The sequence below is a fragment of the Bacillus sp. FSL R10-2780 genome, from assembly GCF_038006125.1.
GTDB lineage: Bacteria > Bacillota > Bacilli > Bacillales > Bacillaceae_G > Bacillus_A > Bacillus_A cereus_U.
The window spans coordinates 2478912-2594254 of the sequence record NZ_JBBOUQ010000001.1; the positions used below are offsets into that span (position 1 = coordinate 2478912).

Here is a 115343-nt window from a genome sequence, read left to right on the forward strand (position 1 = left end):
TCAATTATATACATACCAAACTTTTTCACCATTATTTCATTTTTATTGTCCACAATACACATTTCTATGTTTACTTCTAATCCCTTTAAAAGCATCTGAATATTTGCTAAACCATGATCAAGTCTTCCACCAGTAGCACCAAAAATACGAATTAACTTTGGTTTCTGTTCTAAAGCCCAGCTAATTGCAATTTCTAAATCTGTTTGATCTTTTTCTCGCGGGACAATATGTAATTCATTTGTCTGCTGTCCCATCCATGCTAATTCCTCATCAGTAACTGAATCATAATCCCCAAACGCAACAGCCGGAGTGATTCCCCTTTTCAACAAACGGTACACTCCTCTATCAACGGCCGCCCAAACTACTTCTTCATTTTCATACCGAGAAAAATCTGCGCAGTATTCTGCAGGTCCTCCCGCTAAAATATGAATAATCATTTTTCCTTCCCCTTCTATTGTAAAAAGGCAATCTGCCATTCGGTAGATTGCCTTTCTCCTTATTTGCCACTCTAACATGTATAAATAGTGAAGTCTTAATGAACTAGAAGCTTCACTAGGATAACCGTTCATTCTTTATCCGCGAATTACACGAATTGCTTCACCGCGGTCTTTTTGATTGTATACTGCTGATCCCGCTACAAGAACATTCGCTCCTGCTTCAATACAAAGTCTTGCTGTTTCAGCGTTGACACCACCATCAACTTCAATTTCCACTTGTAGATTTCGCTCTTTAACCATTTCTGCAACTTGTTTGATTTTCGGTAATACAGAATGAATAAATTTCTGTCCGCCAAATCCAGGATTTACTGTCATAAGTAATACCATGTCTATATCTTCTAATACATGCTCAATCGTTGAAACTGGAGTATGTGGATTTAATACAACTCCCGCTTTAATGTCATGAGATTTAATTAACTGAATTGTACGATGTAGATGTGGACAAGCTTCTACATGGACAGTAATAATATCAGCTCCTGCTTTTGCGAAAGTTGGGATATAGTTATCAGGATTTTCAATCATTAAATGTACATCTAACGGTAATGATGTAATCGGACGGATTGCTTCTACAATTAATGGTCCAATCGTAATATTTGGTACGAAATGTCCATCCATTACATCGACGTGAATGTAGTCAGCTCCACCTTTTTCTACATCTTTAATCTCTTCCCCTAATCTTGAAAAATCTGCTGATAAAATCGATGGTGCAATTTTAATCATGACTAATACCTCGGCTTTCTCTCTCTAATTTCTTCTACGAATTGTTTGTAATTCTTATAACGATATTCGGTAATCTTTCCTTCTTCAATCGCAGCTTTCACCGCGCATTTCGGTTCAGCAAGGTGTGTACACCCTCTAAATTTACAGTATTGGCTCGCTTCTTTCAACTCTGGAAAACAATATGTAAGATCTTCTACCTCTATATCTATGAAATCAAGCGAACTAAAACCAGGTGTATCCGCAACAAGTCCGCTTCCAACTGTAATTAATTCCACGTGTCTTGTCGTATGCTTTCCACGTCCTAAATGTGAAGAAATATCATTAGTTTTCAATTCTAAATCTGGACGTAATACGTTTAGCATTGAAGATTTCCCAACACCAGATTGGCCTGCAACGACGGAAATACAACCTTCTAAGAATGGTTTCAGAATATCAATACTTTCCGATGTATTTATAGAAGTAAACAACACATCATAACCCATTTCACGATAATCATTTGCATAAGATTCAACAGTTTCTCTCATTTTTTCATCTACTAAATCCATCTTACTAATACAAATAATCGGTTTAATGTTATGATATTCAATCAATACTAAAAATCGATCTAACAGTCCTGGATTAAAATCTGGTTCTACTGCAGAGAAAACAAGAATAGCTTGATCAACATTAGCAATAGGAGGTCTAACAAGTTCATTTTTTCGATCAAATACTTCTAACACATAACCTTCATTCGGATTATCCGCTTGAAAAACAACTTGGTCTCCTACAAGTGGTGTAATTTTATTCTTTCTAAATACACCACGCCCGCGACATTGTGTAATCCCTTCCTCATTCTGCACATAATAAAACCCACTTAGAGCTTTTACAATTTTTCCTTCTGGCATATAATTCTCCTTTATTTTGTATAAAATGAAACTGCAATTAAATATGAATAGACTAGAGTTCTTTAAACAATTATTTCAAAACCCACCAAATATATATCCAGGTTCATATATTTAATCTACCATCAAATTTGAAATATTATTTACAACAGTATCACTTTTACAGCTTTTTGAATCATATATTTTTGCCTGTTATACAGTCCACGATGTAGACAGCATAACAGGCAAGAGTAGTGAATTCCATCTTCTATATAAGGACGATGGAATTCACTATTATTGAGCTGGATATGGTACTTCTTTGTCCATAATCGTTACTCCATCTCGGACAATCTTATAGTGTCCCTTTGCACCTTCTTGAATTACAAATTCTAAAGAAATAATCGCTGACTCAGTAATTGTTCTCGTTTCAACTGGTTTATCCATTTTTTGCTGCATATCTTCTTTATAAATTTCTATTGTTTGCGGCTTTTTATCACCTGTTGCAGAAGCTTCATATGGGATAGAAATGTTATCCACTTTTACCGTTTTCGTCACTTTAGGCTTCGGACCATCGGAGATAACAATCGATACTTTATCTCCTTCTTTTAAAGGTGTCCCAGGCTTTGGTAACTGTGAAATAACAAGGCCTTTATCAACCGTATCTGAATACTCTCTTTTTATATCAGAAACGAGCTTTCTTTCATTTAAATAACCTTTTACACTATTTTCAGTCCACCCTGAAAAATCACCTGGTCTTATTTGATAAGGTCCTTTACTTACCCAAACTTTCAGTTCTTGTTCAGCTTCTATAACCATTTGATCAGGCGTTGGTATTTGCTCTACAATTTCACCTTTCGGCTTATCATTTTCAATATAATTTATTGTAACTTGTTTATATTTTTCTTCTAACTCAGCTCTTATACTATCGAAATCTTTTCCTGTCAAATCACGCATCTTACTTTTCTTTTTCCCACCTGATTGATAGATAGTAATTTTAGAGTTTTCTTTCACTACTCTTCCTGCTATAGGATCTGTTTTTATCACTTTTCCGGCTTCAACATCATCTGTATATACAAGATTAGGTTCAGTAACTTCAAACCCTTTTTCAACTAATGTATTTACAGCTGTCGTATATTTCATACCAGCCACATCAGGAACCTTCACATCTTTCGGAATAAAGAAGCCTGGAATAACAGTAAGTGCTAAGGTTATCCCTATTGCTAAAAGTAAAAATGTTGTAATTAAAACTTTCAGCCATTTAGTACTTCGTTTTTTCTTCTTACCTGATTCGGTCTCTTCTTTTCTTACTTGTTCATCCACTTTACTTCCTTTTAATACAATCGTTTCATCACTTACATTTTGAAATAGTTGTTCTTGTTGAATAATTGGAATCGCTTTCGTTGCTTCCATATCTTCTGGTATGTAAAATGGTTGTTCATTTATTCGTTCTGGGTATAGTGCTGTTTCAATATCTCGTTTCATCGCGTTAGCAGATTGATATCGATGAAATGGATCTTTCGCAGTCGCCTTTAATATAATATTTTCAACACTTTGTGGAATATTTTCATTCCATCTTTTTGGAGATGGCATTTCATTTTGTAAATGTTTTAACGCAATTGCAACAGCAGATTCACCAGAAAACGGTTGTCTTCCTGTTAACAATTCAAACATAACAATCCCAAGTGAATAAATATCTGATTGTTTATTCGCTATACCGCCGCGCGCTTGTTCTGGTGATAAATAATGCACCGAACCGAGCACCGAATTTGTATGTGTAATCGTTGCTGCACTTGTAGCTGTCGCAATTCCAAAGTCTGTTACTTTTATCACTCCGTCATCTCGAATCAAAATATTGTGCGGTTTAATATCGCGATGTACAATCTCAAAATGATGGGCGTGTGCCATAGCGGACGTTAACTGCTCCATTATATCAAGAGCTTCTCCTATCGGTAACATCCCTCGATCGATTATGTATTGCTTCAATGTTCGTCCAGGTACATATTCCATTACAAGATAATATATACCATCCTCTTCCCCAACATCATACATATTCACAATATTTGGATGCGACAACGTTGTAACAGATTGCGCTTCTCGATGGAAACGTTTAATAAACTCTTCATTATTTGAATAGTCGAGTCTTAATATTTTTACCGCTACATCTCGGCCAAGTATATCATCATGAGCTAAATATACATTGGCCATTCCTCCACCGCCAATCATTTTCAGCAGCTTATAACGGTCATTTAAGCGTTTTCCAATCAGCACGTTGCACTTCACCTACTTTCGTTTGTCGAATCCGCATAATCAATAATAACGAGGGTGATATTATCTTCTCCACCACGATCATTTGCTAATTGAATGAGATGCTCTCCCTTCGCCTCGAGCTGTTCATTCAATTGTAAAATTTGTTGCATATCAGCCATAGGGACTTTGTTAGACAATCCATCAGAGCAAAGAAGCAATTGATCGTCTTCTTCGAGCACCAATGTTTTAACATCTAGTCCGACTTTTTCTTCTGTTCCTAACGCTCTTAACAGAACATTCTTTTTCGGGTGATATTCTGCATCTTCTTTTGAAATTTCACCGTGCCTAACAAGTTCATTTACAAGTGAGTGATCTTCCGTTACAAGCGATATTTCTCCCTCTGATGCCATATAACAACGACTATCTCCTATATGACCTATTGTTACAAAACTAGGTGTACAAATCGCCACGATAACCGTTGTTCCCATGCCATTACATTCTACATGCTGCTGAGAGTAAGCATATATGCGCTCATTAATAATTCCAACGTTAGTATGTAACCACTTTTCTACCTTTTTAGGCTCATTCATATTATGCGTTTGCTTCCAATAATCATGGAATAATTGAATAGCCATCGAGCTAGCTACATCGCCAGCTCGATGACCTCCCATTCCATCTGCTACTACCGCTAAAATATTTCCATCTAAATTGCGAAAAACTCCTGCACTATCTTCATTATGTTGACGAACTTTCCCTTTATCCGATAGAAACACGGCTTTCATCTCGTCACCTCGTCTCTTCTTTGCGCTCCTTTGCACGCAACTGACCGCAGGCTGCATCAATATCATGACCTTGTTCACGGCGAATTGTTACATTCACTCCACGATCTTTTAGCGTCTTTTCAAATAAGAAAATTTGCTCTCGTGGCGTACGTACATAATCACGTTCTGGCACGTAGTTTACCGGAATTAAGTTTACATGACATTTTATACCTTTTAAGAGCGCAGCAAGTTCTTCAGCGTGCTCAACTTGGTCATTTTCTCCTCCAAATAAGCCATATTCAAATGTAATACGACGCCCTGTTCTATTTACATAGTATTTAACAGCTTCCATTAAATCAGGTAGCTTATAAGCACGGTTAATCGGCATTAATTTTGAACGTATCTCTGTATTTGCAGCATGCAATGAAATCGCAAAATTGATTTGCATATCTTCTTCAGCGAACTTATAAATTTTTGGAACAATTCCACTTGTTGAAACTGTCATATGTCTTGCACCAATATGAATTCCTTTTTCATGATTTACAATGCGTAAGAATGACATCAAATTATCATAATTATCAAATGGTTCTCCAATTCCCATAACAACAAGAGAACTTACACGTTCTTCTGTTTCATCAAGCGCACGCTGAACTTCTACTACTTGCGCTACAATTTCTCCAGCCTCTAAGTTTCGTTTTAACCCACCAAGTGTAGATGCACAGAACGTACAGCCAATGCGGCAACCCACCTGTGTTGTTACACAAATGGAATTTCCATACTCATGTCGCATTAGTACAGTTTCAATAGAGTACCCATCATATAACTGGAATAGGAATTTAATCGTTCCATCCGAAGACGTTTGTTTTACTAAAGTGTTTAAAGTAGTAATATCAAAGGAATTCGACAATTTATCGCGCAATCCTTTAGCAAGGTTTGACATATCCTCATAATTTTTTACACGTTTTTTATATAGCCAATCAAAAATTTGTCCTGCACGGAACTTAGGTTCTCCTTGTTCCTTTAACCAATCTTGCATTTCATGAAGTTGTAAAGAATAAATTGATGGTTTCTTTGTCTCTAGATTTTTCTTTTGTTTTTTTACAGTCGTTTCCATGATGCTACACCTTCTTTCTTAAACAAGCAATATAAAAGCCATCTGTTGCAAAATAATGCGGTAAAATTCGTACTTGACCTTCATCAATATACGGATTTAACTTTTCTGGCATACGATCTTTTATCGTAGTATCCCATTCAAATTCAGGATGCTCTTGTAAAAATTGCTTTATTACTTGTTCATTTTCTATTTTTTCAATTGTGCACGTACTATAAACAAGGCGACCACCTTGTTTTAACAATGGTGCTATTTTTTCTAGTATCGCAAGTTGAATCGTTGATAACCTTACACTATCGCCCTTATCTTTACCTAACTTAATATCAGGTTTACGTCTAATAACACCAAATCCAGAACATGGTGCATCTACTAATATTTTGTCAAAAGATTCATTTGCAAAATGATCTTGAACTTTTCTAGCATCTAAAGCCATCGTTTCTACATTTTCTAAACCAAGTCTCTTCGCCTGTTGTTCAATTAAACGTACTTTATGTGCGTGTAAATCAAGCGACATTACCTTACCAGTTCCGTCCAAACGCTCTGCAATATGAGTTGTTTTTCCGCCAGGAGCAGCACAACTATCTAGAACTGCATCTCCTTTATTCGGTTCTAAAGCACGTGCTACAAGCATTGAGCTTTCATCTTGAATAGAAAGGAAACCTTTTTTGAACGCTTCTGTATGTGCGACATTTCCTCTTTCAATTTGAATTGCATCCTCTGACAATTCGCCACGTTTTGCTTCTATACCCTCATCAGCTAATAACGCAACCGCTTCTTCTACCGTTACTTTATCAACATTTATACGTGCTGTTGGTACAGGTGGCAACATATTTACTTCACACATTTTCTCTGCTGTCTCTAAACCATATTCGGATGCCCATTCTTGTACAAGCCACATTGGGTGACTCGTTGCAATTGCAAGACGTTCTACTGGATTTTCGATTTCTTCTACCGAAGGTACACCTTCTCGCTGAATTGAACGCAATACTCCGTTCACCATACCTGAAATCCCTTTATGCCCACGACGCTTTGCAATCTCAACAGCTTCATGAATAGCCGCTCTTTCGGGAACTCGGTCTAAATATAACATTTGATATAAAGATAGGCGAAGCAACACTCTTACCCACGCTTCAACCTTTTTTCTTAAAAATGGTTGTAAATAATAATCTAGTGTGTCACGACGTTGAATTGTTCCATATACCATTTCAGTTAATAAACCAATATCTTTTCTGTCAATTGTATTTTTTTCGATCAGATTATTTAAAAGTAAGTTGCTATATGCACCACTTTTTTCTACTTGAATTAAGCCATCCAGAGCTAACTCACGAACATTTTGTCTCATGCATTTTCTCCTAACTTCGTACCAATTTCAGGTTTTGTTCCACGTAAAAATTGTGAACAACTCATACGCTTTTTACCAGACGGTTGCAATTCAGTGATTTTAACACCTGTCTCATTCCCTGTTGCAACAACAAATCCATCTTCTTCAAGAGCTACTATTGTACCTGGTTCAGCTTTCTCTGTAATAGAGATTTTCTCTCCCCACCATACTTTAATAACTTGTCCTGCCAAAGTCGTATAAGCAACTGGCCATGGATTCAATCCGCGAATGTGATTGTATACTTCTTCACCTGTTTTTGTCCAATCAATTATCTCTTGCTCACGTTTAATATTATATGCAAACGTCACTTCAGCTTCACTTTGTTTAATTGGTTCTAGTTTACCCTGAATTAGTAAAGGAACCGTTTTAGATAAAAGGTGTGCTCCTGCTTCGCTTAACTTATCAAATAATGAACCTGTTGTTTCACGCTCTTCAATTTCTACTTCTACTTGTGTTAATATATCGCCAGCATCTAATTTTTCTACCATATACATAATTGTAATACCTGTTTTCTCTTTACCTTCCATGATCGCATAATGAATTGGTGCACCACCGCGAAGTTCTGGAAGTAATGACGCGTGGACATTAATACATCTATACTTTGGCGCTTCTAAAATTTCATTCGGTACGATTTGTCCAAATGCCGCTGTTACAATTAAGTCTGGCTCTAGTGCTAATACTTTTTCATATTCGTCTTTTTCACGAATTTTTAACGGTTGTAATACTGGAATACCATGTTTCTCCGCTTCTACTTTAACAGGAGTAGGTGTTAAAACCTTTTTTCTACCAACTGGACGATCCGGTTGCGTTACAACACCCACTACGTCATATCCGTCCTCGATAAGACGACGAAGCACCGGCACAGAAAAGTCCGGTGTCCCCATAAATACTACTTTCATCATTCAAAAACCGCTCCTTTTAAACCTATTCTAATTCGCCTGCTTCATAATATCTTTTCACTTTAGATGTAAATAAAACACCGTGTAAATGATCGATTTCATGCTGAATTGCACGCGCTAAGAAGTCATCCGCTTCTAATAAAAATATTTTACCGCGACGATTTTGCGCACGTACTTTAATGTAATCTGCACGCTCCACTTCACCATAAAGTCCCGGAAAGCTTAAGCAGCCTTCGGGACCTACTTGTTCACCACGTTTTTCTAAAATAACAGGATTAATTAATTCAATTTTACCCGTATCATCACCTATATCAACAACAGCAACTTGTAAGCTTACACCTACTTGTGGCGCAGCTAGACCAACTCCGTCTGCAATTAACATTGTTTCATGCATATCTTTTAACAATTTCACTAACTTTTTATCAAAGTTAATTACTCTTTCGCATGGTGTTTCTAACACTTCATTTGGATGCTTTACAATTTCTAAAACTGCCATATTTCCCTCCGCTACATTAACATTGTTGGATTAAAATCAATTGAGATTTGTAGCTCTTTTTGCATTTCTGCTTGATAATGTTCATTTACCATTTTGAGCACGTTCTTTAAGTTTGGTTCCCGTTTGTATTTTATCATGCATTGGTAACGATATCTATCTTTTATCCTTGGAATTGCTGAAGCAACCGGCCCTAACACCATTGTTTGCCTTGAACAATGCGTTCGTAAATGACCGACAATTTTTTCCGTCACTTGGACTGCCTTTAATAATTCCGGATGAGATACAGTTACAAGTACAACGTAGTAATATGGCGGATATTGTCTCATTTGCCTCATTTGCATTTCGTACTCATAAAATACATCATATTGTTGATTCTTTGCTAATTCTACACTGTAATGTTCCGGCGTATACGTTTGAATTACAACTTCCCCTGGCAATTCATGTCTTCCTGCACGTCCACTCACTTGTGTCAATAGCTGATACGTCTTTTCACTCGCCCGAAAATCAGGTAGATGAAGCATCGTATCCGCCGTTAAAACGCCAACAAGCGTCACCTTCGGAAAATCAAGCCCTTTTGCAATCATTTGTGTTCCAAGTAATATATCTGCTTTCTCTTCACCAAACGCCTTTAATAATTTTTCATGCATTCCTTTACGGCTTGTTGTATCCACATCCATTCGAATGACCCGCGCCTCAGGGAATAGTTTTGTGATTTCTTCTTCAACCTTTTGCGTCCCTGTACCAAAGAAACGAATATACGTACTATTACAAGCAGGACACTCCGTTGGCATATTTTCCTCATGACTACAATAATGACATTTTAAACGATGGTTCATTTTGTGATATGTCAACGAAATATCACAATGCGGACATTGTACGACATACCCACAATCACGGCACATCACAAACGTAGAATGACCCCTTCTATTTAAAAAGAGAACCATTTGTTCTTTCTTTTCTAATCGATCTGCTATTTTTTCATGCAGTGCCTTTGAAAACATTGAGCGATTTCCATCACGAAGCTCTTCACGCATATCAACAATTTCTACAGTCGGCAAAGCTTGTTTGTTCATACGTTTTTCCATTGTAAGCAACCCATAGACACCTTTTTTCGCTCTAGCAAACGATTCAAGTGTCGGCGTTGCACTTCCGAGAACGATTGGACACTTATGGTATTGTCCTCTCCACACTGCTACATCTCTCGCATGATACTTCGGGTTATCTTCTTGCTTATAACTCGATTCATGTTCCTCATCAATAATAATGATTCCTAAATTTTCAAAGGGAGCAAAAATAGCTGAACGCGCACCAACTACCACTTTCACTTCTTTTCTTAAAATTTTGCGCCATTCATCATATTTTTCTCCAACAGAAAGCGCACTGTGAAGAACTGCAACTTGCGAACCGAACCTACCTTTAAAGCGATCTACCATCTGGGGCGTTAGCGCAATTTCAGGAACAAGCACAATTGCTTCTTTTCCTTTCTCGAGCACCGCTGCTATAGATTGTAAATACACTTCAGTCTTACCACTTCCTGTAACACCATATAGTAAAAATGGATTGTAAGTTTCATTTGTAATTGATGACAAAACCGGTGTAATTACTTGTTTTTGTTCCTCAGTAAGCGGAAATGGTTTCGTTTGTTCAAAATCATCATCGTCATACGGATTCCGGTATACTTCTACATACTTTTCTGAGATTAGACCCTTTTTAACAAGTGATTTTATTGGAGCATCTGTTATTTGTAATTCTTCTGTTAAATTTTTCAACGGTACACTTCTGTAGTTTTCTACAAAATAATAGAGTACATCTTGTTGTTTTTTACTTTTCAGTTCAAATGCTGCTAATTCCAATTTATCTGCCGGCAACTCCGGTTGAACTACTCTTTGTTTCTTCTTCTGCACTTTATCCTTTACTTGATAAACCACTTCAGTCGTACCATTTTTAATTTCTTGTTGAATAGTGCGATATAGGTGCGGCTGCGCTTCGATAGCTTCCCAATCTATCGTTTCCTTCCCTTGAAATAAAGAAAGAATTTCTGGCGCTACTTCTTCTTGGTTACGAAGTTGCAGACGCTTTTTATATGTTGCTTTTATCGCCGTCGGAAGCATCACCTGAAAGGCTGATATCATATAACATAACGTTTCATTTGTAAGCCAATACCCAAGCTTTAATAATTCATCATTTAAAACCGGAGTGACATCTAATATTTCATACAACGCTTTTAACTTTTTACTTTCTAGATCAACCGAATCCTTTATGCCAATAATAAAACCTTGCAATTTCCTCGGACCGAATGGGACTACTACACGCATTCCTGTTTGCACGATATCTTCCCATTTTTCAGGGATAATATAATCAAACGGTCGATCTGTTTGACGTGCAGGTACATCAACAATTACACTTGCAAACTTCATACATGATCATCTTCTAACATCATTTCTATTTGCTTTAATATTTCACGAGCCACTTCTTTCTTCGTTAAAAGTGGCAGCTCAATAATTTCTCCATCTTTTCTATACATTGTCACAATATTTGTATCTGTACCAAACCCAGCTCCTTGCGCCTTCACGTCATTCGCAACAATCATATTTGCATTTTTCTCACGTAATTTTCTCGTTGCGTATTCCTCTATGTTTGTCGTTTCAGCTGCAAAACCAATAAGTAACTGTTGGTCCTTTTTCTCACCTAACGTTTTTAAAATATCCACTGTTCTTTCTAATTCAATTACAGCATCGCCATTTTTCTTTTTCATTTTATTATCATGCACATATTTTGGGCGGTAATCTGCAACTGCTGCTGTTTTGATGACAACATCCACATTCTGATAACGTTGAAGGACTGCCTCTAACATATCTTGTGCAGATTCTACTTGTATTCTTGTTACATGTAACGGTGACTCTAATGCTGTCGGTCCTGACACAAGTATGACATCAGCACCTAAGCCTGCTGCAACTTCTGCGATCGCATACCCCATCTTTCCAGAAGAAAAATTCGTCATAAAACGAACCGGATCAATCTTTTCACGTGTCGGTCCAGCTGTTATTAATATTCGCTTTCCTTGCAATGGTTTTTGTTCTGAGAAAGCCTCTTCTAGCCGTCCAATAATCGCTTCAGGTTCTTCCAGTCTTCCTTTTGCTACATAACCACATGCTAAAAAACCTTCCCCAGGCTCAATAAATGTATATCCTAATGTTTTTAACGTCATCATGTTTTTTTGAACAATTTTATTTTCATACATATGCACATTCATAGCCGGTGCAATCCACACTGGAGCTGTAGTAGCTAACAAAGTAGTTGTAATCATATCATCAGCAATACCGCCAGCTAACTTTCCAATGCAATTAGCTGTAGCCGGTGCAACAAGTACAACATCTGCCCAATCCGCTAAATCAATATGAGCGATAACAGCCGAGTCTCTCTCATCAAACGTATCCGTATATACATCATGGCGAGAAAGTGCTTGAAATGTAAGAGGCGTAACAAACTTCATTGCCGACTCACTCATCATTACTTTTACAAGAGCGCCAGCTTGTGTTAATTTACTTGTTAACGCAGCCGCTTTAAAAACTGCAATGCCTCCTGTTACACATAGAAGTATCTTTTTCCCTTTTAGCATATGACTCGTCCTCTTTCTTTTTCAAACTTATTCTACTGAAATAGAATTTTCAGCTCGTCAGTACCAGTATTTCGTTCCGTCTTTTTCGATTCCTTTTCATCCCTATCGTAAAAAAATAACAACCTACTTGTAAATAGGTTGTTACCGTTACATAGAAAATTATAAAGTCTATGTTTTAATTTGTCGAAAAGAATGTCTTAATCGATTATTTTGTCATCGCATGGTACATATTTTAATACTTCTGCATCGATTTCTTCTAATGATTTACCTACACATTTATGAGAAACAGGCTTTTCAATAACACAATTGTCAGCAATTTGCATTTCACGTGCACGCTTTGCAGCTACTGTTACAAGTGTATATTTAGAATCGATTTTTGTTAATAATGAGTCAATTGATGGATTTAACATAATTATAGACCCTCCGTCATTTCTTTATAGTATTTTGCCACTCTTTCGCGGCGGCAATGTTCACCAACCACAATTGCTTTAATTCGGTCGCAAGCTAATTCAACTTGATCATTTTCTACAACATAGTCATAAGCGTCCATCATTTCGATTTCTTCTTTCGCTACAGTTAAACGATTTTCAATAACATCTTCAGTTTCTGTACCACGGCCGACAATTCGGTTCTTTAGTTCAGATAAACTTGGAGGTGCTAAGAAAATAAATACACTTTCAGGGAAGGCTTTCTTAACTTGAATTGCTCCTTGTACTTCAATTTCTAAGAACACATCTTTTCCTTCTTGTAACGTTTTTTCAACATAATCAATCGGTGTTCCGTAATAATTACCAACGAACTCAGCCCATTCAAGTAACTTTTCATTACGAATCATTTCTTCAAATTCTTCTCTCTCTTTAAAGAAATAATCCACACCATCTACTTCACCTTCACGCGGTTTACGTGTCGTTACTGAAATAGAGTACTGAAAACGTGTGTCTTCATGGCTAAACAGCTCTTTTCGAACCGTTCCTTTCCCGACACCAGAAGGTCCCGAAAGAACGATGAGCAATCCTCTTCTACTTCTCATAAATATGTAAAACCTACCCTTCCTCACTTAAATCTTCTTTATTATTCAAACGATGTGCAATCGTCTCTGGCTGAATTGGACTTAATACTACATGCCCATCATCCATAACAATAACCGCCCTTGTTTTTCTCCCATACGTAGCATCAAGCAAAGCATTATGTTCACGCGCTTCCTGTACTGTTCGTTTAATAGGAGCTGACTCCGGACTTACAATAGCAATAATTCGATGAGCAGATACAATATTTCCGTATCCAATATTTAAAAACCGCATGGCCATAGTTTGCGCCTCCTAGTAAGTCTATCCGATTTCTCCACCACGTATAACTTTATATATTTTTTGAAAGCTACTCAATATTTTGTACTTGTTCACGAATTTTTTCAAGGTTATTTTTCATTTCTACGACATATTTTGAAATTGTTAAGTCATTTGCCTTAGAACCTATCGTATTTACTTCCCTATGCATCTCTTGCACAATGAAGTCCATTTTCCTTCCAACAGGCTCTGTAATTTGCAGTGCTTCACGAAATTGATCTAAATGACTCTGTAATCGAACTAATTCTTCGTGAATATCTGAACGCTCTGCAAATATTGCTATTTCTGTCAACAATCGTTGTTCATCTAAATCTTGATTATGTAATTCTTTTAAGCGATTTTCTAATCGTTCACGATATTTTTGTGTGACAATTGGTGCATGTGGAATAATTGCATTTACACAATTATGAATCTCTTGCAAACGATATGCTATATCTTTATGTAATCGTTCTCCTTCGCCATCTCTCATCGTTTTCAACATATGAGCAGCTTGGCGAACAGCCTCATATAAACCGGTTTCAAATTGTTCATTTACATTTTCTATTTCTTCAACTGCCGTTACTTCTGGCATTCTCATTAGTTGCCCGAGTGTAATAGAATCTTGTAATTGAAATTTCCCTTTTATATTTTCCATAATGGATTGGTACTGTTCAAGAAGTTCCCAATTCACAGTTAATTTTCTTTCAACAAGCCCTTCACCTGTTATACTAATAGACACTTCAATACGTCCACGGCGAACTTGCTTTGCAATTATTTTACGAATCTTGTCTTCAAACACCATCATTTGCTTCGGAAGCCGAATACTCATTTCTAAAAAACGATGGTTCACCGACTTCATTTCTACTGTTATTTGAAAAGTATCGTTTTCTACCTTCGATCTTCCAAATCCTGTCATACTACAAATCATCTTTATCACATCCAAGCCATGAAATAACTCAATGAAAAAGGTAATAGAGATGCAACTCTACTACCTTCTGTAAATTATATCATATTTTCATATCATTGACTATTTCAAGTTTAATCCCTTCTTATATAACAGTGGCTTTTTCTTTTTTTCCTTTTTTCTTGTTAATAAGGATCCTACTAATAAGAAGGTAGGAATAGATGATAATCCCCCAATTAACAACCAATCTCGTGCTTGTATCGGCATTGTGCTAAAAATCGGCTGTAATGGTGGATAATATATAACTACAAGCATTAACAGTAAAGAAATAATAACCGCCCCTACTAAATATATATTTCCAAACGGGTTGCGGTGAAATATAGAATGTTCACTACGACAATCAAATACATGAATAAGCTGAGCCAGTACTAATGTTGCGAAGGCTACCGTTTGTGCATACTTCAATTCATTCGGATGCTGGTTAAATGCAATAATAAACGCTACTAATGTCACTGCTCCGATTAGAAAACCACGACTTATAATTTTCCACGCAAGCCCTCTAGCGAACACCCCTTCTTTCGGATGGCGTGGTGTTCTCTTCATCACATCTCCTTCAGCCTTATCCAAACCTAATGCCATCGCTGGTAAACCGTCAGTAACTAAGTTCACCCATAAAATTTGAATTGGAACCATCGGCAATGGCAGTGCCAGTAACATCGCAAATAACATAACTAAAATTTCACCAACGTTAGATGCTAACAAATACCGAATAAACTTCCGAATATTTTCATATATGTTTCTACCTTCTTTAATCGCCGATTTAATCGTAGCAAAGTTATCATCTAACAACACAAGTGAAGAAGCTTCTTTTGCAACATCTGTCCCTGTAATTCCCATCGCAATCCCTATATCAGCTGTTTTAATAGCTGGAGCATCGTTCACTCCATCACCTGTCATAGCTACTATATGCCCCTTATTTTGCAGCGCCTTAACGATTTTCAATTTATGCTCAGGAGACACACGAGCGAATACATACGTATCTTCTACAATATCTTCTAATGCCTCTACATCCATATTCGCAAGTTCTACACCTTCAACAACGCGTCCACCCGCTGGTAAAACCCCTAACTGTTCCGCAATTGCCATTGCTGTCACTTTATGATCTCCCGTAATCATTACCGTTCTAATACCAGCTTCCTTACACTCTTTCACCGCTTGCGCCACTTCTGGTCTTGGCGGATCTATCATTCCTTGTATTCCAACAAGCATAAAATCCTGTTCGACTTCTCTTTCGTGTTCAATTGAATCTGTAGCTTTTAACGGTTTAAATGCCACCGCAATCGTTCGTAAAGCCTGACTTCCTAAACTATGAATCGCTGCCTGCACTTCTTTTCGATACATTTCACTTAAAGGCTGCTGCTTATTTCCCCACAAAATTGTTTGACTCATTTGCAAAAGAACATCTGGCGCTCCTTTTGTAATAACAAATTTTTTACCTTCACGATCACGAACGATAACGCTCATCATTTTTCTAGTTGAATCAAAAGGAAATTCACGAATGACTTCAAACTTTCCTTTAAGAGCTTCACGTGATATTCCCGCCTTCATTGCAGCCGCAACGAGAGCTCCCTCTGTTGGATCTCCATCTAACACATACGTCTTTTTCTTTTGAATAACATTCGCATTATTACATAAACAGCCAAATGTAAGTAGTTGATACAATGATTTCGTCTTAGTAGGGTCAATTACTTCTTCACCTTTCATAAACGAACCCGTTGGCTCATAGCCTTGACCTGTTACTTTCCACAATTCTCCGCCTGACCACATATGTGTTACCATCATTTTATTTTGTGTCATTGTGCCTGTTTTATCTGAGCAAATAACAGAAGCACAGCCTAACGTTTCTACAGCTGGTAACTTTCGCACAATTGCCCTCTTTTTAATCATACGCTGTACACCAAGTGATAGCGCAACCGTAACGATAGCTGGTAATCCTTCTGGAATAGCTGCAACAGCAAGTGAAACCCCAGCCAAAAACATGTGATACACTTCATTCCCTTGATATACACCAGCTAATACAACAAGAGCTGTCAAAATAAGAGCAACAATAATCAAAATTTTCCCAAGCTGTTCTAATCTTCTTTGTAATGGCGTTTCCATTTGTACAGCATTTTGCAACATATTTGCAATTTGCCCCATAGCTGTATTCATTCCAGTCGCTACGACTACTCCTGTTCCAGCACCTCTCGTTATCATCGTCCCCATAAATGCCATGTTTTTTTGATCACCAATTGAAACATCTTGGCCTTGTAACGCCTCTACCTTCTTTTGTACAGGCAATGACTCTCCTGTAAGAGCCGATTCTTCAATATATAAACTTGAAGATTCCACAAGGCGAACATCCGCGCCAATACGGTCACCACTAGAAAACTTAATAATATCACCTAGTACAAGTGCTTTTGACGGCGCTTTTATCCACTTCCCATTTCTTAGTACAGTAACTTGAGGAGCTGCCAATTCTTTTAAAGCTTCCAACGATTTTTCAGCTTTCCTCTCTTGAAAAAAACCGAGGACACCATTGATAATAACAATTGCAACAATTGCAATCGAATCAATATACTCTCCTAAAAAAGCTGAAATAATTGTAGCACCAAATAAAACAAGTACCATAAAATCTTTAAATTGCGCTAAAAACACCATAAGCGCAGAAGGCCGCTTTGCTTCTTGCAATTCATTTGTACCAAATTTCTTTAATCGGCCCTCTGCTTCTTGCTCTGTAAGACCTACCTCCACATTCGTATTCGTTCTTTCCTCCACTTCATGTGCTCGCATTTCATACCAATTCATCCTGCCATCGACCTCCTGATTCCAGACATACTCTAATGAAAGCTTATTCAGCCTCGTCCAAAAAAATGCTATAATTAACTTTTAGTTAGAAAGGAGTGTTCATTCATGGCATTCGATGGATTATTTACAAGAGCAATTACACATGAAATTGCAAATTCTCTTCAAACAGGAAGAATTTCAAAAATATATCAACCCTCAAAATATGAAGTTTTATTACATATTCGAGCAAACGGAAAAAATCAAAAGCTGATTCTTTCATCTCACCCTACATATGCGCGTATGCACTTAACAAATCAAAACTACGATTCACCAGCGCTACCGCCGATGTTTTGTATGCTTCTTCGCAAGCATTTAGAAGGTGGATTTATTGAAAAAATTGAACAAATTGACTTAGAACGTATTATTCAAATTACAGTCCGCAGTCGTAATGAAATCGGTGACGAATCAGTAAAAACATTAGTAATCGAAATAATGGGACGACACAGTAATATTATCTTAGTAGATACGAAAACAAATGTTATTTTAGATAGCTTAAAACACGTTTCTTTAGCGGTAAACCGACATCGTACTGTATATGCTGGAGCTGAATATGTTGCCCCACCAGCACAACATAAAGTTAATCCGCTTCTTATCGAAACAGAAGATGATTTCATTAAACCGCTCGACTTTTTATCTGGCAACATGGACAAACAACTTGTCGGAGCATTCATGGGAATTTCCCCATTATTTGCAAAAGAAGTTGTAAAAAAAGCAGGTATGGCAAATGAAAAAGCATTATCTGAAGCTTTCTTCAGCTTGCAAAAACCATTGCTAACACATCAGTACGTGCCAGCAATGATAACAGCAAATGGAAAAGAGTTCTTTTACCTATTCCCTCTTTCTCACTTACAAGGAAATGAAAAAACATTTTCATCTGTTAGTGTATTATTAGATCGTTTCTTCTTTGGTAAAGCAGAGCGCGATCGTGTAAAACAACAAGCTCACGATTTAGAACGCTTTATGCAAAACGAAAAAAACAAAAATGAGAAAAAACTTATTAAACTTGAAAAAACATTACAAGATGCTGGAAAAGCAGATAAATATCAACTATTTGGAGAGCTGCTTACAGCCAATATGTACACTTTGAAAAAAGGTGATAAAGATATTGAGGTCATTAATTATTACGATGAAAATGGCGGAACTGTAAAAATCACATTAGATCCTTTAAAAACACCATCTGACAATGCACAACGCTATTTCCAAAAGTACCAAAAAGCAAAAAATTCAGTTGTTATTGTAGAAGAACAAATCGAAAAAACCAATGAAGAAATTCTTTATTTCGATAGCTTACTTCAACAAATGGAAGCTGCTTCTTCAAAAGATATTGAAGAAATTCGTGAGGAGCTAGCTGAAGAAGGATATGTGCGCAATCGTAAGAAGAAAAACGCAAAGAAAAAACCTACAAAACCAGTATTGGATAAATATTTAGCTAGTGACGGTACAGAGATTTTCGTTGGTAAAAACAATAAGCAAAATGATTATTTAACAACGAAATTTGCCCGTCGTGATGAAATTTGGTTACATACGAAAGACATACCTGGCTCTCATGTTGTCATTCGTTCTTTAGAACCTGCTGAAGAAACTTTACTGGAAGCTGCAAAAATCGCCGCTTATTACAGTAAAGCAAAAGAGTCTAGCTCTGTACCTGTTGATTTCACTAAAATACGTCACGTTAAAAAACCGAGTGGTGCAAAACTTGGATTCGTTACGTATGATAACCAACAAACAGTATATGTAACACCAGATGCTGACATCGTAATGAAATTAAAAGCGTAAATAAAAAATGCGTTGCTTGCTAGCAACGCATTTTTTATTTTTCCAGCTTAGTTCATATATCCATTAACTAATTCATAACATCTTTCTTTTGTCATCTTATATTTCTCTTCTGAAGCTTCTATACGTCTCATCGTTCCATTGTTTGGATCAGTACCAATTGCTGTAACTTTACTTTCTTTTTCTTTAACCCACGCAATTTGTTTCGTTTTTAACGACTGAAATGCATCAGGTGACATCGTATTTTTTAATGCGCTGTAAATTTCATTTAATTTACTATCCCACAATTGATAATTTCCTTCTATTTCATTAACTATATCGTTTGTTGTCATAACATTTGTATGTTTTTCTTGATTTTCTAGCGTGGCTAACTCATTTAGAACCTTAGTTTTACCTAATACTGAAGAAGATTCTTTTTTAGGCTGCTTCTCTTCTTTCGAACTAGTATACGTACTGGAATCATTTCCCTTAGCTGTTTCTTGCTCTTGAATAAAATCTTCTTTCGTTACCTTTTCTTGTTCTTTGTCATCTACATTGTGAGTAATAACAGATGTTTGGGCGTCCACAGCAACTACTCCGTTACTTTCTTTAAAAATATATTTCTTATTTCCACTATTCTCTTCTCTAACAAAAGAGACATTCTTGAAACCTTGAACTCTAAGAAGCTCGTTAGCTTCTTCTTTCGTTAACTTTAAATTTGCTAGCGTATTTGATGACCATCTATCCATTAACCATTTTCCATCTTTATAAACTAAAATAAATTCCCATGTCTCCGCTTCATTCCCCATGTCATTTGCAAGGGTAAGTGTCTCAATCTTTAAAACATCATTTTTCTGTGAATAAGTTATCCTCACGTCGGGCTCAATATGAATTGGAAATGGCAACATATCAGTTTCCCTTGACCTATTAAATGTATCAAGCAAACCTGGAAGCTGTTTCTCCAGAAACTTATCTGAAACTATACCCTTAACGCCTTTTTTAGCTGTACCCAAATCTCCAGGATTATTTCGACTCCATCCATTCTCTTTTTCCATTTCACTAAAAGAGTTTGCTATTCCATCTACGCTCTTTCTTACAATCTTTTTCGCTTCTTTTTCTGTCACTTCTGGTGCTTCATCAAGCTGTTCAATTGTTTTATTTACTTGAACTTTGTTTTCACTTTTTTCACAACCTGCTAGAACAACCATACTAGCTACCAAGCAAAATGACATTACTTTACTTAATTTTTTCATATACTCACAATCCTTATCCCTTCATATTTGTTACGTATCCCTATCTTCGAGAGAAATCCAACAATTCCCTATTATATCAATAATAATCGTTAATTTATATATTAAAATTTACATTAAAATAAAACGTAAGCATAATGTTTTTCCAAATATATACTCTAAACATCACTTATCCTTTCCTTTCCTCACTTCAATATTGTCAAAAAATTTGACAGTTCTATTTCGCATTTGTATAAATTTTTTTACAGTGTGTAAAGAAAGTGAATCTTGAGTTGATGTTTTTTTTCATTCTCCCACTGTTAATTAAAGTAATCTGTATTTCACGAGCAGCCCACCGCCCACAAATAATGGGCTAAATTTCTTATCTTCTCTAAAACATATGTAATTCCCACTATCTTTTTCTCTAAAGATATTTTTTGGCACGCTATTTGCTTTATTCAATACTGTGAAAAGGGGGAATTAACATGACTTTAAGAATTAATAAAATCCAAAATCAACTAAAAAACTATGAAATTGACGGATTACTTATTACAAAAAAAGAAAATCGCCAATATGCAACAGGTTTTACAGGTAGCGCTGGCGTCGTCTTAATCTCTGCGGATAACGCTGTTTTTATAACTGATTTCCGCTATGTAGATCAAGCGAAATCACAAATAAAAGACGCAGAAATCATTATGCATAAAGGAAATTTAGAAAAAGAAGTTGCAAATCAAGTATCCAAATTAAACATTCAAAAACTTGGAATTGAAGAAAATAACATGACATTGCAACAATATAAGAACTTACAAAAATATATGAAGGCAGAAATGGTTCAGGTGTGTGAAATCATCGAAGATATTCGTATTATTAAAGACACACCCGAAATAGAAACAATGAAAATTGCCGCTACTATTGCTGACGAAGCTTTCCAACACATTCTCAGCTTTCTAAAACCGGGAATAAGCGAAACTGAAGTCCGAGATGAATTAGAATTTTTCATGCGAAAAAAAGGAGCTACGTCCTCATCGTTTCAAATCATTGTAGCTTCTGGTGTTCGTTCTTCTCTTCCTCATGGTGTTGCATCAAATAAAATCATTGAACGAGGCGATATGATTACATTAGATTTCGGTGCACTTTACAACGGCTATTGTTCCGATATAACACGTACTGTAGCAATCGGCGAACCATCAGAAGAATTCAAAAAAATATATAATGTTGTATTAGAAGCATTGAAGCGTGGAACTGAAGCAATTAAACCTGGAGAAACTGCGAAAAGTATCGATGATATAACGAGAGATTACATTACAGAACATGGATACGGTCAATACTTTGGCCACTCTACCGGGCACGGTCTCGGGTTAGAAATACATGAACCGCTTCGCCTATCCCAAGAAAGTAAGGCAACTTTACAAGAAGGTATGGTTGTTACAGTTGAGCCGGGTATTTACATACCGAACTGGGGCGGTTGTAGAATTGAAGACGATATCGTCATTACAAAAGAAGGCTATGAGGTTATTACAAAGGCAAATCGGGAACTAATTGTCATTCCCTGTTAAAAATCATGAACTTTTAAACAGGAGTTTTTTCTTTACACATAGAATTCCTTCTCTGGAGTAATTGTTTAAAGAGGGGGAATTTTAATTGAACTTTGTAATCGATAAGATAGATGGTTTACAGCTTGAATTTTCAAAACTTGTTTCCATGATGAATTACGCTCGCTATACAACAATGCAGGCTGCCGAAGGCTTAACAATTGAAGAACTTGATTATTTGTATGATGATGAAGCAAACTCAATTGGTATGCTTTTGTACCATATGGCTGCTATTGAATTTTACTACCAAATTCATACCTTTGAAGATCGTGAACCAACAGATGCTGAATTAGAACACTGGTTACCTGCTGTTGAGTTAGGAAATCTTGGACGCGAGAAAATAAAAGGCAACTCAATAGAATTCTACATAAATACGTTACAAGAAGTGCGCTCTAAAACGATTGAAACTTTTCAATCGTTACCTGATGAATGGCTATTTAAAACGACAGATTTTTGGCATGACAAACCAGCAAATAACTACTTTAAGTGGTTTCACGTATTTGAAGATGAAATCAATCATCGCGGACAAATTCGTTTAATTAAAAAGATGCAAAAAGCACATTCAGTAAAATAAGAAAATGCCACTGAATAAGGTGGCATTTTCTTTTATTCATTAGCGAATAGCTTTTCGTTTACTTTTTTAGCGACCACCGCTAGCGCTATTAGAATGCATATTAAATATAACAATTTCGCGATAAATAACCACCCTTGAAAAATTACAATTCCATCTATTATCTCATTTCCTTTCAATAACAAAAACGGAATCGTGCTAATTACAAATACAAACTCGATACTAAGAACAATTTTCTTTTTTCGACTATATGCTTTCCATTCACTCCAGCGGTACAAAGGAGCAAAAAACAGTACGCCTATACATAATATAACGCCTATCCATTCACTTTTAAGAAATTGTCCTGAAATGATAGATAATATTAAACAAGCAAGTACACCATAATACCCTATTTTTTCTCTCATCCGTACTATCCCCCATTCTATCCCTCCTTGAATTCCATTTTTAGGATTAATTGTATTGTATCATCCATTTTTATTCCTTACCATTACAGTACATGAAATTTCACTTTTTTCTTTTTCCTATACTCACATACTTTCTCTGCTTTCATACAATAAACTACACGAACGCCTAAAGGATGTGAATGTTATGGGAGTTGAATTAACGCTTTTACATGCTCTCTATGTTCTTTGTTTACTGACCATCATTACCTTTTTTATTCTCCGGAAAGATACGACGATCATTTGTATCGTTTTTATCTTTTTGTTAGCATTAACCGCAACAAGTTCTATTCCTCTTGCCATTAGCGGTATTTTCCAAAGCTTCATTTACGCCATTACCGAACTATTACCAACTATATTAATCATCTCCATTATCGTATCGATGAGCAATCTACTCGTTCATACTGGCATAAATGATACGATGATTTCACCATTTACAAAGATGATTCGTACACCTACACTCGCCTACTGGATTATCGGTCTATTAATGATGACAATTTCCTTCTTCTTTTGGCCTTCTCCAGCTGTCGCGTTAATGGGGGCCATTTTATTACCAGTCGCTGTACGCGTCGGCCTTCCACCGATCGGGGTTGCCATTGCTATGAACTTATTCGGACACGGTATCGCTTTATCCGGCGACTTCGTTATTCAAGGTGCTCCGAAATTAACCGCAGACGCCGCCGGACTTCCTGTTTCTAGCGTTGTTTCTGCCAGTGTTCCCCTCGTTATCGTTATGGGCATTGTGACAACTTCCGTCGCATTTTTCTTCTTACGAAAAGAATTTCATACAGGCTTATCTATACAAGAATCTATCCCATCAACCGAGTCTTCTAAAACGCTCACTTCATTATCTCCTCGGGCAAAGAAATGGCTTGCCATATGTATCCCTATCGTATATATCATCGATATTCTTTGCATGATTCAGTTTAAACTACAAGGAAGCGACGCAACAGCACTTATCGGCGGGACGACAGTTATTATGATTATCATTATTTCTCTCATCGCCTACAAAGGAAATGGCCTGAATAAAACGACCGATTATTTTATAGAAGGACTACAATTTGGATTTAAAATTTTCGGTCCAGTTATTCCAATTGCTGCACTTTTTTATTTAGGAGATAGCGGCTTTGTGAAAATTATCGGAGACTATTTACCGAAAGGTTCACATGGAATTATTAATGACTTAGGAATCGCCTTATCTCAAACTGTACCTTTAAATCAATATGTATCCGCTGGAACTTTAACTATCGTTGGTGTCATAACGGGCTTAGATGGATCTGGCTTTTCAGGTATATCACTTACTGGTTCGATTGCAAACCTTTTCGGTACAGCACTTGGGCATGGAACAGCAACATTAACAGCTCTCGGACAAATTGCAGCTATATGGACCGGGGGCGGGACTTTAATTCCTTGGGCGCTTATTCCTGCCGCTGCCATTTGTAAAGTAGATCCATTTGAACTTGCACGCCGAAACTTTTTACCTGTTGTGATTGGCTTAATCGTCACCACGATCGTTGCGATGTTTATTCTGTAACGTAAGCAAGACAATACTTGCTTACGTTTTTTAGGTTAAGTATTGAAACATCCTGACCTTCAAAAGGGATTATGTATATGTTAGCGAAATTATATTAAGAGAGTATTTATTTCAAAACGTTTACGAAGAACAGATTACTGCAATTAGAAAAGGGGACATAACTATGAATGAATTGATTTTCGTCTTATTTCTTTGTCCATTACTTATCTTTATCGTTTCTGTTATTGGAACACGTAGAACGAAAACGTATTACGTAATGCCGATTGTAACGTTTGCTAGTTTTTTAATAATAGGTGTTATCGCCTTTACTCCAGAGTTTTTCTTTTGGGTCGGTATGTACAGCATCTTCTCATTTATCGTTTCTTATATGACTCTATTGTTTGTAAGAGGGTATGAATATTATCAAAGTAGTAACTAATGATGACCATTACTATTTTTTTATAAAAAAAGACGACTGCGTTTCCCCACACAGTCGTCTTTTTTCGTGTTACGCTGTGATCCAAGCCTCATTAGCTGGATTTTTACGCCACTCTTGTAATTTTTTCGTTTCAGCTTGTCCGATCATACCTTTTTCTGCTGCAACTTCAGTTAATGCACTGTAATCACTTAAAGAATATGAAGCTACGTTAGCTGCTTCTAATTTTTCTTTTCCTGACTCAAGCTCGTATGTGAAGATTGATACGATTCCTAATACTTCACAGCCAGCTTCGCGAAGTGCTTCTACACATGTAATTGCACTACCGCCAGTTGAAATTAAGTCTTCTACTACTACTACTTTTTGACCTTTTTCAGCTTTTCCTTCGATTTGGTTCCCTTTACCGTGACCTTTTGCCTTACTACGTACGTAGCACATTGGTAAATCCATACGATCGCTTACCCATGCAGCGTGCGCAATACCAGCAGTTGCTGTTCCTGCAATAACTTCTACAGTTGGGAAGTGCTCTTTAATTAATTCTTCTAATCCAGCTGCGATCGCTTGGCGTACTTTTGGATAAGATAAAGTTAAACGATTATCACAATAAATTGGTGATTTCATACCAGAAGACCAAGTGAATGGATCATTCGGTTGTAAAAATACTGCTCCAATTTCTAATAAATGCGATGCGATTTCTTTTTTCATACTGTTACACCTTCCCACTGTTGTTTTACTGTTTTATACGCTTCAAGCGGATTTTCTGCTTTTGTAATACTACGTCCAACTACGATGTAGCTTGAACCAAGTTCCCTCGCACGTTTCGGTGTTGCTACGCGCACTTGGTCATTCACATCATCACTTGCAAGACGAATCCCCGGTGTTACTGTTACAAATTCATTTCCGCATACTTCACGTAATTTTGGTACTTCAAGTGTTGAACAAACAACGCCATCAAGTCCACTTTCTTTCGTTAATTTTGCATAATGAGCAACCGCTTCTTCTAACGTTTTCTCAATACCAATCTCTTTTTTCATCATAGCTTCCGAAGTGCTTGTTAGTTGTGTAACTGCAATACAAATCGGTCTCTCTTTTCCTTCTTGCTTACCTTCCTCTAATCCCTCAATCGCAGCTTTCATCATACTACTTCCCCCAGCAGCATGAACATTTACCATATCTACATCTAGACTAGCTAGGCTACGCATAGCGCTTTTTACCGTATTCGGAATATCATGAAGTTTTAAATCTAGAAAAATCTTATGCCCTTTTTCTTTTAAGTACGTAATAATTGCAGGACCCTCTTTGTAAAATAACTCCATACCCACTTTGACAAATAACTCTTCCCCTTCAAAGTGATGTAAGAATTGTTCTACCTCTTGTTTCCCTGGAAAATCTAGTGCAACAATTAGCGACTGTGACATACTTACTTCCAGCTCCTTCCTCGACATTCCGAAATGTGATCAAATCCTAATTCATCTAGTAATGCTGGTAATTCTTCAATAATTGTCGGACATACGAACGGATCGATAAAGTTCGCCGTTCCAACTGCAACCGCGCTTGCGCCAGCATAGAAGAATTCAATTACATCTTCCGCTGTTTCAATACCACCCATTCCGATAATCGGAATGTTAACCGCTTGACTTACTTCATGTACCATACGAATTGCTACTGGCTTAATCGCAGGCCCTGATAGTCCGCCCGTACGGTTTGCTAAAATTGGTTTTGCAGTTTTTAAATCTAGACGCATACCAAGCAATGTATTAATCATCGTTAAACCGTCCGCACCCGCATTTTCAATTGCTTTTGCAATTTCCACAATGTTTGCCACGTTCGGTGACAATTTCACATATACCGGTACTTCAGAAACCTCTTTTACTCGCTTCGTTAAATCAGCAGCAATTTCAGGATTTGTACCAAAAGCGATACCACCCGTTTTTACGTTTGGACAAGAAATATTTAATTCTAGCGCATGAACATTAGGTGCCTTTGAAATTGCCTTCGCAACCGCTACGTAATCCTCAGCTTGTGAACCCGCAACGTTTGCAATAATCGGAAGATCAAATTGCTCGAGAAAAGGTAATTCAGAATTCATTACCTTTTCTAATCCAGGATTTTGAAGCCCGATTGCATTTAGCATTCCGCCTGGTGTTTCAGCAACACGAGGCGTTGGGTTTCCATAACGAGGTTGTTCTGTTGTCGCTTTAATCATAATTGATCCAAGTACACTTAAATCATAGAACTGTGCATACTCACGACCAAATCCGAAGCAACCAGATGCTGGGATGATTGGATTTTTTAATGATAACCCTGGTAATTCAACTTGCAATCTGTTCATAGTACAACCTCCCCGATTGGAAATACTGGTCCGTCGCTACACACCTTCTTGTAAGAATGTCCACTCGGATCTGCTTGTAAATGGCATACACATGCGAAACATGCTCCGATGCCACAGCCCATACGTTCTTCTAATGAAATGTAGGCTTTTCTCTCCTTATAGCGTCCTTCTAATGCACGAAGCATCGCTAAAGGTCCACATGAGTAGAGAATGTCAAAGTCAATTCCATAGCTATCAATTACATCTGTTACAAACCCTTTTGTACCATGTGTACCATCAACTGTTGCAACATACGTATCACCAAGCTCTGCGAATTTCTCTTCATAGAAGACAACATCTTTCGTTTGGAAACCTAAGATGTGAATAACGCGTACTCCTTTTGCTACAAGACGCTGTGACAATTCATATAGTGGTGGTACACCAATCCCCCCACCAACTAATAGAGCCGTTTGTCCAGATTGCGCTTCTTCTACAGGAAATCCATGACCAAGTGGTCCTAACACATCTACAAGTTCACCTTGTTTTCTTTTCGCTAATGTTTTTGTTCCTTGTCCTTCCGCACGATATAGCATTGTAAATTCGTTCTTGTCTTGATCAACATTACAAATACTAATTGGGCGGCGCAGAAGGGGCGTAATGCCCTCTGCTACCTTAATGTGTACAAACTGCCCTGGATCCTTCATTTGCTGCACTAGATCCCCTTGAAGCACTAATTCGTAAATGTTTTTTGCGATTTCTTTTTGGTTAACGACGATCATATTTTGCTTTTGCATCATGCATGTACCACCTCGTGACGCTTCGTTTGCGTAATTTCTTTCATTGAATGAGCTGAGAATGTCATAGATTCTAATACTCTCAAGATTGCTCTCGTTGTATCAAGTGATGTTAAGCAAGCCACACCATTTTCTACTGATTCACGGCGAATGCGGAAACCATCACGCGCTGGTTGTTTTCCTTTTGTTAATGTATTGATTACAAACTGCGCTTTCCCTTGACGGATAATATCAAGTAAGTTGTAGTCTTCAGAATCAATTTTGTTTACAACTTGCACCGGAATGTTTTGTTCTGTTAGGGATTGTGCTGTTCCTGCTGTTGCTAATAAGTTATAGCCGATTTCATGGAAGCGTTTTGCAATTTCCAGCGCTTCTTCTTTATCTTTATCCGCTACAGTGATAATTACTGATCCGTGCGTTGGAATGTTAATTCCTGAAGCAACAAGTCCTTTATATAATGCTTTTTCAAGCGTTAAATCTTTACCCATTACTTCCCCTGTTGATTTCATTTCAGGCCCTAATGTTGTATCAACTGAGCGTAGTTTCGCAAATGAGAATACCGGTGCTTTTACATACACTTCCTTCTCTTCTGGGTGATAGCCAGTTCCATATCCTTGTTCTACAAGGTTTTGACCTAAAATAACTTTCGTTGCGATATTTGCCATCGGTACGCCTGTAATTTTACTTAAGAATGGTACTGTACGGCTCGCACGTGGATTTACTTCAATTACATACACTTCATCTTTGAATACTACAAACTGAATGTTTAGTAATCCAACAATGTTTAAACCTTTTCCAAGCGCAATTGTATGTTCAATAATTTGTTCTTTTAGTTTTTCAGATAGGCTCTGTGGTGGATATACTCCAATTGAATCCCCAGAGTGAACTCCAGCGCGTTCGATATGTTCCATAATACCTGGAATGAATACATTCTCACCGTCTGAAATTGCATCTACTTCAATTTCTTTACCAACCATATAACGGTCGATTAATACTGGGTGATCTGCGTGAACTTTAACCGCATTTTTCATGTAATGCAGTAATTCTTCTTGACGATATACGATTTCCATCGCACGTCCACCTAGTACGTAAGATGGTCTTACTAATACTGGGTAACCAATTTTGTCAGCGATCGCTACTGCTTGCTCTACAGTCGTTGCTGTTTTACCAACTGGTTGCGGGATACCAAGCTTTGTTAAAGCTGCTTCAAACTTATCACGATCTTCTGCACGGTCTAAATCTTCAAGTGATGTTCCTAAGATTTTCACACCGTGTGCTTCTAATTTAGCTGCTAAGTTAATTGCCGTTTGTCCACCGAATTGGACGATAACACCTTCTGGCTTTTCTAAATCGATAATGTGCATTACATCTTCGATTGTTAATGGTTCAAAGTATAATTTGTCAGAAATACTGAAGTCTGTTGAAACTGTTTCAGGGTTGTTATTAACAATGATTGCCTCATATCCAGCTTCTTTTATTGCCCATACAGAGTGAACTGTTGCATAATCAAACTCAACACCTTGACCAATACGGATTGGACCAGATCCTAGTACAACTACACTCTTACGATCTGTTACAATCGATTCATTCTCGTCACCATATGTGCTGTAGTAGTATGGTGTTGCAGATTCAAACTCTGCCGCACAAGTATCTACCATCTTATAAACAGGAGTCATATTGCTTTCTTTACGCATATCGTAAATTTCACGCTCTGTTTTGTTCCAAGCATTGGCGATGTAATGGTCACTGAAGCCCATTTCTTTCGCAGATTGTAACACTTCCATATTTCCTACATTCGCTTTTACTTCGCGTTCCATGTTTACGATATTTTCAACTTTTTGTAAGAAGAAGAAGTCCATTTCACACCATTCGTTGATTTCTTCTTTCGTTACACCTTGACGGATCGCTTCTGCTACAACGAACAGACGCTCGTCATCAGCTTTTATAATACGCTTTTTCATCGTTTCTTTATCAAGCTCTTTTAAGTGGTCTAACTCTAGGTGATAAACGCCAAGCTCTAAAGAACGGATCGCTTTTAATAATGATTGTTCTAAGTTACGTCCGATTGACATAACTTCACCAGTTGCCTTCATTTGTGTACCAAGTGTTCTGTTTGCTGATTCAAACTTATCAAATGGCCAACGTGGAATTTTTGAAACAACATAGTCTAATGCTGGCTCGAAGCAAGCGTATGTTTTTTGTGTTACTGGGTTTACAATTTCATCTAATGTTAAACCGACTGCAATTTTCGCCGCTAGCTTCGCAATTGGATATCCAGTTGCTTTAGATGCTAGTGCAGACGAACGACTCACACGCGGGTTTACTTCGATTACATAGTATTGGAAGCTATGTGGATCAAGTGCAAGCTGAACGTTACATCCACCTTCAATTCCTAATGCGCGAATAATTCGTAATGAAGTGTTTCGTAACATTTGATACTCACGGTCACTTAATGTTTGGCTCGGTGCTACAACGATAGAATCACCTGTGTGAACCCCAACCGGATCGATATTTTCCATGTTACATACTACAATCGCGTTATCATTCGAATCACGCATTACTTCATATTCAATTTCCTTACAACCAGCAATACTCTTTTCTAATAAACATTGTGTTACTGGACTATGTTTTAATCCACCTGATACGATTTCAATTAGTTCCTCTTCATTATTACAGATTCCGCCACCTGTTCCCCCCATTGTAAATGCTGGGCGAACAATAACTGGATAACCAATTTCTTTTACAAATTCATGTGCTTCTTCCAGCGTATGAATAATAGTACTAGATGGAATTGGTTCATTTAATTCCTGCATTAATGTACGGAATAAGTCACGATCCTCGGCTTGCTCGATTGCTGATAATTTTGTTCCTAAAATTTCAACTCCGCACTCTTCAAGTATGCCTGATTTCGCAAGTTCAACAGCCATATTCAGGCCTGTTTGACCACCTAATGTTGGTAGGAGTGCATCTGGACGTTCTTTACGAATAATACGGCTTACGAATTCTAGTGTTAATGGTTCTATATATACTTTATCTGCTGTTGCAGTATCTGTCATAATTGTTGCTGGGTTAGAGTTAACAAGGATTACTTTGTAACCTTCTTCTCTAAGAGATTGACAAGCTTGTGTACCAGAGTAATCAAACTCTGCTGCTTGCCCAATTACAATTGGTCCTGATCCGATTACTAAAATTGTGTTAATGTCTAGGCGTTTTGGCATAACTCTTCCCCTTCTTTCTTGAAGTTTTCAATCATTGCTAAGAAATCTTCGAATAAATCATTTGCATCTTCTGGTCCTGCAGAAGCTTCTGGATGGTATTGCACTGTAAATGCTGGGAATTTCGTATGACGAAGACCTTCTACTGTTCCATCATTTAAAGCAACATGTGTAATTTCAAGTTCTGTATTTCCAACTGATTCCTCTTCTACTGCGTAACCATGGTTTTGAGATGTAATTGCTACTTTTCCAGTTGCAAGATTTTTTACTGGATGATTTAAACCACGGTGACCGAATTTTAACTTACTTGTATTCGCACCAGATGCTAGCGCGAACAATTGATGTCCTAGGCAAATCCCGAATAAAGGAACTTTACCAATAATGTCTTTTAACATTTCAATTGCTTCTGGTACATCTTTTGGGTCCCCAGGTCCATTACTTAACATAATTCCATCTGGGCTAAGACGTAAAATTTCTTCTGCTGTTGTATTGTAAGGTACAACAATTACATCACAGTCACGCTTATTTAATTCTCGTAAAATACCATGTTTCATTCCGAAGTCTACAAGTACAACGCGATGACCACGACCTGGACTTGGGTATGGGTCTTTTGTTGATACGCGTTTCACATGATCTGTAAAGACAGTTGCTTTCAATTGGCTAACGATGTCCTCTACATCCACATCCATATTGCAAAGACGTCCGCGTAAAGTTCCATATTCACGAATTTTTCTTGTTAATTTTCTCGTATCAATTCCTGCTAATCCTGGGATATTTCTTTCTTTCAAGTAATCATTTAACGAAATTTCATTACGGAAATTTGATGGGTGATCACAAATTTCGTTTACGATTAAACCATTTACAGATGGGTGAATTGATTCAAAATCATCACGGTTAATGCCGTAGTTTCCGATTAATGGATACGTAAATGTTACGATTTGACCGCAGTATGATGGATCAGATAAAGTTTCTTGATATCCAGTCATCCCAGTTGTAAATACAACCTCACCTGACTTTTCGATTTCTCCTCCGAAACCTTTTCCAATTAATACCGTTCCATCTTCTAAGATAAGTTGTCTTTTCATACTAATGCACTCTCCTTTTGCCATGCGATCTTACCACCAACGATTGTCATAACCGGCCAACCTTGGCATTTCCAACCTGCGAATGGTGTATTTTTTCCTTTTGATAAGAATGTTGTTGGATCAATTTCTTCTTCTTGTTCTAAATCGATAATTGTAATATCCGCTGTTCTACCTTCTGTTAGGCGCCCTGCTTCTAAACCGAATGTGTCAGCTGGTTTTTCTGTTAAGAATTGAATTAGTTGCTCTAATGTAATGATTTCTTTTTTCACAAGGTTCGTATATAAAAGCGGGAATGCTGTTTCAAAACCAGTAATTCCGAACGGCGCTCTTTCAATCCCTTGCGCTTTCTCTTCTGCAGTATGCGGTGCATGGTCAGTTGCGATCATATCAATTGTTCCATCTAATAGTCCTTCAATTAACGCTGCATGATCTTCTTTTCCTCGAAGCGGTGGATTCATTTTAAAGTTAGGATCAGCCGATGGGATATCATCTTCACATAATACTAAGTGATGCGGTGTTACTTCTGCTGTCACCTTAATTCCAGCACGTTTCGCGTCACGGATTACACGTACAGATCCTTTTGTACTTACGTGACATACGTGATAGTGACAATTTGCAGCTTCCGCAAGTAAGATGTCCCGGGCAATATGTACGGATTCACATACTGATGGGATACCGTTTAATCCGTGTTTCTCAGAAAACTTCCCTTCATGTACACATCCTTTATTAATAAGTGTGTTCTCTTCACAGTGTGCAACAACTGCCATATTTAATTTCGCTGCACGCTTCATTGCAGCTAACATCATGCTTGCATCTTGCACACCTACGCCATCATCAGTGAAAGCAAACGCTCCAAGTTCTTTTAACGTTTCAAAATCAGTCATTTCAGAACCTGCTTGACGTACTGTAATGGCTCCATATGGTAATACATTTACATGTGCTTTTTCTTCAATACGCTTTTGCAGGTCTTCCATATGTTCTTTACAATCTGGTACTGGGCGTGTGTTTGGCATTGCGCAAATTGTAGTAAATCCACCTTTTGCTGCTGCAAGTGTTCCTGTTTCAATTGTTTCTTTATGTTCACCACCTGGTTCACGAAGATGAACGTGTACATCTACTAATCCAGGTGCGATTAACTTTCCATTTACATCGATTACTTCAGCATTATCTGCCGTAATATTTTCTGCTACCTTCGCAATTTTACCGTCTTGTACGAGAAGATCTGTTGCTACAATTTTTCCTTCTTCATTCATATAACGACCGTTTTTAAACAAATAATTCATGTTTCATTCCTCCTAATACATTTGGTAATGCGCGTTTTAGTACAGCCATTCTTACGTAGACCCCGTTTTCCATTTGCTTAAATATGCGTGAGCGTTCACACTCGACAAGTTCACTCGCAATTTCAACATCACGGTTTACAGGGGCTGGATGCATAATAATGCTTCCTTCTTTCATACGTTTTTCTCTTTCAACTGTTAACCCATGTTGATCGTGATACTCTTTCATAATGTCTGTTTCATAATGATCATGACGCTCATGTTGTACACGAAGTAACATCATCACATCCACTTCTGGAACAAGTTCATCTAAACTCTTGTACGTTCCAAATGTGTTCTCTTCATCTTTCCACTCTTCTGGGCTTGCAAAGTAAATTGTCGCGCCCAGTTTCGTTAATGCTTCTGCATTAGAACGTGCTACTCGGCTATGACGAACATCCCCAACTATTGCAATCTTCAAACCTTCAAATCTTCCAAACTCTTGTTTAATTGTTAGAAGATCGAGTAGACATTGCGTTGGATGATTTCCACATCCATCTCCAGCGTTCAAGATTGGGATATTCACCTGATTTTTTAATTCATCGAAGTAACGATCTTGCTCATGGCGGATGACTACCGCTTTTGTTCCGATTGATTCTAGTGTTCTTATCGTATCGTATAAAGTTTCTCCTTTTTGTACGCTAGATGCATCTGCGGAAAAGTCTAATACTTCAAGTCCTAATCTCTTCTCAGCAACTTCAAAGCTAAATCTCGTCCTCGTACTATTCTCAAAGAACAAGTTCGCAACAAATGTTTGCTCTGTCGTTTTGCTCTCTTTTCCATTCGCGAAATCTTCTGCGTCTTTTAGGATTTCTGAAATTTCTTGTTCCGATAATTCACTCATCGTTAACAAATGGCTCATCGTCATCCCTCATCTTTCTGTTTTTTATGATAACACCATTGAATTTTTATAACAACAACTGTATAAAAATACCCTAGCCTTTTGAGACTAGGGTGCGTTAAAGTAGCCACCCTTTTCTATCTCACAGGACTGAATTAAAAGGTTATTTTTATGAAGCAATCTGCTTAGATTGTTTTGTTTTGTTTGTTTGTTTTGTCTCTGGTAGTAGTAGATTTAATAGTACACCTACAATTGCTGCTAGTGCCATTCCTTCTACTTGGAACGATTCACCTACGTGTAGTACCGCCCCGCCAATACCGATTACTAGTATAACTGATGCAATCATTAAGTTTCGTTTGTCGCCTAAGTCTGTTTTATCGTCTACCATCATACGTAAACCACTTGATGCGATTACACCGAAGAGTAGGATTGATACACCACCCATAACCGGTGTTGGAATCGAATGAATCAGTGCTGAAATCTTCCCGATAAATCCAAACATGATTGCGAACACTGCTGAACCGATGAATAAGTATACACTGTATGCTCTCGTAATTGCTAGCACACCGATGTTTTCACCGTACGTTGTATTCGGTGGTCCTCCTATTATTGATGCGATCAATGTTGCTACCCCATCACCGAAGATTGAACGATGTAAACCTGGTTTTTCAATTAAATCTCTTTTAATAACATTTCCAAGTACAATTTGATGTCCGATATGTTCTGAAATTGTTACAAGTGCAACTGGTACCATTAAGAGTACAATTTTCCAGGAAAACTCCGGAGTATATGTTACAAACGGTACTGTGAAGTCTGGTATGACAAACCATTTCGCCTCAGCTACTGGCTTTAAATCTACTAGCCCTTGGAAGTAAGCGAATATATACCCACCGATGATTCCAAGTAGCACTGGTATGATACTGAAAAACCCTCTCCCAAATATGGAGCAAATGATTGTAATTGCTAATGTTACTAATGCTACTGAAAAGTGTGTAATGCTATACTTACCATCAGCACCGTTCATCGCCATGTTCACTGCTGTATGCGCTAAAGATAAACCGATTACCATTACGACTGGTCCAACTACGATTGGAGGAAGTAATTTCATAATCCACTCTGACCCAGATTTCTTAATTCCGAGTGAGATTAAGATGTACACAAGTCCCGCAAGCATTCCTCCAAGCATTGCTGCTCCAGGTCCACCTGCTGTTTTTGCCGTAATAATTGGTGCAATAAAGGCAAATGATGATCCTAAATATGCTGGTACTTGACCTTTCGTTATTAGAAGAAACGCTAGCGTTCCTAATCCACTTGATATTAAAGCTACTGATGGATTCAGTCCTGTTAAAAACGGAACAAGCACTGTTGATCCAAACATCGCGAACAAATGTTGTATACTTAATAATAACCATTTTCCCGGTTTCGGTACTTCATGAATGTCTAACACTGGCTTTTGCTCCATTGTTACATCCTCCTTCAGTTTTAATTTTTGCAATAAAAAAACTCTTTGTGCCTGTGCACAAAGAGTCCTACACTTTCGTATGCCAAATTTGACACATGAAAGCCAAGACCCTTTGGCAGCCTCACAGGACTACATTTAAAAGGGCTTTACTTATCGTATATGCTTACTCGATCTTGTTGATCTGTCTCTTGCAAATCAACTTCGATACGCTCTTCACTAGATGTTGGAATGTTCTTTCCTACATAATCAGCGCGAATTGGTAATTCTCGATGACCTCTATCAACAAGAACAGCCAATTGGATTTGTGATGGTCTACCTAAATCCATAAGAGCATCCATTGCTGCTCGAACTGTTCTTCCTGTATATAACACATCATCCACAAGGATAACTTTTTTCTTCGTAATATCTACAGGAATATCAGAACCTTTTACAAGTGGTTCTTTATGTTTCGATTGTAGTGTTAAATCATCACGATATAACGTAATATCTAACTCTCCTACTTCCATCTCTTTTCCTTCAATTTGACCAATTCGTTCTGCCAAACGTTGTGCAATAAAAATTCCACGTGTTTTTATTCCGACAAGAACACAATTATCGACACCTTTATTTCGTTCCACGATTTCATGACTAATTCGTGTTAAAGCGCGGCGAATCATTTGGTCATCTAAAACGACAGCTTTCTCTTGCATGCTCTACACCTCCAAGTTTTTTTCTTGCGTGAGAGTAATGGTATAAAAAAAGTCCTCTCAGCGTGTGCGAGAGGACTTTTGAAAAAAGGGTACAGCATACCCTAAGTATTTCAAACCGTTACCTTCTCAACCTCACGGGGCTGTGTTAAAGGATCATTATTTAACTGTTGTCAGTATCTCAGTTTTCTTATGATTTGTCAATACTATTTCCGTAAAATATTTAGCGCTTCTTCAAACACTTCTGGAATCGGTGCCTCAAACTCAATATATTCATCCGTACGAGGGTGATCGAAACCTAAAATCCCTGCATGAAGTGCTTGTCCATTCATGTCTAATGTTTTCTTCGGACCATACTTTGGATCCCCTGCAAGTGGATAACCAATATATTTCATATGAACACGAATTTGGTGTGTACGTCCCGTTTCTAAACGACATTCTACAAGTGTGAAATCCTTAAATCGCTCTAACACTTGGAAATGTGTAACTGCATTCTTACCATTTTCATCAACGGTCATACTTTGACGTTCTTTTTTATCACGACCAATTGGAGCATCAATTGTTCCTTTATCATGTGGAATTACACCATGTACAATCGCTTTATAACGTCTCGTTACCGTTTTGGCTACAAGTTGATTTACAAGTGATTCGTGCGCCATATCATTTTTAGCAACCATTAATAATCCAGATGTATCCTTATCAATACGGTGTACTATACCAGGACGCATTACACCGTTAATACCTGATAGGTCTGTACAATGATGCATAAGTCCGTTTACAAGCGTACCCTTCGTATGCCCTGGTGCTGGATGTACTACCATGCCACGCGGCTTATTTACAACTAGTACATCTGCATCTTCATAATAAACTTCTAAATTCATATCTTCCGGTTGAATATCTAACTCTTCTGGCTCGGGAATTGTTACTGTAATTTCATCATTTCCCTTTACTTTATAATTCCCTTTAACTGATTTCCCATTTACTGTCACAACAGCATCTTTAATCCATTGCTGCACTTGTGAACGTGACCATTCACTGTTTATTTCTGCAACGAATTTATCAATTCGCTCGCCTTTTTGTTCTTCTGCAACTGTTACTTGTACTACTTCACTCATTCAATTACTCCTTCGTTTTCTTTCCTTCTAATACTGTTTGAATAATAATTAATACAACTCCAATACATAATGCTGAGTCAGCTATATTGAATACTGGATAGTTGTACGAGAAAATATACACGTGAATGAAATCCACTACTTCTTGTCTAAATACACGATCAATAAAATTGCCAATTGCTCCGCCTAAAATTAGACCTAATGAAATACCTAGAAGCTTGTCCGTTTTCGCATATTTTTTCATATAAAATACGATAAATGCTACGAAAATGACTGTAATAATGTAGAAAAACCACATTTTATTTTCTAAAATACCCCAGGCAGCTCCTCTATTTCGATGTGATGTTATGTATAATACATTATCGATAATCGGAATGCTCGTACCCAATTCCATGTTCTTTACAATTAGCCATTTCGATATTTGATCGATGGCAATGACAAATAACGCTATTACATAATATATCATTTTCATTTCCCCCATAAAGACAGTGTACCTCAAAATTTTAGCATAGCTGCTGCCTTTTCACAATGAACCTTTATAGAAGAATAAAATAAATTAAAAAAAGGTAACATAATATCGTTGTGCGTATTCATACATTTACCTTTTCATAGAAAAATTCATGAATAGTACGAGCAGTCGGCATTGTTTTCATTTGTTTTGTAGAAATCGCTCTTCCAGTTTCTTCACAAATACCGTACATATCTATTTCCATTTTAAACAATGCACGTTCTACATCTTTTAAATCCTCTTTTATATCATGTAATAGCAATTTTTTCTTTGTCTCTTCCTTTATTCCGTATCCAAGTTCTTGCCCAAATTCCATATAGTATGTGTGCATTACTTCTTTCGCCAGTCTATCTTGCAACTCTTTTCTCATCAATTGCAATTCTTCTTTTATTTCCATATAAATTTCATTCACGTGTACATTCCTCCCAGCTGCAATGTACAATTAGTGTGTCCGAAATTTCTATGCTTACCTCACACACATTTTTCCTTCATAGGAAAGAGAGTGAAAGTTATTTCGATATATCATCAACAAAAAACTGACTACTCTTATGAGCAGTCAGTTTTTTCATTATTTTACGTAGTTTTCTTTAACAACTGTTGCACAGCGCTCACACAATGTTTCATGTTCCGCATCTTTGCCAATTGTTTCTGAAACAACCCAACAACGTTCACACGTATCACCAGTTGCTTGAGCTACAACAACCGCTGTATGCTCATACTTAGGTGCATCTGCCGGAGCTTCTTCTATCATACCACCAAGTTTATACTCAGAAACAATAAATAGTTGCTTTAAGTCTTCACTAATAGACTCTAACATAGCTTTCATTTCTGCAGTCGGATATAGTGTAATACTTGCATTTAATGACTTACCAATTACTTTTTCATTACGAGCGACTTCTAAAGCTTTTAATACGTCATCACGTAACGTCATAAATGCATCCCATTTTGTTTTTAACGCTTCAGCACCATCTACTTCTACAACTTCTGGCATATTAGTTAACTGTACACTTTCTTCTTCTGCACCAGGAACATAAGGCCATACTTCATCAGCTGTATGAGGTAAGATTGGTGTTACAAGTTTTGTTAATGCAACAAGAACATCATATAATACTGTTTGAATCGCGCGGCGATCTTGGTGATTTGCACCTTCAATGTATAAAATGTCTTTCGCAAAGTCTAAATAGAATGAGCTTAAATCAATTGTACAGAAGTTATGAATTGCGTGATATACTGCTGCAAAGTCATATGCTTCATACGCTTCTTTCACTTTTGTAATTAATTCATTTAATTTTACTAACATATAACGGTCAACTTCACGAAGCTCAGCTGCCGCCACTGTATTTTCACTTGGATTAAAGTCATCTAAGTTTCCTAATAAGAAACGGAATGTATTACGGATTTTACGATATACTTCTGCTACTTGTTTTAAAATATCATCTGAAATACGTACATCAGATTGATAGTCAACAGAAGATACCCATAAGCGTAAAATATCTCCGCCTAATTGATCCATAATTTTCTTCGGTACGACGATGTTTCCAATCGACTTACTCATTTTACGTCCGTCACCATCTAGTACGAAACCGTGGCTTAGAACACCTTTATACGGTGCTTTACCTGTTACAGCAACTGCTGTTGATAATGAAGAGTTAAACCAACCACGATATTGGTCAGATCCTTCTAAATATAAATCTGCTGGACGTTGTAAATCATCACGCTCTTCTAATACCGCTTGGTGAGAAGAACCTGAATCAAACCATACATCCATAATGTCTGTTTCTTTACGGAATTCACCATTTGGGCTACCTGGATGTGTAAATCCTTCTGGTAATAGATCTTTCGCTTCACGCTCGAACCATACGTTAGAACCGTGTTCACGGAATAAATCTGCTACATTGCTAATTGTTTCATCTGTAATAATTGGGTCTCCATTTTCCGCATAAAATACTGGAATCGGTACACCCCATGCACGTTGACGAGAAATACACCAATCACCACGGTCACGAACCATATTATGAAGACGAGTTTCACCCCATGCTGGAACCCATTTCGTTTCTTCAACAGCTTGTAATAATTCTTTACGGAATGCTTCAATAGATGCAAACCACTGTGCTGTTGCACGGAAAATAATTGGTTTTTTCGTTCTCCAATCATGTGGGTATGAATGCGTAATAAATGTTAATTTTAGTAACGCACCTACTTCTTCTAATTTTTCCGTAATTGGTTTATTAGCTTTATCATAGAATAGACCTTCAAATCCAGGTGCTTCATTTGTTAATACACCTTTATCATCAACTGGACAAAGAACTTCTAAACCATATTTCTTACCAACAAGGAAATCGTCTTCCCCGTGTCCTGGTGCTGTATGAACACAACCTGTACCAGCATCTGTTGTAACGTGCTCCCCTAGCATAACTAATGAGTCACGATCGTAGAATGGGTGTTTTGCAACTGTATACTCAAGTTCGCTACCTTTTACCGTTTTCACAACTTCAGCATTTTCCCATTCTAACGTTTTTTCAACTGTCTCAAATAGTTCAGAAGCAATAATATATTTCTCATCATTTACGTTCACAATAGCATATTCAAGTTCTGGATGAACAGAAATACCTAAGTTAGCAGGTAACGTCCAAGGTGTTGTTGTCCAAATAATGAACTTCTCATCACCTTCTAATACGTTCTTTCCGTCTTTTACAGGGAATGCTACGTAAATAGATGCTGATTTTTTATCTTGGTATTCAATTTCAGCTTCTGCTAAAGCTGATTCACTCGTTGGAGACCAGTAAACTGGTTTCTGTCCTTTATAGATATAACCTTTTTTCGCCATGTCACCAAACACTTTAATTTGTTGTGCTTCATAAGCTGGCTCTAAAGTAATATATGGATTATCCCAATCTGCACGTACACCTAAACGCTTAAATTGTTCACGTTGACGTTCTACTTGCTCATATGCATACTCTGCGCATAATTTACGGAACTCAGCAACTGTCATTTCTTTACGCTTTACACCTTTATTCGTTAAAGCTTGTTCAATTGGTAAACCGTGCGTATCCCAACCTGGCACATATGGTGCACAGTATCCTGTCATTGATTTAAAACGAACAATAAAGTCTTTTAACACTTTATTTAGTGCGTGTCCCATATGGATGTCACCATTTGCATATGGAGGTCCATCATGTAGTACAAATAAAGGACGACCTTTTGTATGTTCTTGTACCTTTTCATAAATATTCATTTCAGCCCATGTTTCTTGCATTGCAGGCTCACGTTTCGGTAAATTCCCACGCATCGGGAATTCTGTTTTTGGCATTAGTAATGTATTTTTGTACTCCATGCTCAATTCCTCCTTAAATATATAAACGACAGACCTTAAAAAAGGGAATAAAAAAGAGACCTCTCATCCCAAAAAGGGACGAGAAAGTCTCCCGCGGTACCACCCTAGTAGACCATATACAAATGCATAAGGTCCTCTTTATATTCTTAACGCGAATATACGCCTACGCTTACTAAATTTGTTCAGCGCGGAACTCCAGGGTGATATTCCCATTATCTCCTTATCCTGAGCTTACACTATCCTCAGTTCGCTATATAAGGTATGAAAAAGGTACTTATCCCTATCTTCGTTTTTCTTAATAAATATGCTGTTTAAAATTATATGTAATAATGAGAAAAACGTCAAGCTTACACTGTTTCTTCTTTTTTCAACAGTTCGTCCACTTCGTCTTCTAACTCAATTAATTTGTCCCAATCATCGTTGCTTAACATTTCAAGCTGTGTTTCTAACAACATACGGAAACGAGTGCGGAATACTTTCGCTTGTTTCTTTAACTCTTCAATATCAAATGCAACTTTTCTTGATTTCACTAATGCTTCATTAATGATACGATCTGCATTTTTTTCTGCTTCACGTACAATTAATTTTGCTTCTTTTTGTGCATTACGTTTCACTTCTTCAGCAGCTTCTTGTGCGACAATGATAGATTTGTTAAGCGTATCTTCAATATTAGAAAAATGATCTAACTTTCCTTCTAATTGTGCAACCTTTTCTTCTAAAGCTTTTTTCTCACGAATGACTAATTCATAATCTTTGATGATTTGATCAAGAAATTCATTTACTTGATCTTCATCGTAGCCACGGAATCCGCGACCAAATTCTTTGTTATGAATATCTAATGGTGTTAACGGCACAACGCCACCTCCAAGTAGTTATCTAAATTTCCTCTTTCAATTATATCTTTTCTTCGACAAAATAAGAGAATTTCCTTCTAAAAAACCAATCATTTTAGTATACCATACAAAACTCTCCATTTGTCGCGCTTCGTTTTACCTTCTACAGAAAATAATTTACTTCGTCCATACCCTCTAACCGAGAAAACATCACCCGGAAAACATTCATACGAAGTTTGCTCTACTGTTTTCCAATTGACTTTTACTAGGCCACCTTTTATAAGAGGCTGTACTTTCTGCCTAGATATATGCAGCATTTCAGCTAATAAAACATCTAGACGAAGTGACGAAACTGTTCCAGATTTTTCTCCCCACTTTTCACCTACACGCAAAACTTTCTCTACTTGTATAGGAGAGAGTGTGACTTTCATTTTCCCTATTGATTGTAAGTTCATTTCAATATAGGATACAACTTCTTTCGCAACTGCAATTTGGGCACGATCTTCTTGAAGCAAAATATCACCACATTTTTCCCTTGTTAAACCAAGTGACATGAATGCACCTAATATTTGCCTATGTTCTAGCGTGAAAAACTTGGAAGGATAGTCAATTTCTAATACTTCTACTTGAAATTCCTCTTCATTTAATTCTAGATAATCTGGATAAATTAGTGCTCTTTTTCGTTCGGCTTCAGGCATCGCACCATCAAACCGTACAGCTACATCTCCTTGCCCTATTACCATAGAAACAATTTGTTGCTGTCTTGGATCAAGAAAATCTGTTAACTTGACTTGATGGTACTCAGCAGCCTGTTTCCACTCTATTACTTTATCCACAAAGACCTCTTCATCAGGTCTAAAATGCTCGTAGATGCTCATGTATGTAGCCTTTCGCTAAACAAAATAAAAAAACAAACTTGTCAATCCTCTACTAGCGAGATTCAATGTGAAAATCGCAACAAGTGGAGAAATATCAATCATACCAAGCGGTGGAATAAATTTCCTAAAAGGCTCTAAATAAGGTTCGCAAATGCGTGCAAGAAAATCACCAAATTTTGATTCTCTTGCACCTGGGAACCAAGACAAAAGAATATAAATGATAAGCGCATAGGAATAAATTTGAATAGCAGACTGCAATACTTGTACAACTGTTGTCATGGCGTATTACCACCTCTTTATATTTGTCTCTTCTTCTTCACCGAATAACTCTGAAATCGCACCAACGATATCAACATTTTCAGGTGTACACATAAATGTTTTCGGGCCTATTTTTTGAATGTCCCCGCCTATAGCGTATACAGTACCACTTAAAAAGTCAACGATACGTACAGCTTGATCTGTAGACATTCTTTGCAAATTAATTACAACAGCTCGTCTACCTTTTAAGTGATCCGAAATGCCTTGCGCTTCCGAATATGTGCGTGGTTCTAGTAAAACAACTTTTGAAGATTGCTTCGCTGTTTCAATACTCACTACATTTTGCTTCGGTTGCACTTTCGCAAACGGAACATCTTGTTGTTCTGGGGGATCTTGTTGTTTTTTCATGTCTGTTTGCTCCTTTTCATAACTATATTGAGCTGCTTCTTTTTCTTCCGGTGTGTCAAAAAAGAAGTATTTTACTTTTGACCAACTCATAATAACTTTCTCCTTCCTCTTACGCTTTTCCTACTAAAACCGTTCCCAAACGAATATATGTAGCGCCTTCCTCAATTGCAATCGTGTAATCATTTGACATTCCCATTGATAATTCTTTACATGGTGCATGTAATAATTCTAGCTCCTGCACCTCTGTTTGTAGCATGCGTAATTCCTTAAAGCAGCGACGAATCTCTTCCTCTTCTCCTGTAAACGGAGCCATTGTCATTAATCCTACCACTTCAATCTTATCCAATTCTTGCAAACTTTGAATAAAAGAAATTGTTTCTTCTATCGCCAATCCTTGCTTTGATTCTTCAGATGATGTTTTCACTTGAATAAAGCATTTAACTTTCTTATCAGCACGTTTTTGAATTTCTTGTGCAAGTGAGAGACGATCTAATGAATGTAAATAATCAATCTCATTAATGATTTCTTTTACTTTTCTCGTTTGTAATGAGCCAATAAAATGCCAATTCACTTTTGAACCGAAATGCTCGTATTTTTGTAAGAAACCTTCATTTCTATTTTCACCTAAGTCAATAATTCCTGCTTCAATTACTTCGCTTGTTTTTTCAATTCCTACAGTTTTTGTAACTGCAACGAGCTTAATATCTTTCGTCGAACGTCCAGCTCGTGCACAAGATTCTTTAATTGCTTCGTTTACATCTGCTAAATTCCCTTGCACTGTCACTTGCTTCACTCCTCCTTAAAACCTATGAAACTCAACATTCTCCCCGTCTTACCTTGATCACGACGATGAGAGAAAAATAATTGTTCTTCACAGCTTGTACAAAGAGATGACATTACAATATGTTCTTCTTTTATACCTGCTTGTACACATAATATACGATTAACTTCTTTTAAATTAATTGCATACTGACCATCAGAAATTACTTTATAGGGAACTGATCCGTTTACTACTTGCTGCGCTGCTGTTAATACACGATCATCAACAACATAACAACATGATCCGATTGCAGGACCAATTGCGACATGAATTTCATCACTTGAAACACCTTCTGCATTCCACTTTTGAATCATTTCTTTCGCAATCTCTGTTACAGTCCCTTTCCACCCAGCATGCGCAAGTCCTATCATATCATGTGATGGTGCATAAAAATAGAGCGGAACACAATCAGCGTAACAAGATGTTAAGAGAACATCTTTGTTAGTCGTATAAATGCCATCCGTTTTTGGAATACCGTCTTCATATGAATAAACGCCTTTCCCTTTTTCTTGCAGTCCTACTTTCTCAACATGATGGTCATGAACTTGTTCAGAGCAAATCCATTTTTCTAATGGTTTTTGTAACTTATTCGCTAAAATGCGTCTGTTTTCATGAACATTCTCCACGATATCATTCACATGTAATCCTAAATTCATCGCATGAAAGGAGCCTGTACTTACTCCACCATCTTTTGTCGTAAATCCAACAGTAATGTTTCCAAGTTCTTTCCACGCTTGTAAATACAGTATACCGTCCACATATTTAAATGGTTCTCTCATAAAGCGGCTCCTTTTAATTAAAATAACAGAAAAAAGCATGGTACTTCCTGTCTATTTTACCATACTTTTATTTTTTCATAATGACAACTGAAAAAAAAGGGGAATTTGTAATATTCTTTATAAAATTGTCGGTGTTTGTATTGATTCTGTTACAGAATTAATATTATCTACTCTGACAAGTATGACATCTTCCCCAATTTTCATAATTTGCTCCCAAGGAATCACAAATTCTACTTCCTTTCCAAAGAGTCCTAGCATACGTGTCTGCTTGGAAATAATAACTGTCCTAATCTTACCTGTGTCTATATCAAAATCAATATCTCCAATATTTCCAAGCCTTTTTCCATCTAAAATATTTACAACATCCTTCATTTGAAACTCCGAAATTCGTATCATATTCATCCTCTCCCTTATATCATGAATCATAAGTACGCTCTCAAATAAAGTGAAACCTTAATCAGTGGGATTTTTCCCATCCCTACTGATTATTAGCCCATGCTAATCGGACTTTTTCGGGTAGCTCCGCTTCCATCTAACTTCTTACTTCAGCCGAATTTTGAAGCGGGTAAACAGTATATAACCGCTACTAATAGAACATCCATTTCATTTTCATTATATGAACCTACCCACTCTACTATGAGAGCAAAATATTATATATAAAAAAGGCCTCACCATAACTGGTGAGGACCTTATCCTTGAATCGTCTTATTCATTTGCTTAATAGCAGACTTCTCCAAACGTGATACTTGTGCTTGAGAAATCCCAATTTCTTCGGCAACTTCCATCTGTGTCTTTCCTTGGAAGAACCGTTTTCGAATAATCATTTTCTCACGATCATTCAAACGCTTCATCCCTTCTTTCAACGCTAGTTCTTCAACCCACTGCTCGTCCTTTTGTTTTTCATCACTTAACTGATCCATAACAAAGATAGGATCTCCTCCATCATTATAAATCGGTTCAAATAATGAAACTGGATCTTGAATAGCATCTAACGCAAAGACAATTTCTTCATGTGTCACTTCAAGAACTTTAGCAATATCCATTGCTGTTGGTTCTTTGGAATTTTCAGCAATCAATTTTTCTCTTACTTGCAACGCTTTATACGCAATATCTCGTAATGAGCGAGATACGCGAATTGGATTGTTATCACGCAAATATCTGCGTATTTCCCCAATAATCATCGGCACAGCATACGTTGAAAATTTTACATTTTGGCCTAAATCAAAGTTATCAATGGATTTCATAAGTCCAATGCAACCAACTTGAAATAAATCATCAACATATTCTCCTCTGTTATTAAATCTTTGGATGACGCTCAGTACAAGACGTAAGTTTCCATTCACTAATTTCTCTCTGGCGCTTATCTCTCCACTTTGCATTTCACGAAATAATTTACGCATCTCTTCATTTTTTAGTACTGGAAGTTTAGCTGTATCAACACCGCAAATTTCTACTTTGTTTCTCGTCAAAGTGTTCCCTCCTATCGGGAGTTGCTGTACAGTGTAAAGTATTTCCTTTGAAGGGGATTTTATGCATACGGTTTTCCCATCGTTTTTCACAAACATCATATTTCCTAATGCACAAAAAGAAAATAAGACCAGTCTAGATACCGACTGGTCTTATTCTTCACACCATTTTATTAAATTCTTTTCGTAATCTTTTTATAATTCTTTTTTCCAAACGAGAAATATACGACTGTGAAATTCCAAGCATATCAGCCACATCTTTTTGTGTCTTCTCTTCGCCACCAGCGAGTCCAAACCGAAGCTCCATAATTTGTTTTTCACGATCATTTAATTGATGCAATGCTTTCATTAAAAGATGACGATCTACAGTAGCTTCTAAATCTTTTGTAATAATGTCATCATCTGTACCTAACACATCTGATAATAACAGTTCATTTCCGTCCCAATCAATGTTAAGCGGTTCATCAAAAGAAACTTCCGAACGATTTTTATTATTTCGACGCAAATGCATTAAAATTTCATTTTCTATACAACGAGATGCATATGTTGCTAATTTAATTTTCTTTTCTGGATTAAATGTATTCACTGCCTTAATAAGACCAATTGTTCCTATACTAATCAAATCCTCAATATTTATCCCTGTATTTTCAAATTTTCTTGCTATATATACAACAAGCCGTAGATTACGTTCAATAAGCATCGATCTGGCAGCTTGATCTCCATTTGGTAATTTATTCAAAAGAACTGCCTCTTCGTCTTTCGTTAACGGCGGTGGCAACGCTTCACTTCCGCCAATATAATAAATTTCATCGGTCTTAATTCCTAATTTCAGCAATACTTTATACCAAAGGTATACCAAATAAAATTTAAATTTCACCATATTATCCCGCCTCTCATAATTAAGCAATTACCATCTTTTGCGAAATCAACATTTTCGGATGTACAATACATTGATACTCTCCATTGGTAGATAATTGTTGTGTATTTAATCCAATCAGTACTTTGTTTACAACAACCAAACCTTCATGATAAACTTGCACACAATCTGGCTTAATTGCCCATAAAAATTGATTCTCTACTCCTACTGCTCGGAAAGGAATTAAACGTAGTTTCGTCGCCCACCCAGAATCATTTTCTGGTATTTGAGGAATTTCTGTTTTGGAATAAATTTGTTCTGTTAACCAAGCTGGCAAACAATGTTCTAATGATGAAATATGCATAATCATAACGGGTGTTTTTGTTAACGGGTCATAAAGTTGGTTCCCACTATCAATTAGACCTGCTAGTTCTAGTTCCTCTCCAGCTAATTGAATTTTCACTTTCACGATTTGATCATAGTGTATCTTTGTGACCTCTACGCTTTCTATACGCTTTTTAGAAAAATAATAAATTACTGGAAAACCAAAAATAACAAACAACCAACTAATTGGATCACCGTAAGAAACTGATTTAGATTGAACTAACCCATTTACCATTGCGTTCGTTTGTAAAAAGTAATGCGTTCCAATTAATCCTCCACCAACCATAAAGGTTACAAAATAGAAAGTAAAAACAGTTTGTGCATAATTTCTAAATGTTGAAAATCCAAATGCTGTATACACAATAAGTAACGAGTACAATAGTTTCATAATTGGATGTGTCATCATAGAAGCAAAAGGCGTAAAGGCGAAAATAACAATAGTTGAACCTATAAATGCCCCTAACACAAGCCTCCATCTTTTGATTCTCTTTTTTAACACGGTGGCTGTTAATAAAAGTAAAAGAAAATCAATGCAGGCGTTTAACAACCAAACAATGTCGGCGTAAACAACCAAACAATTCACCTCTTTTTTTAAGTTGAGACTAGTATAATGCATATCCAATAGGAAAGTGTGTCAATTGGTGGAGGGTTTTTTTTGTTATTTTGTGATTTCTAGACATAATCTGTCGGTAAAAAATAAAAGTGTATTTTTCATAGAATAATATAAATCTCTTACTTGTATACATAATAATTGAATTATATATATACAAAGCTAATCTTGCTATTTGCGGGCAGTAACACCCCTGCCTCAAAATTCAGCTACAAAAAAGTACAGAAATTAAGCGGGAGTCAGGCTAACAATCATTTTGGATGAACAATCCCTACTAATTAAAGTTTCACTTTACTTATCACAGCTTATAGCTCCAAAATAGGACTGGACTCTCCATATGCAAAATAATAAAAAAAGATCTGCTTAGCAGATCTTTTCCATTTAGACAACAAAAAAAAGGAGCATGAAAGCTCCTTTTCTTTTATCGTCTACGACGGTTACGTAAGAATGCTGGAATATCGATGTCATCTGAATCTGTATGACGATCATGCATAACCGGCTCTTCACGTTTCATTTCACGCTTAACTTCACGTTGTTTTGAAGGTTGAGCTACTGGTTGTTGTTGTTGCTGTTGTGAATGATTCGCAGTCGGACGGATAATTGGTTTTGGTGGTTGCGTCGAAGCACTATCATCAAAACCAGTTGCAATTACAGTGACAACGATATCATCTTTTAATCCTTCATTAATAACAGAACCGAAGATCATATTTACTTCTGGATCCGAAGCTGAAGCTACAATGTCTGCTGCTTCTTGTACTTCATATAAACTTAAGTTTGCGCCGCCCGTAATGTTCATAATAACACCTTGAGCTCCATCAATAGATGTTTCTAGTAATGGACTAGAAATCGCTTTTTTCGCAGCTTCAGCAGCACGATTTTCACCATTACCAGAACCGATACCCATTAAAGCAGAACCTCTATTAGACATAATTGTTTTTACGTCTGCAAAGTCTAAGTTAATTAGACCTGGTGTAGCAATTAAATCAGAAATACCTTGAACACCTTGACGTAATACGTTATCAGCTTCACGGAACGCTTCTAACATTGGCGTATTTTTATCAACAATCTCTAATAAGCGATCATTTGGAATTACAATAAGTGTATCTACATTTTCTTTAAATGAAGCAATACCAGATGCAGCTTGAGTTGCACGTTTACGTCCTTCAAATGTAAATGGGCGTGTTACAACACCAACTGTTAACGCACCTAGTTCTTTTGCAACTTGAGCAACAACTGGAGCTGCACCAGTTCCAGTTCCGCCGCCCATACCAGCAGTTACGAAGACCATATCCGCACCACGAAGTGCTTCCTGAATCTGTTCTTTACTTTCTTCTGCAGCTTTTTTCCCTACTTCAGGGTTTGCGCCTGCACCAAGTCCACGCGTTAATTTTCCACCAATTTGCATTTTCGTTTCAGCTTTTGATAGATTTAATGCTTGTGCATCAGTATTCACAGCGATAAAGTCTACACCTTGTACACCATGTTCAATCATACGGTTTACAGCATTGTTTCCGCCACCGCCGACACCGATAACTTTTATATTTGCTAATTGATCTTGAGTAGTATCAAACTCTAACATGTCGAAATCCCCCTAGAACCTCATTTTTCGTGTCCAATTTTAATCCCATAAATAACGGAATACACGTTTTACTTTTGACATCATGCGGTCATCATTTTGATTAGTATTATTTTGATTACGATTTTTCTGTTTCGCAGGTTGCTGTTGTACCGGCATTGGTGCTGGTACTGGTTCAAAATGTTCTTGCTTTTCCTGCACATTTTTCCCACGTAATTTAGCTTTTTGATAAGAATGTTTAATTAATCCAACTCCACTTGTATATTGGGGCTCACGAACACCAATATAATCAGGGGTTGCTATACGAACATTTTCATGTAAAATATCGTATGCAAGATCAAGAATACCTGGCATAGAAGCTATCCCACCAGTTAGTACATATCCAGAAGCTACTTGCTTTACTCCTAACTTACGCACTTCATCTTGAACAAACATTAAAATTTCCTCTACACGAGCCTCTATTATATCCGATAATTCCAACTGAGAATATTGTTCTGTTTGATCGCTTCCCATAATAGGAACCGTAAACATCTCTTCTTCAGATGCTGTATCATAAAAAGCATGTCCATATTTCAGCTTAATTTGATCTGCATTTTCTGTTGAAGTTTTCAGCCCAATTGCTATATCCTTCGTTATATGATCTCCACCTAATGGCAATACGCTCGTTGCTTGCAACTCTCCATCTTTAAAAATAGATAAGGTTGTAGATCCTCCACCCATATCAACAAGGGCTACCCCTCTATGTCTTTCATCCGAAGATAACGCAACTGTCGCTGCTGCTAAAGGTTGCAGACAAATATCAACAATTTCAAGACCTGCTTTTTCTACACAACGAAGTAGGTTATGTAGTAAAGTTCTCGAGCCTGTAATAAGTGTACCTTCCATTTCTAATCTTACACCGATCATCCCGCGTGGATCGTTAATCTCGTCAAGACCGTCTACAATGAACTGTCGAGGTACCACATCAATAAATTCACGTTCAGGAGCAATTGACACAACTTGCGCTGCATCTAGAACGCGTAAGACATCTTCATTCCCGATTTCACGATCTTCATTTGAAACAGCAACTACTCCGTGACACGGGAGCAACTGTACCTGGTTTGCATTGACACCTACTACAACTTGCTCAATGTGGATACCCACCATGCGCTCAGCCTGTTCAATTGCTTTTTTAATTGATCGAACAGTTTCATCTATATCAACTATCGATCCCTTCTTCAAACCATTTGATTTTACGTTTCCAACACCAATAATGTTTAAGCTATCATTAACCATTTCACCAATGATGACTTTAACATTGGATGTACCGATGTCAAGACTAACATATATTTCATTGCTGTTCATTCTTTGGCACCTCCTTCTTTATTTATACCATACAACTCAATATATGGAACAACAATCGCAACTTTACTATTTATAAGAAAAATATTCAACGTCTTTATACGTTTCCCTTTTTTAACCCTATATTTTTCTTATTTTTATTTAACATTCATTTAAGAATATCGCAGTAACCTGTGAATAACTGCTCTATCTTGAAATAATTATATTTCAAGTGTAAAGATTACCGCCAAGTATAAGTCTACACTAAGATGTACTTGTAGAAAAGTGAAACTTGTACCAATCCTAGTATGAATCTAAGAAAATTTACATTTTTTTCATCAAATTAAGCATTCTTGCAAATTAGCATCCATATAAAAGAACATTCGTTTCATTCCATACGTAATAACGCAATAAAAACTATCATTCTATTCTTTCTTTTCTTCAGCACCTAGTTCCTTCGTATATGCACCCACTTCTAAGTCAATTAAAACCTTCTTACCAGGTTCAATTGTTTTTAAAATAAGTGGATAAGCTTCCATTCGCTTTGCGAAATTTTGAATAGTGGTGCTCACTTCATATCCTTCATTCATATATAAAGTAAGATGATCTTCATTTGCGTTCGTTGGTGTATAACGAATTTCAGAAATAGACCTTAAAATAGTTGGCGTTAATTTTTCTAGTTCTGCAATTAATTCCTTCATTTTTTCCTCTTTAAACGGTTCAAAAATTGGTGCTGCAACTGGAAGCTTTCCGTTCGGAAGTACATCGAGTGTTTTCCCATTTTCTAATAACGGTTGTAATTTCCCATCTTTGTTTATATAGCCAATTGTTAAATATTCTTCGATATGAACATCAATTTTGTTTGGGAAACGTTTTTTTACATTTACCGCTTTAATTTCTTTTCGTTTCGTTAAGTTTTCTTCTGCTTTATGTGCTGTTACTCGGAAATAACTCGTATCATATGTCACACCTGATTCCTTCATAACTTGTTCATCTGTCATATAATGATTTCCAAACACACTTATCTTTTTTATATTACTAAGCGGAGACCGAAAATAAATTAAAAAGAGTACTAATAAAAATAAAATCGATATGTATAAAATTAACCGATGATTAACAGGTTTCTTATTTTTTTTCTTTTGATTCTTTAATTTTGGTACACGATCTTGTAGTTTAATCACTTTACTATTTTTCATGTACGATCCCCCTATGTAACATAAAGAACGGCATGTTCCTCATGCCGTTCTTATCTTCTTATTATAACATAAATGATAATGAGCGGAACGAACAACCGTTATCTTCCAATTATTTCTACTTCTGTATGCATATCAACACCAAATTTATCCTTAATTGTACGCTTTATCAATGCGATTAAGTCTAATACATCTTGCGCTGAAGCCACACCAGTATTAACAATAAAATTTCCATGCATTTCAGAAATTTGAGCTCCACCTATTTTATAGCCACGCAGCCCTGATTTTTCTATTAAATCTCCTGCAAAATATGGGACTGGATTTCGAAATATACTTCCTGCACAAGGGTGATTCCAAGGCTGCGTTTCACGGCGATACTCTTTATTCTTTTGCATGCTTCTTACAATTTCCTCGCGTTCGCCTACCTCCAATTGGAATTCAGCTTCTAAAACAATACCAGGGCGTTTCACTTGCAATACAGATGTGCGATAAGAAAATCCCATTTCGGTATTCGTCAACCAATTAATTGTTCCATTTTCAAACAAAATACGAGCTTTCGTCAATACACTCGATATGTCAGACTTATGAGCGCCTGCATTCATATACACTGCACCGCCAACACTTCCTGGAATACCACTTGCAAATTCCAAGCCATCTAATCCCTGTCGACTAAGTAAAGTTGACAATTTAATAAGGGGGTATCCAGCACCAACTCTTACTCTATGTTTTTCGACTTCTAAGTGATCTAATCCTTCTCCTAAACGAATAACCACACCTTCTATACCTTGATCAGATACGAGAAGATTTGAACCACGACCAATTGCAGTCCACCCTGTCTTGTACTTCTTTACTAACTCTAGCGTCTTCTCAATACCAGCAACATGCTTTGGCACAATTAAAATATCAGCTGGTCCGCCTATTTTCATAGTCGTGTAACGCGCTAACGGTTCATTAACTAACACGCGACCAACATTTGCTTCTAAAAGCTCTTTTACTAATTGTTCCATAGACAATCTCCCCCATATTAAGTCTCCTTATTACAGTAATATGCAGGGCGTTCACCTAATGTTATTTTTTAATAAGCTTGTTCATTACTTCATATAGCTTATTTGCTGCATCTGGAATACCAAGTTGCTTAGTAGCCAGTTTCATATTTTGTAATGTTTGTGTATCCAATAAAATCTCATCAATGTCACGAATAAGCGTTTCAGATGTTAAATCTTTTTCAAGTAGCATTTTAGCTGCTCCTTTATCAACAACTGATCGTGCATTTTTTTCTTGATGGTTATTTGTTACGTACGGACTTGGAATTAATACACTTGGCTTTCCTAACGCTGTTAATTCTGCAAGCGTTGTAGCCCCTGCTCTTGAAACAACAAGATCTACACCAGTCAGTACCTCTGGCATATTATGAATAAAAGGTTTAATAATAACATTATTCGGATTCCCTTTTTGTTTCACGGCTTCCATAACTTTATCATAATGTACTTCGCCTGTTACATATAATACTTCGTAACTTTTATTCCCAAATTGTTCAATCGCTTCTACAAAAGCATCGTTAATCGGTCTAGCCCCGCGACTCCCACCAAAAATAAGCACGGATTTTTTAGAAAGGGATAGTCCTACCGAACGTTTTCCTTTCATTCCATTTTGGTCCATTACTTCTGATGCACGTGGATTACCTGTCATAACCACTTTTGACTGTGGGAAATGTTCTGCAGCTGCTTCAAAGCAAACTGCAACTTTATCGACATAACGACTTAAAAATTTATTCGTTACACCAGGTACACTATTTTGTTCATGTACAATAGTCGGAATACCTAATTTAGCCGCAGCATATACAACTGGCCCACATACGTATCCACCCGTACCAATCACAATATCAGGGTTAAAACGACGAATATATCGTTTACTATCTTGAACACCTTTTAGGAAACGCATCACTGTTTTTACATTATCAAGAGATATTTTTCGTTTAAATCCACTTATAACAATAGATTGGAACGGAATACCCGCTTTCGGTACGATGGTACTCTCTAATCCATTCTCTGTACCAATGTATAAAAATCTTGCTTCCGGATTTAGTTTTTTTATTTCTCTAATTAAAGCAAGAGCTGGATAAATATGTCCTCCAGTACCCCCACCACTTACTAATACTCGCACTACTGATTCCTCCACTTCCCTGTTCTTATTCAATCGTATTTATTTCTATATACATATTGTATTTTCACACACACACGAAAAACCCTGTCTTTTAAACAGGGTTTAATAGCGAGAATGGCGACTTATATTCAATAATACACCTACTGCCATTAACATTAAGGTCAAACTTGATCCACCATAACTTAAAAACGGCAAAGTAATACCCGTAACAGGCATCAGTCCTGTTACAACACCAACATTAATCATTACTTGAATCGCAATCATCGCCACAATACCTACTGCTAAAAACGTACCATATAAATCTGGCGCTCCTAATGCTATACGAATCCCGCGCCATAATAATAGACTAAATAATAATAACACAAATGAACCACCAATAAAACCTAATTCCTCGGATAAGATTGCAAATATAAAGTCTGTTTGTGGTTCAGGTAAATAAAGAAATTTTTGTCTACTTTGTCCAAGTCCAAGCCCAAATAAACCACCAGGTCCAATTGCGAGTAACGATTGGATAATTTGAAATCCACTTCCGAGCGGATCCGACCACGGATCTAAATATGATGTGATGCGTTTCATTCGATATGGTGCTGATGCAATTAACCCTACAAATCCCGCTGCACCAAGCAAACCAAACATTGCAAAGTGAAAAATCCTTGCTCCCGAAATGAATATCATAATAATACATGTCCCAACCATTACCGTTCCCGTACCAAGATCTGGTTGTAACATAATCATCCCAAAAGCAAGAAATACAAAACTAAGAGCCGGTAGCAAACCTCGTTTAAACGATGTAATTAATTTTTGTCGTTCCGCTAAAAATTTTGCTAAGAAAATAATCATCGCGAATTTCATAAACTCTGACGGTTGGATAGAAAATGCTCCGATTCCAATCCAACTTCGCGCTCCCCCACGAACGAGACCTACTCCAGGAATAAGAACGAGAATAAGAAGAACGAAACAAACTAGTAAAATTACTTTTGAATACGTACGCCACACCCAATAATCAATTTTCATGAGAGAAAACATAGCTACTACCCCAAGACTTGCAAATAACAATTGTCTTTTTGCAAAAAAGAATGAATCCCCCATTTTATAAGAGGCCCAAACCGCACTCGCACTATAAACCATAATCATTCCGATTGTTAACAACGCAAGTGTAACGATGATGAGAATAAAATCAGGCGTTTTCTTCATTACCCATGAACACCACCTCTTTGGGCAGAACCTTTGCCCTATGTAACAAAACATCAGTAGGTGTTAGCCTACTGATGTTTTGATTTACTTTATATAAGTTTATGCACAGCTTGTATAAAAATGTCTCCTCTTTCTTCAAATGTTTTAAATTGATCCCAGCTTGCACATGCTGGTGAAAGAAGAATAATATCACCAGCCGTAGAATGAGCATAAGCCTTCACTACTGCATCATCTAAAGTATCGACACTTTCAATTACATCTAATCCTGCTTTTTCTGCCGCTCTTACTAATTTTGGTGCAGTTTGTCCAAATGTTACAATCGCTTTGACATGTTTAAAGTATGGAATTAAATCATCAAATTCATTACCACGATCAAGTCCACCAGCCAATAATACAATCGGTTGTGTAAATGCAGATAATGCTTTTTCTGTCGCTAGCATATTCGTCGCTTTTGAATCATTATAAAATTTACGATTATTAATCGTTGTTACATATTCTAAGCGATGTTTTACACCTGTAAAACTTTTTAACACAGCAGTAATTGCTTCATTAGAAACACCTAGTAATTTAGCAATACTCATTGCTGCTAAAATATTTTCTAAATTGTGCTTACCAGGTAAAACAATATCGCTTACTTTAAGTACTTTTTCGCCTTTAAAATAAAGAGCGTTATCTTTTATACACGCACCATCTTCAATTTCTTTCGTCGTCGAAAATAATACTTTCTGTCCTTTACTATATGCAGATAATGCCATTACATCTGCATCATCTGCGTTAATTACACTATAATCTGTTTCAGTTTGGTTTTTGAAAATATTCGCTTTCGCCAAACCATACTCTTTCTTCGTCCCGTGATAATCTAAATGCGCTTCAAATAAATTTAAAAAGGCTGCAATTTTTGGTTGGAACGATTCCACTCCCATCAATTGAAACGATGAAAGTTCCGTAACGACAACTTCATTTTCTTTCGCCAATTGTGCAACTTCACAAGCTACAGTACCTATATTCCCCGCAATAACTGGGTGCTTTTGTCCTTCTTTTAACATTTCAAACGTTAACATTGTCGTTGTTGTTTTGCCGTTAGATCCCGTAATCCCAACAAACGGTGCTGCTGAAATGCGATATGCTAATTCAACCTCAGTTACAATTGGAATTTGCTTTTCCTTCGCCGCCACTAAGAGTGGATTAGAATATGGAATTCCTGGGTTTTTTACGACAAGTGAAATGTTTCTCTCCAGCAATTCTAACGGATGCCCACCACATACAACATCCATTCCTTCCACTTGTAACTCAGCAGCAAGCACATTACCCACTAATGGTTTCCCATCATTTACAATGACGTTTGCCCCTAATTTTTTTAATAAAGTAGCTGCTGCATAACCACTTTTAGCAATACCTAATACAAGAACATTTTTATTTTGATATTCAGTTACAGTTTTCAATTACATCCACACCCCGATATAAATTCCTAGCACAGCTAATAAAAATCCTACAGACCAAAACGTTACAACAACGCGCCACTCTGACCAACCACATAATTCATAATGATGATGTAATGGACTCATTTTAAAGACACGCTTTCCTGTTGTTTTGAACGAAATAACTTGGATAATAACAGATAAAGTTTCCGCTACGAATACACCGCCAATAATAACGAGTAACAATTCTTGTTTTAACAAAATCGCTACAGCTGCGATAGCACCACCTAAAGCTAGAGAACCTGTATCCCCCATAAATACTTTTGCTGGATTCGCATTGAATACTAAAAAGCCAAGTACAGCTCCTACAACTGCCATACAGAAAATCGCTACCCCAAATTGTTCTTGAGCTACAGCAATAATACTAAATGCTCCGAATGCAATAGCAGCTGTTCCTGATAATAAACCATCTAAACCATCTGTTAAATTAACCGCATTTGATCCACCAATAAGCATAAATAATACAAGAACAAAATATGCCCAGCCTAATTCAAATTTAACATCAGTTCCCGGAATCATGATATAAGTGTGAAATGCTTGCCCTTTTCCAATTAAAAAGAACGCAATAGCAATTACAAGCTGACCAATCAATTTTTGTTTTGATGTTAAACCAAGATTTCTTTTCTTTACTACTTTTATGTAGTCATCTAAAAATCCGATTAATCCGTACCCAAATGTAACTAATAATAACAATGATACTTCTGCACCTAAATTGTTAAATTTAATCGCCATAATAAGCGTAGTCACCATCATAGATACATATATGACAATACCACCCATCGTTGGTGTCCCTGATTTCTTTTGGTGTGACTTCGGTCCTTCGTCACGAATACTCTGTCCGAACTTTAACTTTCTTAAAAATGGAATAAATAATGGCGAAAGGGCAACAGAAATTAAGAATGCTACCCCAGCCGTTACTAATAAGCCTTGTTCAAGCACATGTAGTCCTCCTCTCATGCTGTTACACTTCGTTGTTTAAACGCTCCGTGATTGCTTCTTTAGCAACTTCACGATCGTCAAAATGATGAACTTCTTTACCAATAATTTGATACGTTTCATGCCCTTTACCAGCAATAATAATAATATCTTCTGCTTTCACTTTCGAGATAGCGGAACGTATCGCTTCTTTTCGATCGACAATTACTTCATAATCATTCCCTTTTACATCATTTACCATATCATCTAAAATAGCCTTCGGATCTTCACTTCTTGGATTATCTGATGTATAAATTGCATGAGTTGCATATTTGGTTGCAACACTTGCCATTATTGGTCTTTTCGTTCTATCTCTATCACCACCGCAACCAACGATACAATATACATCACCTTTTGCAAACTGTTTTGCTGTTTTTAGTACGTTCTCTAAGCTATCAGGTGTATGTGCATAGTCAACAATAACTGTGTAATTTTGTCCACCATCAACAACTTCAAAACGTCCAGGAACGCCAGCAAGCTCTTTAATTACATCAATAATTGTTTGTAAGCTCACTCCTGAAACAAGACCTGCTGCTGTAGCAGCTAACACGTTGTATACATTAAACTTACCAATTAATTTCATCGTAACATTTACAGTTTCATACGGTGTTACAAGTGTAAATGTTGTACCGCCACTCGTCATTACGATATCTCGTGCCATAATGTCGCTTGCAACATCTATACCGTATGTTACAACAGTAGCTGCTGTACTTCTCATATACTCTTCTGCTACTGGATCATCACTGTTTAATATAGCGTATTTTTCACGATTATGATGATAACTATTGCCAAGCTGTGCAAAAAGCAACCCTTTCGCATGTTTATATTCTTCCATCGTTTTATGATAGTCTAAATGATCTTGTGTTAAATTCGTAAATACTGCAACATCGTAATCGCACCCGTGTACACGGCCAAGATCTAAAGCATGAGACGAAACTTCCATTACTGTACTATCCACACCTTGTTCAACCATTTTTGAAAATGTCTGTTGAAGTGTTAGTGCATCTGGTGTTGTATTTTTCACCTCAAATGTTTCATCACCGATTTTCATATTAATCGTTCCAATTAGCCCTGTTTTATGACCATGTGCGCGCATAATTTCATCCATAATATGCGATGTTGTTGTCTTTCCATTTGTACCTGTAATACCGATTAAATGTAACTTGTGTGTTGGTTGGCCATAAAAATAATCAGCTAAAACCGCTAGCGAACGAAAAGTATTTTTCACAAGTACAACTGGAACGTCAACATCAATTGGTCTTTCCGCAACAATAGCAGCCGCTCCTTGTGCGGCTGCTTGCTTAGCAAAGTCATGGCTATCAACCGTATATCCTTTCATACATATAAATAAGCTTCCCTCTTTCACTTTACGTGAATCCGCTTCAATAGATGTTATTTCTGGATTTTCTGTTGGAACAACTGGAAAATCATGCAAACATGATACAAGTGTATGCAACTTCATTTCACTAAACCCTCTCTACATTGTTTATTTATCTCTTATTTTAGCAAGTAACACGTTACCTCCTAGTTATATAAAAATAGGAGGTAAGTGCTACTATAGTCTAATCAATAGATTTATTTATTAATGAGACACTTATCGTCTCAAATAAAGCAATTTTTCTATAAAGAACTCACTTCCACCAATTGTACCATAAAACACAATCAGTTACCTTTAATTCCCGAAGTAAATTCTAACTTTTGAACCCTCTTTTACTTTAGCTCCTGCTTCTGGTGATTGTTTAATTACTTTCCCACCATCACCACTTATATCAAGCTTCAAGTCTACAAGTTGCGTTTGTAAATCTTTCTTTTTCATACCAATTAAATTCGGAACTTCCACAGTTGGTGTATCGCCCCATTTATATTCTTTCTCAACTTGCTCTTTTCTCGGTTCCACTCCCATTACAGGAAGTGCGTCACGAAGAATATTCCCAACAATAGGTGCTGCTACAACTCCACCAAATTGAGTGACTCCTTTTGGATTATCCACTGCTACATAAACAACAATTTGCGGATCGTCAGCTGGAGCAAAACCGATAAATGATACAATATAGTTATTATCTAAATATTTTCCATCTTTCACCTTTTGAGCAGTTCCAGTTTTTCCACCTACACGATATCCATCAATATAAGCCCCTTTACCAGAACCTTTCGCTACAACATTCTCTAATGCGTAACGAACTTTCTCTGAAGTTTCCTTGGAAATAACTTCCCTTTTCGCAACAGGTGTCTTTTTGCTGACAACTTGATTATTCTTCGGATCAATAAATTCCTTCGCTATATATGGCTGATACAAAGTTCCACCATTTACAGCGGCCGCTACAGCTGCTACTTGTTGAATCGGTGTAACAGAAACACCTTGCCCAAATGAAGTCGTCGCTTGCTCGACTGGACCAACTTTATCTAAATTAAATAAAATCCCGCTACCTTCACCTTGTAAGTCAATTCCGGTCTTCTGTCCAAACCCGAAATTGCGAATGTATTTAAACAATCGATCTTTACCAAGACGATCACCGAGTTCAATAAATCCTGGGTTACAAGAGTTTTGAACTACCTCTAAAAACGTTTGGCTACCATGGCCTCCAGCTTTCCAACACCGCAATCTAGCTCCACCAACTTCAGCTGCCCCATCATCATAAAATGTATCTTTCTCTAAGTCTACCAAATTTTCATTCAAGGCTGCAGCTAATGTAATAATCTTAAATGTTGACCCCGGCTCATACGTACTCCATACAGGTAAGTTTCTGTTATATACTTCCGGAGAAACACTTTGGAAATCTGCTGGATCAAAACTTGGTCGACTTGACATACCTAAAATTTCACCATTTTTCGGATTCATTGCAATTGCTATTATACCGTCAGGATTATACGTTGATTCCGCAATATTCATTTCTCTTTCCATAATCCTCGTAATGCGTGAATCAATTGTTAATCCTAAATTCAAGCCGGCTTCTGGTTTTTTGAAATCATCTCCAACGTTAGGCATTCTCTGTCCTTTCGCGTCTGCAAAAAATCGCACATGACCTTTATCACCATTTAGCTCTTTATCATAATATTTCTCTAGTCCCATAAGCCCTTGATTATCACTGCCCGCAAATCCTAATACGTGTGATAAAAAATTACCGAATGGATAGTACCGGATAGAATCCTCTGCGATGTACACACCCTTTAAACTTAATCCGCGTACTTCTTTCGCTTTGTCATGCGATATTTTCCTTCCGCCCTTATCCAGCCTTACAATCGATTCTTTTTTTGTAATCCGCTTATAAACATCATCTTTTTCCACACCTAATACTGCAGCTAACTTCTCTGCAGTCTCTGCTGGTTTTTCAATTTGCCTTGGCACAACAAAGACGGTAGGTGCACTTTTATTCGTAGCAAGCTCCACACCATTTCGATCTAAAATTTTCCCTCGCTCTGGTTCAAAAGTAATATTACGACTCCATGAATCCTTCGCACGATCCGTTAACATATTTCCAAGAAAAAATTGCACATATCCAAGACGAATATCGATGATGGTGAAAATGAGTATACCCGATATAAGTATAAAAATAAGTCGTTTCCTAACCGTTACATTTGATACACGCATATTGGAACAAGCCTCCCTTACGCCTAGCTTGTTCCAATATATGCTTGTACTTATTTAATTAGAACTTCTTCCCTATTACCATTATGGCTTTTCTGCTTCTTGCTGCGGCTCAAGTGGTGGTACGAGTGTTACACCTAATTCTGTACCAGGTTGCAACACTGTTCCTTCTGCCACACTTTGTTCCGTTACATACCCTGTACCAGAAGGTTTTAAGTTAAGCTTTAATGTTTTTGCTAAATTCATAACATCACGCAGTGCCCACCCCTGTATATTTGGCATTGTAGGTTTATCTCCTACTAAGAAGACTCGATCACCCTTTAATGTTTGTTCAGTTGCTTTTGGCACTTGCTGCTGCACTTTACCTTCACCTAATACGATTGGACGCAGTTTTGCTTTATCAATTGTTTTTTTCGCTTCTTCCATCGTTTTTCCAGTTACATCTGGAACGACAGTTTGTTGTTCTTTCACATATTTTTTCGGGTCTTTTACTTCATTTGGCTTAATCTTTAAATACTCTAAACTATTTTTCGTTACATATTTAAAGATATCAGCTAAAGGTTTAGCCCCGTTTTCATCATCTTTTAATTTTGGTTGTTTAACGGCCACATACACAACAAGTTGCGGATCGTCCATCGGTGCCATACCTAAGAATGAGAATATATAATTCTCTCTTCCCGTCATATAGCCACCTTTCCCGTCAGGAATTTGTGCTGTACCTGTTTTACCACCGACTGAGTACCCATCAATTTTATATGCAGTCCCTGTTCCTTTCGGTGATGTAACAACACGTTCTAGTAATTGCCTTACTTGCGCTGCTGTCTCTTTGGAAACAGGTTTTCCTACTTCTTCTGGTTTATGCTCTAGCTGTACTTTACCTGTTATTGGATCCACAATTTTATCAATTGTATAAGGTTTCATCATTTTCCCATCATTTGCAATCGCTGTTGCAGCTTGTACAAGTTGAATTGGTGTAACTGTAGAACCTTGTCCAAATGCTGTTGTTACTTGTTGTATTTGTTGATCAAATAAAATTGTATTTGACCCTTCACCAGGTAAATCAATGTTTGTTTTTTCATCTAATCCAAAATTATGAATATATTTTCGGAAACGATCTGGACCAAGTTTTTGATCACCTAAAATTGCAAACGCTACGTTTGAAGAGCGCTCTACCCCTTCATCAAAAGTAATAGAACCCCATCCAGCGCCGCCGTTATGATCTTTTATTTTGCGATTACCAACTTGATATGTACCAGACTGATAAAAGTCTTGTCCATTGTATACACCTTCATTAATGGCCGCTGCTAATGTGAAAATCTTCATTGTTGATCCCGGTTCAAATGCATTTGCAATTGCGTCGTTGAAGAAATATTTAATTTGACGATCATTAGGGTCATAACTAGGTTTACTAGACATCGCTAATATTTTTCCCGTCTTTGGATCCGCTACAATTCCAATTAAATTTTCTGGCTCATAATGTTTACTCGCTTCTTTCATTGCGTCTTCTAAATAACTTTGAATACGTTGGTCAAGCGTTAAATACACATTATCTCCATTTTTAGGCGCCTTTACATTCACCTTTCCACCGTCAAGAGATACACCTTTACGGTCCCCTGTATAAGCTACCTCACCATTAGAAGCACCTAAATACTTATCTAAACTCTTTTCTAAGCCAAATTGCCCTACTGCGATTCCATTCTCATCAGGGCTGGCATGCCCTATGACGTAAGATGCGAAATCACCGTTTGGATACACCCTCGCATTTTCAGTAATGAAAGAGATTCCCGGCAATTTCAATGCTTCTATTTGTTCTTTCTTTTCTTTCGTCAAGTCCTTACCTAATGTTCCAAATTCCACTTGACTTCTGCCTTCTTTATTTAAAGTAGCTAAAATTTTATCTTCATCTTTTCCGAGTACTCCTGCAATTTTCTTTGCAGTATCCTCTTTATCCTTAACGGCATTGGCTCCTTTTAACTCGGCTACAAGTTTATAAGAATTTGCATCTTGCGCTAGGACATGACCATTTTGATCATAAATTGTTCCTCGATTCGCTTCGAGAACTCCCTTTTTACTATGTTTCTGCTCAGCAAGTTTCTTCAAATCATGATTGTCCACTGTTCCTGTTACTTGTATGTAAAAAAATCGGGCTAATAACAGCAAAAAGAGCAGGAGGAAAAATATCATAAAATAACCTGCTCCCTTATTGGTATGAAATTTGGTCATATTTCTCTTCATCTTTTCTTCACACCTATTTGCCTTACTTTAGGCCTTTCACATTATTCGCATTAATTTCTAGCCCGTGTTTTTTTGCAACTTCAGCGATACGTTCATAACGACTTAACTTCTCTACTTCAGCCTGCAATTCTTGATTTTCCTTTTGTTTTTTCACAATTTCTTCTTCTATCGTCGCTGCTTCTACATTAACTTGATATAGACCCGCTTTATTCCCAATAAAAGCTACACAAGCATATAATAAAAATCCAATAAACGTTACGTACAATAGCTTTTCAATTCTTGTAATTTTCGTTTTTACTTTTGGCTTAACCATCTGCTGTGGCGGCGCTTGAATTTGTACCTCTTCTTGCGCCTGTTGTTTATACTTTACAGCTAAATTAGTCATACCTCTCTCTCCTTTTTATCGTTTTTCAGCGATTCTCAACTTCGCAGAACGCGCTCGATTATTTTCTTCTAATTCAATGTCAGAAGGTAAAATCGGTTTCCTTGTAATAAGCTTTAATTTCGGCTTAAATTCATCCGGAATAATCGGTAGTCCCTGTGGTAATTGCGGCGTTGTGCTATTTCGCTTAAACGTCGTTTTACAAATACGATCTTCTAAAGAATGGAATGTTATAACACTAACTCTTCCACCAGGCTTGACCATACCAATTGCAGATTCCAACGCTTCTTCAAATACTTTTAATTCATCATTTACAGCAATACGAATCGCTTGGAATACTCGCTTCGCAGGATGTCCACCTGTTCTACGTGCCGGAGCTGGAATACCTTCTTTAATTAATTCCACTAATTCTCCTGTCGTTTCAATAGCCTTATTCTCGCGATACGCTTCAATTTTCCGTGTTATTTGCTTTGAAAATTTTTCTTCGCCGTATTGGAAGAAAATTCTTACGAGTTGTTCATATGACCAGCTGTTCACAACATCATATGCTGTTAATGGGGCATCTTGATCCATCCGCATATCTAACGGTGCATCATGATGATAACTAAAGCCACGCTCTGGTGTATCTAATTGTGGGGATGAAACACCTAAATCGAATAAAATCCCGTCTACTTCTGTGATACCTAATTCATGTAGTTTTTCAGATAAATAACGGAAGTTGCTCTTCACTGTTACAAATTGTTCACCATAAGAAGAAAATTTTTCCTTCGCATTTTGAATCGCTATTTCATCTTGATCAAATGCTATTAATTTTCCACCATCTGTTAGCTGAGATAATAAATAAGAACTATGTCCTCCTCCACCCAGTGTACAATCTACATATGTACCACTCGGTTTTATATCTAAGCCATCTACTGTTTCTTTCAAAAGTACTGTTACGTGTTTGAACATTGCTGCACCTACTCTTTTTCCAATTAATTATGTTAAATACATTTCTCACTCTACAAACACAATTTACTACTAGAGGATGAAATGCTACTAAAGAACGACTCATTTAACTTCCAACAAGGTAGTACGCTATACAAATCGCTATTTTATTTTATTATATACTAAATTTTATCATTTTTTGCGGGAATTTAAACAAAAACCTGTCGAAAAAGATAATAATCCGTTTACATTTTGTGCTATTTTGTCATATATATATACCTGATACATAGCGATTCATTACAATAACATAAGATGAATAATTCAGAAATATTTCACTTCACAGTTAATTCAACAGAATAAAAATAAAATCCTGCTCAAAAGAGCAAGATTCTATAATTTTATTACATGATGTTTTCCGTCCCACGAAAAAGATTGTTCCATTACCCGGTCAACAAAATCAAGGCCGAACTGATTTAAATAATAACACACATTCCACACACGTTCTTGTGGTGCTCCTAATGGACGAAGCGCAAATTGTAAACGGCGGAATTTATTCAGTTGAACCTCATGTTTCTTCTCAACATTTCTTTTCAACATTCTTTCTAACAGTTCAATTTGCTCATTAATTTTCAGTTCATTTTTCCCAGCAAACTCATTTAACCCTGGATCTATTTTTTTCACGAATTGTTGTAATGATGTATGGATATCCATTATTTCTTTTTTCGCTTCTATAAATCGCTCGTCTATCGGTTCCTCTATTTGATTAGAAAGCCAATTGTCACGTAGATTATCTATATCATTTAGAAATGGATCAATTTCTCGCAAATCTAAATCATATAAATCTGTCGCTATATCTCGCTCCATATAAGTAATTGTAAGGCGCGGAACAACAGGTGGCATTTGGAAACCGGCCGTATGAAACACTTGTTGCAATTCACTCCAATAAGCTAACTCCCCTGGACCGCCAATAAACGCTAACGTAGGAAACACATATTCTTGCATAAGAGGGCGCGTTACAACATTATTACTAAAACGTTCTGGACTTCTTTCCATCTCTTCCATCAATTCTTCATACGAAAATGAATGCACTCCATCTTTTCCAATAAACTTCCCTTGATTCTCTTCAAGCAATACTCGCTCATTATCAATTTCCATAAATATATGCACTGCATTTGTCTTCGTTTCAATAATCGGTTTAAATCCTAATTCCTTAATTACTTCCTGTTGATTATGAAGTGCTACTTGAATTTCTTTATATTTACTTATAATTTGTTGTAAAAACGGCACTTCTAATTTTCTTAATGCAGGATGATGTGAATCTACAAGAATTAAACCAGAATTTGCGAACATTTTCGTAATAAGGCGTGCAAAGAAATCTACATATGTATGCGATTTACCTAAAGCATCATCAACAAATTGTAATACATCCTTTGTAAAATTCGTTTCCGGATATGTTTTAAAAATCTCTTCGACCCATTTTCTACAGTCTTCAATAGAAAGTTCAGACTCAGAAGCACTCGCCTTTTTCGGATAACGTTCATGAAAAATGGTCTTTTTTATTTTTTTATTTTTCGTTACAAATGTATGATTAATTTCATCCATATCATGGTCTTCACCAGCAATCCAAAAGACAGGAACAACCCGAACCCCTAAACTCTCTTCTTTTTCTTTTGCAAGCTGTAAAATTGAAATGATCTTATGCACTGTATAAAGCGGACCAGTTAATAACCCAGCTTGTTGTCCAGCTATAACTACATATGTATTTTCATCTTCAAGCGCTTTTATATTTTGAATTGTAAATTCTCCCGCTTGCAATTGTGTATTATATTCTAATAAATGCGTTACTAAATCTTGACGGAAGAACTCTCTCTCACGCAAATCATGTAAACGCTGTTTAAAAGCATCCTCTGTTAACAGATAATCAAAACATGACTGTATCTCTTTTTTAACGTTCATATAGTCCGCTACAACACCTTGTAGTGGAACAGAGATCTCTTTTATCTCCATATAATTCTTCCTTTCGTATCCTGTTCTCTCACCAACCCACATTGTAGTCAATGTTTCACGTAAAAGCAAAGAAAAACACTTATAATTCCATTCCTTTTATTGCATTGAACAAAAATCGAAGTGTCGGAACAGATTGTTGTTGTTCCTTAGCTTCTTCTAATACATATCCAACAATCGCATTAACTTCTGTTTGTCTATTCGCTCTTACGTCCGCTAACATAGATGAAGTATTATGAGATGTTTTTTCACATACTTGGCATACCATTTGCCATAGCATTTCCCTATCTTCTTCTTTAACAAGAAATGCAACTTCCTGAAATACTTGCTCCATCATTTGATAAAAAAACGGGTTTGAAATTAACTCCCCGTTCTCAACCCGCAATAATGCCGTCAATGGATTAATACATACATTGACTACTAATTTATTACGCATAATCCCCTTCCAATCATCTTCTATCTGAATCGGAAAATAATCAAAAGGAAAACAATTAAATACCTTTTTAAAACAACTAGATTGACCACGCACTACACCAAACTTTGTAACACCTATTCCAGTATGACGAACTGTATGTCCATCCTCTTTTTTTGCACCATGCTCCACAATCCCGACTGCTATACGTTCATTTCCTATTTTTTGCATAACGTGAAGATGCGACATTCCATTTTGCAAAAAGATTAATGACGATTCTCCCTGCACAAAAGGTAATATATCAGTTACATGATATTGCTTTACAGCAATAAATGTATAATCTAACTGTTTATCCAGCATACTTTCTATCGGTAAAATAGATGGAAATACTGTTTCACGTTCTCCATTCCTAATACAACTTACACCCGTTAAGTTTAATTCTTCTGCTTGCTTAGCGTTTCTTGTAAACAACGTAACATCTTGATTGCTTTTTTGTAAATAAAATGTATATAGGAGACCAATAGCTCCCGGTCCAACAATTCCAATTTTCATCTTCACACAAAGAACTCATATTAACAAGTGATATAAGTTCCCTTGCCCTCCCCCCTTTACATCTTATTAAATTACAATTACATAGTTAAGGATTCAATTATCTTGTAACAAATGCAACCCCTTCTTTCACTATGTATATACTACCTATATACATAGTTCTATTCTTAGTTTAGCAAATCCTCAAAAAAATAATGAAAGAAATATTCTATCTTCTTCATAAAAATTAAAAAATGAGTTATAATATTATTATAAATATTTTAACTTTTCTGTATTCAACAAGATAAGAAAAGGATGTGATGTAATGGGATTCCCAAAAGTTGAACGCTTGCTCATCAATTATAAAACATTAGATGCATTTAAAAAATTTAAAGGGTGCGGAGCTCAAGAACTATCCATGTTGGAAGAATTACAAGCAAACATTATTGAAAATGATAGTGAGTCTCCATTTTACGGTATTTATTATGGAGGATCGCTAATCGCACGTATGAGTCTATACATGAAAAGGAACGGTGGAGAACCATTTGAAATTACAGGTACTTACCTAGAACTTTATAAACTCGAAGTGTTGCCGACTTTTCAAAAACAAGGATTCGGACAAATGCTTGTTAATTATGCGCAACAACTACAATTCCCAATTAAAACGATAGCACGTATCCAGTCAGCTGGTTTTTGGGATAAATTAAGTTTCCAGCCAGTATCAGTAACTAATGGTGATTTTTATATTTGGCAACCAGAAACAAATTCGAATGCGATTACAAACGAAGAATCTGCATAAGAAATAAAAAAAACAGCTGTTACGCAGCTGTTTTTATTTCTTTAATTTTTCTAATTCTCCATTCGAGCGAGCGCCATTTCTTTCTGCTACCATTACACTTCTTTTTTGATCAATATAATCAAGTAATGTTCTATATTCTTCCTCATATACTGATAATCGCTCCAGAAGACGTTCTTTCTCTGTTTGTAACGATTCAATTTGTTGTTGTAACATCATTAAAGAGCTTTCATCTTTATAATTTCGCAAGAATTCAATAACATCATTCAATGTAATAGATTTTGGCTCTAATACCGCTGTCTCTTTCACTTCATAATTTTCTACCTTACGAAGTTGCTTTGCTTCTTCAATACGTTCTTTATACTGCTTTCTAACGTAAGAATTCCACCTAAATCCACAAGCTGCAGGTGTACGAGACAAATGCCTCCCCACTTCTTTAAAAGCGGAAAGTTGCGTTCCACCTTCACGAATATGCCGGAGTACTACTTCTGCCAGAAGCAAATCTTCATCATCAGTCCAAGCATCTTGTCTTGTTGTCGCCATCTCTCTAGTCCTCCCTATGCATTTTTTATTAAGCATATGCAGTTACTAGAAAAGATAGAATACAACAAATAAAGAATAAGACAAAAAAAATAAACGTAGAAGATATCTTCTACGTTTATTTTTCGCAATTACTTGCTGATTACTTCTTTACCTTTGTAAGTACCGCATGCTTTACATACACGGTGAGCTAATTTCGCTTCACCACAGCTTGGGCACTCTACCATACCAGGTACTGATAATTTGAAATGCGTACGACGCTTTCTTTTTACTGTTTTAGAAGTTCTTCTAAAAGGTACAGCCATTCTTCCCACCTCCTTAAAAGAAATAATTATTTTCATATGAAGGCCTAAACCAGTCTTCCGATTATTTGTCAAAAAACTTTGCAAGTCCTGCTAATCTTGGATCAACAGTCTTTTCTTTGTTTTCTTCCGAAATCACTTGCCAGTCTTGACCTTGCATCGGTGCTCCACCAGAAACATCATCACTGAAAATTTGCATTGGAATCTCCAAAAGTATATTTTCCTTGATTACGGGCAGTAAGTCAAGTACTTCTCCTTCTAAACAATGAATTTCAGCTTCTGTTTCAAATTCTTCTTCTGAAGTTTGGAACACCTCAGTTGTTTTAATGTCAAATGGTAATGTCACATCTACTAAAGAGCGAGAACATGGTAAAACCATGCTTCCAGTTATATGTAGATGAAACGTAAACTTACCGGAGCCAAAATCAACTCTTCCTGTTACATGAACAGGATTAATTTCACGAATATCTTTCTCGACCTCTTTTAGCTCACTTACATCTACCATTTCATTTAATGTCAATCCTTTATTTCTCAATTTATTCAATTGATGGATGGACCATTTCATATCATATCACCTCAAGGCAACAAACAAAATTATAGCTAGCCATTTTATATTTGTCAATGTTTTTTCTTTACACTATAATGAAGTCATCATAGGAAATAATATATACATTATCACGTTTTCCAAAAAGATGCTACATCGAAAGGAGAGATTACCATAAAATCCAGTGGTATTGTTGTTGAATATAACCCTTTTCATAACGGTCATGCTTATCATGTGCAAGAAACAAAAAAGTTAACACAGTCTGATATTATTATCGCCGTTATGAGTGGTCCTTTTTTGCAGCGTGGTGAGCCCGCACTCATCTCCAAATGGTATCGTACTAAAATGGCCTTAACAAACGGCGTAGACCTTGTTGTAGAGCTTCCTTATGCATTCGCAACACAAAAGGCCGAAACTTTCGCAAATGGCGCAATTTCGATTTTAAACGCCCTTGGTGTTTCTGAAATTTGTTTTGGTAGTGAAGATGGACAAACTGAAAATTTCTACACTACCATCGCTATACAAAAAAATGAAGAAAAGACTTTTAATCGTCTTGTGAAGCAATTTATGAATGCAGGTAATAGTTATGCAAAAGCTACATCTGAAGCCTTTCTACACATCTTACCACCCGAAAAAAACGTAGATATGTCACAACCAAATAACATTTTAGGCTTACAGTACATTAAAGCCATTCTCTTACAAAATAGTTCCATGCAAGCACAAACTATAAAAAGATTCGCCTCTCATTATCATGATGAAACATTTCACGATCAACATATTGCAAGTGCAACAAGTATTCGCAAACAGCTATTTATTGAAAACAGTTCCTCTACAACTATTGAGCCTTTTATCCCGAAAATGACTGCTTCTCTTTTAGAAAACTACAAGCAAAACTACGGGACGTTACATAACTGGGAAAAATACTTTTCATTTTTTAAATACAAACTTATGACGATGTCTTCTCAAGACTTACAACGTATATATGAAATGGAAGAAGGTTTAGAGCATCGTATTTTATCAAAAATACAAAACAGTTCATCTTTCTATTCATTCATGGAAGCATTAAAAACAAAACGTTATACATGGACTAGATTACAAAGAGCTTGTACACATATTTTAACAAATACAACGAAGGAAGAAATACACAAAGCTAATATAGCGCAACATGCGCCGTATATCCGTCTTCTCGGAATGTCACAAAAGGGACAAACTTATCTTTCTAAAAATAAGAAAAAAATAGAACTTCCAATCCTTACTCATACAAAAACTTTTGAACATCCGACTTTAGACATAGAACGAAAATCAAATGCTGTATATTTCTCCATAATGCAAGAACCTTTGCGGACACAACTACTAAAACAAGACGCAACGCATCATCCAATTCGTTATGATGAAATAATGAAAAAATTCCTATAAGAAAAACCTCTCTTCTTCAGAGAGGTTTACTTTATTTCACCCATTTTTTCCAAATACGTTAATGCATCATCCAGTGTGTCCACCGGTACAATTTTCATCTTTGTTTTAATATCTTTCGCAGCTTCAAGAGCATCTTTATAATTCGATTTCTCTACACCTTTTTCATTTGGCGCAAAAAACACTTCAGCTCCTGCATCACTAGCAGCTACTACTTTTTGCTGAATACCACCAATTGGACCAATTTCCCCTTTATCATTGATTGTACCTGTTCCAGCTATTTCATGTCCGTTTGTTAAATCTTCTTCAACGAGCTGATTATAAATTTCTAGTGTAAACATTAACCCTGCTGATGGCCCCCCTATTTCATGGGAATCAATTTTCACTTTCGGATCTACTACTAACTCTCTTTCCGTAACGATAGAGACCCCTATACCGACACGTCCATTCCCATTAGGGATTGTCTTTACATTTAAATTTTCTTTAAACTGTTTTCCGCCCCGCTTGTATTCAATATTTACTGTATCCCCTTCTTTTTTCCCTGTCATATACTCAATAAATTGTTCCGTCTTGTCGAATATTTTTCCATCGACAGCTACTATAACATCTCCAAGCTTAAGCTTTCCTTCTGACGGCATACCCTTTGCTACACCAGCCACTAGTACACCTTTATTTTCAAAAGAAACAGAGCGATTTGCACGTTTATATGCATTATAAATTGCAGCGTTTTGTGAATCTTTCATCGCATAATCTTGACGAAATTGATATTCTTCATCACTCTCACCTTTTTGCAATATTTCTTCCGCCTTCGAAATGTGTGTATATTTATTAAATTGCGCGGCTATTAAGTTCACAACATTTGCAGGCCCCATTGAGACAGTGACAAGCATAAAATCACCAGACTCTTTAGTACCACCGTCAACTTGCACGTACGGCGCTAATTTTGCGGCCATACCTGGTTTTGTCACAAAGTATGGCAAACGCACATAAACAAGTAGCATCGCCAATATAACCCCTATTAAAATTGCATATATAAACCGAAAACGCTTAAACATTATGTTTCTCCTTCCACTGCTCAATTAGTAAATAAATGTTTGAAATGTGTTTTTCTGCTTCCACTTCTCCGACCCGAATGATGTCTTCAATATGTGTAAAAGCACGCGAACTAAATTGTTCTACTGCTGGCCGCATCATTAAATCTGATGCTATTTGCCGATTCATCACAAGTTCATGTTGCATAATTTCAATACTTTGCATAATTACATCATAAATCGATGTAACCTCTCCATTCACCTTAATTGGAGATACATCTACAGCAATAACAATATCAGCCCCTAAATCTTTTACAACCGATACGGGAATACGGTCAATTACCCCTCCATCCACTAATAAGCGGCCATCTATTTTCTCTGGAACAAACACCCCTGGCACAGATATACTAGCTCGAACCGCCTCCGCAATCGGACCGCTTGTAAAAACAACTTTTTCCCCCTTCAAAATGTCAGTAGCCACAACAGCCGTCGGGATATCTAACTCTTCTAAATTTTTATTATATGTAAACATTTTAATCATATCTTTAATACGTTTTCCAGCAATAAATCCCATTTTAGGAACTGTAAAATCCAAATAATATTTCCTTTTAAAAACAGCTGCCAATTTATACAGTCTTTCAACGTCACAACTCGCTGCATAGAATGTACCAATTAACGCTCCTATACTACTACCTGCTATCATATGAATAGGGATACCAGCTTCCCTTAATACTTTTATTACCCCTATGTGAGCAAAACCTTTTGCACCTCCGGATCCAAGCGCTAAACCGATTTTTGGTTCCTTCATTTTTCTCACCCTTTAATTTTTTTCATTCCTTTTTCATACTTATGGTCTAAATTCACCACATATCCACGTATACTGAAATGAACGTTTTTGGGACAAAGGGGGATTTTCTTACATGTACGAAAAATGGAAAACTGCTTTTCTTACCATATCAATGTTATTTTTAACCTTTTCTCTTGTACTTCACCCCCAAGCTGCTTTGCAAGCTTCAATTCGCGGGTTAAATATATGGTGGGAAGTTGTATTCCCTTCACTACTACCGTTTTTCATCATTGCGGAACTTCTAATCAGTATTGGTATTGTAAAATTTATCGGTGTTATATTAGAACCACTAATGCGTCCACTGTTTCGTGTTCCAGGGGTAGGTGGGTTTGTTTGGGCAATGGGAATGGCTTCAGGATTCCCCGCTGGCGCCAAATTAAGCGCTAGACTACGCAAGAGCAATCAACTAACACAAATCGAAGCGGAACGACTCGTATCTTTCACAAATTCTTCTAATCCACTTTTTATTTTCGGAGCGGTTTCTATTGGTTTTTTCAATAATCCAAAATTAGGACTCGTATTAGCAGCAGCACATTATATAAGCAACTTTATCGTCGGATTACTTATGCGCTTTTATGGTAATAACGATACTTACATAAAAGACAAACATACGAATCAAAAGCGTGCCTTTCAAAACCCTTTTTCCATCCTCCACCAAACACGTATGCAAGAAAAAAGACCGATTGGAAAACTACTCGGTGACGCTATCGTTTCTTCTATTCAAACATTGCTCATGATTGGTGGGTTTATTATTTTATTCTCTGTTTTAAATAAAATGATTACTGTTTTCGAAATTACAGAAGCGCTTTCTTTTATTATGCAACATATTTTATCATTCTTCCAACTTACATCCCAATTTAGTATTCCGATATTATCCGGTATTTTTGAAATGACGCTTGGAAGCCAAATGATTAGTCAAATTAATGAATCAACACTTCTTCAACAAGCGATGGTAACAAGCTTCATTTTAGCATTTAGCGGCCTTTCTATTCAGGCACAAGTAGCAAGCATATTAGCGGAGACAGATATCCGCTTTAAACCATATTTTTTAGCTCGAATTATCCAAAGTATTCTCGCTCCTATTTTCACTTTTATATTTTGGGGGCCATTTTATGAAAAGGTTCATTCTTTCTCGCCTACGCAAGAAGATCTTCCCGTATTTTTATTGAATCATTCTTACACACTAACTGATATTTGGACATCATTTATACACTACGGACCAATCTTCACCTTATTTTGTTTATATTTATATGTTATCTTATTATTTTTACGCATTCATAAAGAAAAACCCCGTTCACTTTAACGGGGTTTGAAACTTTTCTTTTAAAGCACGCTCTACAATCGGAGGAACAAGGTCTACTACACTTCCCCCATATCTCGCAACTTCTTTCACAATACTTGAACTTAAAAATGAATATTGATTATTTGTCATAATGAAGAAGGTTTCGATATTTTCGTCTAATTTTCGATTCATTGAAGTAATTTGCATCTCATATTCAAAATCAGAAACCGCTCGCAAACCACGTAATATTGCATTTGCATTACGCATTTTTGCATATTCCACCAATAATCCACTATGTGAATCAACTTTTACATTCGGTATATCCTTTGTCGCCTCTCGAATTAACTCTAGGCGTTCTTCTACCGAAAAGAATGGTTTTTTTGATGAATTGTTTAAAACAACTACATATACTTCATCAAATACTTTTGCTCCCCTTTTAATAATATCCAAATGTCCAAGGGTAATTGGATCAAAACTCCCTGAAGAAATAGCTATACTTGTCATTCTGTCCCCTCACCTTCATACTTATAAATCGAAATTGCTGTAATCCCGTAGTTTTCTGCCCGTACTTTTACAAGTTCTCCTATAGAATCAGGTAAAACCACGTCATCCCCATGCTCTGCCATAATGATGCCATCTTTATTTAACAATCCATGTTGATCGATCACACTAATTAAAGACACAATTTTTTGACCTTTATATGGAGGGTCTATTAGTATAAGATCGAATGATATTTCACGCTTTATAAGCGCCTTTACCGCCCGTTCCGCATCATTTCGATACACTTCAGCTTGTTCTTGTATTCTACAGCTTTCTAAATTTTGATGAATGACTTTTATCGCTTTACTATCTCGGTCAACAAAAATCGCTTTATCAATCCCTCTACTTATGGCCTCAATTCCAAGACCACCACTACCACCAAATAAGTCAAGAGCGATACCACCATCATAATAAGGACCTATCATATTAAAAATAGATTCTTTCACTTTATCTGTCGTTGGACGTGTTGTATTACCAGGTACCGCTTTAAGTGGGTGCCCTTTACATTTTCCTGAAACTACTCTCATCTGTTGTCACTACCTTTATTTCAATCTATCGAGCGATTACAGTAAATCCATCTCAAGTCAGTAACCGCTACCAAACCATACAATTCTTCACTAATTCGTTACTTAACCTATAGAGAACTTTAGTTAAAATAACCGTTCGCTATTTCTTGCATATTCATCTCACTATTTGCGAACAAAAACCCTTTATGTACATCAGTTCCACTTTACCTTTTTTATCCTATCATAAAATAAAAAAAAGAAAAATAAAAAGCCTAACATAAATTTTAATTTCATTATGTATATCTTCATTCAGATTGGACATAAATAAATATAACAACATCATCTTCGATGTTGTTGCCAACCGCGGAGAAGACTTACGTTTCCCCATAAGTTCTTCCTCCGGTTTCTCCTCTCCCTTTGCCTTCTTACTAGTAGTACATACTAGTATTAGAAGGGCCCTGCTTTGCAGGGTTTTTTTATTTGTCTACTTTTCATTTAAAAAGTGAGATGGTACAGTAAAAGAAAGAGGAGGAAAAAATATGATTCAACGCTTTATAGAACTCGGAGAAGGCTACTCTGACTTATATGAATTACTTGAAATTGCCAAAACAAACCAAGAACGTGTAACACATATGTTACAATTCGAAACTGTAAAAAACGAAAAAAAAATGTGTTCACTTGTTGTAATACTAAAACCGACAACTACTGGTGATTTCCAACCATTATACATATGTCGTGAAGGCATTCCTTTACTTGAAAATAAGAAAAGTAAACGTGTCGTTTTATTTGAAGAAATGGCGGAACAAATAGGGAAAAAAGTTACTCCCTTTACTGTAAAACCATCAACAACTTTCCCTGAAAAAGAACTATTTTTTAATCATCTAATTGGTATTTTACGAATGAACAATTTCATTCCTCCAATGAAATAACACGTTATTTCAAATAAAAAAATCCCCTGCTAAATTTAGCAGGGGATTTTTTATTTAGCTATAATCGTATTCTTTTGCCCGATCAGGACGCGAATTTTCGAATTCCGTTTTTAAAAATGGGCGATACGACTGTTCTACTTTTTTCACAAAAGGAAGTTTATTCAATTTTTGCATCATATGCTCAATTTGTTCCATATCACAATATACAACGGCATATTTCAAACGTTTTGATATGTAATGAATGTTACCATATTTCCTTAAAATCTTGGCATGTTTCAATGAATGTAAATAAACAATCATACTTTGTCGTTGCCCGAACATAATCTTCTCCATCTTCTCCTTTTAAAAACTTATATTCTTATATTTTATGAAAACCAATCAAAAATTTATGACATTAAAGGACAAACTCTGTATACGTTTTCTTCTATATTCTAAAAAACAGGGTAAATTACCCCGTTTTTTTACAACCACAACCGCCTCCGGTACCACAACCACCGCCACAGCCACCCGCATCAAAAAACGGATTTCCTGTTGGGACTTTAACGGAAGATGACACCTCAGAACCTATTGCTACACTAACTTCATCTAATAACTTTTGTAAAGCAGTTTCTGCTCTTTTAAAGGCTGCAACCTTATCATCCATATCTACAGAACGCTTTAATTCCCTCATTTTCGTCGAAACGAAAGTATAATCAGGATGATATTTACCAAAACGTTGCACTTCTTCGTATCGCTCTTTCATCACTGTAAATTGCTGAATTAGCGTCTGAACTTCTATATCTTCTTGTAAATCCTTATAATACTTACGATAATCTTCTGCTATATCTGAACAGATAATCGCTTTTGCAAGCTGCTCTGCCTTATCTAAAATCAATACGCTTTCCAGCGTCGCTACAATCATGAGAGACACCTCCGAGTATTCATCATAACACATTTGGAACAGAACTACTAATTGAAGTATCTCACCTAAAAGAAAGATATGATTCTAACTACTTTTCATACCATCCCCTTGCACTCTTATACACTAATATGCTCCGCAATATTATATTTAAGAACATCCCATTTCCCGCTATTCTCTTTCACGTAGCTAATACATGCGTTTTTTAACGGCGTTTTAAATGTAATTTCATCTGGTGCAATTGCGTGTAAAATAGCTTTTATTGCATGTGAATGCGCAACAATGATAATACGTTTATCTCCATGTGCTGCTGCAACCTCCTGTAAAGCCGTAAAACAGCGCTCTACAATTTCTTTATCCTGCTCCATTCCTTCTACATTACCTTCTGCAATTAACTCTCTAACGGCCGCAACTGGTTTCCCAGAAGCTTCCCCAAAATTTCGTTCCATAAATCGCTCATCTAATAAAATAGATGGTAATCCAATAGCCCCAGCAATTTCCTTAGCTGTTTCTTGCGCTCTAATTAACGGACTACTTATAATTATATCCCACGATTCCGCTTGCAAGGCAGCTGCACTTTGACTCGCTTGCTTCTTCCCAACTTCGTTAAGTGGAATATCTTCGCGCCCTTGAATAATCTCTTGAAAGTTCCAATCAGTTTGTCCATGTCGTACTAAACAAATTTCCGTCATGCTGCAACTCCTTTTTTAAATAATGCGATTCTATTGTAACAAAAGTTTTGCATAACGGACATAGTTTTCCCTTCCAATTACGTCGTATTTTGCTGCTTCATATACTGGAACATATCAATCATAATTGAAGCAACCGCCAATTGATTTTGAAATTTTTCCACTTTATCTGGTATCGTTTTTTTGAAATGCTGCATGGCAGCTAACTCAAAAGCTTCTTTTTCTTCTGGGTTACGCGTCAATTTCCGGTACCAGTATGGCTGTTCCCGAATATAGCGAGCTAAATCCTCATCAGCTTTTATAAACTCCATAAGCTCTGCTCTCATCCTCTTTCCCCCTAATCCTTTTGAAAGAAAAAAGGATTATTTTCAGAAGTACTTTGTTCTTGCTGCGCACGGTTCCCTTGAAATTGTTGGATAACTTGTTGCACGCTACCAATCGCACTCGTTACATTTGCTAAATGATGTTGCATTTGTTCTACGTCTAACTTTTTAAAGAAAGAAAGCATTTGCCCCATCACATCAGCAGTTTTTTCCTCTTCTGTTCGACTTTCTTTTTCTTCTTTATTTTCTTTTACCGAAGAAAAAGCAGGTGCTCCATCAGGTCTATACGCTGTCCATATTTGATCTTCTTCACCAAGTAAGTACCATTCTTCATAAAATTGCTGCCAAGTTTTTTGACCACTTCTAACCTCATGAACCATTTTAGGGTGATGGTTTACAAACTCTTTAAACTGTTGAACCGATGGATGTAACGGCCCTTTTGTTGTTGGCATAATCCTCACCTCTTCATGTATATCTACTATATTGTAAGAAAAAAAAGGCACATGGTTCGCCTATTTTTAGACGATTCATGCACCTTTTTATCTCCCTATTTGTGGACAGTAAGACTCCCACTGATTAAAGTTTCATTTTATTTTCGGATAAAGTTTTGAGTATAAAATTTATCATATACCCCAACACCTAATCCAGTAAATTGTTCATTTAATACATTCTTTCTGTGACCTTCACTATTTAACCAACCTTGTACCGCCGCAATTCCATCACTATGTTGCGCCGCTATATTCTCACCAGCAAGTTGAAAAGCCACTTGCCCACGTTGCAAACGATCTCCTAACGTACCAAAAGTAGGTGAATCGTGTGAAAAATAATTATTATCCTTCATATCTTTACTATGGCCAAATGCAACATCTGCAGCTTGTTGGTCCCATGTTAACAACGGTAATTGATGACGACTTCGAATAACATTTGTTAAATCGAGAATTTGTTGCATATTCCCATTTTCAACTTGCTTCATTTTTTCTGGCGTCAGCGGCTGTTCCGCTATTAATTCACCTGAATAAACAAGTTGATATGGTCTTTGTCGTAATAACGTTTCATCATCCATATAACGAAGACCAACAAGCTCATGTGTAAAGTGATCAAAGTATAATTGTGCCCATCCATCTTCTACAGGTACTAGCGGTTGTTCCATTACTTCCGTATCAGATAACTCAAATTGATAACTATTCTTTCCTCTTTTTAATGAAATCTCATGTGAAAGTGGATTCTTTTTATATACCTCTTCATACTTTTCATTTATATAATAGGGAGCCACCTTAACTTGCTCACCAGCAACATACGCCGTTACAACTTTACGTTCAGCAACTCCAAATTGAACATACTGAGCTAAATCTTGGTTATACACCCACCATTCATATCCATAAGCAGACGGCTCTATTCGAGACGGTTCGCCCCACTTCGCTAATAAATTCTCAGAGTCCCCACCAATCATACTTAAAACAGTATCTGTGGATTCTTCATTTACTTGCTTCTTCTTTTTCACAATTTTATTTTCTTGCTTAGAGTGAGATGGGGTTAATATATATTGTGATACGAGTAACTTCCCGTATAAATCAACAGCTAAAATTAAAAATGTAATCATTACGATACGCAATAATTTCTTCAAACGATATACCTCCTGAACAAAGCATAAAATCGAGATATACACAAATCCTTTTCTTTCCTTTTTTGTGTGTACCGTACTCTTTTCACTATATCATATTTTCACGAAAAAAGTCTGGAATATCCCTTTTCTCGCAATATGAATTGCACTTTCTTATTATTCATACTATTATAAAAATAATGCACTAACATTAAAAGAAGGAGGTATTCTATGCAATTTACAAATACAAACTTTAATGATGCAGTCGTTGATTTAACTCTTTTAACTGAGATTATGGAAAACAATCATTTTGTACTTGCTGGACAATGGGATTACGAACGCGTTACATATGATTATAAATTTGAAATATTAAAGGATATTTATTATTTACGTGTACAAGGATTTGCTGTTGAAGGTGACATCGGCGGCAGACACGCTCAAGTAAAACTATTGCCACCCTTATTAGGAAAACATTATTATCCTCATGGCGTTGAATATGGAGATGATGAGATTTTCCCAACGAATGTACTTCAAAAAAGCGAACAACTCCTACAAAATATTGAAAAAGAGTTGAAAGAATTTCAAATTATTGAATAACAAAAAAACTAGCGCATTAACACGATGCGCTAGTTTTTATTTCGTCTGCAAATAAGGAGGTAACTCTTGCAGCTGCTCTTTATCCTTTTCACGCTCTCTACGTGCCCAGTTAAAGAACACATAACCGATAATCGTACCGTACACTATTTCCTGGACAATTTTCATAATGATACCACCTGTTTGCTGGTCTTGTACTACCGGCATCCAATGTAAAAATTCTGGTCCAGTTATATTTAAATCTGATAAAGTACCCGCCGGTACACAGAGTTCCATTGCCTTCATCCAAGCGTCCGGATCTGTATATGTTGCAAATAATGGTGCAGTCGCAAAAATTATTAACGCACAAGCTGGCGTTAATAACATACCATTAGCAAACATATAACCAAGCTTCTTAATATCACTTAAAGTTTGATATTCTGGCAGCGGATTTAACATCGGCCACCACATCATCATTGCTGCAAAAAACAATATAGCAAGGCAAATCGGATGCGCTATTTGACTTTGTTTTACTGCATCAAAAACAATTGGCAAATGATAAAAGGAAAACAGGCCATTAAATACAAACAACGCAATAAGCGGCTTAGCAAAAAACTTTATCACAATTTGAATGAACTTAAAAGAAGTAATATAACGATATAACCAAACTGGTATACCAAGCAGTAATAACGGCGGCACCGCAATATACATTACTGCCATCTCAAACATATGTGCACTAAATATAATATGACCAATTAAATCAATAGGTCCTCCCTTTACAAAATACAAAAGAACAATCCCGGTCGTAAAATAAAAAATTTGCTTCTTACTTACCTTCGTCGCATTTTCAAATCGCGTTCTATATGGTCCAATAATTAAAAAATAACTAATAAGAATCGAGATCATAAATAATAAAAAAATTGGACTCCATAAAGCTTGAAAACCAAATACCCATAAGTTTTCCATTTCCACACCTACCTTTTCAAAATCCTTATATTTCATATAAAAAGAGGGCTATGATAAATCAGAGCCCCCTACTATCACTGTTTAAATCCACACAATTGTCATAAAGGCTAATATTGTTAATAAACCAATTAACAATCCAGAGTACAAGAAGAAACTCGCCGCTTCATGCCCTTTATGACTCATATGCATGAAATAATATAACTGAAATATAACTTGAATGACTGCTAACAATAATATAAATGGAACCGAAAAAATCGGGCTAAATGTTTTCGGATATGCCACCGCTGCAAATGCAACTAATGTTAAAAAAATCATTAGTGAAAATGTAACAACTTGGTGCTTCATTTCCTCTGCACTTTTTCTCTTCCGATAAACAAGATCCACCTTAGGATTATTCGTTTGCTTAACCGCCATTGTTTATCCCACCATTCCCATCAAATATACTACAGTGAAAATAAACACCCAAACTACGTCAATAAAGTGCCAATAAATTGATGCAACATAAAACTTTGGTGCGTTGTATAAATTTAAACCTCTCTTCGCGTTTCTAAAGATTAATGTTAAAATCCAACATAATCCAAACAACACGTGGAGCCCGTGTGTACCAACAAGAGCATAAAATGCAGAACCAAATGCACTACTTCTCATAGTATGCTTAAATTCATGCGTATAATGATAAAACTCATATATTTCAAACCCCAAAAATCCTAAGCCAAGCAACACTGTTACAAGTAACCAAAGTTGCATTTTCTTAAAGTTAAAATTTTTCATATGATACATTGCGTATACACTCGTTAAACTACTTGTTAACAAAAGCATCGTCATAATGAAAACGAGTGGCATTTGAAACATCTCTTGAGATGTTGGTCCACCATTTGTTGAGTTCTTTAACGCTAAATATGTGCCAAATAAGGAAGCGAACAACACTGTTTCGCCTCCAAGAAATAACCAAAAACCAACAAACTTATTTTTCCCCTCAAGGGTTGCTTTTTCAGGCTCTGCTGGAAATGTTTCATTCGTTAATTTCTCATCTACATGCATTACGCCTTGCCCCCCTTATCATCTAGATCTTCCTTATGAATATGATATCCATGATCATCAATTACTGAACGAAGGAACATTGTACCAAACGTAATGATTAAACCGATAATCGCTACTAATAACCAAAATTTATCTTTGCCACCCTGCATATACATCGCACCAAAAGCAGCTATAAATAGACCTAGAGAAATAATAAACGGTGAAAATGAAGAATTTGGCATATGAATATCACCGACCGGTTCCGCTGCTGTCATCTCTTTATTACCCTCACGTTTTTCAATCCAAAACGGATCTAATCCACGAACAAATGGTAACTGTTTGAAATTATATTCCGGTGTAGGTGCTGGCATTGTCCACTCTAACGTACGCGCATCCCACGGATCACGACCAGCCTTCTCTTTTGATACCGTTGTTTTTATTACATTGAATAAAAGAACAATCGTTCCAAGAGCCATAAACACTGCTCCAATAGAACTAATCATATTCCCCATTTCCAATCCTTGCCCCTCTAGATATGTGTAGTAACGACGCGGCATACCGATTAGACCCAGGAAATGCTGAATAAAGAACGTTAAATGGAAACCGATAAAGAATAACCAAAATGTTATCTTTCCTAACGTTTCATTTAATACTTTATTAAACATAAGTGGCCAATAATAATGCGCACCTGCAAGTAAACCAAATACAACACCACCAACAATTACATAATGAAAGTGTGCTACTACGAAATAATTATCATGAAACTGATAATCAGCTGGTGCAGAAGCAAGCATAACTCCTGTAACTCCACCCATAACGAAGGATGGAATAAAAGCTACCGCCCACATCATTGGTGTTGTAAACCTAATACTTCCACCCCACATTGTAAAGAGCCAGTTAAATATTTTAATACCCGTCGGAACTGCAATTGCCATTGTTGCAACCGAGAAGATAGCATTTGCAACAGGCCCAAGACCAACAGTAAACATATGATGCGCCCATACCATAAATCCTAAAAATCCTATTAATACTGTCGCGAACACCATCGAGGAATAACCGAATAATCGTTTTTTCGAAAATGTGGCGAAGATTTCTGAGAATATTCCGAAAGCTGGGAGTATAAGAATGTATACTTCCGGATGACCGAAGATCCAGAATAAATGCTCCCATATAATCGTGTTCCCACCTAGTGCCGGATTAAAGAAACTTGTGCCAAATAAACGATCTAACATTAAAAGTCCTAATCCTACAGTTAATGGTGGAAATGCAAATAAAATAAGTGAAGATGTTACAAATGTTGTCCATGTAAACATCGGCATGCGCATGTAAGTCATCCCTGGCGCGCGCATATTAATAATTGTAACAAGGAAGTTAATACCTCCAATTAATGTACCGATACCTGATATTTGCAAGCCGAGTACATAAAAATCAACACCATGTCCTTTAGAGGCTAAAGCTAAAGATGCATACGATGTCCACCCTGCATCAGGCGCTCCTCCTAAAAACCAACTTAAATTTAAAAATAATCCACCAAAGAAAAATAACCAAAATCCGAGCGAATTCAAAAACGGGAACGCCACATCACGTGCTCCAATTTGAAGTGGTACAGCGGCGTTCATAAATGCAAACACGAGTGGCATAGCTGCGAGGAAAATCATTGTTGTACCGTGCATCGTTAATACTTGATTATAGGCATCCCCAACAAGAAAAGCATTGTTAGGAATCGCTAACTGCAGGCGAATAAATAGTGCTTCTATTCCACCTATTACAAAAAACAATCCACCTGCAATTAAATAGAGAATGGCAATCTTTTTATGGTCTACTGTCGTTAAATAATCCCATATGACAGCACCCATCCCCTGTTTTTTTGCTACAGAACTCACGTTTTCAACCTCCCCTTCGCAAATGATCCCTCTTTACTTTTCAATCTTTAACGTTTGTAAATATGCATTTAATGCATTAATTTGATCATCCGTTAAGTTGCCATATTTACCAGTCATTTTATTACCTGGTTTCATATTTTCAGGATCTTTGAGCCATTTTTTTAAGTTCTCTTCATTATTTTCGGCAATACCAGCAACCATATCGCGATCTGCAAAGTTTGCTAAGTTCGGTGCGATACGAGCAGAAGGTGGTCTACTATCATTTGATCCAACTGCATGACAACCAATGCAGCTTTTATTAAATATTTCTTGACCTTCTTGCGCCTTTGTAGAAGCTACTTCTTTTTTTCCATCAATCTTCTTCATGTCAGCAAGCCATTTTTTGTACTCGCTTTCATCCAGAGCTTTCACTTTGAACTGCATTAAAGAATGTGATGGGCCACAAAATTCTGTGCAAAAACCATTATAAGTGCCCGATTTATCTGCCTTTAACCACATTTTGTTTACATTATCTGTATTTGTATCCATTTTCCCAGCTAAAGATGGAACCCAAAACGAATGTTTAATATCGGCACCCTTCAAATTCAAATACACTTTCTTACCTGTGGGGATAACTAAATCTTGAGAAGTTACTATTTTTTCTGATTTATAAGAAAATTCCCACCAATAAAGATTCGCTGTTACATCAACAACGATAGTATCTTTATCAATATTCTTTTTCTCCATCGCACTTACATCAGCAAGCTTGAATGTATATGTAACAGTCGGAACAGCCAAGATTAACAAAAGAATAATCGGAATAACTGTCCATATAATTTCTAGTTTGTGATTTCCTTCAACTTGCTCTGGAATATAATCTTCCTCACCCTTTTTTTGTCGGAAACGCACAATTACATATAAGAAAATAATAGTAACTACAAGTACTACTCCTACCATGATTGCACTCGCTAGCAAGAGCAAATCATATTGCATTTTTGCTACTTCCCCTTGCGGAATTAAAGTAGACTGAAAAGCTTTACCGCATCCCCCTAACAGTAAAGCCAGCAGTGAAACGAACGAAAGCAGTCGCCACTGTTTCTTCATACAAACAACCCCCACTTTCTTTGTGAATTAGATTGTACTTTATAGTTAAGTAAAGTAAATCTCAACGTAAAGAAATCCAATTATGTCGTTGTCTTAGAAGAATGTAACTACAATCATTGACACAAATAAGATTGTTAAGTAATTCAGGGAATAAACAAACATTTTTACGGACCACTTGATGTCATCTTGCTTACGGAAGCCATAAAACCCTAATGCGATCCATCCGATGTTAAGCAATGTTGCAATTACCATGAATGTTATTCCAAGCCCACTCATATAAAATGGTAGTGGTAATAAACATACTGTCCAAATCATAATCTGACGTTTCGTAATATCAAATCCCTGTACAACAGGAAGCATTGGGATTCCTGCATTTCGATATTCATCAACACGCTTCATCGCTAATGCGAGGAAATGTGGGATTTGCCAAATAAACATAATTAAAAATAACATCCAAGCAATTGGATGATTTAAAGACGGATCAATTGCCGCCCATCCAATTAAAGGTGGAACTGCTCCTGATATACTACCTACAACAGTATTTAACGTATATTTTCTCTTCGTCCATAACGTATATAAAACAACATACGTGAAGGCACCAATAAATGAGATTAACACTGCCATCGGTGTAGTAAGTAATAAAAATGCAAAGCCAAGAAGTAAAATTACAAGTCCAAATGCAAGTGCAAAGCCAGGTTTATATTTACCTGTTACCGTTGGACGGTTTTTTGTTCTTTCCATTAATGGATCGATATCTCGGTCAATGTAGTTATTTAAACAACATACCCCAGCCATAATTAATGCAGAACCAACGATTGTGAAAAATAGCTTATCTAGATTGTCCATAACACTCAATCCATTAAAATGTAAAGCCAACCAAAATCCTGTAAATACAGTAAGTGTATTTGAGTTTACAATCCCCATTTTAACGAGCGCTGATAAATCTTGTAACCGAGTTGTTTCCGGTACACTTGAAACAGCTGACTCATCATGCAGCTCACTTGTTGCATGGTTCATCACTTTAACCCCCTCTTAAACCTATCATCTTTCTAAGCACATATTTCATGTGAAATATTTCGCTTCTATACAGCAATATTATTACAGTAGAAATATTGTTAACCCATTCTACTACTAATCTACGCCCATACTCCAATATATTAAATCACATTTCCCGAACATTTTGTGAAGAAAACATGAACTTTTTGTGTCGAACATTAAAAAACTTTATTCCAATTTATCCTTATCATAACATGATGTTATCTTCTATAATAAACTATTTTGTCATATTTAGCATGTATTCTCCCCATTTCTTTTCAAAACAGCCTGAATTTCACCTAAAATATGTATTTAAAATCCCATTTTTTTCTTTATACTACGTAGGTTGCCCTCGCCCTCCATTTCTTTGCTATTTTATTATTTTTTATATATCATAGGACTGTAGCACGTTTTATTCTATACATAATGGAATGAAAATATTTCGCAATAACTTCATAGCAGAAAGATGGTGAAAGAGATTGCAACGCTTTATTAAATGGTTAGCAGTCATTACAAGTCTCGATTTATTAGTAGTTTTACTAGGAGGCGCTTTAGTTACAAAAACAGGTTCAGGCCAAGGATGCGGCAAATCATGGCCACTTTGTAACGGTGAATGGTTTCCATCTAATTTATCAATGGAAACTATTATTGAGCTAAGTCACCGCTTAACATCGGGATCAGCAGGAATCCTTGTTACTCTTCTTTGTATCTTGTCCTGGAAATATTATAAACATGTGCGCGAAACAAAAACGTTAGCAATTTTATCCTTCGTATTTTTAGTTGCACAAGCATTAATGGGGGCGGCAGCAGTTGTTTGGGGACAAATGCCTGCAGTATTAGCTATTCACTTCGGTATTTCCTTAATTTCATTTGCTTCTGTCATCTTGTTAACGTGTCTTATTTTTGAAATTGATCAGAAATTTGATGCACGTTCACTTATTATGGACAAAAAAATGAAATTTCATATTTATGGTGTAACAATTTACAGTTATATTGTTGTCTACACAGGAGCTTTAGTACGTCACGAACGAGCTACCTTAGCCTGTCCAGACTTCCCTTTATGTAGTAAAAACAGACCTATGCCAACTCAACTACATGAGTGGGTCCAAATGGGGCATAGAGTTGCAGCGATGTTAATATTCGTTTGGATACTTTACGCGATGTTTATAGCTATTCGTCATTACAAGCAGCAGCGTGTAGTATACTGGGGATGGATTATTTCATTTATCCTTGTTACACTTCAAGCTATAGTAGGGATTTTAGTCGTATTTACAAATGCTAGTTTAGCAATGGCATTATTACATTCACTCTTCATTTCTTGCCTGTTTGCTGTACTATGCTATTTAGTTATGTTAGGTACAAGAAGTACATTCAATGCAAAAGAAGCTGAATCAACTTCTAAGCAAACAAAATAAAGTAAAACTTTAATACCTTGCCAATTCGGCAAGGTATTATTTACACACAAAAAAGAGCTGCTTTCGCACAGCTCTTTTTCTTTATTTTAATGATCTAATTCAATGAGTAAATCTCCCGTTTGAATTGCATCCCCATCATTTACATATACTTTTTTCACTTTACCACTAAATGGCGCTTGAACCGTCGTTTCCATTTTCATCGCTTCTGTAATTGCCATGGAATCACCTTTTTTCACTTCATCGCCTTCTTTTACAACTACTTTAATAACAGTTCCCGGCATCGTTGCGCTAATATGATTTGGATTTTCACGATTCCCCTTCACACGCTGTGCAACAGTTGATTTCACGCTTTCATCTTTCACTACGATTTCACGCGGTTGTCCATTAAATTCCAAGTAAAGTACACGATTTCCATCTGGCTGCGGTTCTCCAATGGAAACTAGTTTAACCATCAATGTTTTACCTTGTTCGATTTCTACATCAATTTCTTCACCAAGTCTCATTCCATAGAAGAAAGTAGGTGTATCAAGCACAGATACATTTCCATAAAGCCCAACAACTTTTTCGTAGTCCATAAACACTTTTGGATACAATGCATATGCGACTACATCAAAAATTGTCACTTCGCGTCCAAGTTTGTGGAATAACTCTTCTTTTAAAGCGTCAAAATCTACTGGCTCTAATAATTCACCTGGTCTTACTGTCAACGGCTCTTTCCCTTTTAAAATAATATTTTGTAATTCTTTCGGAAAACCACCATATGGTTGACCTAAATCTCCAGAGAACATTTCAACAACAGATCCTGGGAAGTCCATAGAATCTCCACGCTCTAAAATATCTTGTTCTGTCAGATGATTTTGAACCATAAATAATGCCATATCACCGACAACTTTAGATGATGGTGTTACTTTTACAATATCTCCAAACATATCATTAACACGACGATACATCACTTTAACTTCATCAAAGCGATCTCCTAAACCAACCGCCTTCGCTTGTTGTTGAAGATTACTATATTGTCCACCTGGCATTTCGTGCATATATACCTCTGTGTGAGGAGCGTTCATACCACTTTCAAATGGAGCATAATATTTACGTACATCTTCCCAATAATGAGATAGTTTTTCTAATGAGTCTATATTAACATCTGGTTGTCTTTCGTTTCCGCCTAACGCATAGTATAGTGTATTCGCACTCGGTTGTGACGTTTGACCAGCCATAGAACTCACCGCTACATCGACAATATCAACGCCTGCTTCAATCGCCTTCGTATACGTTAAAATACCATTTCCGCTCGTATCATGTGTATGCAGGTGAATTGGAATCGACACCGTCTCTTTTAGTGCTGAAACTAAATCATATGCTGCGTTTGGCTTTAATAAGCCCGCCATATCTTTAATTCCTAAAATATGAGCTCCTGATGCTTCCAACTCTTTTGCTAAATTTTTATAATAATTTAAATCATATTTACTGCGTAACGGATCATGAATGTCTCCTGTGTAACACATTGTTGCTTCCGCAATTTTACCAGTATCTCGTACAGCATCAATTGCAACTCTCATACCTTCTACCCAGTTTAAGCTATCAAAAATACGGAACACATCAATTCCAGCTTGCGCAGAACATTCTACAAATTTTTGAATTAAATTATCTGGATAGTTTTTGTATCCAACTGCGTTTGAAGAACGAAGTAACATTTGGAATAAAACATTCGGCATTTTTTCACGAAGATCTAGTAATCTTTCCCACGGATCTTCTTTTAAGAAGCGATACGCAACATCAAACGTTGCACCGCCCCACATTTCCGCTGAGAATAAGTTTGGTAACATTCTCGCTGTCGGTTCTGCAATTTGATGTAAATCTTTTGTACGAATACGTGTTGCAAGTAAAGATTGATGCCCATCACGGAATGTTGTATCCGTTAAAAGTACACGTTTTTGATCTTGAACCCACTTTACTAATCCATCTGCTCCACGTTCATCTAAAATTTGTTTCGTTCCGTTTTGAATCGTTTCTGAATGTTTCACACTTGGTATACGAGCATCTGAGAAAATTGGCTTCTCTTGTTTCCCTACTCCTGGGAAACCATTTACTGTTACTGTACCAATATAATTTAACATTTTCGTTCCACGGTCTTTACGTTTCGGGAACAGGAATAGTTCAGGTGACGCGTCAATAAACGAAGTATCATATTCTCCTGATAAGAAGTTTCTATGTTTCACTACATTCTCTAAGAATGGAATATTTGTTTTAATACCACGAATACGGAATTCTTTTAAGTTACGTTCCATTTTTGCAGCAGCTTGTTCGAAAGTAAGCGCCCAAGTTGTAACTTTTACAAGTAAAGAGTCGTAGTACGGTGTAATAACTGCACCTTGGAAACTATTACCTGTGTCAAGACGCACACCAAAACCACCGCCTGATCGATACGCCATAATCTTCCCTGTATCAGGCATAAAGTTATTAAGTGGGTCTTCTGTCGTTACACGAGATTGAATTGCATAACCATGCACAATAATCTCTTCTTGTTTCGGCACACTTACCATCTTGCTATGTAAAGCATGTCCATCTGCAATTAAAATTTGTGATTGAACAATATCGATTCCTGTAATCATTTCTGTAATTGTATGTTCTACTTGAACACGTGGGTTTACTTCAATAAAGTAAAATTCATCATCTTTCACTAGGAATTCAACTGTTCCAGCATTTAAATAATTTACATTTTTCGTTAACTTTACTGCAGCATCACAAATACGCTGGCGCAAATCATCTGAAAGCGACACGCTCGGTGCAATTTCAACTACTTTTTGATGGCGTCGTTGTACAGAGCAATCACGCTCATATAAATGTACAACATTACCTTCTTCATCTGCTAAAATTTGTACTTCTATATGTTTAGGTTTTTCAACGAATTTTTCAACGTACACTTCATCATTACCAAAGGCTGCTTTTGCTTCTGATTTCGCGCGATTATACGATTCTCTTAATTCTTCACTAGCACGTACAATACGCATACCGCGACCGCCGCCACCAAGGGATGCTTTAATAATAATCGGGTAATCATACTTTTCAGCAAATTCTTTAACTTCTTCTATTGAATCTACTGGACCATCACTACCAGGAATAATTGGAATTTGTGCTAGCTGCGCTTGTGTTCTTGCTTTAACTTTATCTCCAAACATGTCTAAATGCTTACTTTTTGGACCGATAAAGATAATCCCTTCTTCTTCACAACGTTTTGCAAATTGAATATTTTCTGACAAGAAACCATATCCAGGGTGGATTGCATCTACATGATTACTTTTCGCAATCTCAATAATGCCTTCAATATCTAGATAAGCATCAATTGGCTTTTTCCCTTCCCCAACTAAATAGGACTCATCGGCTTTATAGCGATGATAAGAACCGCTATCCTCTTTAGAATAGATCGCAACTGTGTTTAATCCAAGTTCTGAACATGCTCGGAACACACGAATTGCTATCTCTCCACGGTTAGCTACCAATACTTTTTGAATACGTTGCAGCTTTGTCATGATTTTCCCCCTCTATTTTCTTACCACTCTAGAGATAAAATACATACACACTCTAAAGAGCGTGAAGTTCTTCACTTTCTACATTATATTATACTTAGAAAGCTTCACTTTATTTTTATCCATCATACCTTATTTTTCAACAAATGATAAGTTTTCTGATCAATTTGTTTCACAAAAATAGTATAGCATACCTCTTCCTTTTCTAACAACACTATTGTATATCACATTAACTTAAATGTAATATACTTTTCATTTTAAAAGAATCAATATTATATCACATTTGAAACCTAACAAAATAAAAAACACATTGAACTCTAGAGCTCAATGTGTTTTTTATTTTACAACAACAAGATGTGGTCCACCTTGTTCTATTTCTTTAGTCATTTCATTTTGTTGTTTCTCTTGTCGTTTGACTTGACTAGCAATATTTAATAATATGCCCATTGCAAGTAAATTAGCCAATAAAGAACTACCACCATAACTTACAAACGGTAACGGTACCCCTGTAAGCGGTATTAACCCAGACATACCACCGACATTAATAAAAGTTTGAACTCCAAACAAACTTGCAATTCCGATGGCTATTAAACTTCCAAATGGATCGTTACACTTTTGTGCAACTCTAAATGCCCGAATAATAATAAGTAGTAAACAGATTAAAATGACAGCTACGCCTATAAATCCGAGCTCTTCAGATATAATTGCCATAATAAAATCTGTTTGCGGTTCTGGTAAGTATCCATATTTTTGCACACTATTCCCTAACCCTCGACCATTTAGACCTCCTGAAGCAATTCCAATAAAAGAATTTATTAATTGGAACCCATCATTCTGAGGATCATTAAATGGATCAAGAAAAACTGAAAACCGAGCTTTTTGGTACGGACTTAATGCATAATTCCCGAGAAAATATAGTGCCGGAATCCACACTATAGAAGTTAAAACAATTCGTTTAATCCATAAGTTAATCCGGACTCCCGAACAAAGAAACATAATTCCAACCGTTCCCGCAATTAATAAATCGGTACCTAAGTCATTTTGCTTTAAAATTAAAAACATTGCCAATCCAACAAAACCAAGCGTAAGTCCCGATCCTTTAAAAACAGGAGTATCTGTCTCTTGTTTTCTTGCAAAAAAACGAGCTAATATAATAATAATCGATATTTTAACAAATTCAGCGGGCTGTATACCTAATATCCACCCTTTTGCACCGTTTATTTCCTTACCGAAAAACAAGGCTGCTGCTAATAAACCAATACTACCTATTCCCATTGCTATTAAAACTATTCGCTTCCTCCAAAGTTTATAAGGAATAGCGATGATAATCGCTAACATTATTGCTCCAATAGCTAGAATTAATACTTGCCTATTAAAAAAGAAATCCGCTGGTTTCCCATGCTTCGAAATCGCAACAATGGAACTAGAACTATATACCATTATTACTCCCAGCACACATAAGATAACAAGAGGAAGTAATAATGAATAATCCATCGATTTCCATACTTTTTTCATTTCATTTCCTCTTTCTGTTTCAATTTAATTATTGTTGTATTCCATATGTATATAGGTTCTTCCTTCTTTATTATACAAATAAAAAGCCCAAACTATTTCAGTTTGAGCCCCCTTATTTGAACCCGTTATTGTTGTTTGTTTGTAAATGCTTCATGAAGTGCAGACAACTCACGTTCGAGCTCTCCTAACATGGCTTTCCCTTGTTCTTCTGCAATAAGACCAAGGCGAACCGCAAAATCGACCTCGCGGGATAGTCCAAACATTTGTGTGTCTAATACTTCTTCATATAATGGACATTGCGGCATTGTAAGATTGTCCATTTGTACCTTAATAAGTCTTAAAATCTTCTCTGCATCCGCTTGTAGAAGGGCTAGTGCCTTTTCCTGATGATTTGATACTGTCTCAGACGCCAAATTGATTCCCTCCATTTCCGTCCTACTCTCTCATATCTATTAATATTAGCGATAGTTTTAATAAATTGCAATAGAAACATTTTTTGTGACAACAGTGCCTAATACTATTATACTGAAAAGTGGGAGTATAACACAAATGGGGGAACAACAATGAGCGAAATTTTATTTATTAATGGAAAAGTTCGTTTTCCAATCACTATCGATCCAACTGTATGGATTTTCGATGATCGAAAAATAGATTTGACAACTTACTTTGATGAAACTAGAGAAGAATCATCCGAATTAGAAACATACTTAAAACATACTTCAGAGCATTGGGATCGCGAAATCCGTGATGGTGCTGCCTTCCCGCCAATACAACAAAGTGTAAAGAAATATAAAAAAGAACAGCTTATTAACGGGACATTTGGCATACCACTTCATCCATTTCTTAAAAATGCTGAAATTTTAGAAGATGCTACTCAAGTCGAAATTGAAACCACAGACAATACAATTACACTTCCGTTAGAAACAGCCCATAAAGCTATTCTCGGTTTTTCAAAAGAAGGTAAACCATTACGAGAAGACGGGCCTGTTCATCTATATTTCCATGATGGATCTAATAGACAAAACCCGATTCGTAACATCCGTAAATTTACAATCATTTAAATTGTATAATTAAAAGAAAAAAAAGGAGTGAGCTTAGGCTCACTCCTTTTTATAATAAATCCGCTGCTAGTTGTGCTAAATTAGAACGCTCTCCTTTAACAAACTTTACATGACCACTAATACGTTGTTCTTTAAACTTCTCTACAACGTATGTTAAACCATTATTATATTCATCTAAATACGGGTGATCAATTTGCTGAGGATCCCCCATTAATACAATCTTACTTTTTTCGCCTACCCTTGTTAATATCGTCTTCACTTCATGCTTCGTTAAATTTTGTGCCTCGTCAATAATAATAAACTGATCTGGAATACTTCTCCCGCGTATATAGGTAAGCGCTTCTACTTCAATCGAACCCATTCCAGCTAAAATAGCATCTAGCTCCCCAGGCTTTTTCGTATTGAATAAATACTCTAGATTATCAAAAATCGGCTGCATCCACGGTCTTAATTTTTCCTCTTTCTCTCCTGGTAAATAGCCTATATCTTTTCCTACCGGTACAATTGGTCTCGCGACAAGTAGTTTTTTATATAACCCTAAATCTTCCGTTTGCATTAGTCCCGAAGCTAATGCAAGTAACGTTTTTCCTGTACCGGCTTTCCCTGTTAACGTTACAAGTGGAATATCTTCCCGAAGTAGCAATTCCAACCCCATAATTTGCTGCACGTTTCGTGGGCGTATCCCCCACACTTGCTCATTGTGAAAAATAAGTTTTTTTACCTTCTTACCTAAATGATCCACAATCCCAAGTGCAGAGCTAGAACCCCCTAGTGCATCTTTCATTACAACAAACTGATTTGGATAAAAAGGATGATTTGCGATTTCAGATAAAGGTAGTTCACCTTTTTCATAAAAATAATCTAACTGTTCTTTTGATATATACCCTTCTAAAAATCCTGAATATATATTTTCCACTTCGATTACTCGGTCACTTAAATAATCTTCGGCCTGCAATCCGATCGCATCAGCTTTTACCCTTACGAGTACATCTTTACTTACTAAAATAACTGATTTCCCATCCTCTTTTTCTTGTTCTTCTAAAGAGAGGTTTTTCGCTACCGCTAAAATTCGATTATCATTTGTTTTTTCTACAAAAATATCTTGCAGTTGAACAAATGAGCGATGATTTAATTCAATACGAAATGTACCGCCGTTTTCTAACGGAATACTTTCATGCAGCTTTCCTATTTCGCGAAATTTGTCGATTAACTTAGATACATAGCGAGCATTTCGTCCTACTTCATCCATATAACGTTTTTTCGAATCAACCTCTTCTAATACAACTGCTGGAATCACTACTTCATTTGTTGCAAATGAAAAAATAGATAAAGGATCCTGCAAAAGTACATTCGTATCTAACACATAAATTTTATCCAACCTGTTACCCCCTGACTCCACTTTTAAATTTGTAGAACAAGGGTTTCATCCATAAAATATGGACGAACCATTGTTATAATTATATGTACCGTAAAAACGAGGTAGAATCGAAATTCATAGAAATTAAACCTTTTCTTTATTTTTTATTCATTTCTATTCAATATATTACTTTTTATTATAATTTTTCACATTAAATCACAATACTCACTTATAAAAGTTTATAAACGATGTTCCTATTCATCTTCTTTATAATTCTTTCATTCCTACTAATACTTGATTATCAAGCTTTTTAGCAGCTCGAAGATCATATGTTTTTTCATATGTTGGTTCAGTAGCAAGTTTCGCACCATAAAACATAACATCACGAACTTCTTGTACATTCACTTCTACTACCGTTAATTTTAGAGGAATCCCTTCCATTCTATCTGTTAAAATTTTACTTTCACCACTTATGGAAAATACGGATTCATTCGCCATTATAGTCAATACAACCCCTGCACTATGCCGTATATTCCCCACAATACGTGAGCGTTGATCTACCGCAAATCGAATACTAGTTTCACTCACTGCATATACCCAAGAAATAGCACTTACGTTAGGAATTTGTTTTTCGAAATCTATTGTTGCTATCATAACGATACACTCTTTACGCAAAGATTGTACTAAATCACCTGTCAATGTAGGCTCAACTACATTCGCCATATTTCCACCTCCAAATATTATTTATATATCCTTATCATAACCTATTTTTCGAATTGCGAAAATATTATTTTTTCCCGCTATTATTCAAAAACATTATACTTCCATGATATACTTATACTGATAGAATTCGTATTGAGGTGACGAAATGAGAGTCAAATGTATGATTTGTGATAAAAAAGATATGTTAGATGACGAAAATCCTATGGCAAAAAAACTGCGTAATCGCCCTATTCATACATATATGTGCATGGAATGTACGGAACGAATTGCAGAGCGTACTATGGAACGCCATGCGAGTGGTAATTTCCGATTATATCGTGATAAAAAAGTAGAAGACGATTGGTAAACCGGAAATAAGTCCTTAATCATATAGATAAGGACTTATTTGTATTTTTCTGGTTCACGATTCATCTGATCCAAAAAACAATCAATGGCTTCTACCGGAAATCTTGCACACCTTATTTCTCCATCAATTTCATATGTAATCAAATACATTTCCTCGTTCTTTTCAACTTCTACATTTCGTAATTTATGCTCTTCATATATCATATTTTGAAATAATACATACGTTTCTTGTGCAGCGCTATCATCTGGACGTGCTTCCGCAACCGTTTTAATTGTTAACCAATTATATAATGCATCTTGTACTGAGCGCATGAAAGCCCCTCCTTTTCTCACCCTGTTTTTTGTTGTTTAGCTTGACGTAAACGCAGTCTATAAATTCCAAGTACAATTGCCGCTACAACGAGCCCCTCTCCAACGGGTAAAAAAACTGCAAAAAAAGTTAATACCGTGCATCCAATTGCTAAAGATGTATATATCACTATATTTTTTAGTACCGATAGCTTCCTTGCAAATCCTAAATTATATACAAGTGCACTTAATAAAATTATTGTTCCATAAAGCAACCACATCCCTACCTCTGGATTTTCATCAACTTTACAAAGTTTCGCGAAAAATGACATTCTTTCTAACACTATCTTTCACCTCTCCTCATGAAACAAATTCTCTTTATGTACTTAATACAAGAGTAACTCGCAAAAAAAATACTGTCCACAAAAAAGAGTAAATATTCAAAAAAAATAAACATAAAACAAAAAAACAGCTACCTTTTATAAAGGTAGCTGTTCTATTATTTTATGCTTCAACAGATTTCTTTTTCTTAGCAGCTCTTTCGCGCTCACTCTTATCAAGAATCTTTTTACGTAGACGAATTGATTCTGGAGTTACTTCACAGAACTCGTCATCGTTTAAGTACTCTAATGACTCTTCTAAAGTCATTAAGCGTGGTTTTTTCATTGTTGAAGTTTGATCTTTCGTCGCAGAACGAATGTTAGTTTGTTGTTTCATTTTTACAACGTTAACTGTTAAATCATTCTCACGTGTGTGTTCTCCAACGATCATACCAGCATATACTTCTGTACCTGGTTCAACGAAGATTACACCGCGATCTTCAACTTGCATAATACCGTATTGTGATGCTTTTCCTGCGTCAAGTGAAACTAGAACACCTTGGCGACGTCCACCCACTTGTCCAGCATGTACTGGTTGGTAGCAATCAAATGTGTGGTTTAAAATACCATAACCACGAGTTAATGTTAGGAATTCTGTTGTGTAACCAATTAAACCACGTGCTGGAACCATGAAAGTAAGGCGAACTTGACCGTTTCCGTTATTCACCATATCTAACATTTCACCTTTACGTGCACCCATTGATTCCATAATAGAACCAGTGTATTCTTCAGGCACATCGATTTGTACGCGCTCTACAGGCTCACTTCTTACGCCATCGACATCTTTAATAATTACTTCAGGCTTAGATACTTGTAGTTCATAACCTTCACGACGCATGTTTTCAATTAAGATAGATAAATGTAATTCCCCGCGTCCAGATACGATCCATGCATCAGGAGAATCTGTATTATCTACACGTAAACTTACATCTGTTTCTAATTGTGAACGAAGACGCTCTTCAATTTTACGAGATGTAATGAATTTACCTTCACGACCTGCAAATGGGCTGTTATTTACAAGGAATGTCATTTGTAGTGTTGGCTCATCAATACGTAATAATGGTAAAGCCTCTTCATGCTCAACCGGACATACCGTTTCACCTACGTTAATGTCTTCCATACCTGAAACAGCTACTAAATCTCCAGCTTTTGCTTCTTGAATTTCTTGACGTTTTAATCCAATGTAACCAAATAATTTAGTTACACGGAATTGTTTTACACTTCCGTCAACTTTCATTAATGCAACTTGTTGTCCTACTTTCATTGTACCACGGAATACGCGTCCAACCCCGATACGACCAACATAGTCATTGTAATCAAGAAGTGCTACTTGGAATTGAAGTGGCTCTTCGCTGTTATCAACTGGTGCTGGAATATGTTCAATAATTGTGTCAAACAATGATTTCATATTCTCTTCTTGATTTGCTGGATTTGAATCTAAGCTTGCTGTTCCGTTCATTGCTGATGCAAATACAACTGGGAACTCTAATTGATCTTCGTTTGCACCAAGTTCGATGAATAAGTCAACTACTTCATCAACTACTTCATCAGGGCGAGCGAAGTCACGGTCAATTTTGTTTACAACAACGATTGGAGTTAAGTTTTGCTCAAGAGCTTTCTTTAAAACAAATCGTGTTTGTGGCATACAACCTTCATATGCATCAACAACAAGTAGAACACCATCAACCATTTTCATGATACGTTCTACTTCTCCACCGAAGTCAGCGTGACCAGGTGTATCTAAAATGTTAATTCTTTTATCTTCATAGTGAATCGCAGTATTCTTCGCTAAAATTGTAATACCACGTTCTCTTTCTAGATCATTTGAGTCCATTGCGCGTTCTTCAATATGTTCATTCGCACGGAACGTCCCCGCTTGACGTAATAACTGGTCAACAAGTGTTGTTTTACCATGGTCAACGTGGGCAATAATTGCTATATTTCGTAAATCTTGTCGTTTTTTCAACATGTCCAACTCCTAATGTCTTTTTAATCCTTCTCTATTATAAGAGCGAAGGGGATACAATGGCAATCAAAATAAAATCAAGAATGAAAATATAGTTGTATTCTTACTTTTGTGAAAGTAAAATGAGATTGGAGGGTGAAGAAATGGAACACATTCAATATCGCTTTTTATTAACAGCAATTATCGGTGTTATCTTCTTAATTGGTATCGGAATTATGATTGCTGAAAATAGTCCCATCGGCATTATCATTTGCATTATCGGCACATTTGTTACAGTCGGATACGGTTTTGTAACAAAAAGAAAAATGCGTAAATCGCAATAACATTAAAAAGTAAGAAGCTTCTTTATGCCTCTTACTTTTTTTTATTATTGCGATACAAATGGTAATAATTCTTCGTATACTCCTGGTTTTGCAACTAACACACTGCTTTTCTCTACAATAGAAAGAGGTGTTCCCAAGAACGTTGTCACTTTACCGCCAACTTCTTCTACAATAATCTGTCCCCCGCCAAAGTCCCATGGCGATAAGCGCGGTGTTACATATGCATCTAATCTTCCCGTTGCAACATATACCATTTCTAACGCTGCACAACCATATGACCTCGTACCTCTCGCCTTCTTAACGAGCATCATCATTTTTTCCATATTAAGCAATGGATTATCAGTAAGCCATATCGCATTCAAAGCTATAATTCCATGCTCTACCGTTCCTTTTTCCAACATGGGAATAGCTAAATCATTGCAAAAAGCCCCTTCTCCCTTTACCGCATGATATAGTTCGTCATGAACTGGATCATAAATAAGACCAATCTTTCCGATACCGTTCTCATAAATCCCGATTGAGATTGCGAAATTCCTTTTTTGATGAACAAAGTTCATCGTGCCGTCAATTGGATCAATTAACCAAACAACCCCATTAGAAGAGGTAATCTCATCTCCGTAGCCTTCTTCTCCTAAAATATTATGAGCCGGGAATGTTTCTTTAATTTTCCCAATTAAAAACTGCTCCGTTTCTCGGTCCATGTTTGTTACTAGATCAGCTGCATTTGACTTTGTTTCTATAATAAGTGTTTTTTTCAGTGACGCCATTAAATGTTCTCCCGCTTCTCGAATCCACTGTTTCGCGTGTGTATCGATGTCTTTCCATACTTCTTGCATGTTTAAACACTCCGATCTATACTGTTCACAGAAAAAACGAACCCTTTATAAGGTTCGCACCAACTAATTATTTATACATATACTATTATTACGCTTCTAAACGGATCATTTCAAGTCTTAACACTTCTAATTTTTGTACGCACTCTTCTTTTTTCTGGTTGTCGTTATCCATCATCGCATCATATAAAGTTGCTAATTCATAATCTAGCTCCAAACGTAGCACCGGAATTCTCTTTTCAGCATCTGTTCTCTTTAACGCATTAATCACCTGTCTCATTTTTTTGCCTCCTCCCAATATTCGTCTGCCCTCGGACTAGAATTGATTCAATTTTCTGATTTTTTGTTTTATACTATACTATGTTGGATAAATCATCTATGCAACACAATTATATTTTTTTATTTAAATTTTTTTGTGCTGTTTTTTTTATGAATAGTACAAGCTATGCTAAAATTAAAACAAAATAGGAGTTGGAGGAACAATCATGACACTACAAACATTCACATCAACTGATTTTGAAGTCTTTACTGTTGATGGTCTTGAAGAACGAATGAGCGCAATTAAAACGAATATTCATCCTAAGCTAGAAGCTTTAGGGGAACAGTTTGCAGAATATTTATCACAACAAACCGATGAAAACTTTTTCTACCATGTAGCAAAACATGCACGCCGCAAAGTCAATCCACCAAACGATACTTGGGTTGCTTTTTCAACAAATAAACGTGGATATAAAATGTTACCACACTTCCAAATTGGTTTATGGGGTACTCATGCCTTCATATACTTTGGTTTAATCTATGAGTGTCCACAAAAAGTGGAGACGGCTCACGCCTTCTTAGAACATTTAAATGATTTAAAAACAAATATTCCAAATGACTTCGTTTGGTCCATTGACCATACTAAACCAGGTGTAAAATCACATAAAACGCTTGAAACGGAAGACTTGCAAAAGATGATTGAACGTTTAGCTACTGTGAAAAAAGCAGAATTATTAGTCGGTATTCATATATCACCAGAGGAGTTTTCAGCAATGACCAACGAACAATTCCTTGCTAAGATTGAATCTACGATGCAATCACTCCTTCCTTTATATGCGATTTCTAATCGATAAATCGATAGTAGAAAACGGACAATTTATATTGTCCGTTTTTAGTTGTTATCACATTATAGCACTTTGTATTTTATTTTTCAAAATATTTTTACATTTTAACAATCTTTTTTTCCGCTACTTCTTTTGCTCTTTGAATCGTACGATATATAGAATATCCACTTACTTCTTGAAATTCTTTATCAATTGTTTTCTCCGCTGCCTTCGATGGCACAATCTCTTTAAAACGACGATATAATTCCATCAAATCTTCTCTCAAAACTCCTTTTTCATATACCTTTTCAATCGCTTCATAAAACTTTACAACTGCTACCATTTCTTCATTTGACCAATCGTAATCAAGTGGATATTGATATTCCATTTTTGCACCTCATTCAGTATTCTTTCTTTTTCCATTATGCTACCTTTAAGAGAACCTTTTATTCCTCACTATAGCCACTCTGCATTATACACCATTTATCCATTTCGATGGAATTGTCTTCCTCTTTGTATTATTTAAAATATAACTATTAAACATACTCACCTTGAAAATGAGATTTTTCTATACATCTATAATTATTGGTGATATAATGCTTTTGTTTTATAGAGAATAAAGTGAGACTACCATCCCCAAAAAGACGCTTGCGAATGGCAGAAAAACAAGTCAAGTTCTAAAAGTTTGTCATCTTAATTTCCTTTTAGAATGAGATGAAATCATATAAAACAAACTCTAATAAATATTACGAAGAAGAAGGGGTGTATAGATTGTCCCAATACGAAACACCATTGTTTACCACTTTAGTTGAGCACAGTAAGCGAAATCCAGTTCAATTCCATATTCCTGGTCATAAAAAAGGACAGGGCATGGATCCTACATTTCGCGAATTTATTGGGCATAATGCATTAGCAATTGATTTAATTAATATTGCGCCGCTCGATGATTTACATCATCCAAAAGGTATGATTAAAGAAGCACAGGATTTAGCAGCCGCTGCTTTCGGTGCAGATCATACGTTCTTTTCTATTCAAGGTACAAGTGGTGCAATTATGACAATGGTGATGAGCGTGTGCGGTCCTGGGGATAAAATCCTCGTGCCACGGAATGTGCATAAATCAGTAATGTCAGCTATTATTTTCTCAGGTGCAAAACCAATTTTCATGCATCCTGAGATTGATCCGAAGCTCGGTATTTCACATGGGATCACAATTCAATCTGTCAAAAAAGCTCTTGAAGAGCACTCAGATGCGAAAGGCTTACTTGTTATAAATCCAACATATTTTGGATTTGCTGCAGATTTAGAGCAGATTGTAGAATTAGCTCATTCTTACGATATTCCTGTACTTGTTGATGAAGCTCACGGTGTTCATATCCATTTTCATGATGAACTGCCGATGTCAGCTATGCAAGCAGGTGCAGATATGGCAGCAACAAGTGTTCACAAATTAGGAGGGTCTTTAACCCAAAGCTCTATTCTTAATGTAAAAGAGGGTCTTGTTAACGTAAAACATGTTCAATCCATTATTAGCATGCTTACGACTACATCAACTTCTTACATTTTGTTAGCATCTCTTGATGTTGCCAGAAAACGTCTTGCTACAGAAGGAACAGCTCTCATAGAACAAACAATACAATTAGCTGAACATGTTCGTGATGCTATAAATGTTATTGAGCATCTTTATTGTCCTGGAAAAGAGCTGCTAGGTACAGATGCTACTTTTAACTATGATCCTACAAAGATAATTGTATCTGTAAAAGATTTAGGTATTACAGGCCATCAGGCTGAAGTATGGCTTAGAGAACATTACAACATTGAAGTAGAACTCTCTGATTTATATAACATACTTTGTCTTATCACATTTGGAGATACAGAAAGTGAAACAGATATACTTATTACAGCATTACAAGATTTAGCAGCAACATATGGAAATAGAGCAGATAAAGGTGTTCAGGTACAAGTAGAAATACCAGAAATACCTGTGCTAGCACTTTCTCCTAGAGATGCTTTTTATTCAGAAACAGAAGTCATTCCATTTGAAAACGCAGCAGGTCGTATTATAGCTGATTTTGTTATGGTTTATCCGCCAGGGATTCCAATCTTTACTCCGGGGGAAATTATTACACAAGATAACTTAGAGTATATTCGTAAAAATTTAGAAGCTGGGTTACCTGTACAAGGTCCCGAAGATATGACATTACAAACATTACGTGTTATTAAAGAGTACAAGCCTATCAGTTGATAGGCTTTTCTTTCACCTTTTTTCTCTTTTTTTCATACGATACTAAAGAATTTGACATTCCCACCCCTAATGGGGCCAGCTGACTAACGTCAGTGGGACTCTTGCTATGAAAGGCGAAGTCCATTTCTGGTATCGCTGACGTGCAAGATTGCGGTGTGCCATCACCACTCTCACAACAGACCGTATAGGTCGTGAGCTACGGTACTATACCGTACAGATTCGTGTTCAGGTGTTTTAGCGCTTTGTTCTTGACGACACATATCATGCTTGAATTCGGATATCGAACTCCATATGATATCTTTTATTCAAGGAACACATTGGCGTTTTAAAGACTTGTACTTGTCGATAGTTAACGTATACCAAAATATAAATGTTTTTCTATGAAAAAGCGATACTTTCATCCTATGCTTAAAGGCGGACTAAAGTCCAATATGGGATTTCCCGTATCGCGAAATCTGTAACGTATAGGTGGGGATACCATTATGATTGTGATAGGCCGTTCTATTGTACACCCTTATATCACAAATGAATATGAGCCATTTGCAGCTGAAAAACAACAGATTTTATCCATAATGGCTGGAAATCAAGAAGTTCATTCCTTCCGAACAGCCGATGAACTCAGCTTTGATCTTAATTTACGAGTTAATATTATTACTTCCGCGCTAGAACTTTTTCAAAGTGGCTTTCAGTTTCGTACATTTCAACAATCTTTTTGCAACCCTCAGTTTTGGGAAAGAACATCACTTGGCGGATTTCAACTACTCCCAAACGTACCATCCTCTATTGCCATCCAAGATATTTTTAAAAATGGAAAACTATATGGAACTGAATGTGCCACCGCAATGATTATTATTTTTTACAAAGCATTACTATCATTATATGAGGAAAAAACTTTCAACCGTCTATTCGTAAACCTCTTACTTTATACATGGGACTACGATCGCGACTTAAAGCTCATAACAAAAACGAGTGGCGATATCGTTCCAGGTGACCTCGTTTACTTTAAAAACCCACAAGTTAATCCAGCTACTATTGAGTGGCAAGGAGAAAATACAATCTATCTAGGAAACTTCTTTTTTTACGGACATGGCGTAGGCGTAAAAACGAAAGAGGAAATTATTTATTCATTGAATGAACGAAGGATTCCTTATGCTTTTATTTCAGCTTATTTAACCGATTTTATTACTCGTATTGATAGCCGTATGATGAGTCAATATGCCTCTCCTAACACGCCACAAACATCAATAGGATTTATTCCTATTAGAGATGATGCAATCGTTGCAACAGTCGGACATACAACTACAATCTATTAAAAAAACGCCTACATGTGTAGGCGTTTTTTCTTAATTATTAAGCTTTTGTATGTTCTGTATGGTCACATTCGCAATGAGATCCACATTTCCCATAAAGTACTGTTGATTTTTCATCTTCAAAATGTCCGATTGTTCCTTCACAAACTTGGCATACGATTGTTCCCATTTTCATTTCCCCCTGAGTTTTAAGAATAATCTACTTATATATGATTAAGCTTTCGCATTGTCTCTACTAGCACAGTCACAATTTGAACCACATTTTCCATAAAGTACTGTCGTTTTCTCATCCTCAAAATGTCCGATTGTTCCTTCACAAACTTGGCATACGATTGTTCCCATTTTCATTTCCCCCTGAGTTTTAAGAATAATCTACTTATATATGATTAAGCTTTCGCATTGTCTCTACTAGCACAGTCACAATTTGAACCACATTTTCCATAAAGTACTGTCGTTTTCTCATCCTCAAAATGTCCGATTGTTCCTTCACAAACTTGGCATACGATTGTTCCCATTTTTCATTTCCCCCTAAGTTTATGGTCCTAAAAACTTTTAGTTGTCCATTTCCTATCAATTATTGGGCTTTTGTATGTTCTGTGTGCTCACATCCGCAAGATCCACATTTCCCGTAAAGTACCGTTACTTTCTCATCCTCGAAGTGTGCAATTGTACCTTCACAATCTTGACATACGATTGTTCCCATTTTTCATTTCCCCCTAAGTTTATAATCCCAAAAACTTTTGTAACCGCTTAACTTTCTGTCTTTATTTTAATATGTTATACTTTTTACGTCAATAGGTTTTTAGTATAACACATTAAATATTTTAAAATTAAATTAGTATGCGATATTAACACAAAAAAACAGCCATATTTCATACATACGACTGTTTCTTGTTAATTATTCTTCATACTCCGCATGCAAAGAAGTAGACGGAACAAGAAATTTAAAAAACTGAGCTAATTCTTCCGCCTCCTCTTCCGATCCTAACTTAAAAGTTTCTTGTATATATGGAACATTTTCTACATCATCTCGCCCAAGCAAAGTAGATCTCCCTGTTTGCATACAAACAATAAGTGGCTTTCCAAAAAACATATTTGTATAAATAACTCCAAAATCATAACGTGTATCATGCGTCATAAATCCTAAAAATCGTACCTTCACACTTTCATGCTCATCATACAATTTTTCAAACATGAGTTTCCACCTTTCTAAATAACACTTCCTATTCATAATATATTAAACAAAAAAAGTAATACTCCTTTTAATTGTCAAAAAATTCAGTAGGATGTAGAATGATATTATTCTACTAAACTAGGGGGGAATTTGTATGCAACACGCCTTTATCACACTTGTACCTAAATCTAATCAACAATCTGTTTCAATAGAAGATGTAAAACACCTTTTTCATAACTATAAAACCGTTACTTCCAAGACTGGTGATCAAATTAATTATGCTTATACAAATACAGCTTTTCCTTATGAAATATTAGATACATCAGCAACAACATTAAAACTCCAATCAAGTCACGATCGATATGATTCTATTTATGTGGGGATTGGAATAGAAAAGGAACAATCTTTCATTCAGGTTTCTTTACCTACTACAGCAACATTTGGTGATAAAGGAAAAGCAAATGAATTTAGCCGTTTTCTAGCGAAGAAATTAGAAGGAGAGTTACAACTATTTAATGGAAGAACAATGTATTTCTATAAACGTTAATTTTTAAAAATAGAGAATAGAATTAAAAAGAGTATACAATTCGAACACGTAAGTAATAAAGCCTGCTTCCTTACGTGTAATAGAAAACATGCAATCACATATGCTAAATAAAGAAATACAAAAAAGAGTATTACTTTATAATGAAACTTATCACCATTCGATAATGTTAATACAACGGAAAAACCAATCCATAATAGAAAATGATAAAATATAACATGTAATATTTTCATGGAACCTTCTCCTTTGACATGCTCTATTTTATTAATATATGGGATTAAGTTTGAATCAATTACATATTATACAACGGCATATATTCTAACGATTCATTTAAAGTATTATATATTCATTCGACAAGTACATATAAAGACCTTGCAAGTCATTTTATGAAAATAAAAATAACCCATCTCTTTAAATAAGAGATGGGTTATTTACATTACTTAAATTATTTTACAATGTGAATTGGCATTCCAAGAGCAACTTCAGCTGCTTCCATTGTGATTTCACCTAATGTTGGGTGAGCATGGATTGTTTGAGCGATATCTTCAGCTGTCATTCCAGCTTCGATAGCTAAACCAATCTCAGAGATAATATCAGAAGCACCTGTACCTGCAACTTGTGCACCTACAAGAAGACCATCTTCTTTACGTGTTACAAGTTGTAAGAAACCGTCAGTGCTGTTTAATGATAACGCACGACCGTTTGCAGCGAATGGGAACTTAGATACAGCTACTGTCATTCCTGCTTCTTCAGCTTGTTTCTTAGTGTAACCAACAGATGCTAATTCTGGATCAGTGAAGCATACTGCAGGAATTCCGATGTAATCGATTGCTGATGCATGGCCACTAATTACTTCAACAGCTACTTTACCTTCGTAAGAAGCTTTGTGAGCTAATGGTGGTCCAGGAACGATATCACCGATTGCATAGATGTTTGAAATATTTGTACGGCATTGCTCATCAATTTCGATGATGCCACGGTCAGTCATTTTAATTCCAACTTGCTCAAGACCGATTTCTTGAGTGTTTGGACGACGACCTACAGTTACTAATACGTAATCTGCTTCTACAGTTTGGATTTCACCTTTAACTTCAAAGCTAACTTTTACGCCAGTTTCTGTTTCTTCAACGCCTTTAGCCATAGCTTTTGTATGGATATTTACGTTACCTTTTTTCTGTAGAGCACGTTTAACAACAGAGCTCATAGCTTTTTCGAAACCAGCTAAGATTTCGTCGCCAGCTTCTACTACAGTAACTTCTGTACCGAAGTTAGCATATGCAGTACCTAATTCCATACCGATGTAACCGCCGCCGATTACAACAAGTTTTTTAGGAATTTCAGGTAAGCTTAAAGCGCCTGTAGAGTTGATAACACGTTTAGAGTATTTGAATCCAGGAATTTCGATTGGTGTAGAACCAGTTGCAAGAACAGCATTTTTAAACGTATAAGTTTGTGCTGCATCTTCAGTCATTACGCGTAATGTGTTAGCATCTACGAAGTAAGCTTCACCGCGAATGATTTCAACTTTGTTACCTTTAAGAAGGCCTTCAACACCGCCAGTTAATTTCTTAACTACGCCGTTTTTCCATTCTTGAACTTTTGTAAAGTCAACTTTTACGTTCTCTGCAGTGATACCCATGTCATCAGAATGCATAGCATTCTCATAACGATGACCTGCATTGATTAACGCTTTTGAAGGAATACATCCAACGTTTAAGCATACACCACCCAGGTTAGCTTTTTCAATGATTGCTACCTTTTGACCTAATTGTGCTGCACGAATTGCCGCAACGTATCCACCAGGACCTGCACCAACAACGACTGTATCTAATTCAATTGGGAAATCTCCTACTACCATTGTTATTACGCCTCCATTACTAATAATTGTGGGTCATTCAATAGACGTTTAATTTGGTTTAATGCTTTTTGAGCAGTTGCGCCGTCAATTAAACGATGGTCAAAGCTTAGAGATAATGCTAATACTGGAGCTGCAACGATTTCACCGTTTTTCACAACTGGTTTCTCAGCGATACGGCCGATACCAAGGATTGCTACTTCTGGGTGATTGATAACTGGAGTGAACCATTGTCCACCTGCAGAACCAATGTTTGTAATTGTGCAAGAAGCACCTTTCATTTCAGTTGGAGCTAAACGACCGTCACGTGCTTTACCAGCAAGTTCATTGATCTCGTTAGAAATAGTAAAGATAGATTTACGATCTGTATCTTTAACAACTGGTACTAATAGACCTTTGTCTGTATCAGCTGCGATACCGATGTTGAAGTAATGTTTATGAACGATTTCTTGAGAAGCATCGTCTAAAGCAGTATTCAACATTGGGAATTCACGTAATGCAGATGTTAAAGCTTTTACAACGTATGGAAGGTAAGTTAATTTAATACCTTTGTCAGCTGCAACAGCTTTGAACTTCTTACGGTGAGCAACAAGTTCTGTTACATCTACTTCGTCCATTAATGTTACGTGAGGAGCTGTATGCTTAGAGTTAACCATTGCTTTCGCAATCGCTTTACGGATACCACTCATTTTCTCACGAGTTTCTGGATATTCACCAGCTGGGATTGGTTGTGCTTTTGGTGCTTCTTCTTTCGCTGCTGCTGCTGGAGTAGCTTCTACTGCTGCTGGAGCCTCAGTTGCTGCTACAGTTTGTCCACCATTTGCAAATGCATCGATGTCAGTTTTCACAACACGGCCGTTCTTACCAGAACCAGCTACTTTATGAATATCTACACCTTTTTCACGAGCATATTTACGAACAGATGGCATAGCGATTACACGCTCATTTACTACTTCTGCAGTTGCTGCTGGAGTAGTTTCCGCTGCTGGAGCTTCTACTGCTGCTTCTTCAGCTTTTGGAGCTTCATCATGATCGTCACCTTTAAATTTAAGGTTTTCGTATCCAGGAGCATCAAATTTAATTAATGTATCTCCTACTATTGCAACTGTTCCTTCTTCTACAAGTACTTCAAGTACTTTACCTTTAACAGGAGAAGGGATTTCTACTACTGCTTTATCATTTTGCACTTCAAGAAGTACATCGTCTTCATTTACTTCATCGCCTGGTTTAATAAACCATTTTACGATTTCACCTTCGTGGATACCTTCACCGATATCTGGTAGTTTAAATTCAAATGCCACGGAATTCAGCCCCCTGATTCATTTCATTATTATGGAATATGTACAAAAGAAACCAGCATGTGCTGATTTCTTTTGCACATGAAAAACTAAAAATTAGAAGTTCATTACTTTGTTAACAGCTTCAACAATATCTTTATGGTTTGGTAACCATACGCTCTCAGCTTGAGAGAATGGGAATACTGTATCAGCAGCTGCAACACGAACAACTGGAGCTTCTAAGTTTAAGATTGCACGGTCGTTAATTTCCGCTACAACGTTAGCTGCAATACCAGCTTGTTTTTGAGCTTCTTGAACTACAACTACGCGACCTGTTTTTTCAACAGAAGCAATGATTGTTTCGATATCTAATGGTTGAACTGTACGTAAGTCAACAACCTCTAAAGAGATACCTTCTTTTTCAAGTTCTTCAGCAGCTTTTAGTGCAGCATGAACCATAGCACCATAAGCGATAACAGATACATCTGTACCTTCACGTTTGATATCAGCTTTACCTAAATCAATTGTGTAATCGCCTTCTGGTACATCTTGACGGAATGAACGGTACAATTTCATATGCTCTAAGTAGATAACTGGATCGTTGTCACGAATCGCAGAGATTAAAAGACCTTTTGCATCGTATGGAGTAGATGGAATAACAACTTTTAGACCAGGTTGTTGAGCCACTAATCCTTCTAAGCTATCAGCATGTAGTTCTGGAGTATGAACGCCACCACCGAATGGAGAACGAATTGTTACTGGAGCAGTCCAACGTCCACCAGAACGGTAACGCATACGAGCTAATTGACCAGAAACTGAATCCATTACTTCATAAATGAAACCGAAGAATTGGATTTCTGGAACTGGACGGAAGCCTTCAAGTGCAAGTCCAACTGCAAGTCCACCAATACCAGACTCTGCAAGTGGAGTATCCATTACACGATCTTCACCGAATTCAGCTTGTAAACCTTCAGTAGCACGGAATACTCCGCCGTTTACACCAACGTCTTCACCAAACACAAGTACGTTAGGATCATTTTTCATTTCAACGCGTAAAGCATCAGTGATTGCTTGAATCATTGTCATTTGAGCCATGGCTTACTTCGACTCCTTTTCTTTGTAAATTTCATATTGTTCAGCTAAGTTGTAAGGCATTTTTTCGTACATGATTTCCATTAAATCAGTAACTTTTTGTTTTGGAGCTTGGTCAGCCTTAGCAATTGCTTGTTTGATATCTTCTTTTGCTTCTTCGATTACTTTCTCTTCAACTTCTTGAGACCATAGGCCTTTGTTTTCTAAGAATGCACGGAAGCGTACGATTGGATCTTTTTGTTCCCATTCGTTTTCGATATCTTTTGTACGGTAACGAGTTGGGTCATCACCAGCCATTGTATGTGGACCATAACGGAATGTTAAAGTCTCAATTAAAGTAGGGCCTTCACCGTTTACTGCGCGCTCACGAGCGAATGCAGTTGCTGCGTATACAGCTAATGGATCCATACCGTCTACTTGAATTCCGTAAATACCTGCTGCTACTGCTTTTTGTGCTACAGTTTTAGCTGCAGATTGCTTTTCTACTGGAGTAGAGATTGCATAACGGTTATTTTGTACAACGAAGATTGCTGGAGCTTTGAATGCACCCGCAAAGTTCATACCTTCGTAGAAGTCACCTTGTGAAGCACCACCGTCACCAGTGTAAGTAATTGCAACAGATTTTTTACCACGTAGTTTCATACCTAACGCAACACCAGCAGTTTGGATGATTTGCGCACCGATAATGATTTGTGGAGCAAGTGCATTTACATTCTCAGGCATTTGGTTACCCATGAAATGTCCACGAGAGAATAAGAATGCTTGATATAATGGTAGACCGTGCCACACTAATTGTGGAACATCACGATATCCTGGTAAGATGAAATCTTCTGCTTCAAGTGCGAAATGACTTGCTAATTGAGAAGCCTCTTGTCCAGCAGTTGGTGCGTAGAAACCTAAACGTCCTTGACGGTTTAAAGAAATAGAACGTTGATCTAGTACGCGAGTATACACCATACGGCGCATTAACTCTTTTAATTGATCATCTGATAATTCAGGCATAGCTGCTTCATTCACAACTTCGCCTTTTTCATTTAAAATTTGTAATGTTTCAAATTGAGCTGCGATAGCTTTCATTTGCTCATCAACATTAAATAGGGTGTTTTTTGTTTTAGTACCCATTCCGTTCACCTCTTCCTCTCTTGAACCATATTCTGAAACGCTTTCACTATCTATTAGCTAGACTGAAAGCGCAACAATGTAAACCAACAAGTTTGTCTGTCGGTTGAGAATAATTTTGTGTACCTAACAATCTGTACTAATGTTTTTTCAAAAACATATTAATACAATCTTGATCACGTTTTTTAGTTTACAACTATTCTAATTACGATGTCAATTACTTTGAATACGTTTTTTTATAAATAATATGCAGGTTTCCTCTACACAAACATGTTTTTATTTTTCACATCTGTATTAGTAAGCAATAACCTACTGTTATATTATTCCCTTTTTAACTTGTTTTTTCTCTTAGAATAATATGTAAACGATTTAATTCTCTTTAGTTTTTCTCTCTTCTCAATAAAATTATACAAACACTTCTTCCTTTTATAGGTAAATACCTATACATTTCTAATCATTCCTCCATACATTATAGTAACCGCAGTATTAGCGGGAAATGATAAAGGAGGTCATCTCATGTACGGATACTCATATTGCTATCCAACAACTTGTTCATATCCTTCCTACGGTTATGGCGGTTCTTGTGGCGAATCTGGACGCGGCTTCGCCTTAATCGTTGTGTTGTTTATCCTTTTAATTATCGTTGGTGCTGCTTGCATTCGCTAATTAATGTAAAATGAAACAACTATGGAAAGAAACAGACGGCTTTGCCGTCTTTTCTTTTATTACATAACTTATCTATAGAAGATTTGTTTCCAAGTAGTTCTTCCTTACTTGCCGATGACTTTTTTTATCTCCTTTGGTAGACTAAAGAAGAAAGGAGAGATTACATATGCTTACAATGAATGAGGTAATTCGTGAAGGAAATCCTATTTTGCGCGAAGTCGCAGAAGAGGTCTCCTTACCTGCTAGCGAAGAAGATACAAATACTCTTAAAGAAATGATTGAATTTGTAATAAATAGCCAGGACCCTGAAATGGCTGAAAAATATAATTTACGCCCAGGAATCGGATTAGCGGCTCCGCAAATCGGTATTTCAAAGAAAATGATTGCGGTTCATGTAACTAATACGAACGATACGTTATATAGCTACGCATTATTCAACCCAAAAATCATTAGTCATTCTGTTGAACGTACATATTTACAAAATGGTGAAGGCTGTCTATCTGTAGACCGTGAAGTAGCTGGTTATGTCCCTCGTTACACAAGAATTACAGTAAAGGCAACAACGATTAACGGTGAAGACGTAAAACTGCGATTAAAAGGTTTACCAGCAATTGTATTCCAACATGAAATCGACCATCTAAACGGTGTTATGTTCTATGACCATATTAATAAAGACAATCCATTTGTGGCTCCCGATGATTCAAAACCTCTCGAGCGATAATAGTAAAAAGGCGGAAGTTAACCTTCCGCCTTTTTATTATATGAAATGGGTTCCACACTTACCTATAACAAGCCAGCCCACTTTAATCCGTGATAAATACCGTCTTCATTAACATCTTTTGTCACATAATTAGCAAGTTTTTTCAAATCCTCATGACCATTCCCCATCACAATGCCCGTTCCTACTGCTTCAATCATTTCTAAATCATTTAATCCGTCCCCAAATGCATATACTTGTTCACGATTAAATCCTATTTTCTCAATAAACTTCTCAATCCCTTTTGCCTTAGAACCACCATTAGGAATAATATCCATTGAATATGCATGCCAGCGTATAAAATGAAAATCTGGATAATGATGAATAAACTTTTCTTCTTCGTTTACTTCACAAAAAAGAAGCGTTTGATAAATATCACGTTTCTCATAAAAATCAGGTTCATATGCCGGATGCTCGAATTGTAAGCTTCCAAAACCTTCTTTTACATAATCATGATATTCCACTGACGCTCTCATTTCTTGATGGTCAAGATATACAAGTGGATATCCTTCTTGTTTT

118 protein-coding genes and 1 other annotated feature (2 of these 119 cut by a window edge) are annotated in these 115343 nt (G+C 36.5%); of the genes, 20 read left to right on the forward strand and 98 right to left on the reverse strand.

Annotated features, from left to right (window positions below):
* The 16 genes from NSQ47_RS12810 to NSQ47_RS12885 all read right to left on the reverse strand — a co-directional run.
* Positions 1–476, reverse strand: partial view of a thiamine diphosphokinase gene (locus NSQ47_RS12810; protein WP_033714868.1) — the 5' portion only. 205 nt of this gene lie to the left of the window's left edge; the window shows 476 of its 681 coding nt (coding positions 1–476); the start codon lies at positions 474–476; its stop codon lies off the left edge, out of view.
* Between the two features lie 96 nt (positions 477–572).
* Positions 573–1217, reverse strand: a complete 645-nt coding sequence (gene rpe / locus NSQ47_RS12815; protein WP_002111395.1) for a ribulose-phosphate 3-epimerase — start codon at positions 1215–1217, stop codon at positions 573–575.
* A 2-nt stretch (positions 1218–1219) separates the two neighbouring features.
* Complete coding sequence (rsgA, locus tag NSQ47_RS12820) at positions 1220–2101, reverse strand: ribosome small subunit-dependent GTPase A (protein ID WP_016106007.1); 882 nt, start codon at positions 2099–2101, stop codon at positions 1220–1222.
* Positions 2102–2371: 270 nt separating this feature from the next.
* Complete coding sequence (gene pknB / locus NSQ47_RS12825; RefSeq protein WP_215579443.1) at positions 2372–4345, reverse strand: Stk1 family PASTA domain-containing Ser/Thr kinase; 1974 nt, start codon at positions 4343–4345, stop codon at positions 2372–2374.
* 8 nt (positions 4346–4353) lie between these two features.
* Positions 4354–5106, reverse strand: coding sequence for a Stp1/IreP family PP2C-type Ser/Thr phosphatase (locus NSQ47_RS12830; protein ID WP_215579446.1), 753 nt, complete (start codon positions 5104–5106; stop codon positions 4354–4356).
* Positions 5107–5110: 4 nt separating this feature from the next.
* The gene (gene rlmN, locus NSQ47_RS12835) at positions 5111–6199 is read right to left on the reverse strand and encodes a 23S rRNA (adenine(2503)-C(2))-methyltransferase RlmN (protein WP_341037094.1); all 1089 of its coding nucleotides are present in this window, start codon (positions 6197–6199) and stop codon (positions 5111–5113) included.
* A gap of 4 nt (positions 6200–6203) precedes the next feature.
* Entirely contained in the window at positions 6204–7538 is a 1335-nt protein-coding gene (gene rsmB, locus NSQ47_RS12840; protein WP_341037095.1) for a 16S rRNA (cytosine(967)-C(5))-methyltransferase RsmB, read from the reverse strand.
* Positions 7535–8479, reverse strand: coding sequence for a methionyl-tRNA formyltransferase (gene fmt / locus NSQ47_RS12845; RefSeq protein WP_002160723.1), 945 nt, complete (start codon positions 8477–8479; stop codon positions 7535–7537). The genes rsmB and fmt overlap by 4 nt, the downstream gene beginning before the upstream one ends.
* A 22-nt stretch (positions 8480–8501) precedes the next feature.
* Positions 8502–8972 carry a peptide deformylase gene (gene def / locus NSQ47_RS12850; protein ID WP_002014496.1) on the reverse strand — a complete coding sequence of 157 codons (471 nt, stop codon included), beginning with the start codon at positions 8970–8972 and terminating at the stop codon, positions 8502–8504.
* Positions 8973–8983: 11 nt separating this feature from the next.
* Positions 8984–11389, reverse strand: coding sequence for a primosomal protein N' (gene priA, locus NSQ47_RS12855; protein ID WP_341037096.1), 2406 nt, complete (start codon positions 11387–11389; stop codon positions 8984–8986).
* Positions 11386–12591, reverse strand: a complete 1206-nt coding sequence (gene coaBC / locus NSQ47_RS12860; RefSeq protein ID WP_341037098.1) for a bifunctional phosphopantothenoylcysteine decarboxylase/phosphopantothenate--cysteine ligase CoaBC — start codon at positions 12589–12591, stop codon at positions 11386–11388. Before coaBC ends, priA begins: the two co-directional genes overlap by 4 nt.
* Before the next feature lie 197 nt (positions 12592–12788).
* Positions 12789–13001, reverse strand: coding sequence for a DNA-directed RNA polymerase subunit omega (gene rpoZ / locus NSQ47_RS12865; RefSeq protein ID WP_002111403.1), 213 nt, complete (start codon positions 12999–13001; stop codon positions 12789–12791).
* Between the two features lie 2 nt (positions 13002–13003).
* Positions 13004–13621: a guanylate kinase gene (gmk, locus tag NSQ47_RS12870; RefSeq protein WP_341037099.1), complete on the reverse strand. Its 618-nt coding sequence runs from the start codon at positions 13619–13621 to the stop codon at positions 13004–13006.
* Positions 13622–13634: 13 nt separating this feature from the next.
* Positions 13635–13898, reverse strand: a complete 264-nt coding sequence (remA, locus tag NSQ47_RS12875; RefSeq protein ID WP_001251456.1) for an extracellular matrix/biofilm regulator RemA — start codon at positions 13896–13898, stop codon at positions 13635–13637.
* 67 nt (positions 13899–13965) lie between these two features.
* A complete protein-coding gene (locus NSQ47_RS12880; RefSeq protein WP_002160720.1) occupies positions 13966–14841 on the reverse strand; it encodes a YicC/YloC family endoribonuclease in 876 nt (291 codons plus the stop codon).
* Positions 14842–14940: 99 nt separating this feature from the next.
* A complete protein-coding gene (locus tag NSQ47_RS12885) occupies positions 14941–17664 on the reverse strand; it encodes a calcium-translocating P-type ATPase, SERCA-type (protein WP_078172929.1) in 2724 nt (907 codons plus the stop codon).
* A 105-nt stretch (positions 17665–17769) separates the two neighbouring features.
* On the opposite strand from NSQ47_RS12885, the gene NSQ47_RS12890 reads away from it, so the two are divergent.
* Positions 17770–19479: an Rqc2 family fibronectin-binding protein gene (locus NSQ47_RS12890; RefSeq protein ID WP_341037100.1), complete on the forward strand. Its 1710-nt coding sequence runs from the start codon at positions 17770–17772 to the stop codon at positions 19477–19479.
* A 47-nt stretch (positions 19480–19526) separates the two neighbouring features.
* Here the strand turns inward: NSQ47_RS12890 and NSQ47_RS12895 are convergent, their stop codons facing one another.
* Entirely contained in the window at positions 19527–20708 is a 1182-nt protein-coding gene (locus tag NSQ47_RS12895; protein WP_341037101.1) for a lysozyme inhibitor LprI family protein, read from the reverse strand.
* Positions 20709–21169: 461 nt separating this feature from the next.
* Here NSQ47_RS12895 and NSQ47_RS12900 point away from each other — a divergent pair, with 461 nt between their 5' ends.
* Together NSQ47_RS12900 and NSQ47_RS12905 are read left to right on the forward strand one after the other, a co-directional pair.
* Entirely contained in the window at positions 21170–22240 is a 1071-nt protein-coding gene (locus NSQ47_RS12900) for a M24 family metallopeptidase (RefSeq protein WP_016106014.1), read from the forward strand.
* Between the two features lie 85 nt (positions 22241–22325).
* Entirely contained in the window at positions 22326–22850 is a 525-nt protein-coding gene (locus tag NSQ47_RS12905; RefSeq protein ID WP_016106015.1) for a DinB family protein, read from the forward strand.
* 32 nt (positions 22851–22882) lie between these two features.
* On the opposite strand, the gene NSQ47_RS12910 is transcribed toward NSQ47_RS12905, so the two are convergent.
* The gene (locus tag NSQ47_RS12910; RefSeq protein ID WP_002160714.1) at positions 22883–23251 is read right to left on the reverse strand and encodes a YoqO family protein; all 369 of its coding nucleotides are present in this window, start codon (positions 23249–23251) and stop codon (positions 22883–22885) included.
* A gap of 184 nt (positions 23252–23435) precedes the next feature.
* On the opposite strand from NSQ47_RS12910, the gene NSQ47_RS12915 reads away from it, so the two are divergent.
* Positions 23436–24821: a hypothetical protein gene (locus NSQ47_RS12915; protein WP_341037102.1), complete on the forward strand. Its 1386-nt coding sequence runs from the start codon at positions 23436–23438 to the stop codon at positions 24819–24821.
* Between the two features lie 163 nt (positions 24822–24984).
* Positions 24985–25239, forward strand: coding sequence for a YbeF family protein (locus NSQ47_RS12920; RefSeq protein WP_016106017.1), 255 nt, complete (start codon positions 24985–24987; stop codon positions 25237–25239).
* 69 nt (positions 25240–25308) lie between these two features.
* On the opposite strand, the gene pyrE is transcribed toward NSQ47_RS12920, so the two are convergent.
* The 39 genes from pyrE to panE form a co-directional block, all read right to left on the reverse strand.
* On the reverse strand, positions 25309–25941 hold the full coding sequence (pyrE, locus tag NSQ47_RS12925) for an orotate phosphoribosyltransferase (protein WP_000711457.1): 633 nt from the start codon (positions 25939–25941) through the stop codon (positions 25309–25311).
* On the reverse strand, positions 25938–26654 hold the full coding sequence (gene pyrF, locus NSQ47_RS12930; RefSeq protein WP_000083510.1) for an orotidine-5'-phosphate decarboxylase: 717 nt from the start codon (positions 26652–26654) through the stop codon (positions 25938–25940). The genes pyrE and pyrF overlap by 4 nt, the downstream gene beginning before the upstream one ends.
* Positions 26655–26656: 2 nt before the next feature.
* Complete coding sequence (gene pyrD / locus NSQ47_RS12935) at positions 26657–27568, reverse strand: dihydroorotate oxidase B catalytic subunit (protein WP_016106019.1); 912 nt, start codon at positions 27566–27568, stop codon at positions 26657–26659.
* Positions 27565–28344, reverse strand: coding sequence for a dihydroorotate oxidase B electron transfer subunit (gene pyrK, locus NSQ47_RS12940; protein ID WP_002160712.1), 780 nt, complete (start codon positions 28342–28344; stop codon positions 27565–27567). The genes pyrD and pyrK overlap by 4 nt, the downstream gene beginning before the upstream one ends.
* Positions 28341–31559, reverse strand: coding sequence for a carbamoyl-phosphate synthase large subunit (gene carB / locus NSQ47_RS12945; RefSeq protein ID WP_002146052.1), 3219 nt, complete (start codon positions 31557–31559; stop codon positions 28341–28343). Before carB ends, pyrK begins: the two co-directional genes overlap by 4 nt.
* A complete protein-coding gene (locus tag NSQ47_RS12950) occupies positions 31544–32641 on the reverse strand; it encodes a carbamoyl phosphate synthase small subunit (protein WP_016106020.1) in 1098 nt (365 codons plus the stop codon). Before NSQ47_RS12950 ends, carB begins: the two co-directional genes overlap by 16 nt.
* Positions 32638–33924 (reverse strand): dihydroorotase, encoded by a 1287-nt coding sequence (pyrC, locus tag NSQ47_RS12955; RefSeq protein WP_078179798.1) that lies wholly within the window; start codon positions 33922–33924, stop codon positions 32638–32640. The genes NSQ47_RS12950 and pyrC overlap by 4 nt, the downstream gene beginning before the upstream one ends.
* On the reverse strand, positions 33908–34822 hold the full coding sequence (pyrB, locus tag NSQ47_RS12960; protein WP_204208246.1) for an aspartate carbamoyltransferase catalytic subunit: 915 nt from the start codon (positions 34820–34822) through the stop codon (positions 33908–33910). Before pyrB ends, pyrC begins: the two co-directional genes overlap by 17 nt.
* Positions 34823–34970: 148 nt before the next feature.
* Positions 34971–36263 (reverse strand): uracil permease, encoded by a 1293-nt coding sequence (gene uraA / locus NSQ47_RS12965; RefSeq protein ID WP_341037103.1) that lies wholly within the window; start codon positions 36261–36263, stop codon positions 34971–34973.
* A 146-nt stretch (positions 36264–36409) separates the two neighbouring features.
* Positions 36410–36952: a bifunctional pyrimidine operon transcriptional regulator/uracil phosphoribosyltransferase gene (gene pyrR, locus NSQ47_RS12970; RefSeq protein ID WP_001156489.1), complete on the reverse strand. Its 543-nt coding sequence runs from the start codon at positions 36950–36952 to the stop codon at positions 36410–36412.
* 203 nt (positions 36953–37155) lie between these two features.
* Entirely contained in the window at positions 37156–38064 is a 909-nt protein-coding gene (locus NSQ47_RS12975) for an RluA family pseudouridine synthase (RefSeq protein ID WP_078172917.1), read from the reverse strand.
* Between the two features lie 4 nt (positions 38065–38068).
* Entirely contained in the window at positions 38069–38527 is a 459-nt protein-coding gene (lspA, locus tag NSQ47_RS12980) for a lipoprotein signal peptidase LspA (protein ID WP_002088246.1), read from the reverse strand.
* 124 nt (positions 38528–38651) lie between these two features.
* On the reverse strand, positions 38652–38981 hold the full coding sequence (locus NSQ47_RS12985; RefSeq protein ID WP_002160708.1) for a hypothetical protein: 330 nt from the start codon (positions 38979–38981) through the stop codon (positions 38652–38654).
* A gap of 156 nt (positions 38982–39137) precedes the next feature.
* Entirely contained in the window at positions 39138–41903 is a 2766-nt protein-coding gene (gene ileS2, locus NSQ47_RS12990) for an isoleucine--tRNA ligase (protein WP_002160707.1), read from the reverse strand.
* Positions 41904–41974: 71 nt separating this feature from the next.
* Positions 41975–42199 (reverse strand) — a binding site (T-box leader).
* Positions 42200–42250: 51 nt separating this feature from the next.
* On the reverse strand, positions 42251–42757 hold the full coding sequence (gene divIVA, locus NSQ47_RS12995) for a septum site-determining protein DivIVA (RefSeq protein WP_002088249.1): 507 nt from the start codon (positions 42755–42757) through the stop codon (positions 42251–42253).
* An 89-nt stretch (positions 42758–42846) separates the two neighbouring features.
* Positions 42847–43614, reverse strand: coding sequence for a YlmH family RNA-binding protein (locus tag NSQ47_RS13000; RefSeq protein ID WP_002111424.1), 768 nt, complete (start codon positions 43612–43614; stop codon positions 42847–42849).
* Between the two features lie 15 nt (positions 43615–43629).
* The gene (locus NSQ47_RS13005; RefSeq protein WP_002111425.1) at positions 43630–43893 is read right to left on the reverse strand and encodes a YggT family protein; all 264 of its coding nucleotides are present in this window, start codon (positions 43891–43893) and stop codon (positions 43630–43632) included.
* 6 nt (positions 43894–43899) lie between these two features.
* Positions 43900–44370 (reverse strand): cell division protein SepF, encoded by a 471-nt coding sequence (locus tag NSQ47_RS13010; RefSeq protein WP_002014721.1) that lies wholly within the window; start codon positions 44368–44370, stop codon positions 43900–43902.
* A 19-nt stretch (positions 44371–44389) separates the two neighbouring features.
* Positions 44390–45064, reverse strand: a complete 675-nt coding sequence (locus NSQ47_RS13015; RefSeq protein WP_016106024.1) for a YggS family pyridoxal phosphate-dependent enzyme — start codon at positions 45062–45064, stop codon at positions 44390–44392.
* A 5-nt stretch (positions 45065–45069) separates the two neighbouring features.
* Complete coding sequence (gene pgeF, locus NSQ47_RS13020; protein WP_002111428.1) at positions 45070–45879, reverse strand: peptidoglycan editing factor PgeF; 810 nt, start codon at positions 45877–45879, stop codon at positions 45070–45072.
* A 117-nt stretch (positions 45880–45996) separates the two neighbouring features.
* Positions 45997–46275 (reverse strand): YlmC/YmxH family sporulation protein, encoded by a 279-nt coding sequence (locus NSQ47_RS13025; protein WP_341037104.1) that lies wholly within the window; start codon positions 46273–46275, stop codon positions 45997–45999.
* 293 nt (positions 46276–46568) lie between these two features.
* Positions 46569–47348 carry an RNA polymerase sporulation sigma factor SigG gene (gene sigG, locus NSQ47_RS13030; protein WP_000197755.1) on the reverse strand — a complete coding sequence of 260 codons (780 nt, stop codon included), beginning with the start codon at positions 47346–47348 and terminating at the stop codon, positions 46569–46571.
* A gap of 157 nt (positions 47349–47505) precedes the next feature.
* Complete coding sequence (sigE, locus tag NSQ47_RS13035; RefSeq protein ID WP_002111431.1) at positions 47506–48225, reverse strand: RNA polymerase sporulation sigma factor SigE; 720 nt, start codon at positions 48223–48225, stop codon at positions 47506–47508.
* A gap of 19 nt (positions 48226–48244) precedes the next feature.
* Positions 48245–49159, reverse strand: coding sequence for a sigma-E processing peptidase SpoIIGA (gene spoIIGA / locus NSQ47_RS13040; protein WP_341037105.1), 915 nt, complete (start codon positions 49157–49159; stop codon positions 48245–48247).
* A gap of 457 nt (positions 49160–49616) precedes the next feature.
* A complete protein-coding gene (gene ftsZ / locus NSQ47_RS13045; RefSeq protein WP_002160704.1) occupies positions 49617–50774 on the reverse strand; it encodes a cell division protein FtsZ in 1158 nt (385 codons plus the stop codon).
* Positions 50775–50813: 39 nt separating this feature from the next.
* Entirely contained in the window at positions 50814–52115 is a 1302-nt protein-coding gene (gene ftsA, locus NSQ47_RS13050) for a cell division protein FtsA (RefSeq protein WP_078172914.1), read from the reverse strand.
* A gap of 401 nt (positions 52116–52516) precedes the next feature.
* Positions 52517–53287, reverse strand: a complete 771-nt coding sequence (gene divIB / locus NSQ47_RS13055; RefSeq protein ID WP_002111435.1) for a cell division protein DivIB — start codon at positions 53285–53287, stop codon at positions 52517–52519.
* A 98-nt stretch (positions 53288–53385) separates the two neighbouring features.
* Complete coding sequence (gene murB, locus NSQ47_RS13060; protein ID WP_341037107.1) at positions 53386–54291, reverse strand: UDP-N-acetylmuramate dehydrogenase; 906 nt, start codon at positions 54289–54291, stop codon at positions 53386–53388.
* A 61-nt stretch (positions 54292–54352) separates the two neighbouring features.
* Positions 54353–55447 carry an undecaprenyldiphospho-muramoylpentapeptide beta-N-acetylglucosaminyltransferase gene (murG, locus tag NSQ47_RS13065; RefSeq protein WP_002088269.1) on the reverse strand — a complete coding sequence of 365 codons (1095 nt, stop codon included), beginning with the start codon at positions 55445–55447 and terminating at the stop codon, positions 54353–54355.
* Between the two features lie 102 nt (positions 55448–55549).
* A complete protein-coding gene (spoVE, locus tag NSQ47_RS13070; protein WP_016106029.1) occupies positions 55550–56641 on the reverse strand; it encodes a stage V sporulation protein E in 1092 nt (363 codons plus the stop codon).
* A gap of 89 nt (positions 56642–56730) precedes the next feature.
* On the reverse strand, positions 56731–58083 hold the full coding sequence (gene murD / locus NSQ47_RS13075) for a UDP-N-acetylmuramoyl-L-alanine--D-glutamate ligase (protein WP_341037109.1): 1353 nt from the start codon (positions 58081–58083) through the stop codon (positions 56731–56733).
* Complete coding sequence (gene mraY, locus NSQ47_RS13080) at positions 58084–59058, reverse strand: phospho-N-acetylmuramoyl-pentapeptide-transferase (RefSeq protein WP_002014738.1); 975 nt, start codon at positions 59056–59058, stop codon at positions 58084–58086.
* 22 nt (positions 59059–59080) lie between these two features.
* Positions 59081–60556, reverse strand: a complete 1476-nt coding sequence (locus NSQ47_RS13085) for a UDP-N-acetylmuramoyl-L-alanyl-D-glutamate--2,6-diaminopimelate ligase (RefSeq protein ID WP_215579484.1) — start codon at positions 60554–60556, stop codon at positions 59081–59083.
* Between the two features lie 210 nt (positions 60557–60766).
* Positions 60767–62683 (reverse strand): stage V sporulation protein D, encoded by a 1917-nt coding sequence (locus NSQ47_RS13090; RefSeq protein WP_341037111.1) that lies wholly within the window; start codon positions 62681–62683, stop codon positions 60767–60769.
* Between the two features lie 81 nt (positions 62684–62764).
* Positions 62765–64915: a penicillin-binding protein gene (locus NSQ47_RS13095; protein WP_445662095.1), complete on the reverse strand. Its 2151-nt coding sequence runs from the start codon at positions 64913–64915 to the stop codon at positions 62765–62767.
* Positions 64916–64937: 22 nt separating this feature from the next.
* Positions 64938–65300: a cell division protein FtsL gene (gene ftsL / locus NSQ47_RS13100; RefSeq protein ID WP_002111445.1), complete on the reverse strand. Its 363-nt coding sequence runs from the start codon at positions 65298–65300 to the stop codon at positions 64938–64940.
* Positions 65301–65315: 15 nt separating this feature from the next.
* Entirely contained in the window at positions 65316–66248 is a 933-nt protein-coding gene (gene rsmH, locus NSQ47_RS13105) for a 16S rRNA (cytosine(1402)-N(4))-methyltransferase RsmH (protein ID WP_002111447.1), read from the reverse strand.
* Between the two features lie 366 nt (positions 66249–66614).
* On the reverse strand, positions 66615–68231 hold the full coding sequence (bshC, locus tag NSQ47_RS13110) for a bacillithiol biosynthesis cysteine-adding enzyme BshC (protein WP_002160697.1): 1617 nt from the start codon (positions 68229–68231) through the stop codon (positions 66615–66617).
* Between the two features lie 79 nt (positions 68232–68310).
* Positions 68311–69198 carry a 2-dehydropantoate 2-reductase gene (gene panE, locus NSQ47_RS13115; protein WP_002111450.1) on the reverse strand — a complete coding sequence of 296 codons (888 nt, stop codon included), beginning with the start codon at positions 69196–69198 and terminating at the stop codon, positions 68311–68313.
* A gap of 295 nt (positions 69199–69493) precedes the next feature.
* Here panE and NSQ47_RS13120 point away from each other — a divergent pair, with 295 nt between their 5' ends.
* Positions 69494–69967: an N-acetyltransferase gene (locus NSQ47_RS13120; protein WP_002160696.1), complete on the forward strand. Its 474-nt coding sequence runs from the start codon at positions 69494–69496 to the stop codon at positions 69965–69967.
* 33 nt (positions 69968–70000) lie between these two features.
* On the opposite strand, the gene NSQ47_RS13125 is transcribed toward NSQ47_RS13120, so the two are convergent.
* The 3 genes from NSQ47_RS13125 to NSQ47_RS13135 form a co-directional block, all read right to left on the reverse strand.
* Entirely contained in the window at positions 70001–70507 is a 507-nt protein-coding gene (locus tag NSQ47_RS13125) for an RsfA family transcriptional regulator (RefSeq protein WP_341037117.1), read from the reverse strand.
* A 128-nt stretch (positions 70508–70635) separates the two neighbouring features.
* Entirely contained in the window at positions 70636–70809 is a 174-nt protein-coding gene (gene rpmF, locus NSQ47_RS13130) for a 50S ribosomal protein L32 (RefSeq protein ID WP_001984764.1), read from the reverse strand.
* Between the two features lie 61 nt (positions 70810–70870).
* Positions 70871–71371, reverse strand: a complete 501-nt coding sequence (locus NSQ47_RS13135; RefSeq protein WP_000872151.1) for a YceD family protein — start codon at positions 71369–71371, stop codon at positions 70871–70873.
* Positions 71372–71524: 153 nt separating this feature from the next.
* Here NSQ47_RS13135 and NSQ47_RS13140 point away from each other — a divergent pair, with 153 nt between their 5' ends.
* A complete protein-coding gene (locus tag NSQ47_RS13140) occupies positions 71525–72766 on the forward strand; it encodes a nucleotidyltransferase (RefSeq protein ID WP_341038235.1) in 1242 nt (413 codons plus the stop codon).
* Positions 72767–72792: 26 nt separating this feature from the next.
* Here NSQ47_RS13140 and NSQ47_RS13145 read toward each other — a convergent pair whose 3' ends face one another.
* Positions 72793–73818, reverse strand: coding sequence for a SepM family pheromone-processing serine protease (locus tag NSQ47_RS13145; protein WP_002160693.1), 1026 nt, complete (start codon positions 73816–73818; stop codon positions 72793–72795).
* A complete protein-coding gene (locus NSQ47_RS13150) occupies positions 73811–74602 on the reverse strand; it encodes a patatin-like phospholipase family protein (protein WP_002160692.1) in 792 nt (263 codons plus the stop codon). Before NSQ47_RS13150 ends, NSQ47_RS13145 begins: the two co-directional genes overlap by 8 nt.
* A gap of 112 nt (positions 74603–74714) precedes the next feature.
* Between NSQ47_RS13150 and ylbJ the strand changes: the two genes are divergently transcribed.
* Positions 74715–75944, forward strand: coding sequence for a sporulation integral membrane protein YlbJ (ylbJ, locus tag NSQ47_RS13155; RefSeq protein ID WP_016106037.1), 1230 nt, complete (start codon positions 74715–74717; stop codon positions 75942–75944).
* Here ylbJ and coaD read toward each other — a convergent pair.
* Positions 75936–76427 carry a pantetheine-phosphate adenylyltransferase gene (gene coaD / locus NSQ47_RS13160; RefSeq protein WP_000200601.1) on the reverse strand — a complete coding sequence of 164 codons (492 nt, stop codon included), beginning with the start codon at positions 76425–76427 and terminating at the stop codon, positions 75936–75938. The genes ylbJ and coaD overlap by 9 nt on opposite strands.
* On the reverse strand, positions 76424–76990 hold the full coding sequence (rsmD, locus tag NSQ47_RS13165; RefSeq protein WP_002066890.1) for a 16S rRNA (guanine(966)-N(2))-methyltransferase RsmD: 567 nt from the start codon (positions 76988–76990) through the stop codon (positions 76424–76426). Before rsmD ends, coaD begins: the two co-directional genes overlap by 4 nt.
* 518 nt (positions 76991–77508) lie before the next feature.
* Here rsmD and NSQ47_RS13170 point away from each other — a divergent pair.
* On the forward strand, positions 77509–77898 hold the full coding sequence (locus tag NSQ47_RS13170; protein ID WP_002111466.1) for a DUF7147 family protein: 390 nt from the start codon (positions 77509–77511) through the stop codon (positions 77896–77898).
* 54 nt (positions 77899–77952) lie between these two features.
* Here the strand turns inward: NSQ47_RS13170 and NSQ47_RS13175 are convergent, their stop codons facing one another.
* The 6 genes from NSQ47_RS13175 to NSQ47_RS13200 form a co-directional block, all read right to left on the reverse strand.
* On the reverse strand, positions 77953–78219 hold the full coding sequence (locus tag NSQ47_RS13175; protein WP_002088292.1) for a YlbG family protein: 267 nt from the start codon (positions 78217–78219) through the stop codon (positions 77953–77955).
* Between the two features lie 127 nt (positions 78220–78346).
* Entirely contained in the window at positions 78347–78799 is a 453-nt protein-coding gene (locus NSQ47_RS13180) for a YlbF family regulator (RefSeq protein ID WP_341037121.1), read from the reverse strand.
* 116 nt (positions 78800–78915) lie between these two features.
* Entirely contained in the window at positions 78916–79488 is a 573-nt protein-coding gene (locus tag NSQ47_RS13185) for a histidine phosphatase family protein (protein ID WP_215579490.1), read from the reverse strand.
* A gap of 77 nt (positions 79489–79565) precedes the next feature.
* The gene (locus NSQ47_RS13190; protein WP_002014770.1) at positions 79566–79811 is read right to left on the reverse strand and encodes a YlbE-like family protein; all 246 of its coding nucleotides are present in this window, start codon (positions 79809–79811) and stop codon (positions 79566–79568) included.
* A gap of 11 nt (positions 79812–79822) precedes the next feature.
* Positions 79823–80260: a YlbD family protein gene (locus NSQ47_RS13195; protein ID WP_215579492.1), complete on the reverse strand. Its 438-nt coding sequence runs from the start codon at positions 80258–80260 to the stop codon at positions 79823–79825.
* A 137-nt stretch (positions 80261–80397) separates the two neighbouring features.
* Complete coding sequence (locus tag NSQ47_RS13200; RefSeq protein WP_215579494.1) at positions 80398–81432, reverse strand: CAP domain-containing protein; 1035 nt, start codon at positions 81430–81432, stop codon at positions 80398–80400.
* Positions 81433–81639: 207 nt separating this feature from the next.
* Here NSQ47_RS13200 and NSQ47_RS13205 point away from each other — a divergent pair, with 207 nt between their 5' ends.
* Positions 81640–82005: a YugN family protein gene (locus NSQ47_RS13205; protein WP_002066906.1), complete on the forward strand. Its 366-nt coding sequence runs from the start codon at positions 81640–81642 to the stop codon at positions 82003–82005.
* 36 nt (positions 82006–82041) lie between these two features.
* Here NSQ47_RS13205 and ctaG read toward each other — a convergent pair whose 3' ends face one another.
* From ctaG to ctaB, 6 genes are all read right to left on the reverse strand, one after another.
* Positions 82042–82947, reverse strand: coding sequence for a cytochrome c oxidase assembly factor CtaG (gene ctaG / locus NSQ47_RS13210; RefSeq protein ID WP_341037123.1), 906 nt, complete (start codon positions 82945–82947; stop codon positions 82042–82044).
* Between the two features lie 81 nt (positions 82948–83028).
* Entirely contained in the window at positions 83029–83361 is a 333-nt protein-coding gene (gene ctaF / locus NSQ47_RS13215; protein ID WP_002014776.1) for a cytochrome c oxidase subunit IVB, read from the reverse strand.
* A gap of 3 nt (positions 83362–83364) precedes the next feature.
* On the reverse strand, positions 83365–83988 hold the full coding sequence (gene ctaE, locus NSQ47_RS13220; RefSeq protein ID WP_000557861.1) for a cytochrome c oxidase subunit III: 624 nt from the start codon (positions 83986–83988) through the stop codon (positions 83365–83367).
* Positions 83988–85823 (reverse strand): cytochrome c oxidase subunit I, encoded by a 1836-nt coding sequence (gene ctaD, locus NSQ47_RS13225; protein WP_171903074.1) that lies wholly within the window; start codon positions 85821–85823, stop codon positions 83988–83990. Before ctaD ends, ctaE begins: the two co-directional genes overlap by 1 nt.
* A gap of 60 nt (positions 85824–85883) precedes the next feature.
* A complete protein-coding gene (gene coxB / locus NSQ47_RS13230; protein WP_002088304.1) occupies positions 85884–86933 on the reverse strand; it encodes a cytochrome c oxidase subunit II in 1050 nt (349 codons plus the stop codon).
* Positions 86934–87026: 93 nt separating this feature from the next.
* A complete protein-coding gene (gene ctaB, locus NSQ47_RS13235; RefSeq protein ID WP_002111479.1) occupies positions 87027–87950 on the reverse strand; it encodes a protoheme IX farnesyltransferase in 924 nt (307 codons plus the stop codon).
* Between the two features lie 497 nt (positions 87951–88447).
* Here ctaB and ctaA point away from each other — a divergent pair, with 497 nt between their 5' ends.
* The gene (gene ctaA, locus NSQ47_RS13240; RefSeq protein ID WP_002111480.1) at positions 88448–89383 is read left to right on the forward strand and encodes a heme A synthase; all 936 of its coding nucleotides are present in this window, start codon (positions 88448–88450) and stop codon (positions 89381–89383) included.
* A gap of 86 nt (positions 89384–89469) precedes the next feature.
* On the opposite strand, the gene pyc is transcribed toward ctaA, so the two are convergent.
* The 3 genes from pyc to NSQ47_RS13255 form a co-directional block, all read right to left on the reverse strand.
* Complete coding sequence (gene pyc / locus NSQ47_RS13245) at positions 89470–92916, reverse strand: pyruvate carboxylase (protein ID WP_341037124.1); 3447 nt, start codon at positions 92914–92916, stop codon at positions 89470–89472.
* A 333-nt stretch (positions 92917–93249) separates the two neighbouring features.
* A complete protein-coding gene (locus tag NSQ47_RS13250) occupies positions 93250–94428 on the reverse strand; it encodes an FtsW/RodA/SpoVE family cell cycle protein (protein ID WP_341037125.1) in 1179 nt (392 codons plus the stop codon).
* Positions 94429–94553: 125 nt separating this feature from the next.
* Positions 94554–94841, reverse strand: a complete 288-nt coding sequence (locus NSQ47_RS13255; RefSeq protein ID WP_000135698.1) for a YlaN family protein — start codon at positions 94839–94841, stop codon at positions 94554–94556.
* Between the two features lie 150 nt (positions 94842–94991).
* Between NSQ47_RS13255 and NSQ47_RS13260 the strand changes: the two genes are divergently transcribed.
* Entirely contained in the window at positions 94992–95489 is a 498-nt protein-coding gene (locus NSQ47_RS13260; protein ID WP_078172903.1) for a hypothetical protein, read from the forward strand.
* 49 nt (positions 95490–95538) lie between these two features.
* Here the strand turns inward: NSQ47_RS13260 and NSQ47_RS13265 are convergent, their stop codons facing one another.
* Positions 95539–96867: a PhoH family protein gene (locus NSQ47_RS13265; RefSeq protein WP_002088317.1), complete on the reverse strand. Its 1329-nt coding sequence runs from the start codon at positions 96865–96867 to the stop codon at positions 95539–95541.
* Between the two features lie 246 nt (positions 96868–97113).
* On the reverse strand, positions 97114–97569 hold the full coding sequence (locus NSQ47_RS13270) for a pyridoxamine 5'-phosphate oxidase family protein (RefSeq protein ID WP_002160684.1): 456 nt from the start codon (positions 97567–97569) through the stop codon (positions 97114–97116).
* Positions 97570–97714: 145 nt separating this feature from the next.
* On the opposite strand from NSQ47_RS13270, the gene NSQ47_RS13275 reads away from it, so the two are divergent.
* Positions 97715–97915 carry a YlaI family protein gene (locus NSQ47_RS13275; protein ID WP_002111485.1) on the forward strand — a complete coding sequence of 67 codons (201 nt, stop codon included), beginning with the start codon at positions 97715–97717 and terminating at the stop codon, positions 97913–97915.
* Between the two features lie 35 nt (positions 97916–97950).
* On the opposite strand, the gene NSQ47_RS13280 is transcribed toward NSQ47_RS13275, so the two are convergent.
* The 3 genes from NSQ47_RS13280 to typA all read right to left on the reverse strand — a co-directional run bounded on the left by NSQ47_RS13280 (position 97951) and on the right by typA (position 100551).
* Positions 97951–98226, reverse strand: a complete 276-nt coding sequence (locus NSQ47_RS13280; protein ID WP_002146008.1) for a hypothetical protein — start codon at positions 98224–98226, stop codon at positions 97951–97953.
* A gap of 17 nt (positions 98227–98243) precedes the next feature.
* Positions 98244–98546, reverse strand: a complete 303-nt coding sequence (locus NSQ47_RS13285; protein WP_002160683.1) for a YlaH-like family protein — start codon at positions 98544–98546, stop codon at positions 98244–98246.
* 160 nt (positions 98547–98706) lie between these two features.
* Positions 98707–100551 carry a translational GTPase TypA gene (gene typA, locus NSQ47_RS13290; protein ID WP_078172902.1) on the reverse strand — a complete coding sequence of 615 codons (1845 nt, stop codon included), beginning with the start codon at positions 100549–100551 and terminating at the stop codon, positions 98707–98709.
* Positions 100552–100691: 140 nt separating this feature from the next.
* On the opposite strand from typA, the gene NSQ47_RS13295 reads away from it, so the two are divergent.
* Positions 100692–100871 (forward strand): DUF5325 family protein, encoded by a 180-nt coding sequence (locus NSQ47_RS13295; protein WP_000400127.1) that lies wholly within the window; start codon positions 100692–100694, stop codon positions 100869–100871.
* A gap of 44 nt (positions 100872–100915) precedes the next feature.
* Here NSQ47_RS13295 and NSQ47_RS13300 read toward each other — a convergent pair whose 3' ends face one another.
* A complete protein-coding gene (locus NSQ47_RS13300; protein WP_078181626.1) occupies positions 100916–101707 on the reverse strand; it encodes an inositol monophosphatase family protein in 792 nt (263 codons plus the stop codon).
* 88 nt (positions 101708–101795) lie between these two features.
* Complete coding sequence (locus tag NSQ47_RS13305; protein WP_002088326.1) at positions 101796–101984, reverse strand: hypothetical protein; 189 nt, start codon at positions 101982–101984, stop codon at positions 101796–101798.
* A 205-nt stretch (positions 101985–102189) separates the two neighbouring features.
* Here NSQ47_RS13305 and NSQ47_RS13310 point away from each other — a divergent pair, with 205 nt between their 5' ends.
* Positions 102190–102816, forward strand: coding sequence for a YktB family protein (locus NSQ47_RS13310; protein WP_002160680.1), 627 nt, complete (start codon positions 102190–102192; stop codon positions 102814–102816).
* Positions 102817–102904: 88 nt separating this feature from the next.
* On the opposite strand, the gene NSQ47_RS13315 is transcribed toward NSQ47_RS13310, so the two are convergent.
* Positions 102905–103174, reverse strand: coding sequence for a UPF0223 family protein (locus NSQ47_RS13315; protein ID WP_002146003.1), 270 nt, complete (start codon positions 103172–103174; stop codon positions 102905–102907).
* 383 nt (positions 103175–103557) lie between these two features.
* Between NSQ47_RS13315 and speA the strand changes: the two genes are divergently transcribed.
* Both speA and NSQ47_RS13325 read left to right on the forward strand, forming a co-directional pair.
* Complete coding sequence (gene speA / locus NSQ47_RS13320) at positions 103558–105030, forward strand: arginine decarboxylase (protein WP_341037127.1); 1473 nt, start codon at positions 103558–103560, stop codon at positions 105028–105030.
* A gap of 482 nt (positions 105031–105512) precedes the next feature.
* Positions 105513–106343 (forward strand): protein-glutamine gamma-glutamyltransferase, encoded by an 831-nt coding sequence (locus NSQ47_RS13325; protein ID WP_341037129.1) that lies wholly within the window; start codon positions 105513–105515, stop codon positions 106341–106343.
* A gap of 37 nt (positions 106344–106380) precedes the next feature.
* On the opposite strand, the gene NSQ47_RS13330 is transcribed toward NSQ47_RS13325, so the two are convergent.
* The 5 genes from NSQ47_RS13330 to NSQ47_RS13350 all read right to left on the reverse strand — a co-directional run bounded on the left by NSQ47_RS13330 (position 106381) and on the right by NSQ47_RS13350 (position 107535).
* Positions 106381–106509, reverse strand: coding sequence for a GapA-binding peptide SR1P (locus NSQ47_RS13330; protein WP_002111497.1), 129 nt, complete (start codon positions 106507–106509; stop codon positions 106381–106383).
* 44 nt (positions 106510–106553) lie between these two features.
* Positions 106554–106682: a GapA-binding peptide SR1P gene (locus NSQ47_RS13335; RefSeq protein ID WP_002033839.1), complete on the reverse strand. Its 129-nt coding sequence runs from the start codon at positions 106680–106682 to the stop codon at positions 106554–106556.
* Positions 106683–106726: 44 nt separating this feature from the next.
* A complete protein-coding gene (locus NSQ47_RS13340) occupies positions 106727–106855 on the reverse strand; it encodes a GapA-binding peptide SR1P (RefSeq protein ID WP_002033839.1) in 129 nt (42 codons plus the stop codon).
* 59 nt (positions 106856–106914) lie between these two features.
* Entirely contained in the window at positions 106915–107043 is a 129-nt protein-coding gene (locus tag NSQ47_RS13345) for a GapA-binding peptide SR1P (RefSeq protein WP_002111499.1), read from the reverse strand.
* A 195-nt stretch (positions 107044–107238) separates the two neighbouring features.
* A complete protein-coding gene (locus NSQ47_RS13350; RefSeq protein WP_000462037.1) occupies positions 107239–107535 on the reverse strand; it encodes a DUF3055 domain-containing protein in 297 nt (98 codons plus the stop codon).
* Between the two features lie 133 nt (positions 107536–107668).
* Between NSQ47_RS13350 and NSQ47_RS13355 the strand changes: the two genes are divergently transcribed.
* Positions 107669–108061, forward strand: a complete 393-nt coding sequence (locus tag NSQ47_RS13355; RefSeq protein WP_002014853.1) for a DUF1885 family protein — start codon at positions 107669–107671, stop codon at positions 108059–108061.
* Here the strand turns inward: NSQ47_RS13355 and NSQ47_RS13360 are convergent.
* The 5 genes from NSQ47_RS13360 to pdhA form a co-directional block, all read right to left on the reverse strand.
* Positions 108058–108291, reverse strand: a complete 234-nt coding sequence (locus NSQ47_RS13360; RefSeq protein ID WP_341037131.1) for a hypothetical protein — start codon at positions 108289–108291, stop codon at positions 108058–108060. The genes NSQ47_RS13355 and NSQ47_RS13360 overlap by 4 nt on opposite strands.
* A gap of 212 nt (positions 108292–108503) precedes the next feature.
* On the reverse strand, positions 108504–109916 hold the full coding sequence (lpdA, locus tag NSQ47_RS13365) for a dihydrolipoyl dehydrogenase (protein ID WP_002145997.1): 1413 nt from the start codon (positions 109914–109916) through the stop codon (positions 108504–108506).
* A gap of 5 nt (positions 109917–109921) precedes the next feature.
* The gene (gene pdhC, locus NSQ47_RS13370) at positions 109922–111214 is read right to left on the reverse strand and encodes a pyruvate dehydrogenase complex dihydrolipoyllysine-residue acetyltransferase (RefSeq protein WP_002033838.1); all 1293 of its coding nucleotides are present in this window, start codon (positions 111212–111214) and stop codon (positions 109922–109924) included.
* A gap of 93 nt (positions 111215–111307) precedes the next feature.
* The gene (pdhB, locus tag NSQ47_RS13375) at positions 111308–112285 is read right to left on the reverse strand and encodes a pyruvate dehydrogenase complex E1 component subunit beta (RefSeq protein ID WP_000068162.1); all 978 of its coding nucleotides are present in this window, start codon (positions 112283–112285) and stop codon (positions 111308–111310) included.
* Between the two features lie 3 nt (positions 112286–112288).
* A complete protein-coding gene (pdhA, locus tag NSQ47_RS13380; protein ID WP_002160676.1) occupies positions 112289–113404 on the reverse strand; it encodes a pyruvate dehydrogenase E1 component subunit alpha in 1116 nt (371 codons plus the stop codon).
* Between the two features lie 513 nt (positions 113405–113917).
* On the opposite strand from pdhA, the gene NSQ47_RS13385 reads away from it, so the two are divergent.
* Both NSQ47_RS13385 and def (NSQ47_RS13390) read left to right on the forward strand, forming a co-directional pair.
* On the forward strand, positions 113918–114067 hold the full coding sequence (locus NSQ47_RS13385; RefSeq protein ID WP_002160675.1) for a YjcZ family sporulation protein: 150 nt from the start codon (positions 113918–113920) through the stop codon (positions 114065–114067).
* A gap of 166 nt (positions 114068–114233) precedes the next feature.
* Positions 114234–114788, forward strand: coding sequence for a peptide deformylase (gene def / locus NSQ47_RS13390; protein WP_204208366.1), 555 nt, complete (start codon positions 114234–114236; stop codon positions 114786–114788).
* Between the two features lie 62 nt (positions 114789–114850).
* On the opposite strand, the gene NSQ47_RS13395 is transcribed toward def (NSQ47_RS13390), so the two are convergent.
* On the reverse strand, positions 114851–115343 hold the 3' portion of the coding sequence (locus tag NSQ47_RS13395; protein ID WP_341037133.1) for a Cof-type HAD-IIB family hydrolase. It continues 281 nt past the right edge of the window; 493 of the gene's 774 nt are visible here — the last part of the coding sequence; its start codon lies beyond the right edge, outside the window; its stop codon occupies positions 114851–114853.

What these genes read in the sequence shown, in the direction of transcription:
- rpe (WP_002111395.1), bottom strand. Translation starts at nt 1,217, where the DNA reads ATGATTAAAATTGCACCATCGATTTTATCAGCAGATTTTTCAAGATTA.
- rsgA (WP_016106007.1), bottom strand. Translation starts at nt 2,101, where the DNA reads ATGCCAGAAGGAAAAATTGTAAAAGCTCTAAGTGGGTTTTATTATGTG.
- NSQ47_RS12830 (WP_215579446.1), bottom strand. Translation starts at nt 5,106, where the DNA reads ATGAAAGCCGTGTTTCTATCGGATAAAGGGAAAGTTCGTCAACATAAT.
- rlmN (WP_341037094.1), bottom strand. Translation starts at nt 6,199, where the DNA reads ATGGAAACGACTGTAAAAAAACAAAAGAAAAATCTAGAGACAAAGAAA.
- rsmB (WP_341037095.1), bottom strand. Translation starts at nt 7,538, where the DNA reads ATGAGACAAAATGTTCGTGAGTTAGCTCTGGATGGCTTAATTCAAGTA.
- fmt (WP_002160723.1), bottom strand. Translation starts at nt 8,479, where the DNA reads ATGATGAAAGTAGTATTTATGGGGACACCGGACTTTTCTGTGCCGGTG.
- def (WP_002014496.1), bottom strand. Translation starts at nt 8,972, where the DNA reads ATGGCAGTTTTAGAAATTGTAAAGCATCCAAATGAAGTGTTAGAAACA.
- priA (WP_341037096.1), bottom strand. Translation starts at nt 11,389, where the DNA reads ATGAAGTTTGCAAGTGTAATTGTTGATGTACCTGCACGTCAAACAGAT.
- coaBC (WP_341037098.1), bottom strand. Translation starts at nt 12,591, where the DNA reads ATGCTAAAAGGGAAAAAGATACTTCTATGTGTAACAGGAGGCATTGCA.
- rpoZ (WP_002111403.1), bottom strand. Translation starts at nt 13,001, where the DNA reads ATGTTAAATCCATCAATTGACTCATTATTAACAAAAATCGATTCTAAA.
- gmk (WP_341037099.1), bottom strand. Translation starts at nt 13,621, where the DNA reads ATGAGAAGTAGAAGAGGATTGCTCATCGTTCTTTCGGGACCTTCTGGT.
- remA (WP_001251456.1), bottom strand. Translation starts at nt 13,898, where the DNA reads ATGGCCATGCGGTTTTTAAATATTGGATACGGAAATATTGTATCTGCT.
- NSQ47_RS12880 (WP_002160720.1), bottom strand. Translation starts at nt 14,841, where the DNA reads ATGATTTGTAGTATGACAGGATTTGGAAGATCGAAGGTAGAAAACGAT.
- NSQ47_RS12885 (WP_078172929.1), bottom strand. Translation starts at nt 17,664, where the DNA reads ATGAATTGGTATGAAATGCGAGCACATGAAGTGGAGGAAAGAACGAAT.
- NSQ47_RS12890 (WP_341037100.1), top strand. Translation starts at nt 17,770, where the DNA reads ATGGCATTCGATGGATTATTTACAAGAGCAATTACACATGAAATTGCA.
- NSQ47_RS12895 (WP_341037101.1), bottom strand. Translation starts at nt 20,708, where the DNA reads ATGAAAAAATTAAGTAAAGTAATGTCATTTTGCTTGGTAGCTAGTATG.
- NSQ47_RS12900 (WP_016106014.1), top strand. Translation starts at nt 21,170, where the DNA reads ATGACTTTAAGAATTAATAAAATCCAAAATCAACTAAAAAACTATGAA.
- NSQ47_RS12910 (WP_002160714.1), bottom strand. Translation starts at nt 23,251, where the DNA reads ATGAGAGAAAAAATAGGGTATTATGGTGTACTTGCTTGTTTAATATTA.
- NSQ47_RS12915 (WP_341037102.1), top strand. Translation starts at nt 23,436, where the DNA reads ATGGGAGTTGAATTAACGCTTTTACATGCTCTCTATGTTCTTTGTTTA.
- NSQ47_RS12920 (WP_016106017.1), top strand. Translation starts at nt 24,985, where the DNA reads ATGAATGAATTGATTTTCGTCTTATTTCTTTGTCCATTACTTATCTTT.
- pyrE (WP_000711457.1), bottom strand. Translation starts at nt 25,941, where the DNA reads ATGAAAAAAGAAATCGCATCGCATTTATTAGAAATTGGAGCAGTATTT.
- pyrF (WP_000083510.1), bottom strand. Translation starts at nt 26,654, where the DNA reads ATGTCACAGTCGCTAATTGTTGCACTAGATTTTCCAGGGAAACAAGAG.
- pyrD (WP_016106019.1), bottom strand. Translation starts at nt 27,568, where the DNA reads ATGAACAGATTGCAAGTTGAATTACCAGGGTTATCATTAAAAAATCCA.
- pyrK (WP_002160712.1), bottom strand. Translation starts at nt 28,344, where the DNA reads ATGATGCAAAAGCAAAATATGATCGTCGTTAACCAAAAAGAAATCGCA.
- carB (WP_002146052.1), bottom strand. Translation starts at nt 31,559, where the DNA reads ATGCCAAAACGCCTAGACATTAACACAATTTTAGTAATCGGATCAGGA.
- NSQ47_RS12950 (WP_016106020.1), bottom strand. Translation starts at nt 32,641, where the DNA reads ATGAAAAGACAACTTATCTTAGAAGATGGAACGGTATTAATTGGAAAA.
- pyrC (WP_078179798.1), bottom strand. Translation starts at nt 33,924, where the DNA reads ATGAATTATTTGTTTAAAAACGGTCGTTATATGAATGAAGAAGGAAAA.
- pyrB (WP_204208246.1), bottom strand. Translation starts at nt 34,822, where the DNA reads ATGAGCCATTTGTTAACGATGAGTGAATTATCGGAACAAGAAATTTCA.
- uraA (WP_341037103.1), bottom strand. Translation starts at nt 36,263, where the DNA reads ATGGAGCAAAAGCCAGTGTTAGACATTCATGAAGTACCGAAACCGGGA.
- pyrR (WP_001156489.1), bottom strand. Translation starts at nt 36,952, where the DNA reads ATGCAAGAGAAAGCTGTCGTTTTAGATGACCAAATGATTCGCCGCGCT.
- NSQ47_RS12975 (WP_078172917.1), bottom strand. Translation starts at nt 38,064, where the DNA reads ATGAGTGAAGTAGTACAAGTAACAGTTGCAGAAGAACAAAAAGGCGAG.
- lspA (WP_002088246.1), bottom strand. Translation starts at nt 38,527, where the DNA reads ATGATATATTATGTAATAGCGTTATTTGTCATTGCCATCGATCAAATA.
- ileS2 (WP_002160707.1), bottom strand. Translation starts at nt 41,903, where the DNA reads ATGGAGTACAAAAATACATTACTAATGCCAAAAACAGAATTCCCGATG.
- NSQ47_RS13000 (WP_002111424.1), bottom strand. Translation starts at nt 43,614, where the DNA reads ATGAGCATCTACGAGCATTTTAGACCTGATGAAGAGGTCTTTGTGGAT.
- NSQ47_RS13005 (WP_002111425.1), bottom strand. Translation starts at nt 43,893, where the DNA reads ATGACAACAGTTGTACAAGTATTGCAGTCTGCTATTCAAATTTATTCC.
- NSQ47_RS13010 (WP_002014721.1), bottom strand. Translation starts at nt 44,370, where the DNA reads ATGAGTTGGTCAAAAGTAAAATACTTCTTTTTTGACACACCGGAAGAA.
- pgeF (WP_002111428.1), bottom strand. Translation starts at nt 45,879, where the DNA reads ATGAGAGAACCATTTAAATATGTGGACGGTATACTGTATTTACAAGCG.
- NSQ47_RS13025 (WP_341037104.1), bottom strand. Translation starts at nt 46,275, where the DNA reads ATGATACGAATTTCGGAGTTTCAAATGAAGGATGTTGTAAATATTTTA.
- sigE (WP_002111431.1), bottom strand. Translation starts at nt 48,225, where the DNA reads ATGGTGAAATTTAAATTTTATTTGGTATACCTTTGGTATAAAGTATTG.
- ftsZ (WP_002160704.1), bottom strand. Translation starts at nt 50,774, where the DNA reads ATGTTAGAGTTTGATACTACTCAAGATCAATTAGCAAATATAAAAGTT.
- ftsA (WP_078172914.1), bottom strand. Translation starts at nt 52,115, where the DNA reads ATGAACAGCAATGAAATATATGTTAGTCTTGACATCGGTACATCCAAT.
- divIB (WP_002111435.1), bottom strand. Translation starts at nt 53,287, where the DNA reads ATGAAAAATAGTAAAGTGATTAAACTACAAGATCGTGTACCAAAATTA.
- murB (WP_341037107.1), bottom strand. Translation starts at nt 54,291, where the DNA reads ATGGAACAATTAGTAAAAGAGCTTTTAGAAGCAAATGTTGGTCGCGTG.
- spoVE (WP_016106029.1), bottom strand. Translation starts at nt 56,641, where the DNA reads ATGAAGAAAACGCCTGATTTTATTCTCATCATCGTTACACTTGCGTTG.
- NSQ47_RS13085 (WP_215579484.1), bottom strand. Translation starts at nt 60,556, where the DNA reads ATGAAGTTGCATACACTTGTATCATGTTTGCATGATTTTCCAGTTGTT.
- NSQ47_RS13090 (WP_341037111.1), bottom strand. Translation starts at nt 62,683, where the DNA reads ATGCGTGTATCAAATGTAACGGTTAGGAAACGACTTATTTTTATACTT.
- NSQ47_RS13095 (WP_445662095.1), bottom strand. Translation starts at nt 64,915, where the DNA reads ATGAAGAGAAATATGACCAAATTTCATACCAATAAGGGAGCAGGTTAT.
- ftsL (WP_002111445.1), bottom strand. Translation starts at nt 65,300, where the DNA reads ATGACTAATTTAGCTGTAAAGTATAAACAACAGGCGCAAGAAGAGGTA.
- rsmH (WP_002111447.1), bottom strand. Translation starts at nt 66,248, where the DNA reads ATGTTCAAACACGTAACAGTACTTTTGAAAGAAACAGTAGATGGCTTA.
- bshC (WP_002160697.1), bottom strand. Translation starts at nt 68,231, where the DNA reads ATGGAGATAAAAGAGATCTCTGTTCCACTACAAGGTGTTGTAGCGGAC.
- NSQ47_RS13120 (WP_002160696.1), top strand. Translation starts at nt 69,494, where the DNA reads ATGGGATTCCCAAAAGTTGAACGCTTGCTCATCAATTATAAAACATTA.
- NSQ47_RS13125 (WP_341037117.1), bottom strand. Translation starts at nt 70,507, where the DNA reads ATGGCGACAACAAGACAAGATGCTTGGACTGATGATGAAGATTTGCTT.
- rpmF (WP_001984764.1), bottom strand. Translation starts at nt 70,809, where the DNA reads ATGGCTGTACCTTTTAGAAGAACTTCTAAAACAGTAAAAAGAAAGCGT.
- NSQ47_RS13135 (WP_000872151.1), bottom strand. Translation starts at nt 71,371, where the DNA reads ATGAAATGGTCCATCCATCAATTGAATAAATTGAGAAATAAAGGATTG.
- NSQ47_RS13145 (WP_002160693.1), bottom strand. Translation starts at nt 73,818, where the DNA reads ATGTTTAAGCGTTTTCGGTTTATATATGCAATTTTAATAGGGGTTATA.
- NSQ47_RS13150 (WP_002160692.1), bottom strand. Translation starts at nt 74,602, where the DNA reads ATGAAGGAACCAAAAATCGGTTTAGCGCTTGGATCCGGAGGTGCAAAA.
- ylbJ (WP_016106037.1), top strand. Translation starts at nt 74,715, where the DNA reads ATGTACGAAAAATGGAAAACTGCTTTTCTTACCATATCAATGTTATTT.
- coaD (WP_000200601.1), bottom strand. Translation starts at nt 76,427, where the DNA reads ATGACAAGTATAGCTATTTCTTCAGGGAGTTTTGATCCAATTACCCTT.
- rsmD (WP_002066890.1), bottom strand. Translation starts at nt 76,990, where the DNA reads ATGAGAGTAGTTTCAGGAAAATGTAAAGGGCACCCACTTAAAGCGGTA.
- NSQ47_RS13170 (WP_002111466.1), top strand. Translation starts at nt 77,509, where the DNA reads ATGATTCAACGCTTTATAGAACTCGGAGAAGGCTACTCTGACTTATAT.
- NSQ47_RS13175 (WP_002088292.1), bottom strand. Translation starts at nt 78,219, where the DNA reads ATGTTCGGGCAACGACAAAGTATGATTGTTTATTTACATTCATTGAAA.
- NSQ47_RS13180 (WP_341037121.1), bottom strand. Translation starts at nt 78,799, where the DNA reads ATGATTGTAGCGACGCTGGAAAGCGTATTGATTTTAGATAAGGCAGAG.
- NSQ47_RS13185 (WP_215579490.1), bottom strand. Translation starts at nt 79,488, where the DNA reads ATGACGGAAATTTGTTTAGTACGACATGGACAAACTGATTGGAACTTT.
- NSQ47_RS13190 (WP_002014770.1), bottom strand. Translation starts at nt 79,811, where the DNA reads ATGAGAGCAGAGCTTATGGAGTTTATAAAAGCTGATGAGGATTTAGCT.
- NSQ47_RS13195 (WP_215579492.1), bottom strand. Translation starts at nt 80,260, where the DNA reads ATGCCAACAACAAAAGGGCCGTTACATCCATCGGTTCAACAGTTTAAA.
- NSQ47_RS13205 (WP_002066906.1), top strand. Translation starts at nt 81,640, where the DNA reads ATGCAATTTACAAATACAAACTTTAATGATGCAGTCGTTGATTTAACT.
- ctaG (WP_341037123.1), bottom strand. Translation starts at nt 82,947, where the DNA reads ATGGAAAACTTATGGGTATTTGGTTTTCAAGCTTTATGGAGTCCAATT.
- ctaF (WP_002014776.1), bottom strand. Translation starts at nt 83,361, where the DNA reads ATGGCGGTTAAGCAAACGAATAATCCTAAGGTGGATCTTGTTTATCGG.
- ctaE (WP_000557861.1), bottom strand. Translation starts at nt 83,988, where the DNA reads ATGCATGTAGATGAGAAATTAACGAATGAAACATTTCCAGCAGAGCCT.
- ctaD (WP_171903074.1), bottom strand. Translation starts at nt 85,823, where the DNA reads ATGGGTGCTGTCATATGGGATTATTTAACGACAGTAGACCATAAAAAG.
- coxB (WP_002088304.1), bottom strand. Translation starts at nt 86,933, where the DNA reads ATGAAGAAACAGTGGCGACTGCTTTCGTTCGTTTCACTGCTGGCTTTA.
- ctaB (WP_002111479.1), bottom strand. Translation starts at nt 87,950, where the DNA reads ATGAACCATGCAACAAGTGAGCTGCATGATGAGTCAGCTGTTTCAAGT.
- pyc (WP_341037124.1), bottom strand. Translation starts at nt 92,916, where the DNA reads ATGACAAAGCTGCAACGTATTCAAAAAGTATTGGTAGCTAACCGTGGA.
- NSQ47_RS13250 (WP_341037125.1), bottom strand. Translation starts at nt 94,428, where the DNA reads ATGAAAAAAGTATGGAAATCGATGGATTATTCATTATTACTTCCTCTT.
- NSQ47_RS13260 (WP_078172903.1), top strand. Translation starts at nt 94,992, where the DNA reads ATGAGCGAAATTTTATTTATTAATGGAAAAGTTCGTTTTCCAATCACT.
- NSQ47_RS13270 (WP_002160684.1), bottom strand. Translation starts at nt 97,569, where the DNA reads ATGGCGAATGTAGTTGAGCCTACATTGACAGGTGATTTAGTACAATCT.
- NSQ47_RS13275 (WP_002111485.1), top strand. Translation starts at nt 97,715, where the DNA reads ATGAGAGTCAAATGTATGATTTGTGATAAAAAAGATATGTTAGATGAC.
- NSQ47_RS13280 (WP_002146008.1), bottom strand. Translation starts at nt 98,226, where the DNA reads ATGCGCTCAGTACAAGATGCATTATATAATTGGTTAACAATTAAAACG.
- typA (WP_078172902.1), bottom strand. Translation starts at nt 100,551, where the DNA reads ATGTTGAAAAAACGACAAGATTTACGAAATATAGCAATTATTGCCCAC.
- NSQ47_RS13295 (WP_000400127.1), top strand. Translation starts at nt 100,692, where the DNA reads ATGGAACACATTCAATATCGCTTTTTATTAACAGCAATTATCGGTGTT.
- NSQ47_RS13300 (WP_078181626.1), bottom strand. Translation starts at nt 101,707, where the DNA reads ATGCAAGAAGTATGGAAAGACATCGATACACACGCGAAACAGTGGATT.
- NSQ47_RS13305 (WP_002088326.1), bottom strand. Translation starts at nt 101,984, where the DNA reads ATGAGACAGGTGATTAATGCGTTAAAGAGAACAGATGCTGAAAAGAGA.
- NSQ47_RS13310 (WP_002160680.1), top strand. Translation starts at nt 102,190, where the DNA reads ATGACACTACAAACATTCACATCAACTGATTTTGAAGTCTTTACTGTT.
- NSQ47_RS13315 (WP_002146003.1), bottom strand. Translation starts at nt 103,174, where the DNA reads ATGGAATATCAATATCCACTTGATTACGATTGGTCAAATGAAGAAATG.
- NSQ47_RS13325 (WP_341037129.1), top strand. Translation starts at nt 105,513, where the DNA reads ATGATTGTGATAGGCCGTTCTATTGTACACCCTTATATCACAAATGAA.
- NSQ47_RS13330 (WP_002111497.1), bottom strand. Translation starts at nt 106,509, where the DNA reads ATGGGAACAATCGTATGCCAAGTTTGTGAAGGAACAATCGGACATTTT.
- NSQ47_RS13335 (WP_002033839.1), bottom strand. Translation starts at nt 106,682, where the DNA reads ATGGGAACAATCGTATGCCAAGTTTGTGAAGGAACAATCGGACATTTT.
- NSQ47_RS13340 (WP_002033839.1), bottom strand. Translation starts at nt 106,855, where the DNA reads ATGGGAACAATCGTATGCCAAGTTTGTGAAGGAACAATCGGACATTTT.
- NSQ47_RS13345 (WP_002111499.1), bottom strand. Translation starts at nt 107,043, where the DNA reads ATGGGAACAATCGTATGTCAAGATTGTGAAGGTACAATTGCACACTTC.
- NSQ47_RS13350 (WP_000462037.1), bottom strand. Translation starts at nt 107,535, where the DNA reads ATGTTTGAAAAATTGTATGATGAGCATGAAAGTGTGAAGGTACGATTT.
- NSQ47_RS13355 (WP_002014853.1), top strand. Translation starts at nt 107,669, where the DNA reads ATGCAACACGCCTTTATCACACTTGTACCTAAATCTAATCAACAATCT.
- NSQ47_RS13360 (WP_341037131.1), bottom strand. Translation starts at nt 108,291, where the DNA reads ATGAAAATATTACATGTTATATTTTATCATTTTCTATTATGGATTGGT.
- lpdA (WP_002145997.1), bottom strand. Translation starts at nt 109,916, where the DNA reads ATGGTAGTAGGAGATTTCCCAATTGAATTAGATACAGTCGTTGTTGGT.
- pdhB (WP_000068162.1), bottom strand. Translation starts at nt 112,285, where the DNA reads ATGGCTCAAATGACAATGATTCAAGCAATCACTGATGCTTTACGCGTT.
- pdhA (WP_002160676.1), bottom strand. Translation starts at nt 113,404, where the DNA reads ATGGGTACTAAAACAAAAAACACCCTATTTAATGTTGATGAGCAAATG.
- NSQ47_RS13385 (WP_002160675.1), top strand. Translation starts at nt 113,918, where the DNA reads ATGTACGGATACTCATATTGCTATCCAACAACTTGTTCATATCCTTCC.
- def (WP_204208366.1), top strand. Translation starts at nt 114,234, where the DNA reads ATGCTTACAATGAATGAGGTAATTCGTGAAGGAAATCCTATTTTGCGC.